This window comes from Sphingobium sp. SYK-6, from assembly GCF_000283515.1.
In the GTDB taxonomy this organism is placed as follows: domain Bacteria; phylum Pseudomonadota; class Alphaproteobacteria; order Sphingomonadales; family Sphingomonadaceae; genus Sphingobium; species Sphingobium lignivorans.
In genome coordinates, this window is the sequence record NC_015976.1 from 3,331,270 (window position 1) to 3,446,612 (window position 115,343).

The following is a 115,343-nucleotide window of genomic DNA, read 5'->3' on the forward strand; positions in this document are numbered from 1 at the left end:
TCGGCTATGGGCTTATTCTGGGCCCCGAGTTTCATCTCCATTTTCCAGATGCGCCCGGCGCCGAAATCGCTTTCCATGGCCAGCGCGTGGGGCTCGCTGCCATGTTTCTCCGCATAAGCCGCGCCGCCGAACACGCCGATTTCCTCCGAGCCCGCCCAGAGCACGCGGATGGTGCGCAGCGCCTTCCCGTCCCGCTGCGCGCGCAGCGCCGCATCGGTAACGATGGCGCAACCCGCCGCGTCGTCGATGGCGCCCGTGCCGATGTCCCAGCTGTCGAGATGGCAGGCGACGAGGATCGGCGGCAGCGAGGGATCGCGCCCGACCAGATCGGCGACGACATTGCCGGACGGCAGGTTCTCCGTGGTCCGGCCGGTGAGCATGAGAGAGAGGCGCATCGGCTTGCCCTGCTTCGCCACGCGGGCAATGAGATCGGCATCGGGATTGGACACGGCGCCGGCGGGAATGGCCGTGACGCCCTCGGGAAAGGTCGTGACGCCCGTGTGAGGCACGCGATGGCTGTCCGTTCCAACCGAGCGGATCACCGTACCAATAGCGCCCTTCTGCGCGGCCAGAGCCGGCCCCTGCCTCCGCGCGGCACCGAACGGACCATAGCCGCTTCCATCCTGATTGGCTTTCATCGCGTGATCGATGAAGGCGATCTTGCCCGCAAGCGACCCGGCCGGTGCCGCGCGCAGCGCGTCCATCGTCGGGAAATAGACCAGCTCCGCCTCGATGCCCTTGTCCGGCGTCGTCCCGCTATAGCCGAGCGCCGTGATCGCCAGCGGCTGCTCATAAGGCGCAGTGAGGCGCGCGCGATCCTCGCCGCGCACATAGCTGCGCACCGTGAAGGGCTCGATGGCGACATTGGAAAAGCCCAGCTTGCGCAGCTTCGCGGCAGCCCAGTCCCGCGCCCGCGCCTCGGCCGGGGAACCGGCAAGGCGCGGTCCTATCTCTGTCGTGAGGCCGGCCACGATGTCCCACGAGACCGTCTGCGGTTCGGCCGAAGCCATCGATGCGGGGAGAAGAGCGGAGAGCGCCGCGACGCGCAGGAAATTAGCCATGACGCACCTGTTAGCAAGGGACGCGGCGGATGCAAATGCCGGGAAGCGCGAGGGCTCACAATGTTGCTTTCCCGCAGCGACATGCCGGCAATCCGGAGCCGCAAGGCGCGGTCCTGCGCGACCCGTACACGACCTTTGCGTTCGCTCGCCGGCCGCGTACGGATGACCCGGCGGCACGCCCCGTTTGCCGGCCCGGAACGATCCTGCAAGGACATCGGTTCAAGCGATAATCATGACCGACTTCCCCGCTCTCCTTCTCGACTTCATCGTTCGTCACGCGGCCTGGGCGGGGCCGATCGTCGGCGTCCTCGCGTTCCTCGAGTCGCTCGTGGTCATCGGCCTCTTCATTCCTGCCATCGCCACCATGATCGCGGTGGGCGGGCTGATCGGGGCCGGTATCATCGAACCCGCCCCCGTCATCGTTCTGGGGATCGTGGGCGCGATCCTCGGTGATTGGGTGTCCTATGCGATCGGCCGGGCCATGGGCCCCGCCATCTACAGCCATCGCTGGCTGCGCGATCATCGCATCGGCTTTGCCCGGGCCAGACTGTTCTTCCGCCGCTTCGGCTTCCTCGCCGTTCTGCTTGGCCGCTTCCTGGGACCGGTGCGTGCGACGGTGCCGGTCGTCGCGGGCGTGCTCAGGATGCCGCACATGTCCTTTCAGGCCGCCAATGCGCTGTCGGGCCTGATCTGGGTGCCGGTGCTTATGCTGCCGGGCTATCTCGCGGGCACGCAGGCCGCCGCGATGGGCTTCGAGATCGAGTATCTCCTGCCGCTCGCCTTCGTTGCCTGCCTGATTCCGCTGATCGGTGGATGGATCGCGATCAGGCTGTTCAGCCGTCCGCGCCGGCGGGAGAATCGCCGGTCCTAGGACGATCGCTTCGGCCGCCTCTGTTCAATGGCGCCGATGACGGATATGGGCCCTGCCCCATGCGTGTCGACCTTTTCGATTTCGATCTCCCCGGCGAGCGGATCGCCCTGCGTCCGGCGTCACCGCGCGATGCGGCGCGCATGATGGTGGTCACCGGCGACGAGATCGCCGACCGGGGCGTGCGCGATCTGCCGGCCCTGCTGCGCAAGGGCGACTGCCTTGTCTTCAACGACACGCGCGTCATCCCCGCCCAGCTCGAAGGACGGCGAGGCAAGGCGAAAGTGGGCGTCACGCTCCACAAGCGCCTTGGCCCGCGGGACTGGCAAGTGTTCGTGCGCAATGCCAAGCGCGTGCGCCCCGGCGATCTCATCGATTTCGCGGCAGGCGTTCAGGCGCGCGCGGGCGAGCGGGACGCCGATGGCGGCATGACACTCGCCTTTCTCGGCGAGGAACCCGTGGAACTGCTGCTGGAGCGCGCGGGCCAGATGCCGCTGCCGCCCTATATCGCCAGCAAGCGCCCGACCGATGCGCGGGACCAGGACGATTATCAGACGATGTTCGCGCGCGAGGCCGGCGCCGTCGCCGCCCCCACGGCCGCGCTGCACTTCACGCCTTCTCTCATGGATGCGCTGGCCGAGGCGGGCATCGCGCACGAGACGCTGACGCTGCATGTCGGCGCCGGGACTTTCCTGCCGGTCAAGGCGGACGACACCAGCGATCATCGCATGCATGCCGAATGGGGCCGGATCGATGCTGCCACGGCCGACCGGCTGAACGCGGTGCGCGCGCAGGGCGGCCGGCTGATCGCCGTGGGCACGACGAGCCTGCGCCTGCTGGAGAGCGCAACGGACGAGCAAGGCACCATCCGCCCGTTCGCCGACGAGACGCGGATCTTCATCACGCCCGGCTATCGCTTTCGCGCGGTGGATGGGCTCATGACCAATTTCCACCTGCCGCGCTCGACCCTCTTCATGCTGGTCAGCGCTCTCATGGGGCTGGAAACGATGCAGGCTGCCTATGCCCATGCCATCGCGCAGGGCTATCGTTTCTACAGCTACGGGGATGCGAGCCTGCTGCTCCCCGCGCGGTGAACCGAGCGGGAGACCGCGCTAGCCCTAAAGCAGCCCCAGCCGGCCCAGTTCCGCCGCCACGCCCTCGGGAAGCGAATCGCCGTCATGCGCGGCATCCAGATCGGGCGGAACATCCTCCTCGGCCAGATAGCGCCAACCCTGATGCGCGCGCTTGGGTCTCGGAACCACGGCGATCAGGGTCGGCGCGAGGCGTATCCAATGCTTGCCGTCGGGCCGCTCGGCGAAACCCAGAATAGGGCTGCGTCCCACAAGCTGATGGCCGAGAATCCAGTAGAGGGATCCCCCTTCCATCTCCGCATGCCGCTTGGGCAGATAGCGCGTCGTGAGCCGCGCTTCTCCCGTCGCGGCATGGCTTTCCAGCCAGGCGCGCAGCGTATCGGCGCTTTCCGACTGAAAGGCGATTTTCGTCATGTGCAGGGGCATGGCGCCGCTTTAGCCAAGCCGCGCCGTCAACTCCACTGCCGCTTGAGGGTCGCGGTCCGGCTGGCCGGGTTTCCTGAGACTCTTCGCTCGACAGGCTGTCCACCCCGAAGCGACAGCCTTGCTTTTCCGCTGTCCTACACCCCCTCCGTCATGGCAGCCCTGCCGGACGCCTCCTTCTGGAAGCAGCGGCAGGCAAGCCACGGCTCTTTCTCATTGAAGGACCTTCATCGTCCGTCGGGTCATGCAGTCCTGCCGGAACAGGTGCTGATGTCCGCCTCGTCGAAAGTTGAGGGAAGCGGAAGATGACACGGACGTGTCGTCATCTTTGTAAACTTCCAGGCCGCAGCGCCCTGTTGGACGGGCATGGTCGGGCCGTCCGCCAGCGCTAAATGTCGATCAGCCCTAACCCCCTTCAGCGTTCGCCGAAGCCCGCTTCAGCACCCGGGGCTGCGCCGCCGCAGCGACTTCGAAGCGCGCGAGCAGGCGGGCTTCATAATCCCGCGCAAAGATGGTCGACATCGCGACATAATCGGCCACTGCCGCCTCGCGCGTCAGCCGGAGCAGGGTGTAACCCTTGGCCCGCTGGTCGCAGAAGGCAACTTCCGGACTGGACCGCGTGAGGAAGTCGCCGAGCGGCAGTTGCGGGATCGCGTCGCCCACGGAGGGGCTGCTGATGCCGCTGGTTCCGAACTCCACCGCAACCGGCTCTCCCTGCTGATCGGCAAGCGCGTTGGCCCAGAAGGCATGGCTGTCGCCCGAGAGTATCAGCGGCTGTGATCCGGCGCGCCGGAAGCTGTCATAGAGCCGCTCCCGCGCGGCGGGATAGCCGTCCCACGCGTCGAGATTGAACGGCAGTCCGGCCCGATAGCCCGCCTGTGCGGCCTCCACCTGCGCGCGCGTGGCTGCGTCCAGTCCCCCGATGGCACCCGCCGCACGCTCCGCGCCGAGCAGGGCCGCAAGGTCCGGCCCGTTCACGCGCGCCATCACCACCTGATTGCCGATCAGTTGCCAGGGCACGCCCGCCGCCACCGATGCCGTGAGTTCCCGTTCGAGCCAGGCGCGCTGGGGTTCGCCGAGCAATTCGCGATCCGGACGGTTGCGTTCGGCAAGGACAGCGGCGATGTCCTCGGCGGCCGGCGTCGCGCCCTTGAAACCGGCCTGCTCCGACCGCGCCAGCAAGCGCGTCTCGACCATCGCGAGTGTCGCCAGATCGCCGAAGGTGAAGCTGCGATTGATCGCGTCCCATGGCGCCCCGGGGGCAGGATCGCGGATCGGCATCCATTCGAAATAGGCCTGCATGGCAGCGGCCTTGCGGTCCGCCCACTGGCCCTCGCGCTCCGGCTGGTGATTCTCCGCACCGTGCAGCCACGCATCGTTGGCGGTCTCATGATCGTCCCACACGCAGATGAAGGCCGCGCGGGCATGTGCCGCCTGGAGCGCGGGGTCGCTCTTGTACTGCGCATGGCGCATGCGATAGTCGGCCAGTGTCACGATCTCGTGCGGCGGTTCGACAGAGCGGCCGATCTTGCTGCCGATCGCGGCGCCATATCCCTCCGCGCCATATTCATAGATATAGTCGCCCAGATGGATGACCGCATCCAGCCGCTCGAGCCGCGCGACCGAATCCCAGGCATTGAAGAACCCGCCGGGAAAGAGCTGGCAACTCGCGACCGCGAGAACGAGGTCGGCCGTCTCGCCCGCTGGCAATGTGCGGAACCGGCCCACTGGCGAACGCGTGCCGTCCGCCAGCTCGAACCAGTAGACATAGTCCCGCCCCGCCTTTAGGCGGCGCGGCTGGACCTTCACCGTGAAATCGCGCGCGGGCCTTGCTTCGGCGGACCCGTGCTCGATCGGTTTTCCCTCCGGCGTGGCGGCGACGAACCACCGGACGGGAAGGGCGCCGGCATGATCCGGATCGCCCGGCGTTACGCGCGTCCACAGCACTGCCCCGTCTCGCGAGGGATCGCCACTGGCGACGCCGTGGCGGAAGGATGCGTTCCCGGGGCCCTGCGCGCGCGCGGCCGCGACGGGGAGGATGGCGCCCGAGCCGAACAGGCCGAGCGCGCGGCGACGATCGACCTTCACCGGGCACCTCCGAAGCGGAAGCCAAGCGCAACGCCATAGAAGCGTGGCGCGCCCGCGATGAAGGTCGGCAGGCCCAGGCTGTCCCCCGTGTTGCCTGCGTCCATGATGTACGCCTTGTCGAAGAGATTCTCCACGAAGGCTTCGACCCGCCAGCCGCCATCCCGCGATTCATAGCCGAGCCGTGCGTTCACGAGCGCATAGCCGTCCTGATATTCATCCTGGATATTGTCGGCGACCAGTGCCGCGGGGGGCTGCTGGAGGTCCGGCCGGTCATTGTCGTCATCGAAGAATATCTTCGATTGCACCGTCACGCTCGGGGAGAAGCTGACCCGTCCGGGTCCAGCCGGCACGGAGACGATCGCGCCAAGCGATGCGCTGTGATCCGGGCTGAGGCGGAACCGGTTGCCTTCCCGCACGCCCGTCTTGAACCGTCCATGGCCGTAGGCATAGGTCGCGAACAGGCTGAGCATGTCGTTAGGCATCCAGCGGACCTGCCCCTCGAAGCCGTAGCTTTCCGCCCTGCCTGCATTGGTGGTGATGAACTGCGTGCCCTGCTGCTCGGTGGTCTGGAAATTCTCATACTGGTAGAAGAAGACCGCGCCGTCCACGAAGAGGCTCCGGTCGAGCAACGCCGCCTTGGCGCCAAGCTCGAAGCTGTCGACCGTCTCGGACGGAAGAACCGGGAAGGTCACCGCGCCGAATGGTGCGCCGGGTCCCCGAGGCGAAAGGATCTCGGGCCGGCGCCCGCGCGCATAGGTCGCATAGATGCTGCTATCGTCGCTGGGCAGGTAGCGGGCCGTCAGGCGCCAGGAAAATCCGCCATTCTTGTGCGTCGCTTCCACCATCTCGCCATTGCCGGCCGTGGGCTGGGCGCCCAGGCCGAAGAGCGGCACCGGATAGGCTGCCGAAGGCGGGATGGTCGCCGCCCCGGGCACGGCCAGCGCCTGCAGCAAGGCTGTGCGCGTGGCCGCCGGCTGCGACAGCGCACCGATGAAGCCGCCCACGATGGAACGGCCGTTCAGCACGGACGCGGTATAACCGCTGCGCTTGTCGTCATGCGTGTAGCGCAGGCCCGCGCCCAGCTCGAAGCGTTCGGAGACCCGCATGGTCACGTCGCCGAACAGATCGAACGCATTGGTGCGAGCAGTGTTCGTGCTGGTTTCCAGATGAGCGCTCTTGAGATTGGCGGCAATCGCCTGGGCCTGCGCGGAAGAGAGCGCGACGCCATAAGCGCCCGCCACGCCCTGGAGCAGCATGCCGGTGAAGGCGGGATTGGCAAACAGGGCGGCCGGCGCCGGGTCGGTTGCAGCCCTGCCCGGAATCGCGCCGCCGCCGTTCAGGGCGCCCGCGAGCCGCGCCAGCACCATGCGCTCGTCGAACTGGGCCGGTCCGCGCTGCGCGCCATCCTCATGGAAATAGCTGGCCCCCACGAAGGCCGTGAGTGGTCCCTGCGCGAAGGCAAGGCGCAGCTCCTGACTGAACTGCTTGCCCTCGGCGCCTTCCGCGGCGGTCAGGATCGGAAGAGAAACGCCGTCCGCGTCGAAGATCTCGAGGGATTCGAACCGTCGATAGGCCGTGATGGACGTGAGCGTGAAGCGGTCGTCCAGTTCCAGATTGGCAAGGCCGGTCACGCCCCACACTTCCCGGTCGAGCCCGAGGGGCTTGCCGCCTTCAAATCCCCCCGCGCCCGCGACCAGCGCCGCGCCGCTGTTGCGCCCACGGTCGCCGATCACCGCGCCAGTGGCCGGGTCTGTCGGATTATAGGCGATGGACTTGAAGGACGTCCCGGCCGGGCGGTCCTTCTGGTAATTGCCGATGAGATCGAACGTCAGCTTGCCGGCTTCCGCATGCAGGGCGCCGCGAATGGCCTTGGTGTCCGCTGAGTTGAAATCCTCGCCACCCAGCAGATTCTCGACATAGCCGTCGCGCTGGCGGACGCGGCCGGCGATACGGACCGCGACATTGTCGCCGATCGGCGCGTTGACCATCGCCTCGCCGATGAAGCTCTCATAATTGCCATAGGACAGAGCGGCACTGCCCTCGATCCGGCCGAGCTTCGCCTTGTTCTGGATGATGTTGACGGCGCCGGTCAGCGCGCCGCGCCCGTAAAGCGTCGATTGCGGGCCTTTGGCCACCTCGACGCGCTCGATGTCGAACAGCTCGACATAGGAACCGCGCGATTTCGATATGGAGACGCCGTCCTGGAAGACGGAGACGCGCGGCTCGTTGGTCGCCGCGCCACTGTCGGACGTGATGCCGCGCATGACGAAGCCGGGATTGTTGGGAGACTGGTTCTGCACCACGAAGCCGGGCACGAAGCGCGACAGCTTGTCCAGCTCCTGAAGGCCGAACCGGTCCAGCTCGTCCGCGCCAATGGCAGTGAGCGCCATGGGAACGGCGATGGGATCCTGCTCGCGCAGCTGCGCGGTAACGATAATCGTGTCGGCATCTGCTGGCTCGGCTTCCGCACGGGCCTGCGCGGCCACGAGCGTCGAGAGGCTGGCGCCAGCCAGCGCGAGAATCCGGAAGTTCATGCGACTTGTCCCCCTTCACTTTGGAAGGGGCGCTAGGCGCGATCCGTGAAACATCGGTGACAGGTGCGAGACACGCAAATGACACATCGCGCCAACGCGTTCATGCCCGCACAAGTCGAGCATGAACGCGTTGGTAATCGAGTGATTTTGCTCCGCCGGCGCGCCTGACTATATCAGCAAATGCGCGCGGTTGGCGCGTGTGCGGATGGGCGGGGAAGAGTCGGGGACGCGACCCGCGTCACCCCATGCCTGCCTCGTCCAGCCTGCGCTCCTTTTCCAGAGCGTCATGCTGCTTCTGGGCTTCGACCCGAATCAGGCGATCCGCCATGGCCTGCCAGGCCGCTTCGGCGCGCAAGCAGCGCTCCTTCACATTGACAAGATCGCTTTCGCGAGCGGCTTTGGCGCTTTCAGCGGCCCGGGAAAGATAGAAGTCGACGGTGGCGGACATGTGAGCGCTCCTTGCTGCCGGTATTCGGCCTCGCTCAGTCGATCATCTCGGCAACGAGATCCCGCAGCACATGGCGGGGCAAGATCGAAAGGTGCGGCTGATGACGCGAGTGGTGCGGCCGCCGGCTGAACGCCGGTACTGACCGAGGGGTAATCTGAAATTTCTTCTGCATTTTAATCCTCGGAGCCGTTTCCTTGAACGGCCCTCTTTATTGGTATGGAACACCCCTTCAGGGGGTGGAAGGCGCCGGCAGGTCCGCTGGACCGCGCCCGGCGCGCGCTCGTGGGGAATAAGGTTCTCCGTGGAGCGCGGGAGCGGCGACATCGTCCGGCTCACACCGGGCATGGTCGCCGATCGCCATTCGAACGAGGCAGCCGCGCCAGTCGGCAGCGCTGCGCCCGATCTGCTTGTGATCGCGACCGGAGGGACGGACATCCGCCCATCCGGCCTTCCTTTCTCGCCGGGCTAGTGCCGCGGCGCCTGACTCAGACGCTTTCGAGCTGGGTCGCGGAGAAACGTCCGCGCTGGTCCTTCTGGACCTGATAGCTCAGACGCTGATCCTTGTTGAGCGTGGCCATGCCGGCCTGCTCGACGGCGCTGATGTGCACGAAGCTGTCATCGCCGCCTTCGTCGGGCGAGATGAAGCCATAGCCTTTTTCGGTATTGAAGAACTTTACGGTGCCGATGGGCATGGAATTATTCCTTTGCATAGGAAGAAACCCGTCAGAACCCATGTCCTGACGGCGCTGGTCGAGTGTCAAAGGAAGAATCCGCGCTTCTCGCGTCAAAATCCGTCGCAGGCGACGATAGCAGGGTCAAGATGGGCCCTCCGACGCGGAAAGTCAATGTCAGGGCGCGCATCGGCGCTCCACGCCGGCGATTGGCTGCCAAAGGGACGGGGTTTGCGCGCGGTTCGGCGAGACCGGAAGGCGATGTGCTGATGACCCGCTTTCATCCTTTGGCGGAACTGTTCCCATCGCCCACCACGTCGTCGGCGAGTTCCAAACCCGCCCTCCCATCGGCAGCGGTGTGGGCGGGGGCTTTGGGGTGGGCCACATATTCGGGCTCCTCGACCTCGAGCATGCCTTCCCATTTCGTCACCACCGATGTCGCGATAGCATTGCCCAGCACATTGGTCGCGGTGCGGCCCATGTCCATGAAATGATCCACGGCGAGGATGAACGCGATGCCTTCGACCGGCAGGTTGAACTGCCCCAGCGTCGCGGCAACCACCACCAGGCTCGCGCGCGGCACCGCGGCAATGCCCTTGCTCGTCACCATCAGCACCAGCAGGATGGTGATCTGCGTGAGGATCGGAAGATCGATGCCATAGGCCTGCGCGATGAAGATCGTCGCGAAGCTGGCATACATCATCGAGCCGTCGAGATTGAAGCTGTAGCCCAGCGGCAGCACGAAGCTGTAGATGCGGCGCGGCACGCCGAACCGGTCGAGCTGCTCCAGCATCTTGGGATAGGCTGCTTCCGAGGATGCGGTGGAGAAGGCCAGCAGCACCGGCTCGCGCACATAGCGCAGCAGCGTGAGGATGCGCCGCCCCAGGAAGAAGGCGCCGGCCAGGATCAGCAGTCCCCACAGGAGGAACAGCGCGATGTAGAACTCGCCCACCAGCTCGCCATAGGTCAGCAGCACGCCGGGCCCTTCCCGCGTGATCGAGGCGGCCAGCGCACCGAACACCGCGATCGGCGAGACCCGCATCACATAGCCGGTCACCTGCAGCATGAGCTCGACCAGCGATTCCACCAGCGTGACGATCGGCTTGCCCTTCTCCCCGATCGCCGTGAGTGCCACCCCGACGAACAGCGAGAAGACCACGATCTGGAGGATCTGGTTGTCCGCCATGGCCTGCACCATGGAGGTGGGGAAGATGTGCAGGATGAAATCGCGCAGGTTGAGCCCGCCGGTCTCGATGCCCATGCCGCCGGCCGCGCCCGCCTCCGCCGCCGTGCGCGTGAGGTTGAGCCCCTCGCCCGGCGCCAGCAGGTTCACCATCACAAGACCCAGGCCGATCGAGATCAGGCTGGCGACCAGGAACCAGCCGATCGCCCGTCCCCCGATCCGCCCCAGCGCCGCGCTGTCGCCCATATGCGCAATCCCCGCCACCAGCGTCGAGAACACCAGCGGCGCAATGATCATCTTGATGAGATGCAGGAACACGTCCGCCGGCAGATGGAGATAGCCCGCTACCCGACCCGAAAGCGCCGCATCCTCCCCAAGCGCAAAATGCGCCCCCGTCCCGGCCGCCACGCCGAGCACCATGCCCATGATGATATAACGCGTAAGGCGCGGTGCCATGCTTGTCTTCCCGTCAGCCAGAAGTAACGCGCGGCCTTAAACGACCGCGCGCCCGGTGCAAATGAATCAATTGCCGGTCAATCGGCGCCGAGGCACGCGTAGGCGGATTGTCGCGCGCGCCCTCAGAACCAGATGCGCAGGCCCGCCACGAAGCTGGTCGAAGCCGCCGCCTCGCCCTCTGCACGCGCCAGTCGCGCGGTCCGGCCGATCCTCGCTTCGTGGGAGAGCCCGACATAGGGCGCGAACTGGCGGGTGATCTCATAGCGCAGTCGCAAGCCGGCTTCCGCGCTGCTGAAGCCAGCACCGATGCGATTCTCCGGGATGTCCTGAGCGGCGATGTTGAGCTCGGCCTGAGGCTGAAGCACAAGCCGCTGCGTGATGCGCTGATCATAATAGCCGCTGAGCCGGCCAAGCAGATCCCCCTTGTCGGACAGGAACAGGGCGCCTTCGACCTCGAACCAATAAGGCGCGAGGCCTTCAAACCCGACCACCGCATAGCTGCGCGAGGGACCAGGTTCGAAATCGTGGCGCACGCCGGCCTGAAGATTGAAATAAGGGCCAATCGCGCGACTGTAGAGTGCCTGGACCTCCGCCGCCTCGACGCCCCCTTGGAACAGCCCTTCGCCTTCGGCCTTGATCGTCAGCCGGTCGATGTCGCCCCCGAACCAGGCCTCGCCATCCCAATGATAGCCATCCTGCCCTTTCCGCGCCTGATATTCGGCCAGGTTCAGCATCAGGGTGGCAATCGTCTGCCCGCCGCTTTCGCGCATCATCATGTGACGCGCATGCGCCATTTCCGCCGGAGGGAACTGGCGATCGGCATAGTGGTCCACCGGCGGCCTTGGCGCCGGTGCATTGCCCGCGGGCTGGTTGGTGCCGACCGGCTCATCCGGGGACATTGCCGACATATCGTGCCCGGCATGGGCGGACGGCGCATCCTGGCCCTGCATCGCACCATGATCATGGGGCGGTTCGGGTTGCGCTGGCCTGTCGGGGATCGGGTGATGGGGCTGGTGGCCCATGTCATGGCCGGCATGATCGCCGGCCGGCGGTGACGACACGCCGGGCATGTCGTGCTTGCTGTGATCCTGCGCAAAGACGGGTGACGCCAGCGCAAGCGCGAGGACGACCGGCAGGTGCATGGCGAGGCGCATCATGCCGCCTCTCCCCGGGGCCGTACGCTCAGGATGCGCATCATGCCTGCCGCCATGTGATAGAGAAGGTGGCAATGGAACGCCCAGTCGCCGACGGCATCGGCCGTGAAGTCCCAGGTCACGATGCCGCCTGGCTGCACGATCACGGTGTGCTTGCGGGGGGCATGATCGCCATGGCCCGTCACCAGCTCGAAGAAATGACCATGGATATGGATCGGATGGGCCATCATGCTGTCATTGATGAGCTTCACCCGCACCCGTTCGCCCTCCGTGAAGGGGATCGGTTCACGCACGTCCGACATCTTCTCGCCGTCGAACGACCACATGAAGCGCTCCATGTTGCCAGTGAGGTGAATGTCGATGCTGCGGGAGGGCGCCCGAACGTCGGGATTGCGATCCAGCGCCATCAGGTCCCGATAGACCAGCACCTTGTGACCGACATCGGCGAGGCCCTGGCCGGGCTCGCCGGTCCGGTCGACCGGCATGGGCGAGATCGTCTGCACGCCGGGCCCGCGCTTGACCTGCGGTGCGTTGGCGAAGTCGCGCATGCTCATCGCGCTCATGTCGTGGCCCGCCATCGCGTCACCATGATCCATCGTCCCGTGGTCGGTCGCACCATGACCCATCGCGCCATGATCCATGGGGGGATGCCCCATCGCAGAATGGTCCATGCCGGTATGATCCGGGGTGGACGCCTGCACCGGCGCGTTCCTGTCCGCCGTGGCGAGCTTGCGCGACGCATTCTGCTCCGCGCTCGGATCGACGCCGCGCGGCTTCGTCTCGCCGCCCATGTCCATGCCCATGTCCTTCATGGTGGCCAGCGGACGCTCGCGCAGTGCCGGGACCGGCGCCACCATGCCGACGCGCGGCGCCAGCGTGGCGCGTGCCATGCCCGAGCGGTCCACTGCCTCGCCGACCAGCGTGAAGGCCTTGTCCTCGTCGGGCGTCACGATGATGTCGTAGGTCTCGGCGACACCCATCTGGAACTCATCGACGTCCACCGGCATCACATTCTGGCCGTCCGCCTGGACGACCGTCAGCACCAGCCCCGGGATGCGCACGTTGAAGGTCGTCATCGCCGAGGCGTTGATGATGCGCAGGCGCACCCGCTGCCCCGGCGTGAACAGCGCGGTCCAGTTGTCGGCCGGGCCATGCCCGTTCACGAGATAGGTATAAGCGGCGCCGGTCGTGTCCGAGATGTCGGCGGGGTCCATGCGCATCGCGCCCCAGGCAAGCCGATCCTTGAGTGTCTGGTCGCGCTTGCTCAGCAGTCCGGACAGCGTCTGGCGCTGGAAGTTGAAGTGGCCCGGATTGATCTTCATGCGGCGGAAAATCGTTTCCGGCGCAAGCTGGCTGTGATCGGACAGCACGATGACATGCTCGCGATCGGCTCGGATCGGATCGGCGCCGGCAGGATCGATCACGATCGGACCATAAAGGCCCAGCTGCTCCTGGAACCCCGAATGGCTGTGATACCAGTAGGTCCCGCTCTGCCGGACCGGAAACTCGTAAAGATAGCTTGAGCGCGGCTTGATGCCGGGGAAAGAGACGCCCGGCACGCCGTCATGCTCCGGCGGGACGAGCAGGCCGTGCCAGTGGATGGAACTCTCTTCATCGAGATCGTTGAACACGTTGAGCCGGATGGTCTGCCCCTCCCGCAGCCGGATCAGCGGCGCCGGCACCGTTCCGTTGATCCCGATCGCGGCCGACCGCCGGCCGTCGATCGTCATCGTCTGGCGCGCGATGCGCAGCGTGATGTCATCGCCGGACAGCGCCGGGAGTCCTTCAGAAACTGGTTGTGCCCAGGCGGGCATCCACGCGGCGAGCGCGGCCGTGCCGCCGGCTGCCCCCAGGCCGCGCAGCATGGTGCGGCGATCGATGGTCGAGAAGGTCATGAAAGATCCGATTCTGCTGTCCGGGCTTCATCCTCTACGCAGCCCCGCGATCAACCCCTCAACTTTTCCTCCAGCTTTCTGCGCGCGCGATAGAGGCGCGTCTCGACGGCCTTGTCGCTGATGCCAAGGGTCTGGGCCGTCTCGGTTTCGCTGAGACCCTCGATCGTGCGCAGGACGAGCACATCCTTGAGGCTGGCCGGCAGCGCGGCGATCGCGGCCATGGTCCGCGCCAGTTCTCGCCGCCCCGCAAGAGCCACGTCGCTGCCCGGCGCCGGGTCCACGACATCCAGCCCCTCCTCGATCGGCCGCGCAAATGTGAAGAAGCGACGCACCGCACGCCGCCGCGACCAGTCGCGCGCCTTGTTGACGGCGATCCTCATGACCCAGGCGCGGAAGGACCGCTCCCCGTCATAACGGGCCAGTGCGGCGAAAGCGGCGATGAAGGTCTGCTGCGTCAGGTCGATGGCCGCATCGCCATCGCCCGTCAGGCCGCGCAGCAGTCGAAAGACGCTGTCCTGATGCCGGCGCATGAGTTCGCTATAGGCTGCCTGGCGCTTGCCGAGCGCAAGTGACGCCAGCTCGCCATCCGAACAGGCGGCAAGATCGAGGCTCACCGGTCCTTGGCCGTGAGCGCCTTGACTACCGCCGCATCGAACTTTGCCGCCTGTTCGGGCGTGAGCACGGCGCGCATCGCGAAGATATGCTCCAGCGTTTCCTTCTGGAGCTGACCCATCGCCTGATGCGAACGATCCACGGCCGCGGCGACGGCAGGCCCATAGCCATGTTCGCGCTCGATCGCTTCGGCAAGGCGCGCATTGTCCGCACGCAGCTCGAGTTCCAGGGCATGCTTGCGAACGGCAAAGCGGCTTTCGATTGCTTCCATCCGGGCATGCTGGCGCGCATCGAGATCGAGGCCGCGATGAAGCAGCGCGTGCAGCTCGCTCTCCACGGGGGCCTGTCGGGAGATGAGCGCACGGCCGACGAAGGCGCCCGCGACCGCCGCCACAAACACCATCGCCACGATCAGGATCAGGCGCCGCAGGTCATTCATCGGGCCGTCACCAGAAGCGATGAGGGAGCGAGTGTCGGTGCCATTCCGAAGGGCGCGACGGACGACGAAGGCGTCCCGCCGCCGGGAATGATCGCGCCCAGTGCGCCCATCACCAGCGCGAGGCCCGTCACGGCACCGATGAAGCCGCCCGACAGCGGGGCACTGCGCCGGGGCCGCGCAATGGCGTCCAGCACGGCGCTTTCCATTCCCGCCAGCCGCGGATCGGCAGGCAAGTCCCTGAGTTGCCGCAAGGCTGCATCGATATCCATCGTCATCACTCCACCGCCTGCACGCCTATACGCATCCCGGCGCAAAAGCCCTCAAGGGCAATTTTCAACACCCACGGCAAAGGCGGTTCCGAAGCCCGGGAGATGGGATGATATCGCCATGGGATCAGCGGGTCAGCCGATAGCCCACCCCGGGCTCGTTGCGAATGAAGGATGTCTCGATCCGGTCGTCCTGGAGCTTCTTGCGAACCCCGCGCGCGGCGACGCGGAGATACTCGACATCCCGCTCATGCCCGGGGCCCCAGACATTGCGGAGCAGCTGCAGGTGCGTCACCACGCGCCCCGGATGCTTGGCAAGTTCAGCCAGGAAACCGAATTCCTTGGGCGTGAGATGCACTTCCTCCCCTGCCCGGCGAACGAGGCGCGCCGCCAGATCGATCTCGATGTCGCCGATCTGCACCAGCGGCGCCTCGGCCTCCACTGACAGCCGGTGCCGGAGCGCCGTGCGGATGCGCGCCAGCACTTCCTCCGTGTCGAACGGCTTGGTCACATAATCGTCCGCGCCAAGGTCCAGCGCCGCGACCTTCTGGTCGGTCGCGTCGCGCGCGGAAATGACGAGCACGGCGGCGCCGGCCCGCTTGATCAACGGCACGAGTTCGAGGCCGTCGCGGTCCGGCAAGCCAAGATCGAGCAGGACCGCATCCGGCTTGTCGATCTGGAGGGCGGCCAGGGACTCGCGCGCGGACCCGGCTTCGACGATCCGGTAGCCCGCCCGGGTCAACGCGGTGCCCAGCAGCCTTCGGATGGCGGGCTCGTCATCCGTGACGAGGATCTTCGCGCCGCTGCTCATTCGTCGCGCGCCCCTTTCACCAGGATGGCTTCCGGCATGAAGAGGTCGAAGCGGGCGCCGCTGCGGTCTGGTCGGTTCATGGCATGCACCTCGATTCCCATGGCTTCCGCGAAGCCCTTGACGATCGCGAGACCGAGCCCGGTGCCGCCCTTCCGGTCCGAGCCTTCGATGCGCGCGAAGGTCTCGAAGATGCGGCGTTCCTCTCCGGAGGGGAAGCCCGCCCCTTCATCCAGCACCGAGAGGGCCAGTCCCGTGGCCGAGCGGCGGGCGGTGATGGTGACCGGGGTGTCCGGGGACCCATATTTTACGGCATTGTCGATGAGATTGATGAGGCAATGGTGGAACAGCCGGGGATCGACCCGCACGAAAGGCAGGTCGGGCGACACGTCGAGTTCGACCTCGCGTCCCCGCAGCACGGCGCGCATGTCGTGGACGGCCGCTACCACCGCTTCGGCCAGGTCGACCGGCTCGACCGACTGGAGCAATGCTCCGGTCTCGATCCGCACCATATCGAGCAGATTGTCGACGAAGCGGTTGAGGCGCTCAGCTTCGCCCCGCATTTCGCCGAGCTGGCGGCGCTGCTCGTCCGTTGCCGGCCGCAGCTCGCCCAGCATGCCCAGGATCGTGGTGAGCGGCGTGCGCAGATCGTGGCTCACCGACGACAGCAGGGCCGCGCGAAGCCGGTCACGCTCCTTCAGCTGGGTGATGCTCGCCATCTCGCCTTCCAGGGCGATCCGCTCCAGTGCGAGCGCTGCCTGATCGAGCAGGCTCAGCAGTAGGGGTAGTCGGTCCGACCGGATCGGCGTGCCCGCATCCGGCCGCGCGATGCCGAACACGCCGAGCACCTGCCCCCCCGCCGCAAGCGGATGGAACAGCCATTCCGATGCCGTCAGCGTATCGGACCCGCGTCCGGCCGGCTGATTATGGTCGAAGGCCCAGCGCGAGGCGGCCAGTTCGATCGTTTCCAGCCGCGCATCGGGCGGTACGGCGGCGCGCAGCACCAGCTCCTCTTCTTCCGGCAGCAGCAGCAGCGTGTGCACGCCGAGCAGCCGGCCCACTTCCCCGCAAAGCAGCCGGGCGAGCTCTTCGGCATTGCTGACCGCTGTGAGCTGGCGGGCGAAACCGGCGAGCGAGCTGTTCTGCGCGGCACTGCGCTGGGCGAGCAGGGCCTGATCGCGGGCGCGAGCCGCAAGCTGGCTCGAAACCACCGCCACGCCAAGCAGCACGAGAACCGTCAGGATGTTCTGGGGATCCTGAATCGTGAACGTGTGGGTGGGAGGAATGAAGAAGAAATTATAGGCAAGCGATGCGACCAGGCTGCACACGATCCCGAGCCGCAGGCCGTATCGGGACGCCGCGATCATGACCGGCAACAGGAACAGCAGGCCGACGTTGGCGATGCTTGCGGCCGTAAAAACGACTTCGCCGACCAGCGTGACCAGCGCGATCAGGCCGAAGGAAATCACATAATCGGCGGGCCGCCCCCACTGCGCCTTCTTTCGCCCGGTTGGCGCTGCGACCGGAGCTTGCTCTTCCATCGGCAGGACGTGCACGGTGATCCCCGGCGTCTCGCGCACCAGTCGATCGACCACCGAGCCGTGGCGCAACTCGAACCAGCGTGAGCGCTGGGACTTGCCGACGATCAACTGGGTGGCACGCGCTTCCGCCGCGAAGCGGATCACGCCGTCGACCACAGTCTCCGCCGGCACGGTGGCCACCTGCGCGCCGAGCTGGCTCGCCAGATGCAGTGTCGCGGCCAGCCTCGCATTGTCCGCGTCGCCCAGCTGACTGGATCGTGGCGTCTCGATATGCACCACGGTCCAGGGACCGCGCAGCGCATCGGCAATTCGCTTTGCGGCCCGGACGAGCTCGGCGGCGCCGCTCTGCTCGCTGACGGCCACCACGATGCGCTCCCCGGCGGCCCAGTTCCCTGCAAGGGCGTGGGCGCGCAGATAGTCGAGCATCTCGGCATCCACCGCCTGGGCCGCGCGGCGCAGGGCAAGCTCGCGCAGCGCGGTCAGATTGGACTTGGAGAAATAGTTGCCGAGCGCCCGTGTCGCTTCCGCCGGAACATAGACCTTTCCCTGCTTCAGCCGCTCGATGAGCTCGTCCGGCGGGATGTCGATCACCTCGATGTCGGCATTCTCGATCACCCGGTCCGGCAGGGTCTCGCGCACGCGCACCCGGGTGAAGGACGCCACGACGTCGTTGAGGCTCTCGAGATGCTGGACATTGACGGTCGAATAGACCTCGATGCCGGCGGCCAGCAGTTCCTCCACGTCCTGGTAGCGCTTGTCGTGGCGGCTTCCGGGCGCATTCGTGTGGGCCAGCTCGTCCACGAGCACCAGCTGAGGGCGCCGGGCGAGAATGGCATCCACATCCATCTCGGAAAGAGTGCGGCCCTGATAATCGACGGGACGCCGGGCAATGACCTCGAGCCCGTGAACCAGCGCCTCCGTCTCGGCACGACCGTGAGTCTCCACCACGCCGATGACCACATCGGTGCCCTCGCGCTTGCGCGCCACCGCTTCGGTCAGCATCTCGTAGGTCTTGCCTACCCCTGGCGCTGCGCCGAGGAAGACCTTGAGACGACCGCGGCCCTCCTGCGCAGCCTGGCGCAGAAGGGCCTCCGGATTGGGACGCAGATCCTCGGGGGGCGGCTGGGAACTCACGGAGCCTTGTTAGCGGTTTCCGCCGTCAATGTATCGAGCGACCGGTTGAGCAGCAGCACGTTGACGCGCGGTTCGCCCAGAAAGCCCAGCAGGGGATGTTCGACCCCGTCGGCGATGAGCGCGCGGACCCGCGCGACGTCCAGTCCGCGCGCGTTCGCCACGCGATCGGCCTGGAACAAGGCCGCCTCGGGGCTGATGTGGGGATCCAGCCCCGAGGCGGAGGTCGTCACCAGATCGGCAGGAGGAACAGGAACGTCTGGTGATGTGCCGTATCCCGCCAGATCCGCCTTCACGCGGTCGTGCAGCGCCTGGCTGGTCGGGCCGAGGTTCGAGCCATAGCTGTTGTCGGCCTCATAGCCTGCGCCGGCGGCGGACGGCCTGGGATGAAAGTAGCGATCGCTGCTGAAGCCCTGGGCGATCAACTGTGAGCCGATGATCCGCCCGTCCTCGCGGATCAGGCTGCCATTGGCCTGAGCAGGGAAGACGAGCTGGCCGATGCCGGTCAGAAGCGCCGGATAGGCGAGCCCCAGCAACAGCGCGAAAAGCAGCGTCATGACGATGGCGGGCCGCAGAGCGGACGTGATTTCCTTGAGCATGGATGATCTCCTCAGGCGAGGCCGAGCCCGGCGACCGCGAGGTCGATGAGCTTGATGCCGATGAAGGGCGCGACGAGGCCGCCGAGGCCATAGACCGCGAGGTTGCGCGCCAGCAGCGGACCCGCCCCCATCGGGCGATAGCGGACGCCTTTCAGCGCCAGCGGAACGAGCAGCGGAATGATGAGGGCATTGAAGATGATTGCCGAGAGGATCGCGCTGTTCGGGCTTGCAAGGCCCATGATGTTGAGCACGCCCAGCCCCGGATAAAGGACCACGAACATCGCGGGAATGATCGCGAAATATTTGGCGACGTCGTTGGCGACGGAGAAGGTGGTGAGCGCGCCGCGAGTCATCAGCAATTGCTTGCCCAGGCCCACGATCTCGATGAGCTTGGTCGGATCGCTGTCGAGATCCACCATGTTGCCGGCTTCGCGCGCGGCCTGCGTGCCGGTATTCATGGCGACGCCGACATCGGCCTGCGCCAGCGCGGGCGCGTCATTGGTGCCGTCCCCGCACATCGCCACCAGCCGGCCGCCCTGCTGTTCCTTGCGGATGAGGGCCAGCTTGTCCTCGGGCGTGGCTTCGGCGAGGAAATCATCGACCCCAGCCTCGGCGGCAATGGACGCGGCGGTGAGCGGATTGTCGCCGGTGATCATGACGGTGCGGATGCCCATGCGGCGCAGTTCCGAGAAACGCTCGCGCACCCCGGCCTTGATCACGTCCTTGAGCGCCACCGCGCCGAGGATGCGACCATCGCGCGCCACGGCAAGCGGCGTCATGCCCGCGCGCGCGATCTCGTCCGTGATGCGGCGCAACTCGTTGGCCGGGGGGCTGCTGCCCGCGCCCGGATTGGCCCGGAAGACCGAATCGACCGCGCCCTTCTGGATGAGCGAGCCCTCGATCTGGACGCCCGAGATGCGGGTCTGCGCCGTGAAGGGAATGACCTCGGCGCCCGCTGGGAGCGCGGCCTGCATCGCTCCGAAGCGCTCGCGGGCCAGCGCGACTACCGAGCGGCCTTCCGGCGTCTCGTCCGCCAGACTGGCGAGCAGCGCCGCTTCGGCCAGATCGGAGACGGGCACGCCCGTCACGGGACGGAAATCGCTCGCCTGGCGGTCGCCGATCGTGATCGTGCCCGTCTTGTCGAGCAGCAGCACGTCGACGTCGCCAGCCGCCTCGACCGCACGGCCGGACTTGGCGAGTACGTTGAAACGCACGAGGCGGTCCATGCCGGCGATGCCGATGGCCGAGAGCAGTGCCGCGATGGTGGTGGGAATAAGCGTGATGAGCAGCGCCGCGAGGATGGCGACGGGGATCTCGCCGCCTGCATAGGCGGCAAAGCCGGGGATCGTCGCCACCGCGATCAGGAAGATGATCGTCAGCCCGACGAGCAGGATGGTGAGCGCGATCTCGTTGGGCGTCTTCTGCCGTTCGGCGCCTTCCACCAGCGCGATCATGCGGTCGAGGAAGCCCTGGCCTGGCTCCTGGGTGACGCGGACCTTGATCTGATCGGAGATGACGCGCGTGCCCGCAGTCACGGCCGAGCGATCGCCGCCGGCCTCGCGGATCACCGGCGCACTCTCGCCGGTGATCGCCGCCTCGTTGACCGATGCCACGCCCTCGATCACTTCTCCGTCGGCGGGGATGAGGTCATTGGTTTCGACCAGCACGATGTCACCGCGCTTGAGCTGCGAGGCGGGAATGGTCTTCCCGTCCGGCAGGCGCGCGGTCAGCTCGGACTTGGTCGCGCGCAGGGAAGCCGCCTGTGCCCGCCCCCGGCCTTCGGCGAGCGCCTCGGCAAAGGTACCGAACAGCACGGTGAGCCAGAGCCATGCAATGAGCTGGAGCTGGAAGCCGAGCGGCAGCGTTCCGCCGCCGACCGCGAGCAGCACGGTGAGCAGCGCCGCGACGACGGCGGTGGTGAACAGCACGGGGTTCTTCACGAGCGCGCGCGGGGCGAGCTTCCTGAATGCGTCGCCGATCGCCGGGACGATGAGCTTGGCGGAAAAGATGGAGGATGCGCTTGTCATGGCTGTCTGCCTTTAGAAAAGCTGGCCGCGCACCATCGCGAGATGATCCGCGATGGGGCCGAGCGCGAGGCTGGGGAGGAATGTGAGGCCGCCCACGATCAGGATGATGGTGAGGAGCAGGCCGACCCACAGGGCGCCCGTGGTCGGGAACGAGCCTGCGGTTTCCGGCGTGTACTTCTTCGCGGCGAGACTGCCGGCGATCGCCAGCACCGGCACGATCACGAAGAAGCGACCGATCCACATGGCCATGCCGAGCAGGCCGTTATACCAGGGCGTGCCCGAGGTGATGCCCGCAAACGCCGAGCCATTGTTGCCCGTCGCGGAGCTGAACGCATAGAGGATCTCGGAAAAACCGTGCGGCCCCTTGTTGAGCGGCCCGGCGAGACCCTGCGGCATGACGGCGGACAGGGCCGTGAAACCCAGGATGCAGAGCGGCAAGACCGCGATCGCCAGCACCGCCAGCTTCACTTCCCTGCCCTCGATCTTCTTGCCGACATATTCCGGCGTGCGCCCGACCATGAGGCCGGCGACGAACACGGCCAGCAGGGCGAACAGCAGGAAGCCGTAGATGCCCGCGCCCACGCCGCCGACGACGATCTCGCCGAGCTGGATGTTGAACATCGGGATCATGCCGCCCAGTGCCGTGAAGCTGTCATGCATGGCATTGACCGCGCCGCAGCTCGCCGCCGTGGTGATGACGGCAAACAGCGCGGAGGCGGCGATGCCGAAGCGGACTTCCTTGCCCTCCAGATTGCCACCCGCGAGACCGAGCTGGTGGAGCACGGGGTTGCCGACGGCTTCCTGCCAGTAGACGATGCCGACCCCGGCGAGGAACAGCGCCATCATGGCCGCAAGGATCGCCCAGCCCTGGCGCGTGTTGCCCACCGCCTTGCCGAAGCACCAGGTCAGGCCGACGCCGATCGAGAAGATCGAGAGCATCTGCACCAGATTGGTGAGCGCCGTCGGGTTCTCGAACGGGTGGGCGCTGTTCGCATTGAAGAAGCCGCCGCCATTGGTGCCGAGCATCTTGATCGCTTCCTGGGAGGCGACGGGCCCGACGACGATGTGCTGCGTGGCGCCTTCGAGCGTGGTCGCGTCCAATATGCTCGCGAAGGTCTGCGGGACACCGCTGGCGATCAGGAAGAGCGCATAGACGATGCAGATCGGCAGCAGCAGGTATAGCGTCACGCGCGTCATGTCGGCCCAGAAATTGCCGATCGTGGCAGATTGCCGCCGCGCGAATCCCCGAAACAGGGCAAAGGCGATGGCGATGCCGGTCGCCGCCGAGAGGAAGTTGTGGAGAGCGAGGCCGAGCATCTGCGAGAGATTGGAAAGGGCGACCTCGCCTGAATACCACTGCCAGTTGGTGTTGGTCGTGAAGCTGATCGCGGTGTTGAAAGCCCCGTCGGCGCCGATGCCGGCGAGACCGCGCGGATTCATCGGCAGCACGCCCTGCAGGCGCAGCACGGCATAAGTGAAGAGCAGCGCGACGAGCTGGAAGAGCAGCATGTGCAGGGCATAGCGGCGCCAGCTCTGCTCGGCCTGCGGGTCGATGCGGGCCAGAGCGTAGAAGCCGCGCTCGATGGGGCCGAAGACCATATGCAACGGCGTGCGGCGCCCCTCATAGAGCGCGAACAGCCACAGCCCCATCGGCTTGGCGATCGCCACGATGAGGGCGGTGAAGACGAGGATGAGGATCCAGCCCTGAACGGTCATGGGCGCATCTCCCTTCTAGAAGCGTTCAGGCCGCACGAGGACGGCCACGAGATAGATGAGCAGGCCGAGCGCTGTCGCGCCGGCAAGGGCGAGCTGGATAGTCATGCCGCCCTCCTCACGCGTCGCCGCACAGGCGCGCGAAGGCCAGGGTGAGCAGGAACAGGCCCGCCAGCACGGCGAGCCAGATGATGTCGTTCATGTCGGTTATCCTCCTGGATCATGGCACAATGCGTGCGTGGCGCGCGGGCAGGTCGACGAGGCGGAACAGGCCCGGCCCCTCGACAAGGAAGGACCAGCCGACACTCCAGCCAGTGGCGGCGCCGAGCGCCAAGGCGAACTCGATGGCGTCGGGCTGATGATGTACCGGGGGCCGGTGCACCGCATGGTAGAGACAGAGCGCGGAGAGCGCGCACAGCGCGAGCATGAACAGGCCGAAGCCGCGCAGCCCTATCTCGGCCGCCAACCACCGTTCGCCGCTCTGGAGACGTTGCATCACTCGGCCCATGGCCTTGCTCCGGCGCATGATTGCGCCCCGCCGATGTGGCGGAGGGAGCGGTTAAGGTTCCACGGGGAATTGCGGCGCGGGCATAAGGATTGCGTAAAGTCGGGGATGCAAGTCATGGCGCCACACGGCAGCGGTGCTCCCCGACTGAGGAAGAGCGCCCGAAGGGCAGGATTCCCGATAGATTGGCCAGCAACGGTGGCGGGTTACGTTCCCGCCCCTTTCAGGGAGTCCGGCAAGCTGGACATAACTCTTCGCCGGAATGGTTCGCGGAGAGCACCGCGGCGTCCTGCGATCCGTCGACCGACAGGACTATCAAAAGGGTCAATCGGGCCATGCTCTAGCACGGAAGGGTGCGCCCCGATCGCCTTTGCCGCCACCCGAAACCCGTCGCTTATTCCTATTCGCCGGGATGAAAAGCCTGAGCGGTCACAGGGAAGTCATTCTCCAGCAGCACGTCTTTCATACACGACTTTTCCTCCCACGATCGTCATGTCGACCTTCGTCGACAGAAGCTGCTCCGCCGGCACCGTCATGGGATCCTTGTCCAGCACGACCATGTCGGCGAACTTGCCGACCTCCAGCGTGCCTTTCTTCTTCTCGTCCCAGCCGAGATAGGCTGCCTTCTCTGTGTAGAGACGGATCGCTTCTTCCCGGCTGACGGCTTCCTCAGGCGCGAACACCTTGCCATCCGCGCCCTTGCGCGTGATGGCGACATACAGACCCACCATCGGACCGATCGGCAGATTGTCGCTGCCGAAGGCGATCTTGACGCCATGCTTGAGCGGCACGCCGACCGGATTGTTGTGCTGCAGGCGATAGCCTTCGAGCGTCTGCTCGTAGCGGCCTTGCAGATTATAGAGGAAGTTCGGCTGAGCCGCCGCCCAGGTTCCGTTCCTTGCCATCATCTCCATGGTCTCGACCGAGGGAATCATGGTGAAGTGGGAAAGGAACCAGCGATGATCCTTCTTCGGGTGCGCCTTCAGTTCGTCGTCGTAGATCTTCGCAATATCCTCGATCGCCTGATCCCCGATCGCATGGATGCCGATCTGCCAGCCCAGAGCGCCCGCGGTCGAGACGATCTCGCGCGCGACGTCCTGCGAATAGAAGGTCGTCCCGCGGAAGCCGGGCAGGCCCTTGTAATCCTCCTTGGTGAAGGCGGTCGGACCGGTGAAGCCGCCATCATAGGGCGTTTCGCCAATCGGGCCGAGCTTCAGCCGATCGTCACCATAGCCGGTCTTGTAGGGGAAGGCCTTCAGCCGCTCGGCGCCGGGCCAGGCAATGTAGGAGATCATGCGCGGCAGTTCCGGCCCCATCTCGGCATAGATCGACCGGAATTCGGCCCAGCTGTGGAGACCCGAAAAGGCGCCGCCAGCCTTGCTCCGGTCGAGACCGCCCTTGCCGACAGGTTCGTCGTCGATCGAGGTGAAGGCCTCCATGACCGTGGTGATGCCAAGGCTCAGCAGCCATTTGAGGCGAGCGATATAGCTCGGTCGCATCTGCTCCTTGCTGTCCGGCGGGACGAGCCGGGTGACGAGATCGCTGCGCTCGCGGATGATGCCATTGGGCTCCTTGTCCGCGCCGCGCTCGATGAGGCCGCCGTCCGGGTCGGGCGTCGAGGCATCGATCCCGGCGAGGGCGAGCGCTGCGGAATTGGACACCGAGGAATGGCTGCCGGCCCGCGTCAGCACCACAGGATTGTTCGGCGCGGCCACGTCGAGATCGGCACGCGTGGGTACGCGCTTCTCGGCAAGCAGCGCTTCGTCCCAGCCATAGCCGGTAATCCATTCACCCGGGCCGAGCGCCTTCGCCTTGGCTGCGACCATCTGCTGGATTTCGGCGATCGATTTTGCCTTGTCCGGTTCGATTGCGCGATGCGCGAGTCCAGTGACATGGATATGCGTATCGATGAAGCCCGGCATCAGCGTCCGGCCGGTCAGATCGATCCGCTCGGCCTTCGGAAAGCGCTTGAGCAGTTCCTGCCCGCCGACGGCAACGATCTTTCCATCCTTGACGGCCACGGCGGACCGGACGCTGAACGCCTTGTCGACGGTCAGCACCTTGCCGTTGAACAGCAGCATATCGGCCTGGTCCGCCAGCGCCGGGGTGCCGGCCAGTGCAGCCGACAGCGTCGCGATGGCATAGATGACTGTTTTCATGGGGACCTCTTTGTCGGGCGAATGGTGGGAATGGGAAGGTCGGGCAGGACGGCTGCTCAGAGCAGCTCGCGATACTGGACAAAGCCGGATCGCTGGGCGATCCGATCATAAAGAAGCATGGCATCGACATTGGTCTCATGGGTCAGCCAGTGGACGCGCGAACAGCCGCGCTCCGCTGCCGCCGCATAGACCGCCTCGATGAGGCGCCGGCCGATCCCGCCACCGCGCTCGGCAGGATCCACGAACAAATCCTGCAGATAGCAATAGTCGCCAGGCGTCCAGGTCGAACGATGCCAGATGAAGTGGACGAGCCCGATGGCATTGCCACCCTCCCAGGCGAGCAGACCGCTCATCGGCTCGTCCGGATCGAGCAGGCGCGCCCATGTCACATCCGAAACCGCCGGGGCGATCGCCACTTCGTAGAAGGCCTGATATCCTTCCCATAGCGGCGTCCAGGCGCCCCGGTCCTGCGCGCGCAGCGGCAGCAGGCTCGTCTTTGTCCCATCAATCATTAGCACATCGTCTAGGGCCGGGGTCGAGGCTCGACAACCGCGCGAGCAGGCGGTCCGCCACCGATGACCGCACCCCCTGCCCCGCCGCGATCTTGCGCCAGGTATTGTAGCTTATCCCGAAGCGGGCATTCAGCCTCTCGTCGGTGCGCCCGTCCAGGTGGCGCTGCATCAGCGCCACCGCTTCCGGGTCGAGCTGCACAAGCTTCATGATCCTGCCGCTCCGGGCCAAGCCTGTCTCGCGCGACATGCGCTTACCGCTGGAAGACGAGCTTGCCGCCGACGAAGGTCATGTCGACCTTGCCATCCAGCAGCGTCTTTTCGTCGGCCGTCAGCGGATCGAAGGGCAGCACCACCATGTCGGCGAGCTTGCCGGGTTCCAGCGTGCCCTTGATCTTCTCTTCCCAGGAAAGGAAAGCGCCATTTGCCGTATACATGCGGATCGCTTCCTGCCGTGACACCGCCTCGTCCTCGAAGCCATGGGCGCGACCACTCGGTCCCTTGCGCGTCACGGCGGCATAGAGGCCGACCATCGGGTTGATCGGCAGATTGTCGCTGCCAAGCGCGACGAACAGGCCGAACTTGTTCACCGGCGTGCCTACCGGATTGTTGTGAGCGAGGCGCCAGTCGTCGAGCGTCTGCTCGTAGCGATCCTCCAGATTGTAGAGGAAGTTCGGCTGCTGCGCGATCATGATCTTGTTGCGCTTCATCGTCTCCATGGTCGCGTCCGGCGGCATGATCGTGAAGTGATCGAGGAACCAGCGATGGTCCTTCTTGCCGACGCCGGTGCTGGCGAGGGACTTGGCATAAGCATCCACCGTCTGGACGATGGCAGCATCGCCGATCGCATGCAGGGCCATCTGCCAGCCCAGCTTCGCGGCGGAATCGACCGCTTCCTGCAATTCGGCGTCCGTGAAACGGCCCTTGCCGCGGAAGCCGGGCTGCCCCTTGTAATCGGCAAGCAGCCAGGCGGTGGGGCCGGTAAAGCCACCGTCGACCGCCATCTCGCCGATCCCGCCCAGCCGCACGCGGGTGTCGCCATAGCCGGTGTGCTGGCCAAAGGCCTGCAGCCGCTCGGCACCGGGATGATTGATGTAGAGCGTCATGCGCGGCAGGTCGGCGCCCATCTCCGCATAGAGCTCGCGGCTGCGCTTGAAGGTGAGGGTCGGGGGCGGATTCGCAATGCCGCCCTTGCCGACCGGTTCGTCATCGATGCTGCCACTGGCATTGTGGAAGCTGGTGATGCCGAGCGAGAGGATATGCTTGAGCCAGGTGATATAGGCCGGCCGCATCTCCGCCCAGGTCGCCGGCGGCACGAACTTGCGGACGAGATCATTGCGCTCGCGGATGATGCCATTGAGCTCGCCATTGGCGTCCCGCTCGATGAGGCCGTTCTTGGGCTCCGGCGCATTACGATCCAGGCCGGCGATCTTGAGCGCCATCGAATTGCTGACCGAGGAATGGCCGCCATTGCGCACGAGAATCACGGGATTGTTCGGCGCGGCGGCGTCGAGATCGGCGCGATTGAGGTTGCGGTTCTCGGCCAGGTTTGATTCCTGCCAGCAGCAGCCGGTGATCCACTTGCCCGGCCCGAGTTCCGCAGCCTTCTTGCGGATCATGTCCTGGATTTCGCCGACCGAGCGCGCCGCGCCGCTGTCGATGTCGCTCGGCGCCACCGGCTGCGGGTGGAGGTGCGTGTCGATGAAGCCGGGCATCAGCGTGCGTCCGGCAAGGTCGATCTCCTGCGCGCCTTCATATTTTGCGCGCAATTCCTCACCGCCGACGGCGACGATCTTTTCACCCTGCACGACCACCACGGACTTGGTGGAGAAGGCGGGGTCGACGGTCAGGACCTTGCCGTGATGAAGGACCAGATCGACCTTCTCCTTCGCAATCGCCGGCAGTGCGCTTGCCCCCAGCAGCAGGCCGAGCCCGATCAGCCGATATCCCCTGTTAAGTCCCGTCCTCATGTCCTGTGCCTCCCTGCTGCGACGGGTCCGTTGTGATCTGGCGGCACCATAGGATGGCCCCGACTTTCATCAGCCCCGTCGATGATGTCCGAGAAAGCAGAGAATGCGGCGCGAAGGGAGGTGCCTTACCGGCTCCGGATGGTGCTAAAACATCACCACCTGGCAGCGAAACCGCGGTCCGACAAAGAGGGCGCCGCGCTGAAACAAGTCAGCACGACGCCCTGCTTGAGATTGCACGCCCTTGTCGGACCTGAAAGGCAAGCGTCGGCAAGCTAGCGCTTGAACACCGTCTTGCCGCCGATGATCGTCATATCCACCTGCGCCTTCAATATCTCCTCCTCGGGCACTGTCAGCAGATTGCGATCGACAACGATCATGTCGGCGAGCTTGCCCGGCGTCAGGCTGCCCTTCTTCGCCTCGTCCCAGGTGAGGTAGGCGGCATCCTGCGTATAGGCCTTGAGCGCCTCGTAACGCGAAACGGCTTCCTCCGGGCCATAGACGGTCCCGCTTTCGCCCTTGCGCGTTACGGAAACATAGAAGCCCCAGAGCGGCCCGATCGGCAGATTGTCCGATCCCAGCGCCATCCGCACGCCCCAGCGCAGCGGGGTGCCGAGCGGATTGATGTGCTGCAGCCGCGCGCCCTCCAGCGTCTGGTTGTAGCGGCCCTCCAGATTGTAGAGGAAGTTGGGCTGCGCCGCGCCCCAGATGCCGTGGCTGGCCATCTTCTCCAGCGTCGGCAGTGGCGGCAACATGGTGAGATGCGAGGAGAACCAGCGATGATCCTTCATCGGCTTCTCGTCGAGCGCGCCTGCATAAATGTCGATCAGCGTGGCGATGGCTGCATCGCCGATCGCGTGAATGCCGAGCTGCCAGCCAAGATCGCGGGACGTGCGCACCAGTTCCGTCAGAGCCTCGGGCTTGGTCGCGGCATGACCCCGGAAGCCGGGCATGCCTTTATAGTCGTCCAGCGTCCAGGCGGTCGGCCCGGTAAAGCCGCCATCCGCGCCGGGCGCCTCGCCGATCGGCCCCAGCTTCAGCCGGTCATCGCCATGGCCGGTCTTGTAGGGAAAAGCCTTCAGCCGCTCGGCGCCCGGATAGACGATGTAAAGGGCCGCGCGGGGCAGGCTCTCGCCCTCCTTCGCATAGATTTCGCGGAACTGCTTGTAGGTGTGGACGCCGCGCCATTCGCTCTGCGGGACGCCACCCTTGCCGACCGGCTCATCGTCGATCGTGGTCAGCGCTTCCATGATGCTCGTGATGCCGAGCGGCAGCAGCGACTTGAGCGCCGCGGTCCAGCCGGGCTTCATTTCCTCGCTGGTCGGCGGGGGCACGAGCTTGCCGTAGAGGTCACCACGCTCGCGGATGATGCCGTTCGGTTCGCCATTCGGATAATGTTCGATGACGCCGCGCTCCGGATCGGGCGTCGCCCTTGTGATGCCGGCGAGCTTCAGCGCGAGGCTGTTGCCGACGACGCTGTGCTGTCCCGCGCGGGTGAGCGCGACCGGGTTGCGCGGCGCGGCGGCGTCGAGATCGGTGCTGACGATGTTGCGCCCTTCGGCCAGCTTCGCCTCGTCCCAGCCATAGCCGACGATCCACTCGTTCGGGCCAAGTTCCTTCGCTTTGGCGCGGACCATCGCCTGCACGTCCTTGATCGACTTCGCCTCACCCAGCGGCACCGATCGGCGGGACGGGCCCATGATGTGAATGTGCGTGTCGATGAAGCCGGGCATCAGCATCCGGCCCTTGAGGTCGACCGTTTCCGGCGCGGTATAGGCATTCGCCAGCTCCGGGCCGCCCACAGCGAGGATCTTGCCATCCTTCACCGCGACGCTGGTGGCGGCGGGCCTGTCGGGATCCATCGTGACCACGGCGCCATTGACGAGCAGCATGTCCGCCTGTTCCGCCGCCAGCGCCGCGTGCGACAGGCCGGAGAGGAGGAGTGCCGCGCCGGCGAGAATGGATGTGCGGATCACAGCGTGGAGCTCCGTTCGAGAGAGGAGGACAAGGCCGCCGCACGCCGCCTGTCCTTGAGGTAGGAGAGGCCCACGACGAGGACGAGGAGGAGGAGGCTGCTCATCAGCTCGATCCGCAAGCTCGGCTTGATCAGCATGGCGAACAGCACGATGCCGATGCCGGCCGCCGTCAAATAGCTGCCGAACGGGTGGAACCACATGCGGATGACCAGCCGCTCCGGCGCCTCCCGCTCCATCTGGTTGCGCATCTTCACCTGCGCGAAGCAGACCAGCAGATAGATGAACAGCATGATCGCGCCCGAGGCATTGACCAGGAAGCTGAACACGAGCTCCGGCGAAAGCACCGATGCGGCCAGCGCGACATAGGCAAACAGGCTCCCGATCAGCGTCGAGCGCACCGGCACACGCCGCTTGTTGAGCGCCACCAGCGCCTTGGGCGCATCGCCCTTCTCCGAGAGAACGAACAGCACGCGCGAGGTCACATACATGCCGGAATTGAGGCAGGAGAGCACCGCAACGAGCACCACGAAATTCATGATATCGCCGGCGTGCGGGATCTGCATGAAGCTCAGCGTCGCGGCAAAGGGCGACTGGCCCGGCACGATGCTCGTCCAGGGCATGACCGAGACGATCAGGCCGATCGACAGCAGATAGAAGAGGAGGATCCGCAACGCGACGCTGCCGGTGATCCTGGCGATCGTACGCGCGGGCTCCTGCGATTCCGCTGCCGCGATGGTAGCGATTTCCGCCCCGCACAGGGCGAAGATGACGCTGGTCACGCCCGCCAGCACTGCCCCCCAGCCATTGGGCACGAACCCGCCATGCGCCACCAGATTGCCGAAGGTCGGCCCGTCCGGTGAGGTCGCGCCGAACGCCCAGAGCCCCGCGACGCCGATGAAAGCCACGATCGCCACGACCTTCATCAGCGAGAACCAGTATTCGAACTCGCCATAGGAACGCGTCGACATGAGATTGACGCCGGTCAGCACCGCGAGCAGCACAACCCCGATCAGCCAGACAGGCGCGTCGATCCATCCGGCAATGATGACCGCCCCCGCAATCGCCTCGATCGCGACGACCACCACCCAAAAATACCAGTAGAGCCAGCCGCACACGAAACCGGCCCGGTCACCCAGCCCCGCCCGCACCAGCTCGGTGAAAGAGCCGGCGCCGGGCAGCAGGCTCGCCATCTCGCTCAGCATCCGCATGACCATGAGGATGACGAGGCCGGCGATCCCATAGCTCACCACCACGGCCGGCCCCACCTGCGAGATGGAGGTACTGGAACCGACGAACAGCCCCGCCCCGATGATGCCGCCAATCGCGATCATCGAGACATGGCGTGATTTCAGCGAATGGCTGAGGCGACCTTCTTCTTGTTCGACCATTATCGTTTTCCCTGTCGGTGCCTCTTGTGTCGCCTGATTTCAGGCCGAGGAAACCGCCGTGCAGATCAGCTTCATGTTGAGATATTCGTCCATGCCATAGCGCGACCCCTCGCGACCGAAGCCGGACTCCTTCACACCCCCGAACGGCGCCACCTCTGTCGAGATGAGGCCCGTGTTGAGGCCCACCATCCCATATTGCAGTGCTTCGCTGACGCGATAGCTGCGCGAGAGGTCGCGTGTATAGAGATAGGCTGCCAGACCGGCCCGCGTGTCATTGGCCAGCGCGATCGCCTCGGCTTCCGTGTTGAAGCGCACGACGCCCGCGAGCGGACCGAATGTCTCCTCGACGCACAGGCGCGCCGTGGCGGACACGTCGCTGATGAGCGTCGGCTGGAAGAAATGCCCTGCCCCCTCGATCGCCTCGCCCCCGGCCAGCAGCTTGCCGCCCTGCCGAAGCGCGTCCGCAACATGGCTGCGCACCTTGTCGATGGCGGCTCCATTGATTAGCGGACCCGTTTCGATGCCCTCGTCCAGCCCGTTGCCGACGCGGAGCGCCTGAACCCTTTCCTTGAGGGCGGCGACGAACCGGTCGTAAATGCCCGTCTGGACGATGAAACGGTTTGCGCAGACACAAGTCTGGCCCGCATTGCGAAACTTGGATGCGATCGCACCCTCGACAGCCGCATCGAGATCCGCATCGTCGAACACGACGAACGGCGCATTGCCACCCAACTCGAGCGACACGCGCTTGACTGTCTCCATGCATCGCGCGGCGAGCATCTTGCCGACCGCCGTCGACCCGGTAAAGCTGAGCTTCGCGATGGCTGGATGAGAGACAAGCACGTTCCCGATCTCGCGTGGCGATCCGGTCACGATGTTGAGGGCGCCTGCCGGTATCCCGGCTTCCTCGCCGAGCAATGCCAACGCAAGCGCCGAGAAAGGCGTCAGTTCCGAGGGCTTGACGACCATCGTGCAACCGGCTGCCAGCGCCGGCCCCGCCTTGCGGGTGATCATGGCGAGCGGGAAATTCCAGGGCGTGATCGCCGCGACGACGCCGATCGGCTCTCGGGTGACCATCAGGCGCTTGTCGGTGCCATGACCCGGGATCACATCGCCATAAGTGCGCCGCGCTTCCTCGCCAAACCAGGTGAGGAAGGACGCGGCATAGGCCACCTCGCCCCGCGCCTCTGCAAGCGGCTTGCCCTGCTCATGCGTCATGATGCGGGCGAGGTCCTCGCGATGGGCGAGCATCAGGTCCGCCCAGCGCCGCAGAACGGCACCGCGCTCACTCGCCGTCTTCGCGCGCCAGCCGACCAGCGCGGCCTGCGCGGAAACGACGGCCCATTCCGCGTGGGAAGTGCCCAGATCGGGCACGGTTCCGAGCGCCGCGCCGGTCGCCGGGTCCTCGACAGTCAGCTTCCGGTCCCCGGATATCCAGATTCCGTCGATATGCGCCTGATGCCGCAACAGATCGGGCCTGTTCAGGCTCATGCTCGTCGCCATGGCATCGGCCTCGAGAATCAGGCTGCTCATGCGACCGCCGACAATGCCTTTTCAAGGCGGTCGAGCCCCTCGTCGAGGATCGCGTCCGAAGCTGTCAGCGGCACCAAAATGCGCACAGTCTCGCCGCGGCTGCCACAATTGAGGACGACGAGGCCTTCGCCAAGCGCCTTGGCGGCGATCACCTTGCCGCCATTGGCGAGCGGCATCATCTCATTCCTGTCGTCCAGAATGTCGAAGCCGATCATGCCGCCAAGGCCGCGCGGGACGGAGATGCTCACCAGATCGTTCCGGCTGCGCCAGCCATTGATGCGGTCGCAGATATGCGTGCCCATGGCCGTCGAACGCGCGAGCAGCCCTTCTTCCTCGATGATGTCGAGAACCGCGAGCGCCGCGGCGCAGCCGATCGGCGAGCCGCCATAAGTGCCGCCCAGTCCGCCTGGTTCCACCACATCCATCAGTTCCATGCGACCGATGACGCCCGAGAGCGGGAAGCCGCCGGCCAGCGACTTGGCGACCGTCACCAGATCCGGCTCGACGCCGCTATGCTCGATGGCGAACATGCGGCCCGTGCGAGCAAAGCCCGTCTGCACTTCGTCGACGATGAGCTTGATGCCATGTGTATCGCAGATCGCACGCAGCGCCTGCAGCAGCTCGACCGGCGCGACGTTGAAGCCGCCCTCCCCCTGCACCGGCTCGATGATGATTGCCGCGACGCTGCCGGGGTGGATGTCGGCCGCGAACAGGAAGTCCAGCGCCTTCAGGCTGTTGGCGACGGTCGTGCCGTAGGCCGGGTTGGGGAAAGGCACATGATAGACGTCCGGCAGCGACGGGCCGAACTGCCACTTGTAGGGATTGACCTTGCCGGTCATCGCGCTGGCGAGGCCGCTGCGGCCGTGGAACGCGCCCGTGAAGGAGATGACGCCGGTGCGGCCGGTGGCGGCACGCGCGATCTTCACTGCATTCTCCGTCGCCTCGGCGCCCGTCGTGAAGAGGATGGTCTGGGCCTCGCCGGCGAAGGGCGCCAGGGCATTCAGCCGTTCAGCGAGAGTGACATAGCTTTCATAACCCATCACCTGGAATGAGGTGTGGGAGAAGCGGGTCAGCTGCTCCGACACGGCGGCCACCACGCGCGGGTGAAGATGGCCGACATTGAGGACGGCGATGCCGCCCGCAAAATCGACATAGCGATTGCCATCGACATCCCAGATTTCGGCATTGGCGGCGTGGTCGGCGAAGACAGGGGTCGCATTGGCAACGCCGCGCGGAACGGCCTTTTTGCGCCGGGCCAGGAGTGCATCGTTCGACATGAAAACCTAGATCTTTCTTATAGGAAACAGGTCACCGCCCCAGGGAGGGATGACCGGGCGGAAGGACGTGCCCGGTCATCCCTGCGGGGAAGGCGTCAGAAGGAGATTGCCGCCGTCAGACCCACGCTGCGCGGGCGCGTCACCAGCGTGGTGAACACCGGCTGGTTGCGGGTGTGACCCAGATTGATCATCGGCGCGACGTTGAAGATGTTGTTCACGTAGAGCGACAGGTCCAGATCGCCGAGTTCGATGCCAGCCCGGCCATTGACGATCGTGTAGGCCTTGTTGACCGGCTGGTTGGGATCATAGTTGATCGAGCCCGGGTCGGTATTGCCGGTACGACCTTCCTTGCTGCGATAGGTGTAATCGGCGCGGACATAATAGGTCTTGTCGGCGATCGGATAACGGAAGTCGCCGGAGAGCGTGACCGTCCAGGGCGAACCGGAGGATGGCAGGACCGAACCACCCGTGTAGAGCGTGCGACCGTTGATGATGGTGTCGTCGTCGAACGTGGCATCGGTATAGCCGACATTCGCCATCAGGGTCAGTTCGCGCACCGGCTTCAACACCGCCTGCAGATCGAAACCCTGGCTCGTCGCGGAGCCGAGATTGGCGGTGAGCGACTGGAGGCACGTCTGCACCGAAACGGTTGACTGGATGTTCGACCATTTGATGTGGAAGACGCTGCCGTTCAGCTGAAGCGCGCCGCCGAACATGCGCGTCTTGGCGCCGGCTTCATAGGACCAGACCGAGTCCGAACCATAAGTCTGCGGCGAACTCGCCTGACCCTGGGCATTGACATAGCCAAGCTGCACCAGTTCCGGATTGCAATTGCCCGGCAGGGCGATCTGCGCGCCGCTGGGACGGAAGCCCTTGCTGACCGTCGCATAGACCATGGTGTCTCGCGTCGCCTGATAGGAGATGCCGAACTTCGGCGTGACGGCGGTATCCGAACCGGATGCCGAGCTGTTCAGATAGCGCGGCGTGAAGGGGCCCGTTCCCGGCTCATACTGGCCGACTGCGACCGCCGTGCAGGGCACGGTTCCGACACCGGTGCCGGGAACGCAGGCAAGGCCACGGGGCGCGTTCAGGTTGTTCGCCGGACCATCATAGAAGGCGGTATATTCGATCTTGTTCTTGGAGACGCGCACGCCAGCCGTCACCTTGAGCCCTTCAAGCAGTTCATAGGTCGCATCCGCGAAGCCGGCGATCTGCGTGTCGATCGCCTTGAAGTCCGACAGATAGCTGGACGTGCCGTTCAGCTGCGGAACGCCATAGAAGTTGATGAAAGCGCTGTAGCCGGGGCCGAACGGCGCGCCGTCATTCCGGATACCGAACAGCGGATTGAGGAAAGGCAGGAAGTTGGTCTGCGAATTCTGGATCGCCTGCTGCTCGTTGCGCGAATAGAAACCGCCCGCAACCCAGGTCAGCGGCCCGTCGCTCACCGATTGCAGCCGCACTTCCTGCGTCCAGTTGCGCTGCCGGTTGGACACGGTCGAGATCGCGACGTCACCCACATTGGGTGTCTGCCGCCCGGCATAGGAAACGGCGTAGATGTTGGTGTAATCGAGCGTCTGGCTCGTATCGCGCTTGAAGTAGGACGTGGTCGAGACCAGGTCCGCAAAACCCAGATCAGCCTCGATCTTGAGCGCCGGCATGATGAACTTGTCCCGCTGCGGCTCGCCCGAGTCGACGTCCAGCGGCAGGTGCGTCGCATCGATCGTCGGGTTCCAGCGCGGCGTTGCATAGTCCGCCGTTTCGAAGTTCGACATGGTGGGCCACACGTTCGGCGCAGCGTCCGGGGTGAAGAAGCTCTGATAATTGATCGACGGCGTGATGGTGATGGTCTCGGACGGCTTGAACGTCAGCGCGAGACGCGCCGCGAACGTGTCCGAGGAGTTCACGTCGGCCTTGTAGAGGCTGGTGTTGGTGAAACTGAGAGACTGCACGCCGAGCGCGCCGGTGGTATTGCGCACGACCGGCGTGCCGACCATCTTGTCGATGAAGCCGCCCTCGTGACGGAAATAGGCGCTGGCGCGAATGCCGATCTTGTCGGTGACCAGCGGGCCACCGATCGCGAACGCCGCTTCATAGCTTTCCTTGCCATTGGTCGTCGTCGAGAGGTCGCCGCGCGCAAGGCCGCTCCACTCGGTCACGCTCGGCTCGGGCTGGATGAAGCGGATCGTGCCGCCTTCCGAACCGGCGCCGAAGAGAGTGCCCTGCGGACCACGCAGCACCTCGACACGCTCCAGATCGAACAGCGCCGGATACATGATCGACGAGGCGACGCCGAGCGAACGGACCTGAATGGGCGTATCGTCGATATAGACGCCAATCGTCGAGGCGCCGGCACCCGAGGAGATGCCGCGGATGGAGACGTTGCTGACGCCAAGGCCACCGCGACGCAGCGATACGCCCGGCGTCATGCGTGCCAGATCCTCGACATTGCGAAGGCCCTGCTTCACCAGTTCATTCTGCGTGAACGCCTGAACGCTGACCGGAACCTTCGAGAGCGTCTCGCTCTTGCGGGTCGCGGTGACAACGATCTCGCCGCCGCCATCAGCCTCGTCGGCGGGCGAGTCCTGCGCCTGCACGGGCATCGCGGAGACGGCGATCATGAGAGAGAGCGCCATTCTCGCGACGCCAGTGTTCAACAGGTCAAAATGCCGCATGCTAACCCCCTTTGGTTTTTCGGCTGGTGAGGGACGGGGCCTATTTTTCGTCTGGTCTGCCAGGCTCGGCCGTCGATCTTGTGGGCCGATCCTATAACAGGGCCGCTGGGACGAAAGGTGCTTTCATGACGTAAGATGGTGACTATTTGACACCACAATCAACCCGGGCGCCTGCTCCAGGGGTTGCAATCTCTCGGAAAATCGTCAGTTTTCTTCATGCCCCGGCATGGCCGTCGCGTGTACGTGCCGATCAGTCACCATCGCCACCAAGAGGGTCCTTGCGATGAATGCGTCCCGATCCGTTCCCTCCCTCGCCATGCTGCGGGCGTTTGACGCATTCGGGCGCGCGGGCGGTATCCGCAAGGCAGCCCAGATGCTCGAGGTGGATCATGCCGTAGTGAGCCGCCATCTCGCGGCGCTCGAGGCATTCGTCGGCACGGCGCTGGTGGACCGTAGCGGCGGCATTCGCGGACTCACCAGCGACGGCGCGGAATATCATCGCCGCATCTCCGCCGCCTTTCAGGAGATTTCGAACGCCACGCTCATGCTGCGCAAGCGCCACGACCAGCAACTCCTCATCTGGTGCAGCCCCGGCTTTGCCTATCACTGGCTGAGCCCGCGCCTGTCGAGCTTCGCCGCGCAGGACGAGGAGATCGCCTTCGAACTCCGCCCGATGGATTATGGCCCGGACTTCGCGATCAACGAGGCTGATGGCGATATTCGCTATGTTCGTCACACCGCAGCCATGGCCGAACCGCCCGGCTGCCGATGGCTCAAGCTCGCCACGCCGCTTGTCTATCCGGTAGCAAGCCCCACCTTCGCCGAATCGATCGCCGGCCGCCTGCGCGAGGCGCGCGACCTGCTCGGCATGCGATTGCTCCACGAGGAAAGCGACACGGAATGGCGTCTCTGGTTCGAAAGCCAGGGCCTGACTCTCCCTCCATCGCCAATTGCCGGCCCCCGCTTCTGGCACGCCCACGTCATGCTCGACGCTGCGAAGAGTGGCCAGGGCATCGCGCTCGCCAATGATTTCCTGGTGCGAAACGATCTTCTGAGTGGCCAGCTCGTTGCGCTCAAGCCGTCAGATGCCGCGTTCGGCCCCGCATCGATCGGCAGCTATCATTTCACCGCCCGGTCGGACCGATGGCATAACGACACGCTTGCCCGTTTCCGCAACTGGTTGATCCGGGAAGCCGGGCGGGCTTGATGACGGAATTGAAATCGGATTTTCATTATAACACATTGATTTTCAAACTGAATCTCGCGATGAAATAACAACGGCTTGAGCCACCGCGAGCCGAGCAGACCGGCCTCCCCCCACGAATGAGCGCCCTCCCGTCGCGCATCTAAGGCAGCGCGCCTTCCCCTTCGGATGCGCAACGACGAGCCCGACCGCACGATGAATTAGAAGCTGGCGCGAAGTCTTCGGACAGGTTGACACAACTCGCCCCCCTGATAAATGACATAAATACGGACTTTAAGACTAAATACGTGACCGCGATTGGAGATTGTATGTCGGCGACCCTCGAAGGCAGGATTTCGGGCTCTTTCAATGCCGGCGCCGCGGGCATTCGCTGGGCTCGAATAGCGACCGGAAATGACATCTTCTACGCCACGCTTGAAGGAAACGTCGCTCTGCCTGTCGATGGCACGCCCTTTGGCGAATGGCGCCACGCAGGCGCATCGTTTGATCTGAACAAAGTCAGACTGCTGCCACCCGTCATCCCGACCACCTTCTATGCCTGCGGCATCAATTATACCGGCCATGCTCATGCCTGCTCGGCCGAATTCGACCGACCGCTGGAGAGCTTCCTGCCCTCTCGACCGCAAATCGGCTATCGCGCGCAAAGCGCTATCATCGCGTCGGGAGAAACCATTGTGCTCCCTGCAGACGCACCCGACAATATCCAGTGTGAGGGCGAACTCGCAGTCGTGATCGGCAAGCCGGCCCGGAATGTCCGTGCGCGCGACGCGCTGGATTTCGTGCTCGGCTACACGATCGGAAACGATGTGAGCATCCGGGACTGGCAATTTACCGACCGAACATTCTGGCGCAGTAAGAACAGCGATACGTTCAAGCCTCTGGGGCCCTGGATTGTCACGGGCCTCGACGTCGCCGACATGACGACACGCGTCAGTGTCAATGGAAAGGTAACCGAGCAGTTCGCGACGGCCAATATGCTTTTCAGTGTCGCCGACTATATCGAAGCGATCACCGAATATATAACGCTTCAGCCTGGCGATGTGATCATCATGGGAACCGACGGGCACAGCCCCCGCATCGCGCATGGCGACACGATCGAGATTGCCATCGAGGGAATAGGCGCATTGTCCAACCCCGTTGTTCGCGCCGAGCCCGTCAATCGTCGATAATGGGTGCCGCGAGTGCCGAGGGCCTGGCTTCGAACTCACGCTGCCAGTTCGCAAGGGCGGGATGGGCCGCTTGCCACTGACGGTCACCGAACCGGAAATCGGCGTAGGCCAGCGCACATCCAATCGCGATATGCCCCAGGTCGAAACGCGCCATCCCGAGCGCCGCGATCTCCTCCTCCAGCACCGCCAGGGCCCGATCGAGCTTGACAGCGAATGCTGCAACATGGGCATCCGAACGGATCGCCTCCGGCCGCAATTGTTCGCCGCGCCAGGCGATCATGAGATCGAGCATGCCGTCGCCCAGCGCTTGCCAGCGCAGCGTGTCATAATATCCTTCATCGCGACGCAGGAACGACGAGCCTGGCGAGAGCCCGACCAGAAACTCGCAGATCACGCGGGAGTCGAAGAGCGCTCGACCATCTTCGAGGACGAGCGTCGGTATCTTGTTGAGCGGATTGTCCGCCATGATGGCAGGATTGGGTTGTGTGGTGACGGCGACCGAACGAACACGATCAATCCGGGAATACAGACCAAGCTCGTGCGCGAGGATGACGACCTTTCGCACGTAAGGCGAGCGCGGCGACCAGTGCAGGCGCATGAGCGTCAGCGCAGCTTGACTTCGAACCGAACCACGTCGCCGCGGTAGGTGCTCTCGACCGACAGGACCAGCAGACCATTTTCATCGATCGCTTCGCGATGAAGATGCGCGACCGGTGCATTGAGCGGAATCTTGAGCAGGGATGCAGTGAGCGGATCGGCCGCCCCGATCGTCAGGATCTGGCTCGCCGAACAGAGCTTGACGCCCGGCGTTTCGGCAAGGAGCCGCAGGGCCGTCTTGCTGTGGACATGCTCCTCTTCGATGCTCGATCGCAGGGTTTCCGCGATATAGATGTCGGCGAACATGAAAGGCGCCCCATGTCGTGAATGAAGACGGCGCAAATGGCGATAGGTGGGCGCTCGGGTTGCCGTGTCATGGGCGATATGGAGCGCCTCGTCGTCCGCCTGGTCAGACAGCAATTCCATCTCTGCGTCCTGGGTCGGCCGCAACAGGCCTGACCAGTCGGTCCCGACGGAGCACCACAAGGCTTCCTGCGGCTTTTTGACAACGAAGGTTCCCTTGGCGCGAAACCGCTCGATCAAGCCCTCGTCGGCCAGCAAATCCATCGCCTGGCGAATGGTAGCCCGGGCCACACCACATTCGCTTGCCAGGTCGTCGATGATCGGCAGTCGGGTACCTACCGGCCATTGTCCGGACTCGATGCGCTGCCGGAACAGCGCTGCGAGCTGGATATAACGCGAGACCGAGCTTCGATTGAGATCTTCGGCGATGTTTGCAATCTGGTTCAATTCAACAGACCTTCACGGCAGCCCAGGAAGCTTGATTCGATGCAGGCCGGTGAAGTCATGTATTCCCCGGCCTGCAATCTTGTAATGTGGCTGATGCTCAAGCACCAGCGTTAGAACCTGGCCCTGACGCCTGCCGCATAACGCCGCCCCAGCACATCATAGTAGGGGGACGTCGCCGTTTGCGGGGCAGCCACGCCATTGGTCGTCACCGGCGGATCATTGTCGAACAGATTGTCGACCTTGAGAAACACTGCAAAAACATCGTTCAGATCGTAGTCGGCACTGGTGTTCACATAAAAGCGGCCACCCACCCGATTATCGTTGATGTCGATGCCTTCGACGAAGGTCGCGTCACGCTTACCACCCTGCACCCAGCGAAGCTGCGTGTTGAGCGTGAGCGGACCGTCCCGGTAGATGGTATTGAGGTTGACGCGCCAATGTGGAGCGCCGCCTCCTTGCACCTGCCCCGCGCGATCGATTGTGACCCCGCTGGACGTTGTCGCCAGCTTGCCCACATAGGTGCCGAGCAGCCGGAAGCTGATATTGCCGTTCCAGTTCTCCGAGATATTGGTGAGACCGGTGCGGTATGCGACCTCAATGTCGAGGCCCTGCGTTTTCACCTCGTCGGCATTGAAACGGACCGCCGCCACCGAGGTAATGGCATTGCTTACCGGATCGCGCGTGACGCCGCTGCAGAGATTGGTCTGTTTAAGGATGTAGCATCCATCAACCACCTGCTGAGCCGCCAGCAGCGAGATCGCGCCACTGATCGAGATATCATAATAATCGATGGAAAGCTGCAGCCCCGGAAGGAAGCCTGGCGACAGCACGACACCCGCCGTCCAGCTGTCTGCCTTTTCCGGAACGAGATCGGGATTACCCCCCGAAGACCAGTTGGTGGAAATATTCTGATTGGTGAGCGGATCGATGATCTGCCCGGGGTTCGATCCTTGCGACTGGAAAAGCTCGTTGATATTTGGCGCCCGGATATCGCGCGACCGCGTCGCCCGCACTCGAACGGCGTCGTTGAGAACATAATTGAGACCGATCTTCCAGGTCGTGACCCCACCACTGATCGTATAGTCGGTGTAGCGCAGCGCAGCATTAAGATCGAGGCTTCTGGCGAACGGCAGATCGGCAAGCAGGGGCACGAGCGTTTCCACATAACCTTCGCGAACCGACTGAGCCCCGGACAAGGGCTGGGGATTGAGGACACGCCAGTCTCGCGCCGCCGAGGTCGCATCCACGGTTCCCTCTGTCGCGTCTCGCCGATATTCACCGCCAAAAGCGAGATGGACGTCGCCCGCCCAGTTCTTGAGCAAGGTTCCCTCGATATTGAAGGCAGCGTCGTGCTGCGTTTGGGTCTGCAGCAACTGCATGGTGCCAGTGATATAGTCGACAGCCGATTGCGAGATCGAATTCGGCCCGAACACATTCGCAGGCACGCAACCATTATTGGGGTTGGTCAGGGTCGATCGACACTTGATCGTGCCGGTGGCCGGATCGAGCACCGCATCGATGGCTGCGAGCCAGCGTGACTGGATGCGGTTATTGAAGATTCGATAATTATATTTGTTGTCAGCATACTGATAATAGGCGCTCCAGCGCCAGTTGCTGCCGATACTGCCTTCAACGCCCGCCGCGTAGCGTTTCACATCGTAAATGGAATCGGCAATGTTGAATCCCTGCTCCAGTGTCGCGCGTCCAAACCGGAAACTGGTAATATTGTTGTCGATCATCGCTTGTCGGATGGAGGCCGGCAGAAACGCATTGTCGCGCTGGATCGTAAGAGACCCGCTATCATAGTTGGGCGTGATATCCGTCCTTTGGTGCGACCGCGAATAAAGGCCTTCAACCCAGAGCTTGACCGTGTCAGTCAAGTCATAGTCCGCCCGGCCATAAAGGGATCTGCGATCGATATCCGGGGTCAAATTTCCGGTCGGCGAGAAGGTCGATCCATCTCCCCCGACCATGAACACCGCACCGACATACTGACCATAATTGAACGGAATCGGCGTCCCCCCGGGGCCGAACTGGGTCCCGCGCAGCGGCCCCGCCACGATGACGCCGCCATAGCTCATCTGGGAATGGCGCGTGTTGGGGGTGAGGATCAGACGTGGCTGCCCGTTGTTGGAGCCGGCGACATACAAGGGATTCGCAAACTGAGCCCACTCGTGTTGCCCCCATTTGCGCGATGATTGGTCGTTCACTCCGTCGCTGTAAAAGACGCTCCCGGCCAGCACGAAATGCCCTCGCCCTCCGTCGAAATCATCTCCCCAGGTCAACGAGCTGACGCGCTCGAAGCTGTCGCCGCGGCTTGTCAGGCCAAGCTGGCCATAGGCTTCGACGCCCTGAAAATCCTTCTTCAGAAACAGATTGACTGCACCGGCAACAGCGTCCGATCCATATGCCGCCGATGCACCACCTGTCACGATCTCGACGCGCTGGATAAGCGACACCGGCAGAATGTTAACGTCCGTTGTCCCTTCCGGACTGGTCGGGGCCATGCGCCGGCCATCGACGAGCAACAAGGTCCGCTGAGCGCCAAGGCCGCGCAGGTTGAAGGTGCTGCCGCCAGGCGGCGAGGAAACCATCTGCGTTGCCTGATTCGGGATCAGCGCCGGAATATCTTCCTGAAGCTGCTGCACGCTGTACTTGCCGGTCAGGGCCAACTGCTCTGACGAGACGGCCGTCACGGGTGTGGGCGAGGAGAAGCCGGTTATCCGGGATCCCGTAATGACGAGATCCTGATTCGACGCTGCGCCATTGTCGCTGGCCTCAGCAACTTCGATGCCCTCCCCTTGCTGCTCGGCAGAGCCGGCCTGTGCGTGCGCGTTCCCGGCAAATCCCATCAGGCAAGCGACAACCAGCCCCAGCCGACTGGCGGAAGTGCGCCATCCGACGCTGTGCGCGGTAAAGGGTAACTGTGGCGCCATGCGGGCAGCAGCAGGATCGAGTCTCAGGATCAATTTATCCTCCCCAGAAATACGAGCACTCTTCGGTGTCTATAGGCCTATAAGTCATGTTTATGTCCTTTGTCAAAAGGTCAATAATATGACTTTTATGGCGTGGCGTTTAGAGCGCTTTTTCCGGACAGCGTCTCATAGGGGACGCCGGCAGGCGCCCGGAGACGGGATTGGCATAGTGAAAGCAAATCGGGCTGACGCTCGGAAAGACCGCATAGCCGTCTTCCTTCAACGGAAAATCCGGTGGGAAATCGCGCAAGAGCTTGTCGGGAGGCGGAGCCGCACGACGGCCGAAGTCGGTCGGGACGCGGGCCCAGCCTTCGGCATAGCCAGGCGACCGCCAGAGATGCCGGATGAGAACTTCGCTGAACCGCCAGGTGCCGTCTTCGATGCGCGCGCTGTCCTCATACAGGCCTGCCGTCAGGGAGCCCGGACGGGAATGATTACTATTGAACTGAAGGAGACGTGCGCGCAGCCTGGCGGACGTCCCATCTGCATTGCTGTGAATCACGGGCTGAACCCGCAGATGCATCGGAACTGAACCGCGCGGCCGTCGAAGCGGGCCGTAGCGTGCTTCCTGCATGGCCCCAATCCGTTCCGGTCCGATATAATATCCTGCGGCGGGCGAGAGGCGCACGCCATCGGCGGTGAACAGGTCTGCCATGTCGGCCCATTGGAAATCGTCGATCCAGTTCCCCAGCGCGCCTGAGATATTCTCGACCGCGTCGTAGCCGATGGCTCGGGCGAGGTCGCGACGGGGGTCGATCGCCGAAGCGTCAGCCTGAGGCGCCGCCGCCATCCCCTCCGCGGGATCTTCAACCGATCGTGACCCGGCTGGATAAGCGATGGGCGCTGCCGTCACGGGGTGGCGGTAATGGAATGCGGGTATATCTGACGGGCCGGAGGCAGGAGAGGTCCGATCTGGCGCAAAGGCCGGACCGACCTGGGGTTCCGGCAACCAGCTCCTGGACCAGCCCTGAAAATAGTCGGTGCGCATCTGGGGGAAGATACGCATGGCCGCAATCCGCCATTTTCCTTCGCGGCGGACATATCTGTTTTCGAACGTGGCAACGGTCCAATAGGCATCGGCTCCGTTCTTGCCCAACATGCCGAATTCCAGGCCGCGGGCGCGTGCTTCGTTGCCGCCGGGCGAGATCGTGACGATCATGTTGAGTTGCAAACGATCGTTGACCTCTCCCTCGCGCAGGCCTGGAGGGCCATCGCGCTCCAGGCCGCGACGGATGCTGGCTGGTCCGTCCCAAGCGCCGACGCCGGCAATCTCGACGGAGGCGTCATTCTCAAACAGATCGGCAACATCGTCCCACATCTTGCGGTCGACATAATAGCCATAGGCATTTTGAAGATTGCGCACGTCGTCCTCGGCATTGAGCGCGCTGATGCGCCTTGCCAGCGTTGCCTTGTCGGGCACTGCGCTGCGGCGCTTCGCCGCTGATGCATCCCCCCGCGGGATCGGCGCGCCGGCCTGCTCGGGCGTGTAATGATAGGGAACAATCCCCAAGTCTTCGGTGACGTTCGTCCAGCCCCGATCATAGGGTCCGGCAAACTGCGGGAAGTAGTGAAGCGTGGCGATGCGCCAGACACCGTTCTGCCGCACATATTCATTTTCCATGATGCCGCCGGCCCATTCGGCACTTCCGCCGCGGCGGCCCCACATGGTGACGACGTGCCAACGCCCTCTGGCATGGTTGCCGTCCGGCGCCATCGTGACCACCGGCGTCATCGCCAGCTCGACACTGAGCGCTCCCTCGGCCGGCCCCGTCGCGGCATCCCCGAGGCGCGCCGTCAGATGAGCCCTTATCGCGGCGCGCCCCGTCACCGTCTCTTCGCCGAAGATCGCTTTTGCATCCTTGGCGTAGAGCTGCACCGCGTCATCCCAGAGACGATACTGGATGAACTGTGCATGGGCGGTCTGGAGGCGTTTGACCGCCCGCAGCGACTCTGCCTGATCGAGGTCGTGGGCGAGCTGTCGGGCTTCGCTGGTATTGGCAGGCGTCCGAGTCGAGCCTGGTGCACCAAGTCCGAATAGGACGGCCAGAGCGGTAGCCACCGGCAGCATCTTGTGGATCATGCATAGTTCCTTGTTCGGCAATTTAGCGTGCGAGCGCAGATTCACATGTCCGCAGGTCGGGGCAGTAATGGGATGGCACGCGTCCGCTGACCGGGTTCCGATAATGGAACCACATGGGCTTCACCTCCGGATAGTGGACGAATGCCGGCCCCGGCGTGAATGCCCCCTCACGTACCGGCATCGCGGTCAGCGGGACATCAGGCGGCATTTGGTCGAGCATCTGCTGCATCATGGGCGGCGTCGTCAGCCGCCTCTTTTCGGTTATTGGCGCCACCCGTGCCCAGCCACCCTTCCAGCCATTGGACACGAAATAAGGTTCATCGATCGCGACGACCGAGAGCTTCCAGATTCCATCTTCAAGGACCGCCGCATCATTGGGATACATGCCGTTCTTGACGGATCCCGCCTCGCCCCAATTGCTCGTGATATGAAAGAGGCGAGTGCGCAGATAGGCGGACTGTGCGTCGTCGGACACAGTGATGACAGGCTGCTCACGCAGATGGATACGGACGGAGCGGCGCGGCGAGGGCATGACTGACACTTGCAGGGTTTCAGCCGCACGGATGCGCGCGGGCCCGGCATAGAAGCCGACGAGGTATTTTTGCCGCCATCCGTCGACGGAGAACAGGCTGCTTTGAGAATCCCACTGGGCGTCGTCGATCCAGTTACCAAATGCGTTCGAGATATTCTCCACCGCTTCATAAGCGATCGAACGATCGAGTTGCCGCCGTAACGCGCTGATGTCATCCCCGGCATTTGCCAGGGTGGCGCTATTCAGAAGCGCCATGGCGCATATGAAGTTCAGGCACTTCACGGCAGCACCCGCTGCGCCTCGCCGAGGAGGTCTACCGGAACAGTCAGTCCGAGCGCACGCGCCGCCGCGAGATTGAGCGTCATCGCGGCCGGCGGGCGGCGAACGGCCATGCTTCCTGGCGACTGCCCCTTGAGGATCGCATCCACAACAATGGCCTGTTCGAACCAGATACGGTTAAAATCCGGGCCGAACGCGGCCACACCGCCCCCTTGCAGGACCGTCTCGACAAGTGACGCCGTGGGCAGGCCGTTGGCGAGAGCGAGCCCGCCGATCTTGCGGCCATTCATGCTGAACAGGGAGTGCGGTCCGACGACCATTGCCTGCATGCCGTCCGCCTTCATCTCTCGCACCGCGCCTTCAAAGGCGTCGACGCTGCGCGCTTCATAGGGCCGGACCTCGATGCCGCTTTTGGCCCCCTCTGTCTGAAGCGCCCGCAGAGCGCCGGGGGCCGGGGCGTATGTTGGATTGTACAGCATGCCCACGCGCTTCAGCCCGGGCACCAGGCGGCTGAGCAAATCCAGTTCCCGCCTTTGGGTGTCGGCCGCGTCGGCAGTCCCGGAAAAGTCGCCGCCCGGCTGATCGAAACTGCCGGCGACACCAGCGCCTACAGGATCCAGCGACCAGAAGACGACAGGAACGGCCGACTTTACCAACCTCTTTGCAACCGCAAGCGCCTGAGTGGATGTTGTATCGCCGGCGATGATAAGACGTGGCTTCAAAGCGACCAATTCGGCGGCTGCGCTCTCAAGGGCGTGATGATCGCGATTGGCGGCGCGGCGCACCCATATGATCGAGTCTGCATCGCGGCCCTGCGCGCCCAGTCCGGCCTTCAACCGTCCGAACAGCGCCGATTCGGGGCCCAGGTCAACGTTGTTGGTGAGAATCGCGATTGTCAGCTCGTTTGCCGCTTGCACTTGGGCAGCCAAGAAGGTGACCATGAGTGCGAACAGGCATTTCAGGCCCCAACTCGACATCTGCCCCTCCTTTATCCTATAAACCAGTCTTACGGTTTTTATGTCGTGTCAGCAAGGCTGTTTCTCCCGATGAGCAGCTTGACTCATTAAAAGCCATAAGACTATCCTTTTATCACATCATGCGTGCTGCATCGCGGCTTAGGAGAGGGTTTTGACGAACGATGCGATCACGCCGAGAGACGCCTCCGGCTCGCAAGCGCCTTCGGCACGAACGCACCTCGTAGAGCCGGAGAACGATCTCCTGTATCGACGGGTGCTGTGGCGGATCATGCCTCTTCTCGTCATCTGCTACATCGTCGCATTCATCGATCGCTCGAATGTCGGGATTGCCAAGATCCAGTTCATGGGCGACCTCGGCTTCACCAACGCGCAATACGGATTCGGCGCGGGCATCTTTTATCTCGGCTATGTTCTGCTGGAGATTCCGAGCAATCAGTGGCTCGCAAAGATCGGCGCACGCATCACGATCCTGCGGATCATGATCTTCTGGGGAATCTGCTGCACGCTGATGGCGTGGATGTCCACCGCGCCTCATTTCTACGCGTTGCGCTTCTTGCTGGGCGCCGCCGAGGCTGGATTCTTCCCTGGCGTCCTGCTGTATCTCACTTTCTGGATCCCGGCGCGTCGGCGCGCACGGTTCAACGCCATCTTTCTGGCGGCCATTCCTGTGGCCGGGATGCTGGGAGGTCCGCTTGCCGGGCTCATCATGAGCGGAATGGATGGCGTTTGGGGATGGCGCGGCTGGCAATGGCTGTTCGTGCTCGAGGGTCTGCCAGCAATCCTTCTCGGGCTGGTCGCCTATGCGGTGCTCGACGACAAGCCATCCGACTGTCGCTGGCTTGCCGAGCATGAGCGTGCACAGATCATGGCTGATGCCTCGGCCGATGCGCGAAAGCTCGGAGACGGCGCCCATGCCACCTTTGGCGCAGTGCTGGCTGATCCGGCCTTCTATGCGCTTGGACTGCTCGGTTTTGGTATCATGGTGAGCACGGGCGGCATTTTCTTCTGGCTGCCCACGATCATCGACAAGAGCGGTGTTGAGAATTTGCGCGATGTCGGATTGCTCTCGGCGCTGCCCTTCATCATCGCTGTCTTTTTCCAGTATTTCATCGCGCGCAGGTCGGACCGACTGCAGGAACGGCGCTGGCACACGTTGATCCCGGCGCTTGTCGGTGCCGTGGGGTGGTCACTCCTCCCTTTCGTCGCCCAGAATACCAGCCTGGCATTGATCGCGCTGGCGGTCGCGACAAGTGGCACATTCTCGGCGATGGGACCTTTCTGGTCATTGCCTTCGACCATGCTGTCGGGGCCGGCAATGGCTGGCGGGATCGCGCTCGTCACGACGCTTGCCGGTCTTGGCAACTTCCTCAGTCCCATCCTCGTTGGCTGGCTGGTTGATAGAACCGGTTCGCTGGCAGCAGGACAATTCTACTTCGCCGGATTGCTGGCGCTTGGTACGGCGGGCATCCTGGTCAGCCAGCGCAGATTTTCATCGGGGACCGATTGAGGAGCCGGATCGTCTTCCGGCCCGATCATCCCCCCCCCCTCGACCCTGGAGAAGAATGACATGCCATTTGTCACCCATGACGGCGTCCGCTTGCACTGGAAACTGGAGGGCGCGTCCGGCAAACCGCCAATCGTCCTCCTCAACTCGATCGGGACCGATATGGGCATGTGGGATCGCGCCATGCCTTTCTTGCTGGAGGATTTTCTCGTCCTTCGGATCGATGCGCGTGGACATGGAGCATCGGACGCATCGCCCAGTGACTATGACCTTCTAAGCCTGGCGGGCGACGTGGTGGCGGTCATGGATGCGGCCGGCATCGAGCAGGCCGTGATCGCCGGCGTATCCCTTGGCGGAATGATCGCCATGGAACTGGCACTGGCGAGGCCAGAGCGTGTATCTGGCCTCGCCCTCATCTGCACGACCGCCACGACGCATGCTCAGATGTGGAGCGACCGGATTCAACGCGTGCGTACCGAGGGCATGGCCAGCATCGTTGAAACGGTGATGGGGCGTTTCCTCAGCCCCGAATTCATCGAGACGTCTCCGCAATATGCCGAAACGATCCGCAGATCCTTCCTTTCCACGCTCCCGGAGGGCTACGCGGGCTGTGGCGCCGCGATCCGGGACATGGCCCTCGTCGATCGCTTGGACGAGATCGGCGCACCTGCTTTGGTGGTCATCGGCACAAGGGATATTTCGACACCTCTCGCGGGAAATGGCGAACTGCTGCTCGCCAGGATCGCCGGCGCAAAGCTCGCCCAGGTTTCAGGAGCCCATATTTCTCCGATCGAAGCGCCTGAGGAAATCGCGAAGGTCCTGGCCGATCATTTCGGGTGACCTGGCCTAACGATAACGCAGCAGCGCGCACCCGGCGCGGGTGCCTTTTATCTCGTTCTGACGACAGGCTGCCAAAGCGCGGCCCGACGGCCGGATGGCTGAGCGGCTGCATGTTGCCCGTGTCAGGCTTGCCTGGAGAAAAATCAAATCCGCTTGCCCTCGGTGAATAACCATATTATCAGTTACCGGAATTTTTTTCGGTAATAGGATTGAGCGAGCATGGAGCAGGATCCGTTACGGTCGAGCAATTTGAAACTGCCTGTCCTGGATCGGCGCAATTTCATAACTGCTTTGGGTGGCGCAGCCGCCGTGGCGAGCATGAGCGGTGAAGCCAAAGCTGACGCCTTGGAAATGCATCTGAACGATGCCCTCAATTCATCGAAAAAGACGTTTCCCTCGGTCGCTGAGGTCAACGCACAGATCAATACCCGCCCTTATCGTCGCGGCGTGGGAAAGCTGTTCGCCGGCCAGGAAGGCAATGTCGGTTACCTGCCGGCCATGCCCGCCAACCCGACCCTGATCGATTTCATACGGTTACGCCTCGATGGCTCCAGGGATCATTGCCTCCAGAGCGCTCATCTGGCGAAAAGCCGCGGCATGGATGAGGAAGTCGTCCTCGCCTGCCTGCTGCATGATCTGCCAATGTCGCTGATGCGCAGCGAACATGGCTTCTGGAGCGCGCAGCTCTTCGAGCCCTATGTCTCCGAACGGACGACCTTCGCCATCCGGCATCACGCGTCCCTGCGGTTCTTCCCCGACGAGGACGCCGGATACGAATACCCGGACCTGTACCGCAACATGTATGGCGAGGATTATGTCCCGCCCCCGCATATGCAGGCCGAGTACAAGATGGTTCGCGCCCATCGCTGGTACATGGCCCCGCGTCTCGTCACCGTGAACGACCTCTATTCGTTCGATCCGGACGTGAAGGTCGAACTGGGGGAATTCGAGGATATTATCGGTCGCCATTTCCGCCAGCCGAAGGAAGGTCTCGGCCTCGACGGCAGTCATGTCGCGCACATGTGGCGCACGATCGCCAATCCTGATTCACCCTTATAACGACCGGTGCGCGCCACGGACCATCTTTCCAGTGGTGAATGAGGCATGATGCGCTTCCTCGCAGCATTCTGTGCGTCCCTGGCATTTCTGTCCGACAGTCCTGCGGGCGCGGATCCCGCACGGAGCATGCTCGCGCGGGATATCTCGATCACGGAAAGCCTGCGGCGCGTCCGACTGCTTCAGGATAGCTATGCCCAATATGCTCAGTACGGCCTGTGGGACGAAATCGGCGACCTGTTCGCGCCGGAGGGCAGATTCATATTCGACGGGCAGGTTGGACCGGCGAAGACGGCGAATGGCCCGCGCGATATCGCGTCGTTCCTGCGGACCCGATATGGCGGCGGGCGCGAGGGACAGGTGCGCGGGGGGCTCTCGGCGATGATGATCGACTCTCCCGTCATCAACCTCGCTGCGGATGGGCGGACGGCGAAGGCGCGTTTCCAGACTCTCATATTCCACGGCCATGGTGGCAAGGCACGTATCGAAGGTGGCGTGCTCGCCACCGACTACATGCTTGAAGGAAGCGTCTGGAAGATCGCGGCGGCACATTTTTATCCCCAGCTCGAAGGGCCTTACGAGGAAGGCTGGACGAACTGGGGTGGCGGCGACCTGCCTGTCCCGCCCTATCATTTCGACCTGACGAATGCCGGCCTCCCCGTTCAGCCCGCCCTCTCCTCGCCCCGCACAGCCGAAGCGCTGTCCGCCTTGCAGAAGCGCGTGACGCTGCTCAATGACGAGGATCGGGTCCGCAATCTGCAGGCGATCTACGGCTATTATGCCGACCGCAGGATGTGGGACGATGTCGTGGACCTTTTCGCCGAGGACGCCGCGGTGGAGATCGGCGGGCAAGGCATCTGGCGAGGCAAGGTGGGAGTCCGCCGCTGGCTCGACAGGATCGGCGAACAGGGCCTGCGTCATGGCCAGCTGAACGACAGGGTCCAGTTCAATGTGACCGTGAAGGTCGATCCCGGCGGCAACGAGGCCCATGCGCGGGGTATCGAACTGGGAATGCTCGGCGAGGCCGATCGCGAACAGGGCTGGTGGGAGATCGCGACGTTCCACAACCGGTTCATCCGGCAGGACGGGGTCTGGAAACTGCAGGAGATGCGCCGGTTCGTGCAGGCGAAGACAGATATTTTCCTGGGCTGGGGCAAGAGCCGTATTTCCGACCCCGTCCCCGCCGGCGCCACCGCTCCCGACAGGCCGGACGCGAAGGCCTCGCTGGCTGATTTGGTGCCGGCCTTCCTCGGCAGACACCCGGTCACCGGCAGGCCGGTGCGGGCGAAGGGCCGGGCGAAGCTGGTCGCGACCGGTCCGCTGACTGGTAGGATCGCCGCCGGCAGGGATGCGCCGGTCGACCTGGACGAGATCCGTCGCCGCCTCGATCGATCCAGAGCCCGGGACGGAGCGATGAACGTGGGGGCGGCCTACGGCTTCTACCTCGATGATTCCCGCCCTGCCGGTTTCGCCGGGCTGATCGCCGAGAAGGGTTTCAAGGTGACACCCGCCATCGGCTATTATATCGGCCGTGACCGGATCCTGGCGGCCCGCGCACCGAGCGCCGAACCAGAGAAGCGGCCCGGCATTTCCTATCATTGGCTGGTGCAGCCTGTTTTCCTGATTTCCGACGACGGCCGTTCGGCAACGGGCCACGTCCGCCTGTTCAACTTCCGCACGGGAAAAACGGTCGGCAAGGCCGGCGACCTTTTCGGCGCGTCGTTCTGGGGCGGGATGTACTACAATCAGTATGTGCTGGAGAACGGCCACTGGCGGATCTGGGACTTGACGATCGAGGAGCCCTTCATCAGGTCGCTGGCCTGGAAGGACGGTCTCTGGGCCAAGGTCAAGGACCCGCCGCCCGGCAGCGCCGCAACCGCGGCTTCGAATCCCTTCCCGCCGGATATTCCCATCAAGGCGCTGGGCAAGCGCGCGGAAGGCTTTCGGGGCGGAACGGGGCAAACAATCGAATGGCCTTCCATCATGCCGATGTGGTTCGAGTTCACCAATCCGGTGAGCGGTCGCCTCCCCCCGCTTCACCAGACGGACTGTACCCCCTGCCTGGTCAGACCCGGCCTGCGGCTGGATCGCAATGGCTACCAGCGACCGCCCGATGCTCCGGCGGCCAATCGCTCGCCGTGAAGGCCGACGCCGCGACGATGGACGCTATAGGCGCGACGCCTCGCATTCGTTGTCGAAACGGTAGAGGCGGGCGGGATTGTCGACCAGCACGGCCCTCAGCAGGCCATCGCCACCCAATATCTCGTGGCACAGCTCCAGAAGTGCGAGGTCGTCTGGCACCGGGCCCTTGATGTTCGGATGAGGCCAGTCCGTTCCCCACAGGATCCGGTCCGGCGCTGCGTCGACGATTCGCCGCACGAAGGGGATGACATCGCGCCAGGGAGCCCCGGCCGCCGATGCCCTGTCGCATCCGGAAATCTTGATCCACACATCCGGGCGCCGCGCAAAATCGAGCAGCGCCCGGAAGGGTTTCTGATCCAGCCCGGCACTCGCTTCGATTCGGCCGAGATGATCGATGACCGCCGGCACGGATAGGCCTTCGAGATAGGGTTGCAATCCGGGAAGATCTGCCCCGCCAACATGCAGGACGACATGCCAGCCCAGCCGCTCGATGCGCTTCATCATATCGCGGAAGGCGTCCAGCGGCGGCGGCGGCGAGAGGTGCGGCAGGAAGTTGTAGCGAATGCCGCGAATGCCTTTCCGGTCGAGAATGTCCAGCGCCTGATCCTCGATATCGAACGGGACCAGGGCGACGCCGCGATAGCGCCCGCCGGATGTCGCGATCGCATCGATCATGGCGCGATGGTCGAAGCCATGGGCGTTGGGCTGAACCAGCACCGCCCGGTCGATACCAAGGCTGCGGTGCAATTCGAAAAGGGCCTCACGGGGAGCATCTTCCGGTGTGTAGCTGCGGGCCGGGTCATAGGAATAAACACTGGCCGGACCGAAGATATGACAATGCGCATCGCAGGCACCCGCTGGCAGCGCAGGCATCATGAGCCGCGATAGTCCAGGCGCCGTGACATGAAGCGACGCGTATTCCGGAATGTCGGCCGCACGCGCGAGCTCCATTCCGTCGTCCGCACCGCCAGCCACGGATCGCTGTCGAGCACATCCGCCGCCGTCAGATCATAACAGGCAAAATAGGGCGGTGAACCCTCGATGCAGATCATGCGCTGCGCGAAAACCGTGCCGGGCACTGCGGCAAGCCCGGGCATGTGCTCGGTGTCATACCAGCGCTCGAGCTCGCCCGCCCCCCCGGCCTCGACATCGGTATGCACGACATATCGGAAAGGTGCCGGATGCCCCGCGGAGGCACCCGCGACAGCAAGGCGAGGTGACAGGAGACTGACGGACACCGGTCCGAGCATCAGAGGTTCCATCCACTCGTCCAGCAGGCCCTTGACGTCCGGGACCGACGGAACCTGCCGACCCGCGGGAAGATAGGCGGTGATGCGGCCAGTGGCCAGGTCCTGATATGCAGCGAAACGCGCGGGATCGCCGGCAAACGCTCGGACCAGCTCCCCCAGCGAGGTCATCAGCGCGTCCAGCATGTCGGCATGGGGATCAATCTCGATCAGGATCGAAGGGCCCGCGCCGTCACCATTCGCCTCAACGGACATGGAGCGCCTCCAGGAACCGCGAGACCATGTTATATGCCGCGATCGTGGCGGTAAGCTCGACGATGCCCTGTTCGTCGAAGACCGTGGAGACCCGCTGGAACAGTGGCGCTGGCACCCGGACCTGGCGGGTCATGCTGTCGGTATAGTCGAGCACCAGCGCTTCGACCGGATCGAAGGGCGCGCGGTCCCCCTCCCGGCAGGCGGCGATCTTCTCGCTGGAGAGGCCCGCGGCCTGCGCATGCGGCACATGTTGCTCGAACTCATAGGGAGCCTCGTTGAGCACTGCGATGCGAAGAATGATCAATTCGCGCAGGGCAGGCGCTAGACCGGTTTTCTGGCGGATCGCCGTCAGCAGCGCTTCCCACCCGGTCGCGACCGGCCTGCTATGGAGAAGAATGCCGTACAAAGCCGATATGCGGCCCCGGCTTGCGCGAATTTGTGCCTCGGCCGCCATGCCCTCGGCATCAGCGGCGGGAGGCGCGGGGAGAATTCTGGATGGGTTCATGAGAAAGGTCCGGCTTTGGTGGACAAACAGTCGCGTTGCTCCCAATATCGGTCTCTGGAGAGCCAATGGACATTCGGGAATTGCGGTCGTTCATCCATGTCGCACGACTTGGGAGCGTCAATCGGGCCGCCATGCATCTGAACATTGCCCAACCAGCGCTCAGCCGACAGCTTCAGAAGCTGGAGGAAACATTGGGCGTCCGGCTCTTCACCCGGAGCGGCCGGGGTGTCGACCTGACCGAGGCCGGAGCTCTGCTCCTCGGCCAGGCCGAGCAGCTGATCAATCAGTTCGACGCCACGGCCGAGCTGGTCAGCGGCCGTGTTCACCGGGCCCAGGGCCATGTCACCGTTGGTCTTCCCCCGACATGCGGGCTGCTGATCGGCCCCGAGCTGTTCCGGCGCTTTCGCGAGCAATGGCCCAACGCCACTTTGATCCTTCGCGAAGGCATCAGTTCCTCGCTCGAGGAATGGCTCGTTGACCGCCGCATCGACATTGCGGTCATGCACAATCCCCTGCCGATGGTCGGCGTGGAGATCGAACCGCTCCTGCATGAGCACATGGTTCTCCTCTCGCCGCCGGATGCGTCGATCGCGGATGAAATCCGCCTTCGTGACATCTCCCGCCTGCCCCTCATTCTGCCTGCGCTGCCGCACAGCAATCGCCGGCTCGTGGAGCGAGCAGTGGCCCAGAACGGGGGCCGATTGTCCATCGTCGCGGAGGTCGACAGCGTGCCCTTCGTCAAGGAACTGGTGAAGCGGGGGTATGGCCATACCATCCAGACGCATGCCGGCGCCGCGCGCGAGGAAGCGGACGGCACGCTCTGCCTGCGGCCGATCCGCAGGCCGCAGCTCGTATCGACCCTGGCATTGGGTGTAACGAGCGGCGGGCCCCAGAACTGGCTCGCCTCGGAAACCGCGCAGCTGGTTCGAACGATCATTCGCTCGCTCGTCGAACGGCAGGAGTGGATCGGCGCTCGAATGATGGATCAGGCCGACTGAGCGCGTCACGACCGCGCCTCCTCGGCGTGCGGGACGGTGCCGCTGCCGCTTATGGCGGCGTCCACCTCCGCGGCGGTCCAGCGCTCGAACCGCTCCCTGTCGAACCCGCCCTCCCAGCGCGCGATGACCAGCACCGCCACACAATTGCCCATGATATTGGTAAGTGCGATGCAGGTGGCCATCAGGCGGTCGACGCCGAACAGAAGGCCAAGGCCGTTCAAGGGTAATTTCTGGACCGTCTGGAGAGTCGCGGCCAGCTTGACGAACGCGCCGCCCGCCACGGCCGTTCCTCCTTTCGAGGTCAGCATGATGACTGCCAGAATTGCGATCTGGTCGGCCAGGCCGAGCGGCGTGTCGGTGGCTTGCGCAATGAAGCCGACTGCCAGCGCCATGTAGATTGCCGTCCCGTCGAGATTGAAGCTGTACCCCGCCGGCACGACGAAGCCGACGACGGCTTTGTCGCACCCGCAGGCCTCGAGCTTGGCGATCAGGCGGGGCAGCACGACCTCGCCCGAGGCGGTGCCGAGAACGAGCATCATCTCGTCCCGGATCAGGGACACCAGCCTGCCGAGCGATATGCCCAGGGCCATCAATATGCCGCCCAGAACGCACAGCACGAACACCAGCGACGTCGCCCAGTAAAGGAGGACGAGCTTCGTCAGGTAGAGGAGGGTCTGCGGCCCGAAGGAGCCCAGCGCAGCCGCGAGCGCGCCGAAGGCACCCAGCGGCGCGAGGCGCATGATGAAACCAAGAATGCGGAACAGGATAGTCTGGGCTTCGTCAATGCCCCGCAGTAGCGCCGAGTCCGGGCGCACCCCGCCGATGCTTAGCGCCGCGCCGACGAGGAGCGAGACGAACAGCACCTGCAATATCTCTCCATCCGCGAAGGCCCCCACCAGCGTCTTGGGTACGATGCTCATGAGGAAATGGAGAGCCGTGAACTCGCTTGCCGCGCCCGCGACTTGCGCCAGTGCGGGCCCCGAATCCATCATCTGGGCATGCAGCCCGTCTCCGGGCCGGAAAAAATTCGCTGCAGCAAAGCCCAGCACCATTGCGACCGTGGTGACGAGCTCGAAGTAGATCAGAGTCTTGAGGGCGAGCCGGCCGAGCTGCTTCATGTCCGCAACATGCGTCAACCCGAGAACGACGGAACAGAAGATGATCGGCGCGAGCATCATGCGCAGCAGCGCGATGAACAGGTCCCCCAGAGGCTTCATCGAGCGCGCGAAATCGGGCGCCAGCAGCCCGACCAGCACGGCGCAGACAATCGCGATCAGAACCTGAATATAGAGCTGTCCGAATATCCGCATGCTGCGCCCCTGCCCTTGACCTCACTCCCTGAAGACCAGAATTGGCGCAGCGAACAAATACTTTGTCAGCATCTTTCCTTATGCCGCACCGGCATAATCGATCGGAAAAATGTCCCCCCTCCCCGTATTTCTCCTGGCCACGTCTGCGGCCTGCCGGGATCACGACCTAACGCAGCGCATAATGCCCGTCTCGTCGTGCCAACCGCCCTGCCCACAAGAAGCAGATCGCCGCCATCAAGTAACAAACAGCCACCATGATCATCGAATAACGGATGCCCTGATCGCCATGGATGGGCATGAGAAGGTCGTTCAATATGCCGACGGCCAGCGGCCCGCATAACTGCCCCAGGAGATTGGCCACGAAGACTTTGATCGCCAGCGCCACCGTCTTCATATTCTCGGGCGAAAGGGCGACGATGACTGCGAAGAGCGGACCTTGCGCCGCTGTGTGAAGTGCACCCGAAATCAGCATCCCCATGATCCAGACGGACCTTGTGTCGCTCAGGAGGAACATGAGGTAAGCGGGGGCTACGATCAGGCACACCAGGGCCGGCACCCCGAACCTCCAGCGTTCGTCCCGGCGGCCCAGCCGTTCAGCCATCCACCCCACGAACAGAATGCCGAAGACCGCGACAAAGCCGCGCGACGGTGTCACGTAAAGGCCCACCTCGGTAACCGTCAGGCCATGCACCCGCACGATAAGCGCCGACGTCCAGGCGCTCGCCGCATTGAGCGCCCCGCCGGTGAACGCGACGCCCAGCATCATCGCGCGAAACGCCGGCACTTTCCACAAGCCGAACATCGCCTGGATCAGCGTCACCCCCGGCGCCCGCTCGGCCCGGCCTTCCAGTCTACGCTCCGGTTCCCGGACTGTCAGAAAGAAGATGATAGCGAGCAGGAGCCCGAAAAAGCCCGCGAACTGGAAGGCGGCCCGCCAGCCATGAATGCCGGCGATCCAGGCCGTCAGCGGAAGGAAGACGATGGCATCGATGGCAAAGGCTGTCTGGAAGATGGCAAGCGCAAACGGTCGGCGCTCCCGCGACACGACATCGGAGATCATGGACTGGGACGGAGCGACCCCGGCCGCCTCTCCCGCGGCCATCATCAGTCGACAGATCGCCAGCTGGATGCCGTTCACCGCATAGCCGGTCAGGGCTGTCATGAGGCTCCAGAGAGCAAAACCGGCTGTGATGATGTTGCGGCGGCTGGACCGGTCCGCCAGGCTGGCGATCGGCAGACAGAGCAACGCATAAACCAACCCGAACGCCACGCCTGAAATAAGGCCCAGCGCGGTGTCGCTCAGGTCCAGATCGTCCTTGATCAACGGCAGGAGAAGGCCGAGCAGCGAACGGTCAAGATAGTTGAAGGTCGAGACCAAGGTGAGGAAGCCCACCGCCCAGGCCGCGCGGACAGAAGTCTGGGTATCGGCCGCGCCCACTTCGAGGCTGGGAGAGGAATCTGGCGCTGACGCATTGGACACTTGGCCGTCTCTCCCTTTCAGCTTGTCTGCGCGGCATAAATCCCCCGCCGCATTCTCTTTGAAGACACCCTCCGCAAAACATCATCGAAGATCAACCTCGGACCGGATTGCTGCCCACAAAGGCTTCAAGAGGTTTGCGAGGGCCTGAAAGCAGAATGCTGGCGGCCGTGCTCGCCACAACTGCCACAGGGAGCTCCGACCCAACCCCGTCCGCGACCGGCCTGGCGGCCTGTGCCCATCGCAGTCACGTCGCGCGCGCCCTTTCCCGGGCATGCTTTTCGAGGAAAGCGACCACCGCAGCGTTGAAGAGGCCCGGTCGTTCCCAATAGGCCGAATGTCCGCATTCCGGAATCACGACCAACTCGCTTCCGGGAATGGAGCGATGAAGCAGACGGGCGATGGGCGGCGGGGAGAGAAGGTCGGCGTCTCCCGCCACGAGCAGCACCGGCATCTCCAACTGTTCGATGTGATCGAGTGTCACGGGGCGCCCAAACGGCTGGCTGATGGGCGGGTTGTCGCCGCGCGAGCGCGCATGGAATTCGTTCCACTTCTCGACACCTTGCGGATTGATCATCCGATAGGAGGGCGCGAGTTCACGAACATCGTGAGGCACGCCATCGTACCAGGGACCTCGCAAGGAGGCCGCCATTCGTCCGATGACCGGATCGGAAGGGGAGAGCAGCGAGCAGGCCAGGCAAAGCGATGCGACACGCTCCGGCCAGCTCACCGCAAATGCCGTGGCGACAAAAGCGCCCGCGGCCGTCCCGACGATGTGACACTGCCTTATATCGAGATGGTCCAGCAACAGGCGCAGGTCGTCGCTCGCGGTCCCGGGATTGGCCGGATCGCCACGCGTGGAGCGCAGAAAGCCTCTCCGCGAATAGCCCACGACGCGAAAGCCCGCATCGGCAAATGGGGCCGCCTGATAGCCCCAGACTTCTCCGCTGCCGGTACCGGGATGCAGGAGAATGATTGTCGGGGCGCCTTTTTTGCCGAGTTCCCAATACCAGAGGTCGACGCCCCCGAGCCTGGCTACCTCCCCGCCGTCCGCCAGTGAAACGGGTGGCGCCTCCGGCTCAAGTGGCAAGGGATCGCCTTCTGAGACGTCAGTCCGTGCTGCGAGGATCGCGGCTTTACTCACTGCGGCCAGCTGGGTTGCGATCACTCCCGCAGCCAGGACGTATCGCCTGCTTGCCTTCACGCCACCGATCCTTTCCGCCAGAGCCCGGATTTCAGCATTACAGGATCCCCTGCCTCGCAGTGCGTGCCAGCGGGACCTGCCGACCTGGATCGCCTGACCGGGTGTCCTGGGAGAAGAAGACACCCGGTTGCGCAGGGAACTCGCGTCAGAAGCGGAAGCGCACGCCGCCCGTGAGCAGCCGCCCGACGCGATCGTAGAAAGGAGAGCCCGCGGCGCTGGCTCCAGTGATGACCTGCGGCGTAATCGGCGGGTCATTATCCAGAAGATTGTTGACCTTGGCAAATATCTCTACCTCGGGCGTGATCTTGTAGCTGCCGTTAACGTCAATATAGGCTCGTCCGCCCACATGATTGTTGTTGATGCTATTGGGACCACCGCCCTCGAAATAGAGGCTGTTGTAAACGCCACCCTGGACGTAACGACCGAGAATTCCGAAAAGATAATTATTCGTTCTGTAGGAGAGGGATATGTTGCCGCGCCAGTGCGGTATGCCCGTCCCCGAACCCGTCTGACCGGCTGTTTCCCCATTCACCGAATTATAGAGCGTGCTCACATAGTTGGCGAGCGCACGAGCTGTGACGGAACCCTCCCCGACCGGGAACGAATACTCCGCTTCGATATCCACGCCTTTTGTCTTGAAGGTCGCGGCGTTCAGCAAGGTGGCGCGAACATCCGTGATCACGTTCGTGGCCGGATCGCGCGTGATCGCAGAACAGAAGGCGGTTACGCCGATATTGCATCCGTCGACGACCTGCTGGGCAGTCGGCGCCAGGATCGCGGAGTCGATCGAGATTGTGTAATAGTCGATGGAAAGATGAAAGCGCGGCAGGAACAACGGCTCGAGGACCACGCCGACCGTATAGGTTTTCGCCTTTTCGGGCTTCAGTGCGGTATTGCCGCCAGTCAGCTGATTGACGGTGCTCGAACGCGCCGGCGTGAACGAAGTATCGATCACGATTGGGCGGCCGGACGCCTGCCCGGAAAAGAGTTCGTTCACGTTGGGCGCGCGGATATCGCGCGACACAGTGCCGCGGAAGCGGATGCCCCGAACCGGCGTGTAGGTGGAACCGACCTTCCACGTCGTCACGGAGCCGCTGGTGCTGTAATCCGTCAGACGCAAGGCGCCGCTGACATCCAGTTCCTCGGCGATTGCCGAATCCTTCAGGACGGGCACGCCGATCTCGCCGTAAAGCTCCTTCACGTTGAAACGGCCGCTCAGCGTCTGGGCGTTGATCTGCCGCCAGCCGCTTGCCTGGGAAATCGGGTCGGAGACCTGACTGACCTCCTCGGTGCGATACTCGGCGCCAAGCGCGAGCTGAATGTCACCGGCGGGAAGGCTCATCGGGGATCCGCTGATATTCGCCGCGTACACATTCTGCCGCTGTTCGGAACGCGACGTGGACGTCCCGATATAATATGCGACGGCGGCGGCGCTGACCGACCCGGGACCGAAAAGATTTGACGGTACGCAGGCAGGGTCGTCATTCGTCGTGGACGCATCCACATTGATCCGACAGGCCGGCTGACCGGTCGCCGGGTTGATGACGGCGTCGATCGCATTCAGCCATCGGGCGTTGATCCGGTTGCTGGCATCGGCCCGCTCGTAGAGATTGCGGGAAATCTGTGCATAGGCGCTGTATTGCCAGCCGGCGCCGAACGTTCCTTCGATCCCCAACGCATAACGCCGCACGGTGGCGATCGTCGTGGTCGACAGAGTGCCATCTTCCTCATTGATGCGACCGATCGTCAACGTTCCGTTTGCGGGAATGAGATCGCGGATGGAGGCCGGCATGAATGCATTGTCGCGACGAAGGACAATCGTTCCGGAATCGATATTCGGATTCTGGTCGGTAAAGGCTTCGCTTCGTGACCACAGTGCGTCGGCGAAGATCGAGGTATCGTCCGTGAAGTCGAAGGAGACCCGCCCGAAGCCTGCGTAACGGGTATAGCGGGGCGTGATGTTCGCGGTCGCCATGGGGGTCCCGCCATCACCGCCTGTCATGAAACTGGACCCGACATTGGTTCCGAAATCGAACGGAAGAACCGTACCGCCCGGCCCGAACTGAATACCCCGCAGAGCAGCCGGGCTGTTGAGGGCCGTGACGCCGCCACTGATGAGCTGGGTGGTGGTGGAATTCGGGAGGATCAGACGCTGGGGCTGACCATTTGTCGTCGTGTAGGCCGGGTTGGTCAGAACCGCGTAGTTGTGGCTGCCCCAGGGACGCGTCGATTGGTCGAGCTGGCCCGTATTCCTGTAGAAGTCACCCGCGGCAATGACGTGGAGGCGCCCGCCCAGCGCGGATTTTCCGACCGCGAGAGAAGCACCCGGCTGGCGATGGTCACCATATGTCGTCTCGCTGTACTGGACGCTCCCCTTCACGCCCTCCAGTCGTGAATCGAGCGATATGTTCACGACGCCCGACACGGCGTCCGAGCCATATGCCGCCGAGGCACCACCGGTCACGATTTCAACCTTATTGATGAGAACGGCCGGAATGACGCTGACGTCCACGCCGCCACTTGAATCGGTCGCAGCAAAGCGACGTCCATCGAGCAGCAACAGCGTGCGGCTGGACCCGAGACCTCTGAGGTCGAGATTGCTCGCGCCGATCGGCGCGCTGACCTGACCGTTGTTCTGATTGAAACGCAACGTCGGCACATCCATCATCAGGTCGGTCACGGACCGGATGGCCTTCGCCTCCAGATCCTGCTGCCCGATGGATGTCACCGGCGTCGGCGCGGAAAATCCCACGAGGCGCGTGCCGGTGATAACGAGATCCTGCTTGTTCTCCGTCTCGTCGGCGACGTTTGCATCCTCAACCGCTTCCGGCTGCGCAAATGCTGGCATCGCACTCAATGAAACCGCCAAACACAGCCAGCTTGAACGCACTCCAAAAGAATTATCGAATTTCAATGACTTAAACCGCACAGCAGCCTCCCCTCCTTTTACCGGATTATTTTCCGGATTATATGGGCCGGCTACCGGAAAGTTTTCCGATAAACAAGCCATAATCTTATGATGAGGAAAGAGATCCCCCGAGGCACTGACATCGGGCCAGGAGCGCGCTCTGGCGAGCCTGGAAGAACGCCGGCCGTTCAAAGACCCCCGGCTTTGACAAGGCTTTCGCGCACATCGGCTGGCGGCGTCAGCTTGCCGATTTCGCCACTCGCGGGTGCGCCGATGCTGATCCACCAGCGGATCGCCTGGACCTGCGCGGGGTCGAGCGGCGTCTTGTTGTTCTTGGGCATGAAGTCGACATGGTTTCGCGCCACGGTGATACGATGGTACAGATCGCTCTTCCCGGGGTCCTTGGGCACGATGACGGGCCCGGTTTCGCCCCCTTTCATCATTTCATCGTAACGCACGAGCGAAAGGCCGCCCCGCTTCTTGTCGTCGTTGTGGCACGAGGCGCAGCGGTCACGGAAAGCAGGCGCGATCACATCAAGATAGATGTCCGCCTTGGCGATGTCGGTGATCGGCGGGCGCGGCGCCGCTTCCGGCGCAGCCTCTCCGGCGGCCAGTGATCGCAAGGGGCCCGGGGCAAATTCGGTCAGATAGGTCGATCCGTGCGTGAGGTTCCCGCCCAGATGGCCAGTCGCAGTCATCAGGATGAGGACCACCACGAGCGGGATTGGCCAGATCTTCGAGAAGGTGGCAGGCGCTTCGAGCCGCCAGGCCCAGATCGCAATGGCCGCGAAGGCGAGAGCCGTGCCGGCCCATCGATGAAGGCTCACCCCCGGCCCGGTGAAGCCCGGCTCCGTGGCATGCATATAGCCCAGGGCGACGGTGACCAGCGCGGAGATCGCCCCGGCAAGCCAGGTGAGCGATACTGCCGGAACGAGCGCGCCAAATCTTGGCCGACGCGACATTGCCTCCATCAGGACCGCCAGAAGCAGTATCCCGATGGGCAGATGAAGAACGAGAACATGAAAACGGCCGAGAAAGAAAATGAAGTCGTTCATCGGCGCGTGGTCCTTCTCGTCATGACGCCTGTTTCCTGGAAATGATGGCTGGGGTTGCGGACGCGGGCGCAGCGCGCGGTTCGGAAGCCGGCTCGCCTGGTGCGACCGTGGGCTTGCGGCGTTCGCACTGGAGTCCGCGCTCCTTGCAGAGCCGCTCGATCAGAGCGATTGTCGTCGGCTTGGCCTGCGCCGGCAGCGTCGCAAGGAACACGCCCTGGGCCCAGGTGAGCGCGGTCCGCCCCTGATCGTCGGCATCCTCCAGCCGCGCGCCTTTCTCGACGAGAAAGCGCACGATCTTGTCGGAACCGCGGTTCGCAGCTCCGTGCAGAGCGGTCACTTTCATGGAGTTGGCCGCGTTCACGTCCTGGCCGTATTTCATGCAGAGCTTGATCGCTTCCAGGAGCTGGTCCTCACCCTCGTCGTACGTCTGGTAGAACTGCCAGTTGACCCCCGCTGCGGCCATCAGCGGCGTCGTCCCGCGCCAGGTCGCGAGATTGGGATTTGCGCCATATTTTATGAGGAGCTTCATGGACGTGACGTCACCCGAAAGTGCCGCGCGCAGGAACGGTGTCTGCCCCGTGAAGTCGACCCACGAGAGCGAACCGCCATGCATCAGGAACTGACGGATGGGCGGATATTCATTCACGCGGGCATTGGGTTGCGCGCCTTTCTGAAGCAGCAGCTCGATGACCTTGAGCACTGCGGGGCGATCTATGCCGTGCTCCGTGCTGTCGCTCGCATACTCCACGTTGCGAATCTCGACGGCCGCGAAGAGCGGAGTGCGCCCGTACCAGTCCGCGGCGTTCACGTTCGCGCCGAGGCCGAGGAGATACGTGGCAATGTCCATCCGATTATTCAGAATGGCCATCAACAGCGGCCTGATGCCGTTCGGTTCTGCGCCCTCCCGAGGGGCACCGGCCTCAATGAGCATACGGGCGGATTCAAGGTCTCCGGCACGGACTGCATAATGGAGCGGCGTGAGCCCGCCTGCGATCGGCGGACGCTGTCCCTGCGGCGGGACGCCTCCGCGGATGATGCCGTCGCCATGCGATCCGTTGCCGAACCCCGGAGGTGTGAACTTGGGCGTATCGCCCACAATCGTTTTCGCATCGATCCTGGCACCGGCTTCGAGCAGGCGCCGCACGACATCCGGATGCGCGTTCCAGGCGGCCAGCATGAGCGGGGTGACGTGATGCGTCTTCTCTGCCGTGTTGACCGCAGCGCCCGCGTCGATCAGCCGGCTCACGACCCCCAGCGAGCCCTGCCGGGCAGCGGCGATCAATGGCGTCTCGCCCCGGACGTCCGGGATGTCCGGCTTCGCCCCGGCCTGGAGCAACCGCTTCACAAGGGCCTCGTCACCCTGTCCGCTGGCGATGTGCAGGGCCGTGGTCCCGAAGCGGTTGATCCCGTCCGGGTTCGCGCCATGATCCAGGAGCAGCGACACTGTCGGCTGGTCGGAGAAATGCGCGGCCCACAGGAGAGCTGGGGTCCCGTCTGCGCTGACCTGGCTTGGATCTGCCCCCTGCTCAAGCAGGGCGCGCGCCTCCGCCATCATTCTGCCGCTGGCTGCCTCGGCCATCCTGCGTCCAAGAATGCTTGCCTCCGGCGCCGGCAGCACTGGTGCGCGCGACCGCATGCTCAGCGCCGCGAGTGCGATCATGGCCAGAATGAAGACAATTCCAAGTGCTGCGGCGAGCCGCGGCACCGCCAGTTTAGAGATCCACGGTTCCGGTGCTGTCGCCGAACTTGTCGACATTGACGTTCGCTTTCTGCAGAATTGTTAGAAGGAGATTTGAAAGCGGACGCTTCCCTGACCCCGATCGGATGTGGCGATTGCCCTTGATCGAACCCGAGCCTCCTCCCGCCATGACGATGGGGACAGGGTCATGGTTGTGGACATTGCTGTCCCCCATCCCGCTTCCCCACATGAGAATGCTGTTGTCGAGCAGGCTGCCATCGCCGTCCGGCGTGCTCTTCATCTTCTCGAGCAGATAGGCGAACATGCTGACGTGATAGGCGTTGAGCTGAGCGAGCTTGTCCTTGTTCGCCTGGATATTGCTGTGATGCGAGAGAGGGTGGAACGCCTCACGGACACCACTTTTCGGATAGATCGCGTTGCTGATCTCGACGGCGACCATGAGCGTGGAGATGCGCGTCATCTCTGTCTGCCAGGCAAGTACCTGCAGATCGAACAGCATCTTGATGTGGTCCTCGAAATCGGCAGGGATGCCGACAGGCGTGGGCGGCAGGTCGAGGTCGCTCGATGCCTGCTGCTCGGCAAGCGCAACGCGCCGCTCGACTTCGCGGACGTCCGTCAGATACTGATCGAGACGGCGTCGATCGGCCGCGGGCAGGTTCCGCTGCAGCGAGGACGTCTGCTCCAGCACGCCATCCAGAATGCTTGCCGCCTGCTGGCGATTTGCGGCGCGCGCATTCCCGTCCCGACCATCGCCGAACAGACGCTCGAAAACGACTTGCGGGTTGCGTTCGACCGGCAGCGGACTGTGCTCGTCGGACCAGGCGAGGCTGTCACGATAAGCGCAGCTCCACCCTTCCCCGCATGTCGCCGAGCTCCCTTCTATCCCGAGCTCGAGCGACGGAAGCGGCGTCTCCTGGCCGATTTTCCGGGCAGCGAGCTGATCGATGGTGATGCCGAGCCGGTTCTCGTTCTTGTGCATCGCCGCGCCGCTGAGATAGGTCGCACACGAGCTGGAATGATGCGCGGCGGCCGAGCCGTCCTCCGTGTAGGCAAGCGGCAGTCCCATGTCGCTGATCACGTTCAGCCAGGGCCGGTAAGGCTCGAGCGAGCGCAATGTCGGCGACATCGCGAAATCGGTTCCATCGGTGGCGGGCGTCCATTTGTCCATCACCGCGCCGTGCGGCACATAATAGAAGCCCAGGCGCGTCCGGCTCGCGGCTCCCGAGACATTCGTCGCGGCAGGCAGCATCGATTCCAGGAAGGGCAAAGCCAGCGCAGCCCCGCCAAAGCCCCTCAGGAGCGTCCGTCGCGACAGGTGCTTCTTTGTGATATAGTGCATCTCACGCCACCTTTCCGAGTGCTCGGCCTCGCGGCCCCACTCTCGTCTCAGACCTTGATCAGTTCGACTTCGAAACCATCGGGATCGGTAAAGCGGAGCCGCACCGCGGTTGCGCCACTCAGCGGCTTCGCACCGAGCGACACCAGACCCGCCGACACTTTGACAGGATCGAATGGACCCACCCGGATTCCGACGCGCTTGAAGCCCGTCGCTCCGCCGGGCGACTGCGGTGCGAGGCGGATCGTCGTATCCGCCGCGCGATACCAGATCTCACCCTTCTCCCTGGCCGGCGTCCGGGCGAAAAAGCGGTCGTAGAAGCGGCTGGAAGCACCGAGATCGGCGACGCGCAGCAGAACATTGTCCATCCCATATGGCTGCACCAGGCCGTATCCGCGTCCCAATATGCGCTCTGCCGGAATGTTCGTCTCCGTCAGGCCAGCCGGATCCTTGAGCAACTGCAGGCCGATCTTGTCGGGATCCAGCACCATGCCCCGCGCGGCTGGCGGCAGTCCGAGCGCCGAAAGAGCCGCATTCATCTTGTCGCGATCATAGCCTTCGACGGCCACGCAATAATGATCCATGACCGGCGCCGGCTGGCTGGCGCGACTGCCGATCGCGATATAGGCCTTGCCGATCATCACATAATAGCGCAGCGGCGGGTCCATCTCCTTGAAAAGCCCATGGCCGAACACAGCGCTGTAGAAGCGCGCGGTCGGAGTCACGTCCGGCACTGTCATCGCAAAATGCTCCAGGCCGGTCGTGATCAGGGGAAGTTCATCCCCGCGAAGCGCCGCCGCGCCCGCAAGGGAACTGCTCAGCAATGGCAGGCTGGCCGCGCCGATGAGCAATGTACGACGTGCGACATCGGGAATGGTCTCGTGTTCGATCACGCAGCTTTCCTTTTCTTTTCCGCTTGCGATTCTTCGGTCCGGGTCGAGCGGGACGGAGGCCCGAGCGGCCGCGCCGCGTTGGTTCGCGTGAGAAAGGGCTGGCTTTCCACCACGCCCATGATGATCGAGATGAGCCCGTTCCCCTGGGACTTGGAGCGCCGCATCACCTCGCGGACCGCGGGCATTTCATGCGCATTGACCGGCCGCCCAAGCGCATAGGTCATGAGCTTCGAGGTCAGGTTCGCCACGAACGCGTCGGAATATTTCAGAAGCGCGCGGTTCAGATCCGCACTGTCGCGCAATGCCGTGCCATCGACCAACGTACCCGATGCATTGATGGGGAACGGCCCGTCATGTGTGCGCCACTTCCCCGTCTGATCGAAATTCTCCATCGTCAGTCCGATGGGGTCCATCATGTTGTGGCAGCTGGCACAGGCCGGGTTCTCACGATGCTGGGCAAGCCGTTCCCGCAGTGTCTGGGGCGTCTTGACGGACGCATCCAGATTGGTCTCGACACCCGGCGGCGGCGGCGACGGCGGCACGCCAAGGATGTTTTCCAGCACCCATGCACCTCTGATGACGGGCGACGTGCGGTTGGCGACCGATGTGACGGTCAGGATGCTTGCATGCCCCAGCAGGCCGCGACGCGGATTGCTGGGGGGAAGCGCGATGCGACGGAAATAGTCGCCTTGCACGCCCTTGATGCCGTAATGCCGCGCCAGCCGTTCGTTCACGAACGTATAATCTGCATTGAGCAGCTCAACGGCAGGACGATCGCCGCGCAGCACGTTCGCAAACAGCAGCTTGGTTTCCCGCTCCATCGCGAAGCGCAGATTGTCGTCGAAATCCTTGCTCTCGCGCTCTGCGCTGGCGAGTTGCCGCAGATTGAGCCATTGGCCGGCAAAATTGTCGACGAACGCATCGGCGCGCTTGTCTGCGATCATGCGGCGGACCTGGCGCTCCAGCTCCGCCGGCTGGGTCAGCTTGCCGCTGACGGCCGACGCCATCAGCGCGCCATCGGGAATGCTGCTCCAGAGGAAGAAGGACAGACGCGAGGCGAACTCGATCGGCGATACCGGATAGACCGAGCCCGGAGCGGCACCGGCAGGCTCCTGCTCAACCCGATAAAGGAAGCGGGGATCGACCAGGACATAGGCCAGCGCTTGCTGAACGCCCGTCTCGAAATTGCCGCGCCCCCGGCCTTGATCATAATATCGCATCAGCAAGTCCATGTCGGCGGACTGCTCCGCCACCGGCCGGCGGAACGCCTTGCCGGCCAGGCGCGCAACGATACTGCGCGCGCAGGCTCGCTCCTCCATCGGCTTGCGCGGATAGCAGCTGAAGATCTTTGAGCGGGTGGCGGTCTTGCCGACGCCCTTGACGTTGAACGGCCCGTTGACCGCGACGTCCATGATCGTGCCCTTAACGTTGAAGGTCGCGTAGATCTCATCGACACCGGGCTCCAGATCCACGTCGCGCAACGCCACTGTGACGGGGAACTCGCCGGCACGGACATGGACGCGCGCTTTCCCCTTGCTGTCGACCGGAAATGCCTTTCCGGCGACCGTCAGATCGACATTGGGCATCTTCCCGCCGCCATATTTCCTGAACAAGGTGATGCCGGGCCCGGCACGCACCTCGACCTCGTAGTCGCCCTCGACCGGGAAAAGCACGTTGAGCCGTACGCCGCCGCGCGTGCCGAGCGGCAGGCCCGCTATGTACCGGCTGTTGTCGAGCTTCTGGGGTACGGGGAAGGCCCGCCGCGCGGATGCCATGGTCGGATCGCCCACCGCCAGGCGGCTGATGCGCATGCCTGCGTTCAGATAGCCCTGAACCAGCGCGGGCGACGTGGTGAGGATCTCCCCGATATTGTCGAAACCCTTCGTGGACGGGTCCGGGGGCAGCAACGTCGTGACATCGACGTTCAGGCCAAGAAGGTCCCGGATGACATTGCCATACTCGCTCCGGGTCAGACGGCGCAGAACGGCGGGAGCGGGCAACGGCTTGGCGCCATCCAGACTGGACGTGATCGCCTGGATCAGCTCGCGCGCCTCGGCTTTGCTGGGTCGCGGCTCACCCGCCGGGGGCATCATGCCGCTGGACAGGCGCCGCACTGTGGCCTCCCATAGCTCGGGAGCCTTCGACGGATTGGCGAGACTCATCTCGTCGAAGGCGAGCCCCGCCGTCTTCTCGACACTGTCGTGACAACTCATGCAGTATTTGCCGATCAGGGGGTGCGGCGCCTTGGCCAGCATCGCCGGCGATGGCGCATCGCTGCCGCCGACCGGGAACAGATAGGCGAGCAGAACGAGCACCAAAGCCATGGCGGCGACGGCGAGGTGGCGGATTCCCTTTCCGCCCTCGGCGATCGCGCCCCTGTCATGCCCTTGCCAGAGATACGCCCGGAACTGAGCCGGAGAAACGTGCATCATAACCCGAATCCCATGCCCCATCCCCAAAGCCGGAACTATTTCCGATCTTTACCGAAAAACTTTCCGGCTATGGTTATGACCTACAATGGGGGTTGTCAAGGGAACTCAGTTCAGCATTAATGAAGCGCACCTGGACGCACGGCCCTTCACAAGTGGCACCTGACTGGTCCTGGCAAGGTTACGGCAGAGCAAAAAAGGAAAGCCAGTTGACCAAATCGACCACGAACGATGACGAATACATCCCTTCTCTTGAGAAGGGGCTTGCGGTCATTGCCTTGTTCAGCTCAGACAACCCTGAATGGACGCTCAGCCAGATTTCGCGAGAGCTCAAGATAACGCCGGGAAGCACTCGAAGAATACTGAGGACGCTGGAATTATTAGGCTATGCGGTAAACAATGATGGCCGCTTTCGGCTGACTGCCAAAGTTCTTGGCCTTGGAACGGCATACCTGTCGTCGCAGCCTTTTTCTCAAGCAGCGGGACCATTGCTCAGGGAACTTGCGGCAAAATATCATATCAATTGTAACCTCGCCATCCTCGACAATCGCGATGTCGTTTACGTGGCGCGTGCCACTTACAAGGATTTCGAGAACTATTATATTCATGTCGGCGCACGTGTCCCGGCTTACGCGACTTCATCCGGCAAGGTGTTACTCGCTTCCCTGTCGCCTGAGGAACTCGAAACGCTTCTCGATGGCTGGACACTGGAAGCATTCACGCCAAATACGATCGCGTCACACGAAAAACTTCGTGAGGTTCTGGATGAGGTTCGCACACGCGACTATGCGACGAACGATCAGGACATTTTCCTCGGACAGCGGTCGATCTCTGTCCCCCTTCGGATCGATGGCAGAACGACGGCAGCGATCGTAGCAGCGACATCCGTCAGCCGGACCACGCTTGAGGGTCTCGTGACCGATCTGTTGCCGCCGCTCCAGGCGGCGGCCAGGGAGCTGGAGGAGACAGCGGCCGTTCTTCTTTGATCGAGTCCATTACAGGCGCGAAAATGGCCACTCTGAAGAGCGGGCCATTTTTCTGTTCAGCCTTTCTGGGACATGACAGGTCCGTTGGCGGAACCCCGGCCCCGCGCTCCCGTGAACGCTCGAACAGGATCCAGTAGCTGCGGCCGGGCATCTTGATATCGTCCACGGCCTTTAGGAAAGCTGCCAGGATGATGCGATGCGTGCGTCAGCCGGCGCGTTCGAAAATGGCTGCCAGACCCTGCCCGCCGCCGATGCACATCGCCTCGAGACCGTAGCGGGCCTTGCGACGACCAAGCTCGTGCAGCAGCGTCGCCATGATCCGGGCGCCGGTCACACCGATCGGGTGTCCAAGCGAGATTCCGGAGCCATTGACGTTGAGGATCTCGTGGCGCTCGTCATTCTCGCTCCAGCCCCAGAGCTTCAGGAGGGCAAGAACCTGACAGGCGAATGCTTCGTTGATCTCGAGAAGGTCGATGTCCTTCCAGTCGAGGCCGGTCCGCTGGAACAGGCGAGCGACCGCCGGGATTGGTCCGATGCCCATGCGCGAGGGATCGCAGCCGGCCGCAGCCCAGCCAACGAACCAGCCTGACGGTTGAAGGCCAAGCGCCTCCAGCCGGTCTTCCGCGACGACAAGGCAGGCGGCGGCGGCGTCATTCTGCTGGCTGGCATTGCCGGCTGTGACGACGCCCCCTTCGATCGGTCGCAAGGCGCTCAAGCTCTCGAGCGACGCATCCGGCCGGATGCCTTCATCCTGGGCGAACACGACCGGGTCACCGCGACGCTGGGGCACCGTCACCGGCACGACCTCGGCATCGAAGCGCCCCTCGCGCCAGGCAGCCGCGGCGCGGTGGTGGGATCGGACCGCATAGGCGTCCGACGCCTCCCGCGCGATGCCATGATCCTTGGCCACATTTTCGGCGGTCTCTATCATGCCGGTGATCACGCCATAACGCTCGATGGGCTGGGACATGAGGCGCGCGCGGGTCAGCCGATCGTGAAGCTCGACATTCCCCATGCGGGCGCCCGAACGAAGCGCGCTGGTATAATGTTCGACATTGGACATGCTCTCGGCGCCGCCGGCGACCACGACATCGGCGGCGCCGGTCTGGACCATCATGGCGGCCTCGATCACGGCCTGAAGGCCCGAGCCGCAGCGCCGGTCGAGCTGGAAGCCCGGGATGGTCTGGGGCAACCCGGCCGCGAGCCAGGACCAGCGGCCGATCGCAGGCGCTTCGCCGCTCGGATAGCCATGCCCGAAGACGACATCATCCACCCGCTCCGGGTCGATGCCGCTTCGCTCGACTAGAGCCTTGAGGATCGTTGCGCCCAGTTGTCCGGCATTGAGGGCCGAGAGCCCGCCGCCGAACTTTCCGACCGGGGTCCGCAGGGGCGAAACAATGGCGGCGCGACGAAGCTTCATGATGCAGGACTCCTGGGAATGTCTTGGATTGTCAGATGGCGCGTTCGAGCTGCCCTGCGGCGGCTCGCAGGTCCGGCAGGACGGTCTCGATGAGATCGTCGCGCGAATGAGCGTCGGAAAAGGTCGCGATGTTGAGGGCCGCGACCACGGTTCCGTCCCGATCGCGCACGGGAACCGCGAGCGATCGCAAGCCTATCTCCAGCTCTCCCTCAACCAGCGCCCAGCGTTGTTCGGCGACCTCGCTCAGCACGCCTGAGAGCTGGCCCTTGTCCACAACCGTCCGATCGGTTCGCACTTCAAGCACCGAGCTATCGATCCACGCCCTGCGCACGCTGGCGGGAAGATAGGCGAGCAGCACGCGCCCCATCGACGTGCAGTGGCTCGGCAGGGTGCTGCCGACCAGCAGGGGCGCCGCGATGATCTGGTTTCGTTCGGCGCGCGCGATGTAGATCACGCGGCCGGGGTCCCGGGGGTCCAGCGTTCCCACGGAGACGGTCTCCTGCAGCCGGTCCCGAAGGCCATTGGCAATCGCCTGACTGGCGCTCGCCAATGGCGTCGAGGTGAGATAGCCGCAGGCCAGCGGCAAGAGGCCCGGCGTCAGAAAGAAACGGCCGCGCTGCTCCCGGACATAACCGAGCTGAACCAGCGTGTGCAGGCAACGCCCGGCGCTCGCGCGGGTGAGGCCGGTGACGCGCGCCGTCTCGGCGTTTGACAGCGAAACCTGCCCCTCGAAGGCACGCAGCACCTCAAGTCCACGGGCCAGGGACAGCATGAAACTGGGATCGCTCTGGCCCGAACACGGGTCACCCTGGTCCAGCATTGACCTCGCTCTCTTTTCCGATTATTGATTCATTTGTTCGATAATCGGACATATAGGCAGGAAATGGCAAAACGCAAGATATTCCAGGACGCCGATGAAGCGCTCGCCGGCATTGCCTTTGACGGCATGACGATCATGTCGGGCGGCTTCGGGCTCTCGGGAAATCCCGAGCATCTCATCGCCGGCCTCCTGCGCAGTGGCGTGAAGGATCTCACGATCATCTCGAACAATTGCGGGGCGGACGGCTTTGGCCTTTGGACACTGCTCAACAACAGCCAGATCAGGAAGATGATCTCATCCTACATTGGAGAGAACAAACTGTTCGCCGAGCTCTACCTCACGGGGAAGCTGGAGCTCGAGCTCACCCCCCAGGGTACGCTTGCCGAGCGCGTCAGGGCAGGCGGTGCCGGCATTCCCGCTTTCTACACCAGGACGGGGGTCGGCACGGTCGTTGCCGAGGGGAAGCCGGTCGAGACGTTTGAAGGCGCCCTCTACGTGCGGGAGACCTGGCTGCGCGCCGACCTCGCGATCGTGAAGGCCTGGAAAGCCGATCCGGAAGGCAATCTCATTTATCGCAAGACCGCGCGGAACTTCAATCCGGACATGGCGACGGCCGGCAAGGTGACGATCGCAGAGGTCGAGGAGATCGTGCCCGCCGGAACCTTCGATCCTGACCAGGTGCATACGCCAGGCATTTATGTGAACCGGATCATCCAGGGCCCTTCCTATGAAAAGCGGATCGAATTCCGCACGACCCGCGAGCGTGAAGGAGCAGCCGGCTGATGGCGTGGACGCGCGAGGAAATGGCCGCTCAGGCGGCACGCGAGCTCCAGGATGGCTATTATGTCAATCTTGGGATCGGCATTCCGACCCTGGTCGCCAACCATGTGCCGACCGACATTGACGTGGTCCTGCAATCCGAGAACGGCATGCTGGGGATCGGGCCCTTCCCCTTCGAGGACGATGTCGACCCCGATCTCATCAACGCCGGCAAGCAGACGGTCACGGCCCTGCCCACGTCGAGCTTTTTCAGCTCGTCGGCGAGCTTCGCCATGATCCGCGGCGGCCATATCGACCTCGCGATCCTGGGCGCGATGGAAGTCGCCGGCAATGGCGATCTTGCCAACTGGTCGGTGCCGGGCAAGATGATCAAGGGCATGGGCGGGGCGATGGACCTTGTCGCCGGCGTGAAGCGCGTCGTGGTCGTCATGAGCCATATCGACAAGGCGGGAAGCCCCAAGATCGTTCCGCGCTGCACATTGCCACTGACGGGCGCCGGCGTCGTCGATGCGATCATCTCGGAACTCGGCCGGTTCAATCTGGACCGCGCGACCGAGAGCCTCATCGTTCAGGACATCGCCAACGGCGTCTCGCTGGAGGAAATCCGCCAGAAGACAGAGATTCCCGTCATCGGTTGAGCCGATGAGGGCGATAAGCGGGGCCAGTAGACGGGAGAGCGGAAAAACTGGCGGAGGAGCGTGTTGGCAGCGACGCCCATGCATCGGCCGACCCGACATCCTCCAACCGTGACCAACGCGGTCGACCAGGAGGGATATCCTCCCGACCGATCCGACCGGCGCTCAAACGACCGCAGAGCGATGACCGGACGCTGGGGTTTTGCGAGCGGCAATGGTGCGCTGGCCGGGGGGCACTGCGAACAAAACAGCCGTTTCCAGGACGAATATCAATCGCCAGAGACGGCGTCTGGAGGCCCGAGCCGGAATCGAACCGGCGTATACGGATTTGCAGTCCGCTGCGTCACCACTCCGCCATCGGGCCTCGGTCGCGGTGGAGCAGCGCGGCTAGCCCAAATCGCACGCGGACGCAATCCGCTTTGCCGGCTCCGTGGCCCTGCCGCGGTGCCAAAGCCATTCAAGCGGAAAATTGTTTCACTGTGCGCTGCAAAAAGACTAGAGAGACAGGCAGCGCCATTTGGTGTATTGTAACAGCAATACAGTTATGTCATCAGGGACGGCATGAGCGAGCAGAATTTCCAGGCAATGCGCCGCGCAATGGTGGAAAGCCAGTTGCGCACGAACGACGTGAATGATCCGGCGATCATCGAGGCGATTCTCGCCGAGCCGCGTGAGGCTTATGTGCCGGCGGAACGCCGGGCCGCAGCCTATACCGACCGCGCCGTGCCACTGGGCAACGGCCGCGCGCTCAATCCGGCGCTGGCCACGGCCCGCCTGCTCGTGGAAGTGGCGCCCCGCGCGGGCCAGCGCGTGCTTCTGATCGGTGCGGCGACGGGCTATGCGGCGGCGCTGCTGGCGCGGCTGGGCTGCGTCGTCGTGGCGATCGAGGAAGATCCGGTTCTGGCCGAGCAGGCCGCACGGCAGTTGGGCGATCGCCCGGGCATTACCCTTCACGCCGGCCCGCTGGCCGCGGGATGGCCGGAAGGCGCGCCTTATGACCTGCTGTTCGTCGATGGCGCGGTGGAAGAGCTGGCCGATGCGCTGATCCAGCAGCTCAAGGTGGACGGGCGCGCGGCCTTCGCAACTGCGGAACGCGGCGTTACGCGCCTTTGCGCCGGTGCGCGCTCGGCGGGCGGCTTTGGCGCGCGGGCATTCGCGGACAGCGAAGCGGTCATCCTGCCCGGTTTCGCCCGGCCCAAAGCCTTCACTTTCTGACCAGAGGCCGAAAACCACCATGCCCCTTCGATCGACTGCGCGCCTCGCGATCCTGACGGCCCTGCTCGGAAGCACGGCCCTGCCGGCGGGTGCCGAGACGCTGCAGGAAGCGCTTGCTGCCGCCTATCGCGACAACCCGACGCTGACGGCGACGCGGGCCGGCCAGCGCGCGACGGACGAAAATTATAATATCCAGAAGGCGAACGGCCTCCCCAGCCTGAGCGTGGAGACCGTCTATCAGGAAAACGCCTATCGCGAGATTCCAAATGCCTTCCAGCCCGATCGCACGATCTCGGCGACGGGGCGCATTTCCGCACCGATCTATTCGGGCGGCCGGGTGCGCAATGGCATGAAGAGCGCGCGCACGCGCATCGAGGCCGGCCAGCTCGACTTGCGGGCGACGGAGCTGAGCATCTTCAGCCAGGTCGTCGCGGCTTATATGGATGTCATCCGCGGCCAGTCGGTGGTGGCGCTCAGCCGCAACAACGTCCAGGTTCTGGAAGTGAACCTGCGGGCGACCAACAACCGCTTCCAGGTCGGCGATCTCACCCGGACGGACGTTGCCCAGTCCGAATCCCGCCTGTCGCTCGCGCGCGGCGATCTCAAGACGGCCGAGGCGCAGCTCATCGAGGCGCGCGAGCGCTATATCAATCTTGTCGGGCACGAGCCGGTCGACCTCCAGCCGCCGCCTTCGCTTCCGGGCCTGCCGGCGAGCCCGGACACCGCGGTCGACATCGCGCTTGCGAACAATCCCGATCTCGCGGCGGCGGAGAAGCTGACCGAGGCGGCGAAATATGACGTGCGCGTCGCGCGCGGGCTGCGTCACCCGACCGTCTCGGCCTTCACCAACAGTCAGTACACGACTGACCTCGACTCCACGCCGGATGCGACCATTCAGCAATATGGCAAGACCGTCACGGTCGGCGCCTCGATCGTGCTGCCGCTTTATCAGGGCGGCGGCCCGGCCGCGCAGGTTCGCCAGAGCCAGGCCCGCGAGCAGCAGGCGATGGAGCAGCGGACCGCCGTCGAGCGCAATATCATTGCCCAGACGCGCTCGCTCTTCTCAAGCTGGCAGGCCAGCAACGAAGTGATCGAGTCGAGCCGCGTGGCGGTGGATGCGAGCGCCTTGTCCCTGCAGGGCGTGCGCGCGGAAAACAGCGTCGGCACCCGGACCATTCTCGACATCCTCAATGCCGAGCAGGAAAGCTTCATCGCGCGCGTCCAGCTCGTGACGGCCGAGCGCAATGCCTATGTGGCGGCTTTCTCGCTCCTGGCAGCGATGGGCCAGATCAGCCCCACGGATTTCGGGGTCAGCAGCACGGACATCCAGGACCCCCGGACCAATTATGGCCGGGTCAAGGGCAAGTGGTTCGACTGGGATGACGATCCGGCGCCGGCGCCGATTTCGTCGCGCACGGTTGACTCGACGACGCAAAACGCGACAGTAAAGCCCGAGGGAACCAACTGATCGTCGGGGATTGAATGGGCGCGATGCCGAACGAACCGTCGATGGAAGAAATTCTGTCTTCCATCAAGCGGATCATCGCCGAGGAGGATGGCGCCGCGCAGGCGCCCCGCGCCCCCCGTCGTGCTGCCCCGGCCAGCGCCGCCGCAGTCCCGGCCAGCCTGGTAACCGACGATCATATCCTGGAGCTTACCGATGCCTTGCCCGGTGAGACGCACGCCGGCCCAGCGCAGGAGGAGCCCGCGATGACCCCGCCAGCCAAGCCAGAGAGCAAGTCCGCCCGGGCCGAAGCGCCGAAGGCCGAAGCCAGGACGGCAAAGCCGCGCAGCAATGCTGCGCCCGCCACCGCCGCTCCCGTCCCCGGCGTCATGTCGGACATGAGCACGCAGGCCGCGCGCGAGTCCCTCGTCAATCTGTCCCGGCTGCTGATCCGCCCCGAGGATGGGCCGGCGGGCACGCTGGAGGATCTGGTCCGCGAGATGCTGCGCCCGATGCTGAAGGACTGGCTGGACGCGCATCTGCCCGGGCTGGTCGAAACGCTGGTCAAGCGCGAGATCGACCGCATCACTGGCCGAGTATGACGGCCGGGCTGTAGCGCTCCCCACGAGCCGACAGTCCGGCTGATCGTCGGCTTTTCCACTTCCGCCGGGCTTTCGGGCCCGCATGACATCACCCGCCCTTCTCGCGCGCCCGTGCCCATGGCCGGGCTGGCGCGAAAGAGCGAGACTGACTAAGGCACCGCCCCATGACCGAGCTTGCCAAGACATTCGATCCCGCCGCCATCGAGGCGAAATGGTATCAGCACTGGGAGACGAGCGGCCAGTTCCGCCCGGCCCGCCCGGACGCGCAGCCCTTCACGATCGTCAACCCGCCGCCGAACGTGACCGGCAGCCTGCACATCGGCCATGCGCTGGACAATACGCTGCAGGACATCATGGTCCGCTACGAGCGGTTGCGCGGCAAGGATGCGCTGTGGGTGGTCGGCACGGATCATGCCGGCATCGCCACGCAGATGGTGGTCGAGCGCCAGCTGAACGCCAAGGGCGAGAAGCGCACGGACTACACGCGCGAGCAGTTCGTCGAGAAGGTGTGGGACTGGAAGGCCGAGAGCGGCGGCACCATCACTGGCCAGCTCCGACGCCTCGGTTGCTCCATGGACTGGAGCCGCGAGCAGTTCACCATGGACCCGCATTTCACGAAGGCGGTCGTCAAGGTGTTCGTGGACCTCCACAAGGAGGGCCTCATCTACCGCGACAAGAGGCTGGTGAACTGGGACCCGGGTCTCAAGACGGCGATCAGCGATCTGGAAGTCGAGACGCGCGAAGTACTCGGCAAGTTCTGGCATTTCCGCTATCCGCTGGCGGATGGCTCGGGCGCCATTTCCGTCGCCACCACGAGGCCCGAGACGATGCTGGCGGACATGGCCGTCGCGGTGAACCCGGACGACGAGCGCTACCGCATGTGGGTGGGCAAATATGTGAAGCTGCCGATCACCGGCCGCCTCATCCCCATCGTCGCGGACGAGCATGCCGATCCGGCCCTGGGTTCGGGCGCGGTCAAGATCACGCCCGGCCATGATTTCAACGATTTCGAGGTCGGCAAGCGCGCGGGCATCGCACCCGCCGACATGCTGAACATGCTCGATGCCGAGGGCCGCGTCTGCCAGACGGCGGACGGGCTGATCCCGCAGGCGCTGATCGGCCAGGACCGCTTCGAGGCGCGCTGGCACGTTCTTGCGATGATGGAGGAAGCCGGCCTGCTCGAGCGGACCGAGGACCGCACCATCCAGACGCCTTATGGCGACCGCTCCGGCGTCGTCATCGAGCCCTGGCTGACCGACCAGTGGTATGTCGACGCGGCGACGCTGGCCAGGCCCGCCATCGAGGCCGTGCGCTCGGGCGCCATCGAGATCGTGCCGAAGACGTGGGAAAAGACCTATTTCAACTGGATGGAGAACATCCAGCCCTGGTGCGTCTCCCGCCAGCTCTGGTGGGGCCACCGGATCCCGGCCTGGTTCGACGAGGATGGCCAATGCTATGTCGCCGAGACCGAGGCGGAAGCGCAGGTGCAGGCCGGCAATCGCAAGCTGACTCGCGACGAGGACGTCCTCGACACCTGGTTCTCCTCGGCCCTCTGGCCCTTCGCGACGCTGGGCTGGCCGGAACAAGAGCCCTCTCCCCTTGAGGGGAGAGGGTTGGGAGAGGGGCACGCAGTGGCCTCCCCGTCCCTTCTCGCCAAGCACTATCCCAACGACCTCCTGATCTCCGGCTTCGACATCCTGTTCTTCTGGGATGCGCGCATGGCGATGCAGGGCATCCATTTCATGAAGGATGTGCCCTGGCGCCGCCTCTATCTCCACGGCCTCGTGCGCGCCGCCGATGGCCAGAAAATGTCCAAGTCCAAGGGCAATGTCGTCGATCCGCTCGGCCTCATCGATCAATATGGCGCCGATGCGCTGCGTTTCTTCATGGCCGCCATGGAGAGCCAGGGCCGTGACGTGAAGATGGATGAGAAGCGCGTCGAGGGATATCGCAACTTCGCCACCAAGCTGTGGAACGCCGTGCGCTTTGCTCAGTCGAACGGCATCGTCGCCAGCACCAGCGTCGCCGCGCCCGCCGCCACGCTCGCGGTCAACAAGTGGATCATCGGCGAAGTCGTCGGCACGCTCGCCGAGCTGGACAAGGCGCTCGCGGACCTGCGCTTCGACGCCGCCGCCAATGCCATTTATCATTTCGTCTGGGACCAGTTCTGCGACTGGTATCTGGAGCTCATCAAGGCCCAGATCGATGAGGAGATCAGGGCCGTCGCCGGCTGGGTGATCGACCAGATCCTCGTCATGCTTCACCCCTTCATGCCGTTCATCACCGAGGAACTGTGGCATGCGCAGGGTGAGCGCTCGCATGACCTGATCGTCGCGCAATGGCCCGCGCCGCAGGCGCAGGTCGATCCGCAGGCGAGCGCCGAGATCGACTGGCTGATCCGGCTGGTGAGCGAGGTGCGCGGCGCCCGTGCCGAGCTGGGCGTGCCGCCCGGCGCGCGGCTCCCCGCCATCGTCAACGAGGCGAGCGCGGAGACGCGCGCGCGCATCGAGCGCACCGCGCCCGCCCTCGCCCGTCTCGCCCGCATCGAGAACTGGGCCTTCGACGGCGCGGCGAGCGGCGGTGCGGCACAGATCGTGGTCGACGAAGCGACCTTCATCCTGCCGCTCGAAGGCGTGATCGACATTGCCGCCGAGAAGGCTAGGTTGACAAAGTCCCTTCAGGCCGCGCAGAAGGAAGCCAAGTCGCTGGAAGGACGCCTCGCCAACCCCGCTTTCGTCGAAAAGGCGAAACCCGAGGCCGTCGAGAAAGCGCGTGCCGACCATGCCGACAAGATCGCGGAAGCGCAGAGACTGGAGGCTGCGCTGGCGCGACTTGGATAAGACATGAAATCGGGAGCCCATGAGCGAAGACCTGTCCCCCCCGCGCGACGACGCTTCGCCACGGCCCGCTGACGCCGATCCTGAAGACACGGGCTTCGAGCCCGGGCCGCGTCACATCCGTGGCGGGCGGGACCTGACGAGCGGCCCGATCTTCGCGACGCTCGTCCTCTTCACCCTGCCCACGCTCGTCTCCAACATCCTCCACAGCATGAACGGCTCGATCAACTCGATCTGGGTCGCGCATTTCCTGGGGGAAGCGGCGCTGGCCGCCACCGCGAACGCGAACATCATCATGTTCCTGATGTTCTCGGTGATCTTCGGCTTCGGCATGGCCGCCAATGTGGTGGTGGGCCAGGCATTCGGGCGCGGCGATCTGCAGGCGGCGCGCCATGCCTTCGGCTCCGCGATCGGCTTCTGCCTCGGCCTCACTTTCGTCATCGCCATTGCCGGCTTTCTGTGGTCCGAGCATATCCTGGCGACGCTGTCCACGCCGCCCGAAGTGTTCCGCCTCGCGCGGCAATATCTTCACTTCACGTTCCTCGGCCTGCCCGCGGGCATGATGTTCGTGATGGTGATGATGGGCCTGCGCGGCAGCGGCGATTCGATGACGCCCTTATGGTTCATTATCCTGTCGGTGCTGCTGGATATCGGCCTCAACCCCGTGTTCATCCTGGGTCTCGGCCCGGCGCCGCAGATGGGCATCGCCGGCTCCGCCTTCGCCAGCGCCATCTCCAGCTATCTCAGCCTCGCCGCGATGATCGCCTATATCTACTGGCGCGATCTGCCGCTGCGCCTGCGCGGCGCGGAATGGCATTATCTCAAGCCCGACTGGGCGCTGCTGCGCGTAGTCGCGGGACGCGGGGTGCCGATGGGCATCCAGATGGTCATCATGTCGCTTTCCACGCTGGTCATCATCGGCTTCGTCAATCGCGAGGGCACGCTGACGGTCGCGGCCTTCGCTGCCTCGCAGCAGGTGTGGAACTATATCCAGATGCCGGCGATGGCTGTCGGCGGCGCGGTGTCCTCCATCGCCGCGCAGAATATCGGCGCGGGCAAATGGGACCGGGTGGAGCAGACGACGCGCGTCGCCATTTTCGTCAACCTCGCGCTGTCGGGTGGGCTGATCGGCCTCGTCAGCCTGTTCGACCGGCATATCCTCGCGCTGTTCCTGGAGAATGGCGGCGAGGCGATCGCCATCGGCCAGCACATGATGCACATCGTCAACTGGAGCTATCTGCTTTTCGGGGCGGCAATGGTGATGTTCGGCACGATGCGCGCCAACGGCATCGTGCTGGCGCCTCTGATCATCCTCACCATCTCGCTCTTCTTCGTCCGCATCGGCTTCTATTATCTCTCCTATCCGTTGATCGGCGTCGATGGCCTCTGGCTGAGCTTTCCCGTGAGCACCGCCATCTCGCTGGTGCTGGCCTGGCTCTATTATCGCTTCGGCCGCTGGCGGAACGTCCAGTTGCGCGTGCCCAGCCCCCCGCTCGCGCGCGGCACTGCTTAGGGGTCCGGGCACGACAGGCCGGCAAAGGGAGGGACGAGAGGCATGAAACGGGTTCTGGTGACGGGCGGCGGCGCGGGCATCGGCCTCGCCATCGCGAAACGCTTCATCGAGGACGGCGCGCGCGTGCTGACCTGCGATGTCGACGAAACCGCCCTCAATGCCGCGCTGGAGGCCGTGCCGGGCCTGCTGGGACTGCATTGCGACGTCTCGCGCGAGGCCGATCTCGATGCGTTGTTCGGGGCGGTGGATCATCAGCTCGGCGGGTTGGACGTGCTGGTCAGCAATGTCGGCATCGGCGGCCCCACCCTGCCCGCGGATGCCTTGCCGTCCGAGGACTGGCGGCGCGTAATCGACATCAACCTGACCGCGAGCTTCGAGGTGACGCAGCGCGCCATCCCGCTGCTCAAGGGCAGCGCAGGGACCATCATCATCATGTCCAGCGCGGCGGGTCGCTATGGCTATCCCAATCGCATCGCTTATGCGACGAGCAAATGGGGCCTCGTCGGCTTCGCCAAGACACTCGCCATCGAACTGGGCCCGCATGACATCAGCGTGAACGCCATCCTGCCCGGGGCGGTGGGCGGCGAGCGGTTCGACCGGGTGATCGAGGGCCGGGCACGGGCGAGCGGCCGGTCTTTCGAGGAGGAAGTGGCGCTGGGCCTTGGCTCGCAATCGCTCAAGCGCATCGTGGCGCCGGCGCATGTGGCGGACCTCGCCCTGTTCCTCACCACGCCGGCGGGACGCTCGATCTCGGGCGCGGCGCTGCCGATCGACTGCGATCTCCAGCACGGCTGAGCGCGGCGCACCCGAAGGCCCCCTGAATCCGACGCCCCGCGGCATTGCAGGCCTCCTGCCCTGTTCCTACATTGGCGGCACAGGATTTCGCCAAGGAGTTTAAGGCGTTGAACGGAATGAAGACGGCCATGCTGCTGTCAGCGCTCACCGCGCTGTTCATGGGGCTGGGCTATATGTTCGGGGGTGCTGGCGGCGCGATGATCGCGCTTCTCGTGGCGGCCGGCATGAACCTGTTCACTTACTGGAACGCGGACAAGATTGTCCTGCGGATGCATAATGCGCGCGAGGTCGACATGACCAGCGCGCCGGATTTCTACGGCATGGTGCAGGGCCTTGCCCGCAATGCCGGCCTGCCGATGCCGCGCGTCTATATCGTCGAGGATCCGAGCCCCAATGCGTTCGCGACCGGGCGCAATCCCGAGAATGCCGCAGTGGCGGCCACCACCGGCCTGCTCGCCATGCTCTCGCGCGAGGAAGTCGCGGCAGTGATGGCGCATGAACTGGGCCATGTGCGCAATCGCGACACGCTGGTCATGACCATGGTCGCCACCATCGCGGGCGCCATCTCGATGATCGCCAATTTCGCCCTGTTCTTCCGGGGCGGCAACGGCAATGGCGGCAATCCGCTGGCAGCCATCCTCGCCGTGCTCGTCGCGCCTTTCGCCGCGATGATCGTGCAGATGGCGATCAGCCGCACGCGCGAGTTCGGCGCGGACAAGGCGGGCGCCGAGATCAGCGGCAATCCGGGCGCGCTGGCGTCCGCCCTCGCCAAGATCGCGGGCGCGGCGCAGCGCCGCCCGCCGCAGGCCGTGACGCAGAATCCGGCCGCCGCGCAGCTCTACATCGTGCCGACCGGCGTCTCCGAGCTGTTCTCCACACATCCCGCGACCGAGCGGCGCATCGCGGCGCTGCAGGCGATGCAGCCCGCGGCCCCCGCATCGGCCCCGGCCGTGCGGCGGCGCGCCCGCTCCGCGCTCGATCCGCTCGGCCGGCCCTGACCGGCATGGTTGTCGCGCCGGACGCTGATGCGCTGGAAATGCTGGCACGCCGCGCGATCGCGGCGATGCCGCCCCTGTTCCGCGAGCATCTGAACGGCATCGCGATCCAGATCGAGGAATTTGCGAGCGAGGCCGTGCTCGCCGAGCTGGGCATCGAGGACCCGTGGGACCTGACCGGCCTTTACGAGGGCCGCGCGCTCACCGAGCAGAGCATCTGGGATTCAGGCGGCCTGCCCCCCGTCATCCGCCTCTACCGGCGCCCGCTGCTGGAGGAATGGGTGGACACCGGCGTGGCGCTCGACGCGCTCATCGCTCATGTGATTGTCCATGAGGTGGGCCATCATTTCGGCTTTTCGGACGAGGACATGCATACCATCGAGAAGGACATGACGGGCGAGAAGGACATGACGGGCGAGAAGGACATGACGGGCTCGTAAGCGGGCACGCACCCGCGCCGTCTCAGCGCCCCTGGTTGCGCCAGCGATTGACGGTGCGCTCGAGGATTTCCTCCTCCCCGCCGGATTCCCGCCACAGGGACGAGAAGACCGGATCGGCCGAGGCCGGGCGCCGGCTCGCTTCCAGATCGTCGAAGGCCACGCGGATGGGCACGGTCACGCCTTCGCCGCACACCACGCATTCGCGATTGCGCAGCGCGGGAATCGCATCGAGGAAGCCGCGCGATCCTTCCGGCATCGCCGCCTTCACGAAATTCTGGTCCCGGTCGTTGTTGAGGCGCATGGAAATCAGCGTGCCGCACTGCGAGAGCACGCCTTCCGCCAGGTCCGAGGGACGCTGGGTGATGAGACCCAGCGACACGCCATATTTGCGGCCTTCCTTGGCGATCCGCTCCAGGATCTTGCGGACCGACTGGCCCTCGCCGGTGGTACTCGAAGGAATGTAGCGATGCGCTTCCTCGCAGACGAGCAGGATGGGCTTCTGCTCCTCGTCGCGCGACCAGATCGCGAAATCGAAGATGAGGCGCGCCAGCACCGAGACCACGACATGCGTGATCTCCGAAGGCATGGTGGAAGTATCCACGATGGAGATCGGCTTGCCGAGCGCGGGCAGCCGGAACACCTTCGCGAGGAAGGCCTGCATCGAATCCGCCACCAGCATGCCCGAGAACATGAAGCTGAAGCGCGGATCGGACCGGATTTCGTCCAGCCGCGTTCGCAGCCGCAGATAAGGCAGCGTGTTGGTGCTCTTGTCGAGCTTGCCCATCTCGTTGGCGAGGATCGTCGCGAGATCGGACAGCAGATAGGGCACCGGCGAATCCACGGTCAGCCGCCCGATGCCTTCCGCCGCGCGGTTGCGCGCGCGCGCCGCCAGCAGACATTTGGCCAGGATGTCGCAATCCATCGCGCGTTCCGGGCCCCGGGACGTGACGAGCACTTCGCAATGCTCCTCGAAGTTCATCAGCCAGTAGGGCAGTTCGAGATTGGTCGTGTTGTAGACCGCGCCATTGGTCTCGAAGGCCGCGCCATATTCGCCGTGCGGATCGATCATCACGATGTGGCCCTGCGGCGCGAGATCGCAGATGCGGTGCAGGATGAGCGCGGCGGCGGTCGACTTGCCGGTGCCGGTGGAGCCGACCAGCGCGAAATGCTTGCCGAGCAGCGTGTCTACCATCAGCGCGGCCCGCGTCGTCGCGGTGGGATAGACGGTACCGATCTCGATGCGCGCGCCGTCATGCGCGGAATAGATTTCCTGCATGTCCGCGTTGGACACGGGATAAAGCTGGGTGCCGGGAACCGGGAAGCGCGTGACGCCGCGGCGGAAGCGGAAGATGCGCCCGGTGAGCTGCTCCTGGTCGCCTTCCCCCACGAAATCGATATCGGCGACGATATGGCCGGGATGACGCGGATCGAGCGACAAGGTGCGGATCGTGGCGACGATCCAGCAGTTGCCGGTCCGCATCTTCACCTGGCTGCCGACCTGCCCCGCCATGGCGACGCTGCTGTCCTCATGCACGCTCAGCGTCTCGATCGCCGTGATGTCGATGAGGACTCGCGCCGATCCGCCCGAGATGCCGGACACGAGGCCGATGACGAAATCGGAGAGGCGGCGGCGGGGCGGCGCCTCGGCGGGATCGAGGCCCGAAGGCCGCACCGGCGTCGGCTCCAGCGGGCGTCCCGCGCTCATCCCGGTCATGAAGTTCATGCGTGCAGCGCTCCCACCCTGTCCATCAGACAAGGGCGCTATCAGCAAGGCGTAAACAAAATCCTGCGCCGGGGTCGGCGGCCGAAGCGCGCTTCCGGATCCCCCCGGCTCAGGCCGGTGGCAGCCGCTGGGCGACATAGCCCGCAGCCAGCCCCATCACGAGCGCCAGCGTCACGGCCGCGATGCCATAGGCAAGGTCATGCTCTTCCGCGAACTGCCCGATGAGCCGCTCGAAGCCGGTCTTGTGGACTTCGATTTCCCGGGTGGCGGCCGCCAGCACGCGGCCATTCTGCACCAGAAACGTCTCCGCCGTGTAGGTCCCGGTGACCACGCGCGCGGACAGCGGCAGGCGCGCGCGATACAGCACGCCGTCGGTGATCTCCACGGTGCCGGGCGCTTCCAGATAAAGGCCGTTGCGCGCACGCAGATCGTTGAGCCCCCGCGCGAACCGGCCGATCTCCGTCGTGCCGCTCAGCGATGAGGGGGAAAGCTGCAGCTTGTTGAGGCCGAATTCGTAGATCGCGGCCGTGCGCTCGTCGACCAGCTCGTCGATGGCGCGCGAGGAAGCGACCGCATAGAAGCTCGGCGCCGAACGGAAATCGATGCTGTCGGCGTTCACCCAGATGCCGGCGATCTTCTGCTTCTCGCGCATGGTGATCGACTGGCTCGGGCCCTTCAGCACCACGATGATGTCCGCCGGCTCCTCCGGCACGCGTCCGCCCGGGTAGAGGATGGCGCCGAACAGCAGCAGCTCCGCTCCCGTGAAGCTGAAGCGGATCTCCACCGTGCGCTGCGACACGTCCGGCACGAGCTGGGGCGCCGCCTGCTGCGCGCTGGCGGCCTGCCCCGCGGCGAGCAGACCCAGCGCGGCCAGCAGGAGGGCCAGGCGCCTCATTGCACGGTCACCGTATAGATTTCGTCCGGCCGCCAACCGAGGCCGAGCGCCATGCGGATGGCGACGACGAGGACGATCAGCGCCAGCGCCACGCGCAGATATTCGGGCGGCGCCTTCATGGAGATGCGCCCGCCGACCTGGGCGCCGATCACGCTGCCGATGAGCAGCAGGAAAGCCAGGACGAGGTCCACCGCATGGGTCGTCATGGCATGGGCGATGGTCGTCGCCATGGTCACGAACAGGATCTGGAACAGGGACGTGCCGATCACCAGCTGGGTCGACATGCCGAGGATGTAGATCATCGCGGGCACGAGGATGAAGCCGCCGCCAATGCCCATCAGCATGGTCATGATGCCCGAGAAGACGCCGAGCAGCAGGGGCGCGAAGGGCGAGATGTAAAGGCCCGAGGCATAGAAGCGCCAGCGCAGCGGGAGGGCGGCCACCAGCGGATGATGCCGCCGCTTGCGCGCTTCCGGTCGCTCGCCGCGCCGCGCCATCACCAGCGCGTGAATGGCCTCGCGCGCCATCAGCAAGCCGATCGAGCCGAGCATCACCACATAGAGCAGGCCGATGACCGTATCGATCTGGCCCAGCCGGTCGAGGATACGGAAGATGACGGTGCCGATCGCCGCGCCGATGATACCGCCGACCACCATGACGCCGCCCATCGGCAAGTCGACCGTCTTGCGGCCGAGATGGCTCATCACGCTGGAGACGCTCGCGCCCATCACCTGAGTCGCGGCCGAGGCGGCCGCGACTGTCGGCGGGATGCCGTAGAAGATGAGCAGCGGCGTCGTCAGGAAGCCGCCGCCCACGCCGAACATGCCGGAAAGCAGGCCCACCAGCCCGCCCAGCCCGATGATGACCACCGCATTCACGGACAGGTTCGCGATCGGCAGATAAATGTCCATGCCGTCCTCGGTAGTCGCAAAGCCGCCGCGCCAAAAGGGGCGAGCCGCTCTGGCGGCTAAAAATCTGCCACCAGCGTGATGGCCGGTCCGCTTGCCGGGCGCGCTTCGCCCCCGATCCGCAATCGCCACTCGCCGCTCACACGCATGGTGCCGGCGCCCGTCGGCACCCGCAGGCTGATTTCCGGCCCGAGATCGAGGCGCGCCGCGCCGGGCTGGGCGCTACCCGAGACGCTCGCACCGGCCACGAGCCGGAACGCCCGCTCCTCCTGCGCGAGCACATAGAACAGGCTTGCCTTGCCGTCCGCGAAGGCGTCCGGATCGTCGAGCCCGACGACTCCCGCCTGCGCATAGCCTTCCGCTTCCAGCCGGGGTGCGACCGCGCGCGGACCGAAGCCCCCCGCGGTAATCAGGGCAAAGGCACTGCGCCCGCCCGGCCCGAGCTTCTGGCGCCGCTCAGCCATGAGCGAGACCGGGCCATTGGCCGGCCGCCACCCCAGCCCGAGCGCAGCCTCCTCGGACGATGGCCCTGCGAACGCACGGGAGGCGCGCAGATAAAGCGCCACTTGCCCCACCGAACCATCATGCAAGCGATAGTCGAGGCGCGCGCCGGCCTGCGAGCCGCCGAGCAATGGCGCGGAAAGGGCGCTGCCCGCCATCTCCGGTCGCCAGAGCAGCCAGGCCGTGCCGGACCATCGATGCCCCCCGGTCATCGGTGGCGCCACCGGGTTTGTCGCCAATGCCACTGCCGGTGCCAGCTCCGGTTCTGGGTCCACTGCCCCCCACGCGCTCCCGCCCTCGCCATGCATCTCCTCCAGCAGAGCGGCCGCGAAATGCGGCGCCTCAGCAGGCACGAGGTTGCGTCGCTGATTCGCCGCCGGGGCGTGGATCTGTCCGGCCCGAGATCCCGGCGAAGAGCGGCGTCGCGACCGGAGAGGGGAAGGCGATGCGAGCCCCGCGCGCTCCTCGTCCGAGGGCGCTTTCAGCGAAAGCATGACGTGAACGATCCGGGGCGTTCCGCCAAGCCACGGCCATTCCGACCATCCGGCCGCAAGGGTGCCCCAGACCAGCGGCGCTACCAGCAGCCCCGTGCGCGCCACCACCCAGCCGCCCAGCAGCCACCCGAGGAAGCGCATCGGGCGACCGGACGCGCTCATGAGCGCGATGGCTCCGCTGCGTCGGGGAAGCGATGGGTCGTCTTGTCCCACACCAGCCGCTGCCCGCGCAGATGGCGCACATAAATGTCCACGGCACGCCGCACCGCCAGCATCGCGATGATATTGGCCACCAGCGAACGCGGCACGGAGAGCAGCGCTTCCCACCAGCCATAAGCGCGCCAGACGAAGATCATGCGGACCAGCAGGCGCCAACCCAGAATGAATCCGGTGATGGTCAGCAACCATGACAGGGGCCAGGGCAAGGGCGAGCTCGCCCGTCCCGCCAGCTCCGCAACGGCCACCAGCCCGGCCATCAGCAGGCCGAGATAGGCCGCGAGCAGGACCAGTGCCGCCAGCGCCGCGCGCCGGTCGCGCAGTCGCATCCAGCGCTCGTGCCAGGAGCCGGACCAGCCCATCCGGTCCCAGCCCGCCAGCGCGATCCCGACCGTCCAGCGCGCTTTCTGCCGGACCGCAGCGCCCAGTGTATCCGGGAAATATTCGCGCGTGGCGATGAGTTCGCCGGCATCGTCGCGCATGCGCACCAGCACGCCCCGGTCGCCTGCCTCGCCGATGCGCAGGCCCAGCTCATAATCCTCGGTCAGGCTGTCCGGATCGAACGGCAATTCCGCGCGGGCGGCGGCGATGCGTCCGAGCACCCGGCGATTGAACCCGCAGCCAACGCCGGCGGAGGGCAGCGCCGCGCCCAGTGCCTCCCGCACCGCCAGCGATTTGCCATGATGCTCGGCGAACTCGTCGCAATAATGGCCCGCGATCCAGCGCGAGCGGGTGGAAGCGAGCGGCAGCACCGGAAGCTGGACGAGGCCGAAGCGCGGCGCGAGCAGGCCGATGAGCCGCAGGGCATCGCGGTGCACGACGTCTTCTGCGTCATGAAGAATAACGGCCAGCATCTCGCGGCCCTGCGCCTCCTCCCATGCCCGCATGGCGCCCCAGAGCTGATTGAGGCAGTCCGCCTTCGTGGTGGGCCCCGGCCGGGGATTGAGGACAAGCGAGACGCGGGCCCCATGCGGCCCCGCCATCACCTGCCCGACCCGCTCCAGGGTCACCGGGTCATTGGGATAGGCGCCCACGAAGATATGGACGTCCTCGTCCCGCCATTTGTGCAGGCACGCGCGCAGCATCGGTCCGATCACGTCGCCCTCGTCCCAGGCAGGCACGAACACCGCGATCGGCCCCGCCCGGCCAGGCGGCGGGAGATCGCAGGCGGTCATGCGAGGCATGCGCGAATAGATGGTGAGGGAACGCCACAGGCGGCGCGTGGCATAGAGGCCGTCAATGGCCAGGTCGTCCAGCCCGCCCAGCAGCAGGCCGATCGCGGCGAACAGCAAGAGTTCGTTGCGCAGCAGCTCGGCCGCCGCCAGTGTCAGCCCCATAGCCCCCCGTGGGGCGACGCCTTTCCCCCCATGCGCCGCGCCGTCTCTATCGGGCCAGCAAGGCAGAAAATGCAAGGACCAATGACGATTGGTCCAGCCATGCGATGGCGCTTCGTCGCCTGTGCGCCCGGGCCCGTTTGACGCTCCGTTGGCCCTTCTCTAACGAGGAGCCGCTATGGCCAAGGCTTCCCGCGCAATCCACCCGGCAATGCTTGCCGTCCTCACCGGCGCTGCGCGCGCATGACGCGCGGACGGCGCGTGACGGTCGGCCTGCTTGGCGGATCGTTCAATCCCGCCCATGGCGGCCATCGCGCCATTTCGCTGTTCGCGCGTGAGGCGCTGGGGCTCGACGAGATCTGGTGGCTCGTCTCGCCGGGCAATCCGCTCAAGCCCCGCACCGGCATGGCGCCGCTGCGCGCCCGCGTAGCAAGCGCCCGCAAGACCGCGCGGCGCGCGCCGATCCGCGTCACGGCCATCGAGCGGGATCTGGGCACGCGCTACACCGTGGATACGCTGCGCGCGCTGCGCCGGCGCTATCCCCGCATCCGCTTCATCTGGCTCATGGGCGGCGACAATCTCGCGCAATTCCACCAGTGGAAGGCCTGGCGCGACATCGCGCGCGGAACAGCCATTGCCGTCATCGCCCGTCCGGGCTATATTGGGAAGGCTTTAGGCTCACCTGCCATGGCCTGGTTGCGGCGTTTCGTCCGACCCGCGCGCCAGAGTAAAAGCTGGACGACATGGAGACTGCCGGCGCTCGTGCATCTGCGCTTTCGCCCTGATCCGCGATCGGCCACCCTGCTGCGGCAGAAGGCCCCCCATTGGCACCGAAGCTTTGCTTTTGCCGCGCCGCGTGACGGCGTGACCGGTCGCCGCATACCGAAGGAGTGACATTGCCCGACCCTTTACCGACCCGGATCGCCAGCCCCGCCAATGACGTGGGCCATCTTTCCAACGGCTTCGAATCGCCTGCCGACCACCTGCTGGGCATCGTGCTCCAGTCGCTGGACGACGATCAGGCCCAGGATGTCGTCAGCATCCCGCTCGCAGGCAAGAGCAGCATCGCCGACCATATCGTGATCGCTTCCGGCCGCTCTTCGCGCCAGGTCGCCGCCATCGCGCAGAAGCTTGCCGAGCGGATCAAGGAGGCTACCGGCCGCCATGTCCGCATCGAGGGGCTGCCCGTCGCCGACTGGGTGCTGATCGACGCGGGCGATGTCGTCGTCCACGTCTTCCGCCCGGAAGTGCGCAGCTTCTACAATCTCGAGCGCATGTGGGGCTTCTCGGACGCGCCGCTGGCCGCCGGAGAAGCCTGAGCGCGGCCAGCCGATCCGCCACGCCGGCAAGGACCGGGCGCGCACCGGAGCCCGGACCGGGCACCGGGCAGCTCGTCCGGCCGGGCCGGGACCGGCCGGCGCGCAGGCGATGCCGCCTATCCTCGCCGCATAAATCCGGCCAGCAACGGACGTAAGCGATGCTTCTCCACATTCTCGCGCGGGGGCGCATCGGCCGCTCCCCGGAAGCCGAGCTGGTCGAGCGCTACATGAAGCGCGTCACCTGGCCGACCCGCATCACCGAACTGCCCGATCGGGGCGGCAAGGTGCCCGCGCCGCCCCAGACCCCGGCCGTGACCGTCATGCTTGACGAGACGGGCGTGCAGATGAGCTCCATGGCATTTGCCGAGCGCCTCGGCCGCTGGCGCGACGACGGGATGCGCGAATGCCGCTTCCTCATCGGCGCGGCCGATGGCTTTTCGGAGGAGGAGCGCGCGGCCGCCAGCCTGCGCATCGCCTTCGGCGCCATGACATGGCCGCACATGATGGCGCGCGCGATGCTGGCCGAACAGCTCTGGCGCGCCACAAGCATCCTTGCCAATCACCCTTATCATCGCGAGGGATAGCGCATGATCGCCTTGCGCCGCCCCGCTGTCCTCCTGCCGCTGCTGCTGGGGATCGCGCTGCTGCCGGTGGCGCTCGCGGCGCAGGATGCCCGGCAACCGATCCCCGGTACCAGCCTGGACGAGGAGCGTGCGGCGCTCCTGCGGGCGAGAGCGCAGGCGGAGGAGGCCCGCAAGCGCAGCGAGGCCCTGGAAGCAAGCGCGCGCAAGGCGGCGAACGCGGCGGACCGCACGCGCGACCAGATCGCCGCGCTCGCCGCGCGCATCCAGCAGAGCGAGGCGGATCTGCGCGCGGGCGAAGCGCGGGTCGGCATCATCGCGCGGCTCCAGCGCGCGCAAGCGAAGCGCCTTGCCGAGCGCCAGACCCCCATCGTCCGACTGACGGCGGCGCTCCAGCAGATCGCTCGCCGATCCCCTGTGCTCACGCTGGTGGAGCCGGGCACGGTGGGCGATGCGGTTCATCGCCGCATCGTCCTCGCACAAGTGATGCCGGTGGTGATGGCGCGCACGCGTGACCTGCGGGCCGAGATCGCCCGCAGCGCCGACCTGCGCGAGAGCGCCGAGGCGGCAGCCGGCGCCCTCGCCCGCACCCGGGACGGCCTCGCCGCGCAGCAGCAGACGCTTGCCAGTCTCGAGCAACGCCAGCGCGTCGCCTCGCGCCAGTTGCGGGACAGCGCCAGCCTGGAGATCGAGCGATCCCTCGCGATGGCCGAGGAAGCGCGCGACATCGGCGAGCTCATGCAGACCATCGAGGAAGCGGGCGTGATCCGCGATGCCCTGCTCGCTCTGCCCGGCCCGGTCCCGCGCCCGGACACGCCCGATGACGCGCCCCTCCCGCGCGACAGCGGCGAGCCGGCAGGCGCATCACTGTCCGGCGACGCCGCAAGGGCTCCCATTTACCGCCTTCCCGTCGTCGGCGATGTCGTCACCGGATTCGGCGAGGTCAGCGAAAGCGGCCTGCGCGCGCGCGGCCTCACCATCCTGACGGCGCCCGGCGCCACCGTCGTCGCGCCCGCCGCCGGCCGCATCGCCTTCGCCGGCCCCTTCCGCGGTTATGGACAGATCGTCATCATGGAGCATGGCGGCGGCTGGACGAGCCTCGTCGCCCGGATGGACCGGGTTTCGGCGCAGGTGGGGGACATTGTGCGCCAGGGCGATCCGCTCGGCGCCACCGGCCCCGGCAAGCCGCGATTGCTCGTCGAGCTGCGCCGGCAGGACCGGCCGATCGACATCGGCGCGCTGCTGCGATGAGACAGCCGCCGTTCAGCATCGCGTAACGCTTCGCCGCGCAGGATGAGGCAAAGCTAGGCAGACCCGGCAATCCCGCCTATATCGAGCCCGAAGCGTCTTTTCGAAAGCCACGCAATGTCCAGTGCCCGCCGCACATTCCTGGTCCGCTCCGTCGCCATCCTCGGCGCCATCGCGCTCGTACCCGCCTCCACCTCGGCGGTGACGGAAAGCGAGAGCGAGACCTTCAAGCAGCTCGACCTGTTCATGGACGTCTTCCAGCGCGTCCGCTCCAGCTATGTGGAGAAGGTCGACGACGCGACGCTCATCAAGGGCGCCATCGAGGGCATGCTCTCCAGCCTCGATCCGCACAGCTCCTATCTGGACGTGCGCGACTTCGAGAATCTGAGGACGCAGACGGAAGGCAGCTATGGCGGCCTTGGCCTTTCGGTCACGCTGGAAGAAGGCGTGGTGAAGGTCATCGCCCCCACGGACGATACGCCCGCTGCCCGCGCCGGCATCAAGGCCGGGGATTACATCACCCATATCGACGGCAAGCTGATCTACGGCGGCTCGCTGGACGAATCGGTCGACAAGATGCGCGGCGCGCCGGGCACGACCGTCAAGCTGACCATTGCCCGTGCGGGGCGCGACGAGCCCATCGAGCTGGAGCTGACCCGCGCGATCATCGACATCAAGCCGGTCAAATGGCAAGTGAAGGGCAATGTCGGCGTCATCAAGATTGTCAGCTTCTCTGCCAACACCGGGGCGGACGTGCGCAGCGCCATCCGCAGCATCGAGAAGTCGCTGGGCCACAAGCCGACCGGCTATGTGCTCGACATGCGCTCCAATCCCGGCGGATTGCTGGACGAGGCAGTGACCGTCTCCGACGTGTTCCTGGAAAAGGGCCAGATCGTCTCGCAGCGCGGCCGGCTGCGCGAGGACACGCGTCCTTATTATGCCCGGCCGGGTGACGATACCAACGGATCGCCCATTGTCGTGCTGATCGACGCCGGCTCCGCGTCTGCCTCGGAGATCGTCGCGGGCGCGCTGCAGGATCATGGCCGCGCCCTCGTCATGGGCGAGCGCAGCTTCGGCAAGGGCAGCGTGCAGACACTGCTGCCGCTCTCCTCGGACACGGCGCTGCGCCTCACCACCGCGCGCTATTACACGCCAAACGGCAAGTCCGTGCAGGAAGGCGGCATCGAGCCCGACATTCTCGTGCCCCAGCTGTCCGATCCGGATTACGCCAAGCGGCCCCGCTACCGGGAAAGCGATCTGCGGCGCCATCTCATCAACGAAGCGAAGCTCGATCGCAGCGAACTGGAGACCGACACCAACACCGATCCGCGCTTCACCGCCACGGCCGAGGAACTGGAGAAGCAGGGGATCGAGGACTTCCAGCTCCAGTACGCGCTGGAGACGATCGGGCGACTGGCGCCCTCGTCCCAGCTTGCGGCGGCGAAGAAGGTGGCCGGGCAGAAATAAGATGCGGCGCGAGGCATTCCTGTCCTTCGCCCGCTTCGTGGCGATCATGCTGCCGTTCGGCCTGCTCGTCGGCGCCCTGGTCTCCCAATATGTCGGGGGCCTTTTCCCCTGCGAGATGTGCATGTGGCAGCGCTGGCCGCATCTGCTCGCGATCGCGGCGGCGATGGCGGCGATCGGCCTGCGCCGCAATCCGTTCGGGAGCGGCGTCTTCACGCTGCTCGCCGCGCTCTTCATTGCCACGAGCGGGCTGATCGGCGTCTATCATGCCGGGGTCGAATATGGGCTTTGGGAAGGCGTCACCACCTGCTCCACCATGGCCCGGCCCACGCCCGGCCAGTCGATGCTGGACAGCATCATGGAAGCGCGGCTCGTGCGCTGCGACGTGGCGCCCTGGTCGCTGTTCGGCATTTCCCTTGCCGGTTACAATGCCCTCTTCTCCCTGGGCGGCGCGCTGCTGATCTTCGCCCTGCTGCGCAAATGGAGCCGCTCATGACCTCGCCCGCGCCCACTCCGCCCCGCCCCGGCACCGGGCGCGCCGACCGCGCGGCGATGTTGCGTGTCGATCAGGCCGGAGAGTTCGGCGCCGTGCGCATCTATGCCGGGCAACTCGCCGTGCTGGGGGACCGGCATCCGATGAGCCGGCAGATCGCGCATATGGCGGCGCAGGAAGAGCGGCACCGCGCCCATTTCGACCGGATGATCGTGGAACGCGGCGTGCGGCCGACCATCCTGCAACCCTTCTGGCATGTGGCGGGTTTTGCTCTGGGCGCGGCCACTGCCCTCATCGGTCCGGAAGCGGCGATGGCCTGCACCGCGGCGATCGAGACCGAGATCGACGACCATTATGGCCGGCAGCTCGACGAGATCGGCGCGGATGATCCCGCGCTTTCCGGCGCGATTGCCGAATTTCAGGCCGAGGAAGTGGAGCATCGCGATACGGCGATTGCGCATGGCGCGGAAGCGGCACCCGCTTATCCGCTGCTGTCCGGGATGATCCGCCTCGGTTGCCGGGCTGCCATTGCCCTGTCACAGCGTTTCTGAGTCACAGCGTTTCTGAAGAAGGAAGTTCTCCCATGCGCGCCCCGCTCCTCCTCCTTGCCCTTGGCACCACCCTCATGGGCCTCCCCATGGGCAGCGCGGCCATGGCGCAGGACGTGCCCGCCATCGGCCCGCAGGATACGGAGAAGGTGAAGCAGGTGTTCGTCTATGGCGACGATCCCTGCCCGGCGAGCAGTGGCGATGAGATCGTGGTCTGCGCCCGCATGCCGGACAATGAGCGCTATCGCATTCCCAAGGATCTGCGCACCGATCCGCTGGACCCCAAGGTGCAGAGCTGGGCGAACCGTGCGCGCTCCATCGAATATGTTGGCCGGGAAGGCATCGACAGCTGCTCGCCCACTGGCGGCGGCGGCTTCACCGGCTGTTTCCAGCAGATCGCCCGCGCCGCGCGCGAAGAGCGCCAGACCATGCTCGGCAGCGCGACCTGGGCCGACGCGGTGGAAAAGGCCCGCTCCGAACGTCTCGGCAATCTCGATGCCGAATCGGAAGAGATCGAGCGGCAGGCGCGCGAGGAAGAGGCCGAGGCTGCCCGCCTGAAGGCCGCGCAGGAAGCGCAGCAGAAGAAACAGCAGGAGCAGGGCCCGCGCGAACCGCAGCCGCAGTGACGCGGCCTCAAAGGAAATAGCGCAGCTTCACCGTCGTGTGCGTCACGCCCGCGCCGATATGGATGACGGTCGCCTCGAACTTGGGCGGGCCGAACATGATGCGCGGGTTGCGTGAAAAGCCGATGCCCTCGCGCGGGATGCCGAGCGTCGTGTCGAGCCGGGCATTGCCATTCTCGTCATGCAGGATGAGCAGCGCATAGTCGCCCGGCGGCACTTGCGCGAAGGACAGCGTCGCAGCGGGGCTCGCGGCAATGCTGGCCTTCATCGCGGCCGGATCGTCCTCGCATTTCGGGAAATGAGCCGGATCACGAGTAAGGCAGGCGCGGATCAGGCCGCGCGCGGACCGCAGCCCCTCGAAGCGCACGGTCAGCGCCCCGCTCGCGCTCCCCGGAGACGCCGCCGGCTCGGCGCGCACGGCATCGCCGCCACCCGTCAGCGCCGCCAGTCCCGCAAGCCCCGCCAGCACCCCGAGGCACCCGCGTCGCACGACAGTCGCCGGCGCCCTCATCCTTTCCGCGCGGCGGGCGGCGCCGCAAAGTCGCCGGAAAGCCCCCGGTCCGTGCCGCAGAGCCGGTCCCACACGCGAAAATAGAGTCCATAGTTGCACTGATATTGCTCATGATGGCGCTGGTGATGCGAGGCGGTGATGAGCCATTCGCCCAGCCGCCCCCGCACCAGCCAGCGTGGAAACATTTCCCAGCCCATGTGATTGGTGACGCCCATCACCGTCATGATCGTGAGCACGAGGCCCAGCGCGGCGACATGGATGGGGATGAGGAACACCAGGACGGGGATCACGACTGCGCCGGTCAGCGCTTCCCATGGATGGAAGCTCATCGCGGCCCAGGCCGTGGGCGGGCGGCTGGCATGGTGGACGGCATGCGCCACGCGGAACAAGGCCGGGCGATGCATCAGCCTGTGGGTCCAGTAAAACCAGCTGTCATGCGCGGCGAGATAGAGCAGCACGGAGAGTGGCAGATACCAGAGCGGCCAGGCATGGAGATCGGTATAGATCAGCGTCCAGCCCCGGTTCTGCCAGCCCCAGGCGACCAGCCCCGCCGGCAGGCCGAACACCAGCGCCGAAAGCAGCGACCAGCGCACTTCCCGCCCGATCTGCCCGCCCTGCCCCTGGTAAAGTCCCGGCCGCACCAGCCGCGTCGCCAGCGCGAAGCCGCCGCTGGAAAGCAGATAGCGCACCGCAATGATGCCCGTCATGGCCAGCATCGAGGCGAGGATGATCGGCACGGCCTGCATGGGCGCGCCTTATAGGCAGCGAGGACGCTAGGGAAGCTCTTGCGCACCTAACCGTCGCATCCCGGGCACATCGGCTTCACCGTTTGACCTAAAGTATATGATATACTAGCCTCTCGCGATCCGCGCGTCTTGCGGGCATCGGAAGGGGGACTGCATGCACAGCGGAAGACAAGGCGGCACCTTGCGGCGCGTGGCGCGACTGGCGATGGCGGCGCTGGGGTTGTTCTTTTCCGGCATGGCGCTCGCGGGCCCGCCGGTTCTCATCAGCGGCGTGACAGTCATCGACGGCACCGGCGTCGCGCCCCGGCCGGATCAGGACGTGCTGATCGACAAGGGCCGGATCGCCGCGATCGGGCAAGGGCTGAGCGCGCCGCGCGGTGCCACGCGCGTGGACGGACGCGGCCGGTATCTGCTGCCCGGCTTCATTGACAGCAATGTCCACGCGACTGTCTATGGCAATCCCGCGCGCCGGGACACCTCCTCGCGCTATGCGGACCGCAATGAGGACCTCGCCCTCGAGTTCGCGCAGCGCCAGCTCAAGGCCGGCGTGACGACCATCCGGGACAGCTATGGCGTGCTGCCGCCCCTGCTCGCCGTGCGGGACCGGATCGCCCGGGGCGAGGCGACGGGCGCGCGCATGCTCGTGGCGGGCAACATCCTCGGCTGGGGCGGCCCCTTCTCGCTGACGTACTCGCTCACCGGCGATCGCGACCTCACCATGTTCCAGGAGCAATGGAACGACATCCTCGCGCAGGGCATGGGCGAGGAACTGATGGACATGACGCCGGAGGAACTGCGCGTCGCCGTCAGTGCCTATCTCGACCGGGGAGTCGATTTCCTCAAATATGGCGGCACCAGCCATTTCACTTTCCCCTCGCTCATCGGCTTCTCGCCGCGCCAGCAGCGCGTGATCGTGGAGGAAGCGCACAAGCGCGGCCGCATCGCGGAAACGCATGCGACCAGTCCGGAAGGCCTCTACATCGCGGTGGAAGCGGGCATTGACCTCATCCAGCATCCCGAGATCCTCAGCCGCGATTATCCCCAGGAGCTGATCGACCTCATCCTGAGCAAGGGCACGCTGTGCGCGATCCGCGCCAACATGGTGACCGGGGCGGTGCGCCAGCGCCAGATCGAGAAGCGCGCCGCCGCGCTGGCCTCGATTGCCAAGATGCCGCCTGCCCGCACCAGCACGGAAGTGCGCCGGCGCGCGGTCCTGCGTGGCGAGGATGACGAGATCCAGCGCCGCAATGCGGAGCGGCTCATCAAGGCAGGGTGCCCGGTGACCATCGCCACGGACAATTATCTGGGCGACGCCCCCGAGTTCCGCCGCAGCCCCAAGACGCCGGATCAGGAACCGGGCGAAGGCAGCCTCCTCGCCATCGAGGGGCTGGTGGAGCTGGGCATGAGCCCGATGGACGCCATCGTTGCGGCGACGCGCAACGGTGCCCGCGCGACCGGCCGGCTGAACGAACTGGGGACGATCGAGACCGGCAAGATCGCCGATCTCCTGCTGCTCGGCGCGGACCCGACCGCCGACATCCGCAATATCCGGCGGCTGGAGCGCCTGTTCTTCGCTGGCGAGGAAGTCGATCTCGCGGCCCTGCCCCACACGCGGCTGTTCATGGAGGCGCCCGCGCAGAAGTGAGAGACGGGAATGGCCCGGCGCGAGCAGGGCCGTTTCGATCCCCACCACTTCCCTGTTCTGATTTGCCGCGCGATGTTCTAGGGCTCGCGCATGAAGTCCGCGCAACCCGTCGATCTCGCCATTGTCGGCGCCGGCCTTGCCGGGGGACTGATCGCGCTGGCCCTGCGGGCAAGGCGGCCGGACCTGCGCACGGTGCTGATCGAGGAAGCGCGCTATTCCGGCGGCAATCAGCTCTGGTCCTGCTTCGCGCATGATGTCCCGGCGGAGAGCCGCTGGCTGATCGAGCCGCTGATCGTGCATGGCTGGGGCGGGCATGAAGTGCGCTTTCCCGGCCAGCAGCGCCGCATCGACAGCGGCTATGCGACCCTCACCAGCGAGCGTCTCGGCATCCGCCTCCACCGCGCCATGCCGGAGGGAGACCTGCTGTTCGACCAGGCCGCGACGGCCCTTGCGCCGCATGTGGTCACGCTCGCCGACGGGCGCACGATCGAGGCGCGCGGCGTGATCGACGCGCGCGGCCCGGGGGACATGAGCGCGCTGGCGCTGGGCTATCAGAAGTTCGTGGGCGCAAGCTGGGTCTGCGACCGGCCCCATGGTCTGTCCGAGCCGATCATCATGGATGCCACCGTTCCCCAGCATGATGGCTACCGCTTCATCTACACGCTCCCCCTCTCGCCGACCGAGCTCTTCATCGAGGATACTTATTATGCCGATGACCCGGGCCTCGACGAGCCGGTGCTGTCCGCGCGGATCAGCGAATATGCCCGGGCGCAGGGCTGGGATGGGGAAGCACGTGGCCATAGCGAGACCGGCGTGCTGCCGGTCTGCATGGGCGGCGACTTCGAGCGTTACTGGGACGCGCAGGCGCCGGGCGTCGCGAAGGCGGGGCTGCGCGGCGGCTTCTTCCATGCGCTCACCGGCTATTCCCTGCCCGATGCGGTGCGAACGGCGCTCGCCATCGCCGCGATGGACGATCTCTCGGGGCCGGCGCTGCATGCGGCGCTGCGGGCCCGGGCGCGGGCGCACTGGCGCGGCCAGGGCTTCTACCGCATGCTCTCCACCCTGCTGTTCCGCGCCGCCGGCCCGGACGAGCGCTGGCGCGTGCTGGCCCGCTTCTATCGTCTTGACCCTGCCCTCATCGGCCGCTTTTATGCCGGCCAATCCACTTTCACAGACAAGATGCGCATCATGATCGGCAAGCCACCTGTGCCTGTGAGCCGCGCCATCCAGGCGCTCGGAGCCGCCAAGCCATGAAGAGAGCAGTCATCATCGGCGCCGGTTTCGGCGGCCTCGCGCTGGCGTTGCGCCTGCAATCGGCGGGCATCGCCACCACGGTCGTGGAAGGGCGGGATCGCCCGGGCGGCCGCGCTTATGTGTGGAAGAAGGACGGCTTCACCTTCGATGCCGGCCCCACCGTCATCACCGATCCCGATTGCCTCGCCCAGCTCTGGCGCCTCTCCGGCCACGACATGGCGGAGGATGTGACGCTGCTGCCGGTCAGCCCCTTCTACCGGCTGAACTGGCCGGACGGCACCAATTTCGATTACGGCAATGACGACATGCTGCTCGACGCCGAGATCGCGAAGCTCGATCCCGCCGATGTCGTGGGCTACCGCAAGTTCCTGGCCTACAGCACCGAGGTCTATCGCGAGGGCTATGAGAAGCTCGGCCATGTCGCGTTCCTCGACTTCAAGTCGATGCTCAAGGCCGCCCCGGCGCTGGCGCAGCATCAGGCCTGGCGCTCGGTCTACAGCATGGTCTCCAGCTTCGTGAAGAACGAGAAGCTGCGCGAGGCCCTGTCCTTCCATACCTTGCTGGTGGGCGGCAATCCGATGACCACCAGCGCCATCTATGCCCTCATCCACAAGCTGGAGAAGCAGGGCGGCGTCTGGTTTCCCAAGGGCGGCACCAATGCGCTGGTGAGCGGCATGGTGACGCATTTCGAGCGGCTCGGCGGCACGCTGCATCTGGGCGATCCGGTAGCGACGATCGAGACGGTGGGGGACCGGGCGAGCGGCGTTACCACCCGGTCGGGCCTGCGCTTCGAGGCGGATGCCGTCGCCAGCAATGCCGATCTCATGCACAGCTATGCCGATCTTCTGTCGGGCCATGTGCGCGGCGAACGGCGCGCGCAGGCGCTGGCGGGCAAGCGCTGGAGCCCCAGCCTCTTCCTCGTCCATTTCGGCATCGAGGGGACATGGCCGGGCATTCCGCACCACATGATCCTGTTCGGCCCGCGCTATCGCGGGCTGCTGACGGACATTTACGAGCATGGCGTCCTCTCGCAGGATTTCTCGCTCTATCTGCATCATCCCACGGTGACGGACCCCGATCTGGCGCCGCCGGGCCACTCGACCTTCTATGCGCTGGCTCCGGTGCCCCATATGGGCAAGCTGCCGGTCAACTGGGACGAGATCGGCCCCATCCTCGCCAACCGAATCCTGGACGAGGTCGAGCGCCGGCTGATCCCGGACATACGCGCGCGCATCAAGGTGCAGTTCTCCTACGCGCCGACCGATTTCGCGCGCGATCTCAACGCGCATCTGGGCAGCGCCTTCAGCCTCGAGCCCCTGCTCACGCAAAGCGCATGGTTCCGCGCGCACAACCGGGATGATGTCATTCCCAATCTCTATTTCACCGGCGCGGGGACGCATCCTGGCGCCGGCATTCCCGGCGTGGTCGGCTCGGCCCGGGCCACCGCCACGCTGATGCTGGAGGATCTTGCATGAAGACGTTCAATCGCCTCGCCGTCTATTGCGGTTCGGCCACCCCGGCCGATCCGCAGTTCATGGCGATGGCGAAGGAAGTGGGCGCGGAGCTGGCCCGCTGGGGCATCGGCATCGTCTATGGCGGCGGCCGCGTGGGCCTGATGGGCGCGGTGGCCGATGCGGCGATGGCGGCAGGCGGCGAAGTGATCGGCGTCATTCCCGAGGCGCTGGTCGGCGCGGAAGTCGCGCACAAGGGCCTCACCGAATTGCATGTCGTGCCGGACATGCATGCCCGCAAGGCGCTCTTCACCAGCCTCGCGGACGGGTTCGTGACGCTGCCGGGCGGCGTGGGCACGATGGACGAGCTGTGGGAAGCGATCAGCTGGGCCCAGCTTGGCTATCATGACAAGCCGGTGGGGCTGCTCAATGTCGCGGGTTTCTACGACCAGCTCATCGCCTTCGACCGGCACATGATCGAGACCGGCTTCATCCGGCCCGCCCATGCCGGCATCCTCATCGCCCGGAACACCCTGCCCGATCTGATCGACGCGATGGCCGCCTATCAGCCGCACGAGACGATCTTCTCGATGAAAGCGGCGCGGCTTTGAGGCACCGGACGGCGCAGGCGCCAGGGCGCGGATGACGTGAGCGAGGCGCGCGCCGCGCTTGTCGCGCATGCCCAGGAAAGCATCGCGCGGGGGTCCAAGAGCTTCCGCACGGCCTCCCGCCTGTTCGACCGCACGACGCGCGAGCGGGCCTGGCTGCTATATGGCTGGTGCCGCGCGTGCGATGATATCGCCGACGGGCAGGACCATGGCGGCACGATGCATGCGACATCCGATCCGGCGCGCCGGCTCGCGGATATCCGCGCGCGGACGCAGCGGGCGCTGGGCGGGGCAGCGGGCATCGATGATCCCGCCTTTGCCGGCCTCGCCGTCGTCGCGGCCGAGTGCGCGATCCCGCGCCGCTATATCGACGATCTGATCGAGGGCTTCGCGCTCGACGCGGCGGGCTGGCGGCCGCGCACGCAGGAGGACCTGCTCCTCTACTGCTATCATGTCGCCGGCACGGTCGGCTGCATGATGGCGATCGTGATGGGCGTGGCACCGGACGATGCGCCGGTGCTGGACCGCGCCTGCGATCTCGGCCTTGCCTTCCAGCTCGCCAACATCGCCCGCGACATCGCCGAGGATGCGGCGGGCGGTCGCTGCTATCTGCCCATGGACTGGCTTGTCGAAGCCGGCATCGATCCGGCCGATCCGATGGCCCCGGCTTCGCGGCCGGCGCTCGCCGGTCTGGCGCGCCGCACGGCCGATCTGGCGGCGCGGTACGAAGCGAGTGCCCGCTACGGCACGCCTGCCTTGCCGTTCCGCTCGGCCTGGGCCGTGCTCGCGGCCGCCGGCATCTATGGCGGCATCGCGCGGCATGTCGCGGCCGATCCGGAGCGCGCGCTCGAAAGCCGTGTCTTCACCTCCCGCGGCGAGAAGCTTGGCTGGCTGATGCGCGCCGCCGCGCAGGCCGCCACCCGTGGGCGCCTCTCCGCGCCCGGTCCGCGCGACCCTGACCTTTGGACTCAGTCCCGGATCGCCACCGGACGAGCGCCTATTTGATCGGGATCAAATCCGCCCAGGCAAAAAGCTGCTCGAATGTCCGGCGGGAGGCGCCGATGATTCCGACACGCCATGATTATTATCGCCGCAGGGCGCGCGAGCACCGCAAGCTCGCGCTGGCCGCCGGCCAGTCCGAGCAGCGCGCGATGCATGACCAGCTGGTGCGCGCTTATGACGCGCTCGCGAAACAGTATCGATTGCGCCAGATCGTGCGGCTGAAGATCTGACAGAGCGTCGGGGCCGGTCGAGACCGGCCCTGCCCCGCCCGCCCCGGTCGGACGTGCCGGGGGCGCGACCCGAAGGCCGCGCCGCCCGGTTCAGAAGCGCATGCCCACGCCCAGCAGGACGTTGTCGCGCTTGAAGCCGCCGCTGATGGTGGCGTCGCCATCCGCGAGCGAATAGTCCGAATAGTCGGTGTGGACATATTCGAGCTTCACATAGCTGTTGGCGAGCAGATTGACCTGCACGCCCGCGCCGGCATGCCAGCCGTCCATGTTCTCCGAGAGGGTGAAGCTGTCCGCCGCCGTCACATGGTCGATATATTCCATGCGGACCTGCCCGTTCGAATAGCCGCCCTTGGCATAGAGCAGCACGCGCGGCGCCACGTTGAAGCCGGCGCGCGCGCCGAGCGTGATGTTGCGCCCCGCCTTCACGCAGGTCTCGACTTCGGTGTAGACTTCCGCGCATTGCTTGGCCGACGATCCCTCGATGCCGGCATAGGCACCCAGGCTGAAGGCGCCGAGCCCCAGGTCATAGCCGATCTCGCCGCCATAGATAACGCCGTCTTCCTTCTCGCTGGACGTCACGACATCGGCGTCGGCATCGCCCTGCGTGTGCTGGTCGATGGAGACCCGATCCCAGCCCGCATGCACGTCCGCGCGGAAGCTGCCGATGGTCTGCGCCTGCGCCTGACCCGCCCATGCGGCCGACGCCGCGAGAAGGGCAGCGAGCACGATCTTCTTGTTCATAATAACTCCGTCATGTTGGCGCCCAACCCACCAACATCATGACGGAGACATTGCGGAAGAACCGTGACGAAACCGCACGGCTCTCGTCAGCCAAGCGCTGCCCCCAAGGGAGTCAGCCCGCGCCCGGCCGGCGCCTATTCGATGCCGGTAAAGACGAACTTCTGCACCCGCTGCCCCTGATTGACCTCGGACGTGTAGATATTGCCGTCCCTGTCCGTCACCATGGAATGCAGCCAGATGAACTCGGCCGGGCCCTTGCCGTTCGCCTTGCCGAAATGGCCGATGATCTGGTGTGTCTCGCGCAGCAGCGTCCAGACGCGGCCATTCTCCATGTCGGTGACGTACATATAGGTCTCGTCCGGCGAGAAGGCGACGTCGCTCACCGTGCGCAGCCCGCCCGTTTCCGGCGCGATCAGGATGTCCTTGACGAACACCGCCTTGCCGTCCGGCCCGTCGCGGAACATCTGGATGCGGTTGTTGCGCCGGTCGCAGACATAGAGGTCGCCGTTCGAGCTCTTGACCACGCAATGCACGATGTCGCCGAACATCGGCGAGCGCGGATTGGCCCCGCCATCGGCCGTGCTCGCCGCCATGCTCTGGTCGAAATCGCCTTGCCGCGCCGGCGCATCCGGCGCGCTCGCATAGGCGCCCCAGAAGCGGCGGAAGGCATCGCTCTTCGCATCGAAGGTGATGACCCGCTTGTTGATGTAACCGTCCGCGATGAGCAGTTCGTCATTGTGGCGATAAATGTCGGCGGGGCCGCCGAGCTTGGCCTTGTCGAGATTGCCGCCGGTGGCGCCGCGCGTGCCGAACTGGCCCAGATATTTGCCGTCCATGCTGTATTTGACGACGACATGATCGTCCTTGCCGTTGCCGCCGATCCACACATTGTCCTCCGCGTCCACGAACACGCCGTGCGTGCTGGCCGGGAACTGGTTGACGCCGTCGATCTCCGGCGCGGTGGACTTGCCGTCCCACGCGGCCAGCACTTTCCCTTCCGGCGAGAGGCGCAGCACGGTCGGCGCGGGCTGGCGCGTCGGGCCGGGGTCGCGCACGGAATGCGGGCGATGGACGAGCCAGATATTGCCTTCCCTGTCCGTGGAAAGCCCCGCGACCTGGCCGATCACCCAGTTCTCGGGAAGCTGCGGCCAGGCGGTATCCGCCTTGAAGCGGGGGATCGGCGTGCCGGAGACCAGCGCCGTCTGCTCGATGTCGACTAGTCCCGCGCGCGTACCGCTGCCCGGCTGCGCGCCCACCTGACAGGCAGCCAGGGCAAGGAAGGAGAAAGCGAGCATTGTCTTCGCGGTCTTCACGGCTGGCATGAGAGGCTCTCCTGACAAGATGTCGGGTGGGAGACTGGCGGCAAGTGACTGATTCGGCAAGGCTCAGCTGTCCCGCACGGCACGACGCGAAATGCCGGAACCATTCGCCCGATGGGGAATTTCTGACGCGCAAAACATTTGAGGGCAACACCGATGGATCCGCTGTGGGATCGCACTTATCTCCAAAGACAGATCGACAAGTCCCGGGAGCTGGCGCACGCGGCGCTGCATCCGGACGTGAAGGCCATCTATCTGAGCTATGTACAGCATTATGAGACGCTGCTCACCACGCTGAGCAAGCGCGGCGCGCAACCGGCGCAGGTCTGAGGCGACCGCCGGGCGCCGGGCCCGGATGCGCCGGGCCCTTGGCGCGCCGGCACCCTTTTCGAACAGCCCCCGCTCTTTACGGGCGCGCGCGACCGGCGCTCAGTTCACCCGCTCGCAGCGGAAGATGCGGCTGCGGCCTAGCTTGCAGCGATGCCCGCCGAGCGCGGCTTCCTCGATCTCGAAACTGTCGCCCGCGCGGGGCGAAGCGCGTAGCTCGATTGTCTCCGTCTGGCGCCAGACCGCGCCTTCCCGGGTGGTGATGACCAGCTTGCGATCGGCCGCGAGGCGTGCGCTGGCGACTTCCGTCTGCAGGGCCCGGAGCGGCGCCGGGGGTGCGGCAGGCGCTGGCGCTGGTGTCGGCGCGGCAGGAGCGGCCTCGGCACGCTGCGCGGGCGCGGGCATCGCCGGAGCCGCAGGCGCCGCCGGCGGCGGGACAGGCACGGCTTCGGATCGCCGCTGCTGTCCGAAGGACTGGCGCGCCTCGTTCATCTCACGCTCGCTGTCCAGCAGGCCGCTGCCGCGCAGCACCTGATCGATGCAGGCATGCCGGGCCGGCGCGCCGGTCTGCCGGGCACATTGCACGATCGCTTCCCAGTTCGCCGCCGCATCCCCGGCCGGCTGCGCCCGACCGGCCGCCGCCGGCAAGGCAAGGGCGGCGAGACCGATGGAGATGGCAATCCTCATTCGCGTTCCTCCTGTCCCCGCGTGGGGCGGGGTTTTGAACGACCGGGCATCTATCCCCGAGGCCCGGTCACCGCACAAGGTCTTTCCGGCGCGGATGGCGGGCGCGGCGCTCCGCCAGCGTGTCCTCCCCGCCCCCGCTTTCCGTCCCGATCTGCAAGAGCCTTGGCGGAAAAAAGGACGGTCTCGCGACGAATGCCGCGAGACCGCTCAGGGGGAAGAGGAGCCGGCGCATGGTTGCAGCATGCGCCCGCCCTGTCGGAGGGGCTGCCTCCGGACCTAGAAATCGACCCTGACGCCCACATAGAAGCGGCGGCCCAGCACATCATAGGTGCCCGCCGGGTCGGGCTCGCCCACCGCGGCGGTGGTGCCCGGGATGGCGCCGATGATGTTGGGATCGCGGTCGAACAGATTGTCGATGCCGCCCCGGATCTGGAACATGTCGTTCAGCCGGAACTGCGCCGAGAGATCGAAGATGTCGTAAGCGCTGGTGCGGGTCTGCGTGGCCGTGCTGTTGGTCACCCGCGCGGCATGGCGTGCCCGGGGGAAGTGGCGCCAGTTCATGCTCACCGTGCCGAGGCCGAAGTCATAGCCCAGCGTCGTGTTGAGCTTCCAGCGGAACTGCGCGCCATAAGGCGGCACGAAGATGGTCGAGCCGATCGAGTTGGCATAGTCGAAGACCGGTCCGCCCGGATTGTTCTGCACCTTGTAGTTGATGAGGTAATTGTAGACGATGTTGGCGAACACCGCGCCGGTCTCGCCGATACCCGGCGCCGGCAGGCTCCAGTCGAACTGCACGTCGATGCCGGAGGTCTGGATCAGGCCCAGATTCTCGAAGCTCGCCGTCGTCGCGATCCACTGGCCATTGGTCGTGTTGCGCGAGATGCGCTGGCAATATTCGTTGTTGGGATCGTAGTTCGGGTTGTTGCCCAGGCTGTTGAAGCATTCCTGATAGACCAGCTGGGTGGAAGCCGGTGCGATCGCCCCGTCGATGGTGATGTGGTAGTAATCGACGGAGAGGCGGAGCGCCCGAAGAGCCTCGGCGTCGAAGGGTGAATTGACCACGGCGCCCAGTGTCCAGGTCTTGGCCTTCTCGTTGTCGAGATTGGCATTGCCGCGCTGCAGGTCGCGGCCGAGCGCGAAGTAGCTCGGCACGTTGCCCACGAAATTGTCGCCGATCGGAACGCCGCCCGAGAGCGCCGAACAGAGCGCCTGCACTTTCGCGCGATCCGGGTTGGACGCCACGTTGCCGTACGTGGCGCGCGTGAACATCGAGCAGGGGTCATGATCGGGCCAGGGCACGGTCTGGAAGACCGGCGGCTGATAGAGTTCGGCCACGTTGGGCGCGCGGTTCGCCTGCTGGTAGCCGCCGCGCAGCTTCAGCCAGGGATTGACGTCCCAGTCCAGCGTGGTCTTCCAGGTGAAGACGCCGCCGGTCGTGCTGTAGTCCGAATAGCGCGCGCCGGCATTGAGCGTGAGCGAGCGCACGAAGGGCAGGTCGCGCAGGATCGGCACCAGCACCTCGCCGTAGATCTCCTTGACGTTCACGTCGCCCTTGGTCGGCGAGGTATCGAACAGGCCGATGGTGAGCGAGGTCGTGTTGGTCGTGGAGAAAGCCGGGTCCGGCCGATATTCGAAGTCGTTCTTGCGATAGGCCGCACCGAGGGCGAAGCGCAGGTCGCCGGCCGGAATCTCGGCAAGCGAGCCCTGCAGGTTCAGTTCCACCTGATCCTGCGCGAGGATCGTCTCGGTATTGATCGGCGCACTGATGATGTCGATGCAGTCCTGGCTCACCGGCGTGTTCACGAAGGGATTGAGGCCGCTGGTGCAATGCGCCAGCATGCCGGTCCGCCCGTTGTTATAGTCCGCCCCGGCGCCGTAGTTCGGCCGGTTGATGAGTTCCTGATAGCGCGCGAGGTCAGCGAAACCCCGGTAATTGGTGTTCTGCGAGGTGCGGCCGTGCGACATGAAGATGTCGTAGGTCCAGTCGCGCACGCCCAGGTCGCCACGCGCGCCGAACAGCACTTCATAAGTATAGGTGGTGGTCGAGATCTGCCGCGGCCCGAGATAGTCCATCTGCTTGTACAGCGTCCAGGGCGCGTTCGGGTTGGCGCGCGAATTGAGGATGGTCGCCAGTTCCGTGGGCACCGGATGCGCCGCATCATAGGGGATCGTCACTGACCACTGGTTGAAGGCAGGCGAGTAGCCGATGACTTCGGTCGTGGTGTCGTTCTGGTCGAAGCTCGCCTGCGTGTAGAAGGTCAGATTGTCGCTGACTTCGTAATGCGCCGCGGCGAACAGCGAGTAGCGCTCCAGCGGGCTCGACAGGAAGCCGGTGTAGCTGTTGGGCGAGAGCAGGCCGTTGTTGAGGAACTTGTTGTCCGGATACAGCGATCCGGTGAAGCCGGGTGCCCGGGTGCCGGAGCGCACGCCCGGGGAGACGGTGAACAGGGTCGCGCCGGCCGTGGTCGGTGCGGTGTTGAAGTAAAGCTGCGCCGTGTTGGGCACGTCGCCCGGGACGAAGCCCTTGGCGCCGAACACCGTGTCATAGGCGGCCTGCGTGCCGTTGGTGGGCAGATAGCCGCCGAAGTTCGGCCAGGCGTTGCGGCCGGGCGTGTTCGGGTCCGTGAACGCCGCTTCGAAGAAGGGCCGGTCGCGCAGATAGACCTGTGTGCGCTTCTGGTAAGTGAGGCCGATCATGGCATTGCCGCGATCGTCCGCGAAGTTCGAGCCGAGCAGCGTGGAGACCTTGTACTGCTCGCCGTCGCCCCGGAAGGTCTGGCCGGCCTGCCCGTCGATCTGGACGCCCTGGAAATTGCGCTTGAGGATGAAGTTGACGACGCCGGCCACGGCGTCCGCGCCATAAGTGGCGCCCGCGCCGCCCGTGATGATCTCCACATTGTCCACCGCGGCGGCGGGGATCGTGTTGAGGTCGACCACGAGGCTGGCATTGGCGGGCTGCGTGCGGCGGCCGTTCACCAGCACGAGCGTGCGGTTGCTGCCGAGGCCGCGCAGGTTGACCGTCGCGATGCCGGGGCTGCTGGTCGGGGTCGACTGGATGTCCGTCGCGCTGGTGATCTGGTTGGCGCCGGTGCCGAACTGCGGCAGCTTGTTGAGGCTCTGGTCGAAGCTCACTTCGCTGGAGCGATTGAGCGCGTCGGCGGACAGCGTCACGATCGGCGTGTCGGAGGAATAGTCGCGGCGCGCGATGCGCGATCCGGTGATGACGATGGCCTGGTCTTCCGGCGCGGCGGCGGCCTGCGGCGTCACCGTGTCCTGGGCGAGTGCGCCGGCCGGAGCAAGCGCAAGCAGGTAAAGCGCACTACCGACGAAGAGCGGCGCGCGGACAGAGTTCGAGCGATAACGATGTTGCATGGTCCTCCCCTCCTATGTGCTGTGAGGTCGTTGCCCCAGCGTCGTCCGGATCTTTCCGGTGCGATGCGCGCCAGAATACCTAGCAATATAGCTATTGCAACATGATTTATTCGTGAGGAAGGTTTTCAGGCCTGAACGATTGAATCCGGAACCTGCCGGAAACTGGCGGGGCAGCTCTGCTCAGCCGGTCTCCCGCAGTCGCAATTCTCCCCCGGTCCGCCTGTCCTGCGGCGCCGGATTCGGCTCGTCGCGATGATCGTTTCTGCCACGATTCCGGTCTTTCGGAGACACGGATGATCCGGCGGACGGGGCGCTTTATCCCGCGCCGCGCATCTTCAGGGCGCGCTCGCGCAGGCGGGCAAGGCCGGCCTCATGGATCGCGGGCACGCCGCACAGCAGGCCCGGCACGCGCGGGTCCGGCTTGTTGAAGCGGATCGGGTCGCCGAGCGCGTCGGTGACGATGGCGCCTGCTTCCTGCGCGATCAGCGTGGCGGCGGCGATGTCCCACTCCCCGCTCAGGCGCAGGCCCGCGACGAGATCGGCTTCGTTGCCCGCGACCATCGCCATGCGCAGCGCGATGCCGTTGGGCTTGGGCACCATCCGGTAATCCATGTCGACCCCGCGCATCGTGTCGAGCGGCACGCGCGCGCCCGCCAGCGTGGCCTGCGCGCCCACGGCGAGCCGTGCGCCATTGCGAAAGGCGCCTGCCCCCCGCGCGGCCCACCAGCGCTCCTGCCGGGCAGGCGCGGCCAGCACGCCCAGCTGCACGTCGCCCGCTTCCACCAGCGCGATCGAGATCGCCCATCCGGTGCGCCCGCGCACGAAATCGCGCGTGCCGTCGATCGGATCGACGACCCAGGCCAGCGGCGCATCGCTGCGTCCCGGCGTCTCTGCGCTTTCCTCGGAGAGCCAAGCCGCTTGCGGCAGCAGCGCGCCGAGCCGCGCGCGCAGCAGCGCATCGATGGCAAGGTCGGCTTCGCACACCGGCTCGCCGTGCACTTTCTCCCAGGCCTTGCGACTGGGCTCGCCCGGTGCCCAGTCCAGCATCGCGCGCGCCGCCGCTTCGTCGGCGATCGCCAGAAGATCGGGCAGCAGGCGATTATTCGCCGGCAATGGTCATCCCGTCGATGCGCAGGGTGGGCACGTTGATGGCATAGCGGAAGCTGAGGTCGTTTGCCGCCACGAGGCGCGCGAACATGTCCCGCAGATTGCCGGCGATGGTCACTTCCGCGACGGCATGGCCCACCGAGCCATTCTCGATCAGGAAGCCCGAGGCGCCGCGGCTGTAGTCGCCGGTCACCGGATTGACGCCATGGCCGATCAGCTCCGTGACGTAGAGCCCGCGCGAGACGTCCGCCATCAGCTCATGCGCCGAGGCCGTCCCGCCTTCGAGATGGACATTGCTCAGGCCCACGCCCGGCGCGCCGCCGCCGCGTGTCGCGTGGCCGGTGGGCGCGAGGCCGAGCTGCCGGGCCGAGGCGCTGTCCAGCAGCCAGTCGGTCAGGATGCCGCCGTCCACGATCCGCTTCATCGCCGTCGGCAGCCCTTCCCCGTCGAACGGGCGCGAGCGCAGGCCGCGCTGGAGATGCGGATTGTCGATGAGGTTCAGCGTCGCGGGCAGCACCGGCTCGCCGCGCCGGTCGAGCAGGAAGCTCGCCTTGCGCGTCACGGCCGGGCCGGAGATCGCGCCGATCAGATGGCCGATCAGGCTGTTGCCCACGCGCGGATCGAAGATGACCGGCATGGTGCCACTGGCAACGCGCTTCGGGTTGAGCCGCCCCACCGCCCGGCTGCCCGCGCGCGTGCCGATGGCGTCCGCCGCCTCCAGGTCGCGCAGCTTGCGGGCGGTGTGGCTGGCATGGTCGCGCTGCATTCCCGCGCCTTCGCCGGCCAGCACGCTGGCCCAGAGCGAGTGGCTCGTCCCGGCATAGGCCCCGGCGAACCCATGGCTGGTGACGAGCGCGACCTGCGCGCGGCCGAAGCCGGCGCCGCCCCCTTCCGAATTGGTGACGCCGAGCACCGCACGCGCGGCATCTTCCACCGCCAGCGCGCGTTCGCGCAGCGCGGCGGGGCCAGGAATTTCATGATCCTCGATGTCGAGCGAGGGCAGTTTCTTGCGCATCAGCCGGTCTTCCGGCGCGAGCCCGGCATAAGCGTCTTCCGGCGCTTCCCGGGCCATGGCGATGACGCGCTCGACGAGCGTGTCCAGCGTGCGCGGCGCGAGATCGGAGGAGGAGACGCTGGCCGAGCGATGGCCGACGAACACGCGCAGGCCGATATGCTCGGATTCGGAATTCTCCACATCCTCCAGCTGCCCGAGGCGGACCGTCACGCCCGAGGACGCGTCGCAGCCATAGACCGCGTCGGCGGCGTCCGCGCCGGCGCGGCGCGCGGCGGCGACGAGCGACTGGGCGCGATCAAGGGCTTCGTTGAGGCTGAGCATGGAGAGGGTCGTCCGGAATTCTGGAAAGGAGGCTGCGCTTTAGACATGCTATATAGGGGACGCAATGCGGCTCCGCCAGCGAGCCCCCCGCCAGCGTCCCTCAGGCCATGCCGTTCAAACCCCGATGCAGTGCTTCACTCGCCCAGCCAGTGCCGCAGCATGTGGTGCGCCACCGCGACCGGCGTGGGTGGCTGGAAGCGCGCGTCCGGCGCCTCGGCGAGCGCGGCGCGCACCTCGTCCCGGCTCACCCACATGGCCTCGGACACTTCCTCCAGATCGAGCGTCAGCGCGCAGTCGAGCGCCTGCGCCGTGCAGGCGATCATGAGCTGGGACGGGAAAGGCCAGGGCTGGCTGAACAGATAGTCCACGCGCCCGGTGCGGATGCCCGTCTCTTCCCACAGCTCGCGGCGCACCGCTTCCTCGATCGTCTCGCCCGGTTCCACGAAGCCCGCCAGCGCGGAGAAGCGCCCGGGCGGGAAGCGCGCGCCCCGCGCGATCAGCACCTTGTCCTCATATTCGGCGAGCATGATGACCACCGGATCGGTGCGGGGGAAATGCTCCGCGCCGCAGGTGCCGCACTGGCGCGACCAGCCGGCCTTCACCGGATGGGTGGGCGATCCGCAGCAGGCGCAGAACTGGTGGCGGTCATGCCAGTCGACGAGGCTGCGCGCGCCGGCATAGAGCGCCGCCTGATCGGGGCGAAGGTGGGGAACGATCTGCCAGACCTTCGGGGGAAAGACCGGCGGCTCGTGCGGCTTCTTCTCCACATGGAGCGCGATGAACAGCGGCACCCCGTCTTCCTGCAGGCCAAGCAGCGCATGGTCGGCAAGACGCGCGCCGGGCGGAACCGGGACTGTGGCGAGCATGCCCTCATCGTCCGGCAGCGGATCGAGCCCATCGAGCCGCACGACGCGCGCGCGCGTGTCGGCCCAGGCAACAGAGAGCCGTTCGGGATGGACGCGCAGCTGGTCGGCACGGTCGAGCGTGCTTCCGGTGAAGGTGATTCCCCGTGCCTCGGGCGCGATGGTCCGGTTCGTCATCCTGGCTCTCTCCCTGTCCCTATCGACCTTCATCCTCGCGCACCGCCTGCGCGACGCGGGCGAACAGCGTCGGCAGCCCGGCTTCGCCGATCCTCCCGAGCGGCCACCATTGGCCATCGCCCAGTGCCTTGGCAAGCGCGGCGGACGAAGGCGTCACGGAGAGAAACAGGCGCGCGACGCTCAGCTCCAGCGCGAAATGGGTGAAGACATGGCGCACCCGCCCTTCGATCAGCCGCCACTCGCCGGGCCATGGAGGCGGCACGGTCTGCTCGTGATCTTCGCGCCACTCGCTGGTGGGAAAGCCCAGCATGCCGCCGAGCAGGCCCCGCGCGGGGCGGCGCTGCAACCACACCGCGCCCTCCGCCTCGATCCACCAGGCCGTGCCCCTGCGCTCGGGCCGGGCCTTTTTCGGCGCCTTGACCGGGAAGCGCTCCGGGTCGCCCGCCGCGCGCGCGGCGCACATCTCCGCCAGCGGGCAGGCGAGACAGGCGGGCCTGCGCGGCGTGCAGATCGTCGCGCCGAGGTCCATCATTGCCTGGGCGAAATCGCCTGCGTCTGCCTCCGGCGTGATCCGGTCAGCAAGCAGGCGCAGCTCGGCCTTCGCGCCCGGCAGCGGCGTCTCCACCGCGAACAGGCGGCTCACCACGCGCTCGACATTGCCGTCCACCACCACGGCCCGGCGTCCGAAGGCGATGGCGGCGATGGCGGCAGCGGTATAGGCGC

99 protein-coding genes and 1 tRNA gene (2 of these 100 only partly in view) are annotated in these 115,343 nt (G+C 65.3%); 36 read left to right on the forward strand and 64 right to left on the reverse strand.

Annotated elements, in window-relative coordinates; all coding sequences use genetic code 11:
* Positions 1–1,061, reverse strand: the 5' portion of a protein-coding gene (locus SLG_RS15285) for a M28 family peptidase (RefSeq protein WP_014077400.1). It extends 268 nt beyond the left edge of the window; only the first 1,061 of its 1,329 coding nucleotides appear in the window; it begins with the start codon at positions 1,059–1,061; its stop codon lies off the left edge, out of view.
* 232 nt (positions 1,062–1,293) lie between these two features.
* Here SLG_RS15285 and SLG_RS15290 point away from each other — a divergent pair, with 232 nt between their 5' ends.
* Complete coding sequence (locus SLG_RS15290; protein WP_014077401.1) at positions 1,294–1,932, forward strand: DedA family protein; 639 nt, start codon at positions 1,294–1,296, stop codon at positions 1,930–1,932.
* A 59-nt stretch (positions 1,933–1,991) separates the two neighbouring features.
* Entirely contained in the window at positions 1,992–3,023 is a 1,032-nt protein-coding gene (gene queA, locus SLG_RS15295; protein WP_014077402.1) for a tRNA preQ1(34) S-adenosylmethionine ribosyltransferase-isomerase QueA, read from the forward strand.
* Between the two features lie 24 nt (positions 3,024–3,047).
* Here queA and SLG_RS15300 read toward each other — a convergent pair whose 3' ends face one another.
* The 4 genes from SLG_RS15300 to SLG_RS15315 form a co-directional block, all read right to left on the reverse strand.
* A complete protein-coding gene (locus SLG_RS15300) occupies positions 3,048–3,446 on the reverse strand; it encodes a DUF1489 domain-containing protein (RefSeq protein ID WP_014077403.1) in 399 nt (132 codons plus the stop codon).
* Positions 3,447–3,848: 402 nt separating this feature from the next.
* On the reverse strand, positions 3,849–5,531 hold the full coding sequence (locus SLG_RS15305; RefSeq protein ID WP_014077404.1) for an alkaline phosphatase D family protein: 1,683 nt from the start codon (positions 5,529–5,531) through the stop codon (positions 3,849–3,851).
* The gene (locus tag SLG_RS15310) at positions 5,528–8,065 is read right to left on the reverse strand and encodes a TonB-dependent receptor (protein WP_014077405.1); all 2,538 of its coding nucleotides are present in this window, start codon (positions 8,063–8,065) and stop codon (positions 5,528–5,530) included. Before SLG_RS15310 ends, SLG_RS15305 begins: the two co-directional genes overlap by 4 nt.
* A gap of 238 nt (positions 8,066–8,303) precedes the next feature.
* Positions 8,304–8,513: a hypothetical protein gene (locus SLG_RS15315; protein WP_014077406.1), complete on the reverse strand. Its 210-nt coding sequence runs from the start codon at positions 8,511–8,513 to the stop codon at positions 8,304–8,306.
* 301 nt (positions 8,514–8,814) lie between these two features.
* Between SLG_RS15315 and SLG_RS21795 the strand changes: the two genes are divergently transcribed.
* Complete coding sequence (locus SLG_RS21795) at positions 8,815–8,982, forward strand: hypothetical protein (RefSeq protein WP_014077407.1); 168 nt, start codon at positions 8,815–8,817, stop codon at positions 8,980–8,982.
* Between the two features lie 16 nt (positions 8,983–8,998).
* Here the strand turns inward: SLG_RS21795 and SLG_RS15320 are convergent, their stop codons facing one another.
* The 23 genes from SLG_RS15320 to SLG_RS15430 form a co-directional block, all read right to left on the reverse strand.
* Positions 8,999–9,205: a cold-shock protein gene (locus SLG_RS15320; RefSeq protein WP_014077408.1), complete on the reverse strand. Its 207-nt coding sequence runs from the start codon at positions 9,203–9,205 to the stop codon at positions 8,999–9,001.
* Positions 9,206–9,464: 259 nt separating this feature from the next.
* Positions 9,465–10,823: a dicarboxylate/amino acid:cation symporter gene (locus tag SLG_RS15325; protein WP_014077410.1), complete on the reverse strand. Its 1,359-nt coding sequence runs from the start codon at positions 10,821–10,823 to the stop codon at positions 9,465–9,467.
* A gap of 122 nt (positions 10,824–10,945) precedes the next feature.
* The gene (locus SLG_RS15330; RefSeq protein ID WP_014077411.1) at positions 10,946–11,980 is read right to left on the reverse strand and encodes a copper resistance protein B; all 1,035 of its coding nucleotides are present in this window, start codon (positions 11,978–11,980) and stop codon (positions 10,946–10,948) included.
* Positions 11,977–13,872 (reverse strand): copper resistance system multicopper oxidase, encoded by a 1,896-nt coding sequence (locus tag SLG_RS15335; protein ID WP_014077412.1) that lies wholly within the window; start codon positions 13,870–13,872, stop codon positions 11,977–11,979. The genes SLG_RS15330 and SLG_RS15335 overlap by 4 nt, the downstream gene beginning before the upstream one ends.
* Before the next feature lie 50 nt (positions 13,873–13,922).
* Entirely contained in the window at positions 13,923–14,486 is a 564-nt protein-coding gene (locus SLG_RS15340; RefSeq protein ID WP_014077413.1) for an RNA polymerase sigma factor, read from the reverse strand.
* Positions 14,483–14,923, reverse strand: coding sequence for a periplasmic heavy metal sensor (locus tag SLG_RS15345; protein ID WP_014077414.1), 441 nt, complete (start codon positions 14,921–14,923; stop codon positions 14,483–14,485). The genes SLG_RS15340 and SLG_RS15345 overlap by 4 nt, the downstream gene beginning before the upstream one ends.
* Positions 14,920–15,198, reverse strand: coding sequence for a hypothetical protein (locus SLG_RS15350; protein ID WP_051003783.1), 279 nt, complete (start codon positions 15,196–15,198; stop codon positions 14,920–14,922). The genes SLG_RS15345 and SLG_RS15350 overlap by 4 nt, the downstream gene beginning before the upstream one ends.
* A 118-nt stretch (positions 15,199–15,316) precedes the next feature.
* Positions 15,317–16,000, reverse strand: coding sequence for a response regulator transcription factor (locus SLG_RS15355; protein WP_014077416.1), 684 nt, complete (start codon positions 15,998–16,000; stop codon positions 15,317–15,319).
* Complete coding sequence (locus SLG_RS15360) at positions 15,997–18,672, reverse strand: sensor histidine kinase (RefSeq protein ID WP_014077417.1); 2,676 nt, start codon at positions 18,670–18,672, stop codon at positions 15,997–15,999. Before SLG_RS15360 ends, SLG_RS15355 begins: the two co-directional genes overlap by 4 nt.
* Positions 18,669–19,268, reverse strand: coding sequence for a potassium-transporting ATPase subunit KdpC (gene kdpC, locus SLG_RS15365; protein WP_014077418.1), 600 nt, complete (start codon positions 19,266–19,268; stop codon positions 18,669–18,671). The genes SLG_RS15360 and kdpC overlap by 4 nt, the downstream gene beginning before the upstream one ends.
* An 11-nt stretch (positions 19,269–19,279) precedes the next feature.
* A complete protein-coding gene (gene kdpB / locus SLG_RS15370) occupies positions 19,280–21,295 on the reverse strand; it encodes a potassium-transporting ATPase subunit KdpB (protein WP_014077419.1) in 2,016 nt (671 codons plus the stop codon).
* Between the two features lie 12 nt (positions 21,296–21,307).
* On the reverse strand, positions 21,308–23,011 hold the full coding sequence (gene kdpA / locus SLG_RS15375; RefSeq protein ID WP_014077420.1) for a potassium-transporting ATPase subunit KdpA: 1,704 nt from the start codon (positions 23,009–23,011) through the stop codon (positions 21,308–21,310).
* A gap of 15 nt (positions 23,012–23,026) precedes the next feature.
* Positions 23,027–23,116 carry a K(+)-transporting ATPase subunit F gene (kdpF, locus tag SLG_RS15380; protein ID WP_014077421.1) on the reverse strand — a complete coding sequence of 30 codons (90 nt, stop codon included), beginning with the start codon at positions 23,114–23,116 and terminating at the stop codon, positions 23,027–23,029.
* 112 nt (positions 23,117–23,228) lie between these two features.
* Positions 23,229–23,516 (reverse strand): hypothetical protein, encoded by a 288-nt coding sequence (locus tag SLG_RS15385; protein ID WP_148276620.1) that lies wholly within the window; start codon positions 23,514–23,516, stop codon positions 23,229–23,231.
* Positions 23,517–23,953: 437 nt separating this feature from the next.
* A complete protein-coding gene (locus SLG_RS15390) occupies positions 23,954–25,672 on the reverse strand; it encodes an amidohydrolase (RefSeq protein ID WP_014077423.1) in 1,719 nt (572 codons plus the stop codon).
* Between the two features lie 56 nt (positions 25,673–25,728).
* Entirely contained in the window at positions 25,729–26,184 is a 456-nt protein-coding gene (locus SLG_RS15395; RefSeq protein WP_014077424.1) for a GNAT family N-acetyltransferase, read from the reverse strand.
* Positions 26,177–26,392 carry a hypothetical protein gene (locus tag SLG_RS15400; RefSeq protein ID WP_041393484.1) on the reverse strand — a complete coding sequence of 72 codons (216 nt, stop codon included), beginning with the start codon at positions 26,390–26,392 and terminating at the stop codon, positions 26,177–26,179. The genes SLG_RS15395 and SLG_RS15400 overlap by 8 nt, the downstream gene beginning before the upstream one ends.
* A gap of 43 nt (positions 26,393–26,435) precedes the next feature.
* Positions 26,436–28,151 carry an amidohydrolase gene (locus SLG_RS15405; RefSeq protein ID WP_014077426.1) on the reverse strand — a complete coding sequence of 572 codons (1,716 nt, stop codon included), beginning with the start codon at positions 28,149–28,151 and terminating at the stop codon, positions 26,436–26,438.
* A gap of 272 nt (positions 28,152–28,423) precedes the next feature.
* Positions 28,424–30,124 carry an amidohydrolase gene (locus tag SLG_RS21505; RefSeq protein ID WP_014077427.1) on the reverse strand — a complete coding sequence of 567 codons (1,701 nt, stop codon included), beginning with the start codon at positions 30,122–30,124 and terminating at the stop codon, positions 28,424–28,426.
* Complete coding sequence (locus tag SLG_RS21510) at positions 30,121–31,512, reverse strand: amino acid permease (RefSeq protein ID WP_014077428.1); 1,392 nt, start codon at positions 31,510–31,512, stop codon at positions 30,121–30,123. The genes SLG_RS21505 and SLG_RS21510 overlap by 4 nt, the downstream gene beginning before the upstream one ends.
* A gap of 39 nt (positions 31,513–31,551) precedes the next feature.
* On the reverse strand, positions 31,552–33,045 hold the full coding sequence (locus tag SLG_RS15420; RefSeq protein WP_041392103.1) for an NAD-dependent succinate-semialdehyde dehydrogenase: 1,494 nt from the start codon (positions 33,043–33,045) through the stop codon (positions 31,552–31,554).
* Positions 33,042–34,322 carry a 4-aminobutyrate--2-oxoglutarate transaminase gene (gabT, locus tag SLG_RS15425; protein WP_014077430.1) on the reverse strand — a complete coding sequence of 427 codons (1,281 nt, stop codon included), beginning with the start codon at positions 34,320–34,322 and terminating at the stop codon, positions 33,042–33,044. Before gabT ends, SLG_RS15420 begins: the two co-directional genes overlap by 4 nt.
* A gap of 95 nt (positions 34,323–34,417) precedes the next feature.
* The gene (locus SLG_RS15430; RefSeq protein ID WP_041392105.1) at positions 34,418–36,955 is read right to left on the reverse strand and encodes a TonB-dependent receptor; all 2,538 of its coding nucleotides are present in this window, start codon (positions 36,953–36,955) and stop codon (positions 34,418–34,420) included.
* Positions 36,956–37,310: 355 nt separating this feature from the next.
* Here SLG_RS15430 and SLG_RS15435 point away from each other — a divergent pair, with 355 nt between their 5' ends.
* The gene (locus SLG_RS15435; protein ID WP_070098727.1) at positions 37,311–38,201 is read left to right on the forward strand and encodes a LysR substrate-binding domain-containing protein; all 891 of its coding nucleotides are present in this window, start codon (positions 37,311–37,313) and stop codon (positions 38,199–38,201) included.
* Positions 38,202–38,506: 305 nt separating this feature from the next.
* Entirely contained in the window at positions 38,507–39,367 is an 861-nt protein-coding gene (locus SLG_RS15440; RefSeq protein ID WP_014077433.1) for a fumarylacetoacetate hydrolase family protein, read from the forward strand.
* Here the strand turns inward: SLG_RS15440 and SLG_RS15445 are convergent.
* The 6 genes from SLG_RS15445 to SLG_RS15470 form a co-directional block, all read right to left on the reverse strand.
* The gene (locus SLG_RS15445) at positions 39,354–39,965 is read right to left on the reverse strand and encodes a glutathione S-transferase family protein (RefSeq protein WP_014077434.1); all 612 of its coding nucleotides are present in this window, start codon (positions 39,963–39,965) and stop codon (positions 39,354–39,356) included. The genes SLG_RS15440 and SLG_RS15445 overlap by 14 nt on opposite strands.
* Positions 39,966–39,970: 5 nt before the next feature.
* Positions 39,971–40,714, reverse strand: coding sequence for a GntR family transcriptional regulator (locus SLG_RS15450; protein WP_014077435.1), 744 nt, complete (start codon positions 40,712–40,714; stop codon positions 39,971–39,973).
* A gap of 110 nt (positions 40,715–40,824) precedes the next feature.
* Entirely contained in the window at positions 40,825–43,683 is a 2,859-nt protein-coding gene (locus SLG_RS15455; RefSeq protein WP_148276621.1) for a TonB-dependent receptor domain-containing protein, read from the reverse strand.
* A gap of 106 nt (positions 43,684–43,789) precedes the next feature.
* On the reverse strand, positions 43,790–45,769 hold the full coding sequence (locus SLG_RS15460) for a nuclear transport factor 2 family protein (protein WP_014077437.1): 1,980 nt from the start codon (positions 45,767–45,769) through the stop codon (positions 43,790–43,792).
* A gap of 22 nt (positions 45,770–45,791) precedes the next feature.
* The gene (locus tag SLG_RS15465; protein ID WP_014077438.1) at positions 45,792–46,556 is read right to left on the reverse strand and encodes a nuclear transport factor 2 family protein; all 765 of its coding nucleotides are present in this window, start codon (positions 46,554–46,556) and stop codon (positions 45,792–45,794) included.
* Positions 46,557–46,579: 23 nt separating this feature from the next.
* Positions 46,580–47,557 carry an ABC transporter substrate-binding protein gene (locus SLG_RS15470; RefSeq protein ID WP_014077439.1) on the reverse strand — a complete coding sequence of 326 codons (978 nt, stop codon included), beginning with the start codon at positions 47,555–47,557 and terminating at the stop codon, positions 46,580–46,582.
* Positions 47,558–47,708: 151 nt separating this feature from the next.
* Here SLG_RS15470 and SLG_RS15475 point away from each other — a divergent pair, with 151 nt between their 5' ends.
* The 4 genes from SLG_RS15475 (at position 47,709) to SLG_RS15490 (ending at position 53,099) form a co-directional block, all read left to right on the forward strand.
* Positions 47,709–49,064, forward strand: a complete 1,356-nt coding sequence (locus tag SLG_RS15475; protein WP_014077440.1) for an MFS transporter — start codon at positions 47,709–47,711, stop codon at positions 49,062–49,064.
* Positions 49,065–49,124: 60 nt separating this feature from the next.
* Complete coding sequence (pcaD, locus tag SLG_RS15480; RefSeq protein WP_014077441.1) at positions 49,125–49,901, forward strand: 3-oxoadipate enol-lactonase; 777 nt, start codon at positions 49,125–49,127, stop codon at positions 49,899–49,901.
* Between the two features lie 219 nt (positions 49,902–50,120).
* A complete protein-coding gene (locus tag SLG_RS15485; protein WP_014077442.1) occupies positions 50,121–50,960 on the forward strand; it encodes a hypothetical protein in 840 nt (279 codons plus the stop codon).
* A 126-nt stretch (positions 50,961–51,086) separates the two neighbouring features.
* The gene (locus tag SLG_RS15490) at positions 51,087–53,099 is read left to right on the forward strand and encodes a nuclear transport factor 2 family protein (protein ID WP_158512732.1); all 2,013 of its coding nucleotides are present in this window, start codon (positions 51,087–51,089) and stop codon (positions 53,097–53,099) included.
* Between the two features lie 24 nt (positions 53,100–53,123).
* Here the strand turns inward: SLG_RS15490 and SLG_RS15495 are convergent, their stop codons facing one another.
* The 3 genes from SLG_RS15495 to SLG_RS15505 are packed head-to-tail and all read right to left on the reverse strand — an operon-like array spanning position 53,124 to position 55,106.
* On the reverse strand, positions 53,124–53,975 hold the full coding sequence (locus SLG_RS15495; RefSeq protein WP_014077444.1) for an amidohydrolase family protein: 852 nt from the start codon (positions 53,973–53,975) through the stop codon (positions 53,124–53,126).
* Positions 53,972–54,601, reverse strand: coding sequence for a hypothetical protein (locus SLG_RS20540; RefSeq protein ID WP_014077445.1), 630 nt, complete (start codon positions 54,599–54,601; stop codon positions 53,972–53,974). The genes SLG_RS15495 and SLG_RS20540 overlap by 4 nt, the downstream gene beginning before the upstream one ends.
* Positions 54,591–55,106 (reverse strand): carboxymuconolactone decarboxylase family protein, encoded by a 516-nt coding sequence (locus SLG_RS15505; protein ID WP_014077446.1) that lies wholly within the window; start codon positions 55,104–55,106, stop codon positions 54,591–54,593. Before SLG_RS15505 ends, SLG_RS20540 begins: the two co-directional genes overlap by 11 nt.
* Before the next feature lie 65 nt (positions 55,107–55,171).
* On the opposite strand from SLG_RS15505, the gene SLG_RS15510 reads away from it, so the two are divergent.
* Positions 55,172–56,104, forward strand: coding sequence for a LysR family transcriptional regulator (locus SLG_RS15510; protein ID WP_014077447.1), 933 nt, complete (start codon positions 55,172–55,174; stop codon positions 56,102–56,104).
* A gap of 5 nt (positions 56,105–56,109) precedes the next feature.
* Here the strand turns inward: SLG_RS15510 and SLG_RS15515 are convergent, their stop codons facing one another.
* From SLG_RS15515 to SLG_RS15555, 9 genes are all read right to left on the reverse strand, one after another.
* Positions 56,110–57,414 (reverse strand): C4-dicarboxylate transporter DctA, encoded by a 1,305-nt coding sequence (locus SLG_RS15515; protein ID WP_014077448.1) that lies wholly within the window; start codon positions 57,412–57,414, stop codon positions 56,110–56,112.
* A gap of 166 nt (positions 57,415–57,580) precedes the next feature.
* Positions 57,581–58,894: a spinster family MFS transporter gene (locus SLG_RS15520; RefSeq protein ID WP_014077449.1), complete on the reverse strand. Its 1,314-nt coding sequence runs from the start codon at positions 58,892–58,894 to the stop codon at positions 57,581–57,583.
* A gap of 244 nt (positions 58,895–59,138) precedes the next feature.
* A complete protein-coding gene (locus SLG_RS15525; RefSeq protein WP_014077450.1) occupies positions 59,139–59,981 on the reverse strand; it encodes an alpha/beta fold hydrolase in 843 nt (280 codons plus the stop codon).
* Between the two features lie 259 nt (positions 59,982–60,240).
* A complete protein-coding gene (locus SLG_RS15530; protein ID WP_041392110.1) occupies positions 60,241–62,985 on the reverse strand; it encodes a TonB-dependent receptor domain-containing protein in 2,745 nt (914 codons plus the stop codon).
* 206 nt (positions 62,986–63,191) lie between these two features.
* Positions 63,192–64,058: a c-type cytochrome domain-containing protein gene (locus SLG_RS15535; RefSeq protein WP_014077452.1), complete on the reverse strand. Its 867-nt coding sequence runs from the start codon at positions 64,056–64,058 to the stop codon at positions 63,192–63,194.
* 19 nt (positions 64,059–64,077) lie between these two features.
* Positions 64,078–65,814, reverse strand: a complete 1,737-nt coding sequence (locus SLG_RS15540) for an ankyrin repeat domain-containing protein (RefSeq protein WP_083853419.1) — start codon at positions 65,812–65,814, stop codon at positions 64,078–64,080.
* Positions 65,771–67,096 carry a DUF1552 domain-containing protein gene (locus tag SLG_RS15545; RefSeq protein WP_014077454.1) on the reverse strand — a complete coding sequence of 442 codons (1,326 nt, stop codon included), beginning with the start codon at positions 67,094–67,096 and terminating at the stop codon, positions 65,771–65,773. The genes SLG_RS15540 and SLG_RS15545 overlap by 44 nt, the downstream gene beginning before the upstream one ends.
* Before the next feature lie 47 nt (positions 67,097–67,143).
* Positions 67,144–67,986 (reverse strand): hypothetical protein, encoded by an 843-nt coding sequence (locus SLG_RS15550; protein WP_014077455.1) that lies wholly within the window; start codon positions 67,984–67,986, stop codon positions 67,144–67,146.
* Positions 67,983–70,418: a DUF1592 domain-containing protein gene (locus SLG_RS15555; protein ID WP_051003787.1), complete on the reverse strand. Its 2,436-nt coding sequence runs from the start codon at positions 70,416–70,418 to the stop codon at positions 67,983–67,985. The genes SLG_RS15550 and SLG_RS15555 overlap by 4 nt, the downstream gene beginning before the upstream one ends.
* Positions 70,419–70,624: 206 nt before the next feature.
* Here SLG_RS15555 and SLG_RS15560 point away from each other — a divergent pair, with 206 nt between their 5' ends.
* Positions 70,625–71,401, forward strand: coding sequence for an IclR family transcriptional regulator domain-containing protein (locus SLG_RS15560; protein WP_041392112.1), 777 nt, complete (start codon positions 70,625–70,627; stop codon positions 71,399–71,401).
* Positions 71,402–71,606: 205 nt separating this feature from the next.
* On the opposite strand, the gene SLG_RS15565 is transcribed toward SLG_RS15560, so the two are convergent.
* Entirely contained in the window at positions 71,607–72,821 is a 1,215-nt protein-coding gene (locus SLG_RS15565; protein ID WP_014077458.1) for an acetyl-CoA C-acetyltransferase, read from the reverse strand.
* A 31-nt stretch (positions 72,822–72,852) separates the two neighbouring features.
* Complete coding sequence (locus tag SLG_RS15570; protein ID WP_014077459.1) at positions 72,853–73,641, reverse strand: IclR family transcriptional regulator domain-containing protein; 789 nt, start codon at positions 73,639–73,641, stop codon at positions 72,853–72,855.
* A gap of 63 nt (positions 73,642–73,704) precedes the next feature.
* Here SLG_RS15570 and SLG_RS15575 point away from each other — a divergent pair, with 63 nt between their 5' ends.
* Positions 73,705–74,424: a CoA transferase subunit A gene (locus SLG_RS15575; RefSeq protein WP_014077460.1), complete on the forward strand. Its 720-nt coding sequence runs from the start codon at positions 73,705–73,707 to the stop codon at positions 74,422–74,424.
* Entirely contained in the window at positions 74,424–75,059 is a 636-nt protein-coding gene (locus SLG_RS15580) for a 3-oxoacid CoA-transferase subunit B (protein WP_014077461.1), read from the forward strand. The genes SLG_RS15575 and SLG_RS15580 overlap by 1 nt, the downstream gene beginning before the upstream one ends.
* Positions 75,060–75,346: 287 nt before the next feature.
* On the opposite strand, the gene SLG_RS15585 is transcribed toward SLG_RS15580, so the two are convergent.
* A tRNA-Cys gene (locus SLG_RS15585) sits at positions 75,347–75,420 on the reverse strand.
* A 197-nt stretch (positions 75,421–75,617) separates the two neighbouring features.
* Between SLG_RS15585 and SLG_RS15590 the strand changes: the two genes are divergently transcribed.
* The 8 genes from SLG_RS15590 (at position 75,618) to SLG_RS15625 (ending at position 84,897) form a co-directional block, all read left to right on the forward strand.
* On the forward strand, positions 75,618–76,271 hold the full coding sequence (locus SLG_RS15590) for a protein-L-isoaspartate O-methyltransferase family protein (RefSeq protein WP_014077462.1): 654 nt from the start codon (positions 75,618–75,620) through the stop codon (positions 76,269–76,271).
* A gap of 19 nt (positions 76,272–76,290) precedes the next feature.
* Entirely contained in the window at positions 76,291–77,739 is a 1,449-nt protein-coding gene (locus tag SLG_RS15595) for a TolC family outer membrane protein (RefSeq protein ID WP_014077463.1), read from the forward strand.
* Positions 77,740–77,762: 23 nt separating this feature from the next.
* Entirely contained in the window at positions 77,763–78,317 is a 555-nt protein-coding gene (locus tag SLG_RS15600) for a DUF2497 domain-containing protein (protein ID WP_331386494.1), read from the forward strand.
* 164 nt (positions 78,318–78,481) lie between these two features.
* Positions 78,482–81,157, forward strand: coding sequence for a valine--tRNA ligase (locus SLG_RS15605; RefSeq protein ID WP_014077465.1), 2,676 nt, complete (start codon positions 78,482–78,484; stop codon positions 81,155–81,157).
* A gap of 19 nt (positions 81,158–81,176) precedes the next feature.
* Complete coding sequence (locus SLG_RS15610; RefSeq protein WP_014077466.1) at positions 81,177–82,667, forward strand: MATE family efflux transporter; 1,491 nt, start codon at positions 81,177–81,179, stop codon at positions 82,665–82,667.
* 42 nt (positions 82,668–82,709) lie between these two features.
* Positions 82,710–83,462: an SDR family oxidoreductase gene (locus SLG_RS15615; protein ID WP_014077467.1), complete on the forward strand. Its 753-nt coding sequence runs from the start codon at positions 82,710–82,712 to the stop codon at positions 83,460–83,462.
* Positions 83,463–83,569: 107 nt separating this feature from the next.
* Positions 83,570–84,460, forward strand: coding sequence for a zinc metalloprotease HtpX (htpX, locus tag SLG_RS15620; RefSeq protein WP_014077468.1), 891 nt, complete (start codon positions 83,570–83,572; stop codon positions 84,458–84,460).
* Between the two features lie 5 nt (positions 84,461–84,465).
* Complete coding sequence (locus tag SLG_RS15625; RefSeq protein ID WP_014077469.1) at positions 84,466–84,897, forward strand: metallopeptidase family protein; 432 nt, start codon at positions 84,466–84,468, stop codon at positions 84,895–84,897.
* A 22-nt stretch (positions 84,898–84,919) separates the two neighbouring features.
* Here the strand turns inward: SLG_RS15625 and SLG_RS15630 are convergent, their stop codons facing one another.
* From SLG_RS15630 to SLG_RS15650, 5 genes are all read right to left on the reverse strand, one after another.
* Positions 84,920–86,620, reverse strand: coding sequence for an ATP-binding protein (locus SLG_RS15630; protein ID WP_014077470.1), 1,701 nt, complete (start codon positions 86,618–86,620; stop codon positions 84,920–84,922).
* A gap of 109 nt (positions 86,621–86,729) precedes the next feature.
* Positions 86,730–87,515, reverse strand: coding sequence for a TIGR02186 family protein (locus SLG_RS15635; RefSeq protein WP_014077471.1), 786 nt, complete (start codon positions 87,513–87,515; stop codon positions 86,730–86,732).
* A complete protein-coding gene (locus SLG_RS15640; protein WP_014077472.1) occupies positions 87,512–88,426 on the reverse strand; it encodes a sulfite exporter TauE/SafE family protein in 915 nt (304 codons plus the stop codon). Before SLG_RS15640 ends, SLG_RS15635 begins: the two co-directional genes overlap by 4 nt.
* 56 nt (positions 88,427–88,482) lie before the next feature.
* Positions 88,483–89,580, reverse strand: coding sequence for a hypothetical protein (locus SLG_RS21055; RefSeq protein WP_014077473.1), 1,098 nt, complete (start codon positions 89,578–89,580; stop codon positions 88,483–88,485).
* Positions 89,577–90,971, reverse strand: coding sequence for a glycosyl transferase family protein (locus tag SLG_RS15650; protein ID WP_014077474.1), 1,395 nt, complete (start codon positions 90,969–90,971; stop codon positions 89,577–89,579). Before SLG_RS15650 ends, SLG_RS21055 begins: the two co-directional genes overlap by 4 nt.
* A gap of 240 nt (positions 90,972–91,211) precedes the next feature.
* Between SLG_RS15650 and SLG_RS15655 the strand changes: the two genes are divergently transcribed.
* The 8 genes from SLG_RS15655 to SLG_RS15690 all read left to right on the forward strand — a co-directional run bounded on the left by SLG_RS15655 (position 91,212) and on the right by SLG_RS15690 (position 97,247).
* On the forward strand, positions 91,212–91,862 hold the full coding sequence (locus tag SLG_RS15655; RefSeq protein ID WP_014077475.1) for a nicotinate-nucleotide adenylyltransferase: 651 nt from the start codon (positions 91,212–91,214) through the stop codon (positions 91,860–91,862).
* A 47-nt stretch (positions 91,863–91,909) separates the two neighbouring features.
* Positions 91,910–92,287, forward strand: a complete 378-nt coding sequence (rsfS, locus tag SLG_RS15660) for a ribosome silencing factor (protein WP_041393514.1) — start codon at positions 91,910–91,912, stop codon at positions 92,285–92,287.
* Positions 92,288–92,445: 158 nt separating this feature from the next.
* Positions 92,446–92,871, forward strand: coding sequence for a 23S rRNA (pseudouridine(1915)-N(3))-methyltransferase RlmH (locus SLG_RS15665; protein ID WP_014077477.1), 426 nt, complete (start codon positions 92,446–92,448; stop codon positions 92,869–92,871).
* Positions 92,872–92,874: 3 nt separating this feature from the next.
* Complete coding sequence (locus SLG_RS15670) at positions 92,875–94,119, forward strand: murein hydrolase activator EnvC family protein (protein ID WP_014077478.1); 1,245 nt, start codon at positions 92,875–92,877, stop codon at positions 94,117–94,119.
* A gap of 114 nt (positions 94,120–94,233) precedes the next feature.
* Positions 94,234–95,583, forward strand: coding sequence for a S41 family peptidase (locus SLG_RS15675; protein ID WP_014077479.1), 1,350 nt, complete (start codon positions 94,234–94,236; stop codon positions 95,581–95,583).
* Position 95,584: 1 nt separating this feature from the next.
* Positions 95,585–96,076, forward strand: coding sequence for a disulfide bond formation protein B (locus SLG_RS15680; protein ID WP_014077480.1), 492 nt, complete (start codon positions 95,585–95,587; stop codon positions 96,074–96,076).
* Complete coding sequence (locus SLG_RS15685; protein WP_014077481.1) at positions 96,073–96,624, forward strand: demethoxyubiquinone hydroxylase family protein; 552 nt, start codon at positions 96,073–96,075, stop codon at positions 96,622–96,624. The genes SLG_RS15680 and SLG_RS15685 overlap by 4 nt, the downstream gene beginning before the upstream one ends.
* Positions 96,625–96,656: 32 nt before the next feature.
* Positions 96,657–97,247, forward strand: coding sequence for a hypothetical protein (locus SLG_RS15690; protein WP_014077482.1), 591 nt, complete (start codon positions 96,657–96,659; stop codon positions 97,245–97,247).
* Between the two features lie 7 nt (positions 97,248–97,254).
* On the opposite strand, the gene SLG_RS15695 is transcribed toward SLG_RS15690, so the two are convergent.
* Positions 97,255–97,755: a DUF2141 domain-containing protein gene (locus tag SLG_RS15695; protein WP_148276623.1), complete on the reverse strand. Its 501-nt coding sequence runs from the start codon at positions 97,753–97,755 to the stop codon at positions 97,255–97,257.
* Positions 97,752–98,501: a sterol desaturase family protein gene (locus SLG_RS15700; protein WP_014077484.1), complete on the reverse strand. Its 750-nt coding sequence runs from the start codon at positions 98,499–98,501 to the stop codon at positions 97,752–97,754. Before SLG_RS15700 ends, SLG_RS15695 begins: the two co-directional genes overlap by 4 nt.
* A gap of 154 nt (positions 98,502–98,655) precedes the next feature.
* Here SLG_RS15700 and SLG_RS15705 point away from each other — a divergent pair, with 154 nt between their 5' ends.
* From SLG_RS15705 to SLG_RS21800, 6 genes are all read left to right on the forward strand, one after another.
* On the forward strand, positions 98,656–100,146 hold the full coding sequence (locus SLG_RS15705) for an amidohydrolase family protein (RefSeq protein WP_014077485.1): 1,491 nt from the start codon (positions 98,656–98,658) through the stop codon (positions 100,144–100,146).
* 90 nt (positions 100,147–100,236) lie between these two features.
* Positions 100,237–101,400, forward strand: coding sequence for a lycopene beta-cyclase CrtY (gene crtY, locus SLG_RS15710; RefSeq protein ID WP_014077486.1), 1,164 nt, complete (start codon positions 100,237–100,239; stop codon positions 101,398–101,400).
* Positions 101,397–102,875 carry a phytoene desaturase gene (locus SLG_RS15715; protein ID WP_014077487.1) on the forward strand — a complete coding sequence of 493 codons (1,479 nt, stop codon included), beginning with the start codon at positions 101,397–101,399 and terminating at the stop codon, positions 102,873–102,875. Before crtY ends, SLG_RS15715 begins: the two co-directional genes overlap by 4 nt.
* Positions 102,872–103,462, forward strand: coding sequence for a TIGR00730 family Rossman fold protein (locus SLG_RS15720; protein WP_014077488.1), 591 nt, complete (start codon positions 102,872–102,874; stop codon positions 103,460–103,462). The genes SLG_RS15715 and SLG_RS15720 overlap by 4 nt, the downstream gene beginning before the upstream one ends.
* 36 nt (positions 103,463–103,498) lie before the next feature.
* Positions 103,499–104,464 carry a phytoene/squalene synthase family protein gene (locus tag SLG_RS15725; RefSeq protein ID WP_014077489.1) on the forward strand — a complete coding sequence of 322 codons (966 nt, stop codon included), beginning with the start codon at positions 103,499–103,501 and terminating at the stop codon, positions 104,462–104,464.
* A gap of 56 nt (positions 104,465–104,520) precedes the next feature.
* Positions 104,521–104,691 carry a hypothetical protein gene (locus SLG_RS21800; protein ID WP_014077490.1) on the forward strand — a complete coding sequence of 57 codons (171 nt, stop codon included), beginning with the start codon at positions 104,521–104,523 and terminating at the stop codon, positions 104,689–104,691.
* Positions 104,692–104,781: 90 nt separating this feature from the next.
* On the opposite strand, the gene SLG_RS20550 is transcribed toward SLG_RS21800, so the two are convergent.
* Positions 104,782–105,432: an outer membrane protein gene (locus tag SLG_RS20550; protein ID WP_014077491.1), complete on the reverse strand. Its 651-nt coding sequence runs from the start codon at positions 105,430–105,432 to the stop codon at positions 104,782–104,784.
* Positions 105,433–105,566: 134 nt separating this feature from the next.
* Positions 105,567–106,754, reverse strand: a complete 1,188-nt coding sequence (locus tag SLG_RS15740) for a hypothetical protein (protein WP_014077492.1) — start codon at positions 106,752–106,754, stop codon at positions 105,567–105,569.
* Between the two features lie 153 nt (positions 106,755–106,907).
* Here SLG_RS15740 and SLG_RS21805 point away from each other — a divergent pair, with 153 nt between their 5' ends.
* The gene (locus SLG_RS21805; protein ID WP_014077493.1) at positions 106,908–107,081 is read left to right on the forward strand and encodes a hypothetical protein; all 174 of its coding nucleotides are present in this window, start codon (positions 106,908–106,910) and stop codon (positions 107,079–107,081) included.
* 99 nt (positions 107,082–107,180) lie between these two features.
* Here the strand turns inward: SLG_RS21805 and SLG_RS21810 are convergent, their stop codons facing one another.
* The 6 genes from SLG_RS21810 to mutY form a co-directional block, all read right to left on the reverse strand.
* The gene (locus tag SLG_RS21810) at positions 107,181–107,765 is read right to left on the reverse strand and encodes a hypothetical protein (RefSeq protein WP_014077494.1); all 585 of its coding nucleotides are present in this window, start codon (positions 107,763–107,765) and stop codon (positions 107,181–107,183) included.
* A gap of 276 nt (positions 107,766–108,041) precedes the next feature.
* Positions 108,042–111,137, reverse strand: coding sequence for a TonB-dependent receptor plug domain-containing protein (locus SLG_RS15750; RefSeq protein ID WP_014077495.1), 3,096 nt, complete (start codon positions 111,135–111,137; stop codon positions 108,042–108,044).
* A gap of 315 nt (positions 111,138–111,452) precedes the next feature.
* Positions 111,453–112,250: an inositol monophosphatase family protein gene (locus SLG_RS15755; protein ID WP_014077496.1), complete on the reverse strand. Its 798-nt coding sequence runs from the start codon at positions 112,248–112,250 to the stop codon at positions 111,453–111,455.
* The gene (locus SLG_RS15760) at positions 112,237–113,580 is read right to left on the reverse strand and encodes a TldD/PmbA family protein (RefSeq protein WP_014077497.1); all 1,344 of its coding nucleotides are present in this window, start codon (positions 113,578–113,580) and stop codon (positions 112,237–112,239) included. Before SLG_RS15760 ends, SLG_RS15755 begins: the two co-directional genes overlap by 14 nt.
* A gap of 134 nt (positions 113,581–113,714) precedes the next feature.
* A complete protein-coding gene (nudC, locus tag SLG_RS15765) occupies positions 113,715–114,620 on the reverse strand; it encodes an NAD(+) diphosphatase (protein WP_014077498.1) in 906 nt (301 codons plus the stop codon).
* Between the two features lie 19 nt (positions 114,621–114,639).
* A protein-coding gene (gene mutY / locus SLG_RS15770) for an A/G-specific adenine glycosylase (RefSeq protein WP_014077499.1) crosses the window boundary here: on the reverse strand, positions 114,640–115,343 show its 3' portion. 364 nt of this gene lie beyond the right edge of the window; the window shows 704 of its 1,068 coding nt (coding positions 365–1,068); the start codon falls outside the window, past its right edge; the stop codon is at positions 114,640–114,642.

Coding starts and splice junctions, on each gene's coding strand:
- SLG_RS15290 (WP_014077401.1), top strand. CDS start 1,294: ATGACCGACTTCCCCGCTCTCCTTCTCGACTTCATCGTTCGTCACGCG.
- queA (WP_014077402.1), top strand. CDS start 1,992: ATGCGTGTCGACCTTTTCGATTTCGATCTCCCCGGCGAGCGGATCGCC.
- SLG_RS15300 (WP_014077403.1), bottom strand. CDS start 3,446: ATGCCCCTGCACATGACGAAAATCGCCTTTCAGTCGGAAAGCGCCGAT.
- SLG_RS15310 (WP_014077405.1), bottom strand. CDS start 8,065: ATGAACTTCCGGATTCTCGCGCTGGCTGGCGCCAGCCTCTCGACGCTC.
- SLG_RS15315 (WP_014077406.1), bottom strand. CDS start 8,513: ATGTCCGCCACCGTCGACTTCTATCTTTCCCGGGCCGCTGAAAGCGCC.
- SLG_RS15320 (WP_014077408.1), bottom strand. CDS start 9,205: ATGCCCATCGGCACCGTAAAGTTCTTCAATACCGAAAAAGGCTATGGC.
- SLG_RS15325 (WP_014077410.1), bottom strand. CDS start 10,823: ATGGCACCGCGCCTTACGCGTTATATCATCATGGGCATGGTGCTCGGC.
- SLG_RS15330 (WP_014077411.1), bottom strand. CDS start 11,980: ATGATGCGCCTCGCCATGCACCTGCCGGTCGTCCTCGCGCTTGCGCTG.
- SLG_RS15335 (WP_014077412.1), bottom strand. CDS start 13,872: ATGACCTTCTCGACCATCGATCGCCGCACCATGCTGCGCGGCCTGGGG.
- SLG_RS15345 (WP_014077414.1), bottom strand. CDS start 14,923: ATGAATGACCTGCGGCGCCTGATCCTGATCGTGGCGATGGTGTTTGTG.
- SLG_RS15350 (WP_051003783.1), bottom strand. CDS start 15,198: ATGACGATGGATATCGATGCAGCCTTGCGGCAACTCAGGGACTTGCCT.
- SLG_RS15355 (WP_014077416.1), bottom strand. CDS start 16,000: ATGAGCAGCGGCGCGAAGATCCTCGTCACGGATGACGAGCCCGCCATC.
- kdpC (WP_014077418.1), bottom strand. CDS start 19,268: ATGCTCAAGGAAATCACGTCCGCTCTGCGGCCCGCCATCGTCATGACG.
- kdpB (WP_014077419.1), bottom strand. CDS start 21,295: ATGACAAGCGCATCCTCCATCTTTTCCGCCAAGCTCATCGTCCCGGCG.
- kdpA (WP_014077420.1), bottom strand. CDS start 23,011: ATGACCGTTCAGGGCTGGATCCTCATCCTCGTCTTCACCGCCCTCATC.
- kdpF (WP_014077421.1), bottom strand. CDS start 23,116: ATGACTATCCAGCTCGCCCTTGCCGGCGCGACAGCGCTCGGCCTGCTC.
- SLG_RS15385 (WP_148276620.1), bottom strand. CDS start 23,516: ATGGGCCGAGTGATGCAACGTCTCCAGAGCGGCGAACGGTGGTTGGCG.
- SLG_RS15390 (WP_014077423.1), bottom strand. CDS start 25,672: ATGAAAACAGTCATCTATGCCATCGCGACGCTGTCGGCTGCACTGGCC.
- SLG_RS15395 (WP_014077424.1), bottom strand. CDS start 26,184: ATGATTGATGGGACAAAGACGAGCCTGCTGCCGCTGCGCGCGCAGGAC.
- SLG_RS15400 (WP_041393484.1), bottom strand. CDS start 26,392: ATGAAGCTTGTGCAGCTCGACCCGGAAGCGGTGGCGCTGATGCAGCGC.
- SLG_RS15405 (WP_014077426.1), bottom strand. CDS start 28,151: ATGAGGACGGGACTTAACAGGGGATATCGGCTGATCGGGCTCGGCCTG.
- SLG_RS21510 (WP_014077428.1), bottom strand. CDS start 31,512: ATGGTCGAACAAGAAGAAGGTCGCCTCAGCCATTCGCTGAAATCACGC.
- SLG_RS15420 (WP_041392103.1), bottom strand. CDS start 33,045: ATGAGCAGCCTGATTCTCGAGGCCGATGCCATGGCGACGAGCATGAGC.
- gabT (WP_014077430.1), bottom strand. CDS start 34,322: ATGTCGAACGATGCACTCCTGGCCCGGCGCAAAAAGGCCGTTCCGCGC.
- SLG_RS15430 (WP_041392105.1), bottom strand. CDS start 36,955: ATGGCGCTCTCTCTCATGATCGCCGTCTCCGCGATGCCCGTGCAGGCG.
- SLG_RS15435 (WP_070098727.1), top strand. CDS start 37,311: ATGCTGCGGGCGTTTGACGCATTCGGGCGCGCGGGCGGTATCCGCAAG.
- SLG_RS15440 (WP_014077433.1), top strand. CDS start 38,507: ATGTCGGCGACCCTCGAAGGCAGGATTTCGGGCTCTTTCAATGCCGGC.
- SLG_RS15445 (WP_014077434.1), bottom strand. CDS start 39,965: ATGCGCCTGCACTGGTCGCCGCGCTCGCCTTACGTGCGAAAGGTCGTC.
- SLG_RS15460 (WP_014077437.1), bottom strand. CDS start 45,769: ATGATCCACAAGATGCTGCCGGTGGCTACCGCTCTGGCCGTCCTATTC.
- SLG_RS15465 (WP_014077438.1), bottom strand. CDS start 46,556: ATGGCGCTTCTGAATAGCGCCACCCTGGCAAATGCCGGGGATGACATC.
- SLG_RS15470 (WP_014077439.1), bottom strand. CDS start 47,557: ATGTCGAGTTGGGGCCTGAAATGCCTGTTCGCACTCATGGTCACCTTC.
- pcaD (WP_014077441.1), top strand. CDS start 49,125: ATGCCATTTGTCACCCATGACGGCGTCCGCTTGCACTGGAAACTGGAG.
- SLG_RS15485 (WP_014077442.1), top strand. CDS start 50,121: ATGGAGCAGGATCCGTTACGGTCGAGCAATTTGAAACTGCCTGTCCTG.
- SLG_RS15490 (WP_158512732.1), top strand. CDS start 51,087: ATGCTCGCGCGGGATATCTCGATCACGGAAAGCCTGCGGCGCGTCCGA.
- SLG_RS15495 (WP_014077444.1), bottom strand. CDS start 53,975: ATGATGCCTGCGCTGCCAGCGGGTGCCTGCGATGCGCATTGTCATATC.
- SLG_RS20540 (WP_014077445.1), bottom strand. CDS start 54,601: ATGTCCGTTGAGGCGAATGGTGACGGCGCGGGCCCTTCGATCCTGATC.
- SLG_RS15505 (WP_014077446.1), bottom strand. CDS start 55,106: ATGAACCCATCCAGAATTCTCCCCGCGCCTCCCGCCGCTGATGCCGAG.
- SLG_RS15510 (WP_014077447.1), top strand. CDS start 55,172: ATGGACATTCGGGAATTGCGGTCGTTCATCCATGTCGCACGACTTGGG.
- SLG_RS15515 (WP_014077448.1), bottom strand. CDS start 57,414: ATGCGGATATTCGGACAGCTCTATATTCAGGTTCTGATCGCGATTGTC.
- SLG_RS15535 (WP_014077452.1), bottom strand. CDS start 64,058: ATGAACGACTTCATTTTCTTTCTCGGCCGTTTTCATGTTCTCGTTCTT.
- SLG_RS15540 (WP_083853419.1), bottom strand. CDS start 65,814: ATGTCGACAAGTTCGGCGACAGCACCGGAACCGTGGATCTCTAAACTG.
- SLG_RS15545 (WP_014077454.1), bottom strand. CDS start 67,096: ATGCACTATATCACAAAGAAGCACCTGTCGCGACGGACGCTCCTGAGG.
- SLG_RS15555 (WP_051003787.1), bottom strand. CDS start 70,418: ATGATGCACGTTTCTCCGGCTCAGTTCCGGGCGTATCTCTGGCAAGGG.
- SLG_RS15565 (WP_014077458.1), bottom strand. CDS start 72,821: ATGAAGCTTCGTCGCGCCGCCATTGTTTCGCCCCTGCGGACCCCGGTC.
- SLG_RS15570 (WP_014077459.1), bottom strand. CDS start 73,641: ATGCTGGACCAGGGTGACCCGTGTTCGGGCCAGAGCGATCCCAGTTTC.
- SLG_RS15575 (WP_014077460.1), top strand. CDS start 73,705: ATGGCAAAACGCAAGATATTCCAGGACGCCGATGAAGCGCTCGCCGGC.
- SLG_RS15580 (WP_014077461.1), top strand. CDS start 74,424: ATGGCGTGGACGCGCGAGGAAATGGCCGCTCAGGCGGCACGCGAGCTC.
- SLG_RS15590 (WP_014077462.1), top strand. CDS start 75,618: ATGAGCGAGCAGAATTTCCAGGCAATGCGCCGCGCAATGGTGGAAAGC.
- SLG_RS15595 (WP_014077463.1), top strand. CDS start 76,291: ATGCCCCTTCGATCGACTGCGCGCCTCGCGATCCTGACGGCCCTGCTC.
- SLG_RS15600 (WP_331386494.1), top strand. CDS start 77,763: ATGCCGAACGAACCGTCGATGGAAGAAATTCTGTCTTCCATCAAGCGG.
- SLG_RS15605 (WP_014077465.1), top strand. CDS start 78,482: ATGACCGAGCTTGCCAAGACATTCGATCCCGCCGCCATCGAGGCGAAA.
- SLG_RS15610 (WP_014077466.1), top strand. CDS start 81,177: ATGAGCGAAGACCTGTCCCCCCCGCGCGACGACGCTTCGCCACGGCCC.
- SLG_RS15615 (WP_014077467.1), top strand. CDS start 82,710: ATGAAACGGGTTCTGGTGACGGGCGGCGGCGCGGGCATCGGCCTCGCC.
- SLG_RS15625 (WP_014077469.1), top strand. CDS start 84,466: ATGGTTGTCGCGCCGGACGCTGATGCGCTGGAAATGCTGGCACGCCGC.
- SLG_RS15630 (WP_014077470.1), bottom strand. CDS start 86,620: ATGAACTTCATGACCGGGATGAGCGCGGGACGCCCGCTGGAGCCGACG.
- SLG_RS15635 (WP_014077471.1), bottom strand. CDS start 87,515: ATGAGGCGCCTGGCCCTCCTGCTGGCCGCGCTGGGTCTGCTCGCCGCG.
- SLG_RS15640 (WP_014077472.1), bottom strand. CDS start 88,426: ATGGACATTTATCTGCCGATCGCGAACCTGTCCGTGAATGCGGTGGTC.
- SLG_RS21055 (WP_014077473.1), bottom strand. CDS start 89,580: ATGAGCGCGTCCGGTCGCCCGATGCGCTTCCTCGGGTGGCTGCTGGGC.
- SLG_RS15650 (WP_014077474.1), bottom strand. CDS start 90,971: ATGGGGCTGACACTGGCGGCGGCCGAGCTGCTGCGCAACGAACTCTTG.
- SLG_RS15655 (WP_014077475.1), top strand. CDS start 91,212: ATGACGCGCGGACGGCGCGTGACGGTCGGCCTGCTTGGCGGATCGTTC.
- SLG_RS15665 (WP_014077477.1), top strand. CDS start 92,446: ATGCTTCTCCACATTCTCGCGCGGGGGCGCATCGGCCGCTCCCCGGAA.
- SLG_RS15670 (WP_014077478.1), top strand. CDS start 92,875: ATGATCGCCTTGCGCCGCCCCGCTGTCCTCCTGCCGCTGCTGCTGGGG.
- SLG_RS15675 (WP_014077479.1), top strand. CDS start 94,234: ATGTCCAGTGCCCGCCGCACATTCCTGGTCCGCTCCGTCGCCATCCTC.
- SLG_RS15680 (WP_014077480.1), top strand. CDS start 95,585: ATGCGGCGCGAGGCATTCCTGTCCTTCGCCCGCTTCGTGGCGATCATG.
- SLG_RS15685 (WP_014077481.1), top strand. CDS start 96,073: ATGACCTCGCCCGCGCCCACTCCGCCCCGCCCCGGCACCGGGCGCGCC.
- SLG_RS15690 (WP_014077482.1), top strand. CDS start 96,657: ATGCGCGCCCCGCTCCTCCTCCTTGCCCTTGGCACCACCCTCATGGGC.
- SLG_RS15695 (WP_148276623.1), bottom strand. CDS start 97,755: ATGAGGGCGCCGGCGACTGTCGTGCGACGCGGGTGCCTCGGGGTGCTG.
- SLG_RS15700 (WP_014077484.1), bottom strand. CDS start 98,501: ATGCAGGCCGTGCCGATCATCCTCGCCTCGATGCTGGCCATGACGGGC.
- SLG_RS15705 (WP_014077485.1), top strand. CDS start 98,656: ATGCACAGCGGAAGACAAGGCGGCACCTTGCGGCGCGTGGCGCGACTG.
- crtY (WP_014077486.1), top strand. CDS start 100,237: ATGAAGTCCGCGCAACCCGTCGATCTCGCCATTGTCGGCGCCGGCCTT.
- SLG_RS15715 (WP_014077487.1), top strand. CDS start 101,397: ATGAAGAGAGCAGTCATCATCGGCGCCGGTTTCGGCGGCCTCGCGCTG.
- SLG_RS15720 (WP_014077488.1), top strand. CDS start 102,872: ATGAAGACGTTCAATCGCCTCGCCGTCTATTGCGGTTCGGCCACCCCG.
- SLG_RS21800 (WP_014077490.1), top strand. CDS start 104,521: ATGATTCCGACACGCCATGATTATTATCGCCGCAGGGCGCGCGAGCAC.
- SLG_RS20550 (WP_014077491.1), bottom strand. CDS start 105,432: ATGAACAAGAAGATCGTGCTCGCTGCCCTTCTCGCGGCGTCGGCCGCA.
- SLG_RS15740 (WP_014077492.1), bottom strand. CDS start 106,754: ATGCCAGCCGTGAAGACCGCGAAGACAATGCTCGCTTTCTCCTTCCTT.
- SLG_RS21805 (WP_014077493.1), top strand. CDS start 106,908: ATGGATCCGCTGTGGGATCGCACTTATCTCCAAAGACAGATCGACAAG.
- SLG_RS21810 (WP_014077494.1), bottom strand. CDS start 107,765: ATGAGGATTGCCATCTCCATCGGTCTCGCCGCCCTTGCCTTGCCGGCG.
- SLG_RS15750 (WP_014077495.1), bottom strand. CDS start 111,137: ATGCAACATCGTTATCGCTCGAACTCTGTCCGCGCGCCGCTCTTCGTC.
- SLG_RS15760 (WP_014077497.1), bottom strand. CDS start 113,580: ATGCTCAGCCTCAACGAAGCCCTTGATCGCGCCCAGTCGCTCGTCGCC.
- nudC (WP_014077498.1), bottom strand. CDS start 114,620: ATGACGAACCGGACCATCGCGCCCGAGGCACGGGGAATCACCTTCACC.